The organism is Micrococcaceae bacterium Sec5.8, from assembly GCA_039636775.1.
GTDB lineage: Bacteria > Actinomycetota > Actinomycetes > Actinomycetales > Micrococcaceae > Arthrobacter.
In genome coordinates, this window is record CP143429.1 from 1,725,182 (window position 1) to 1,840,524 (window position 115,343).

At 64.7% G+C, this 115,343-nt stretch carries 98 protein-coding genes, 7 pseudogenes and 1 riboswitch (2 of these 106 running past the window's edge); of the genes and pseudogenes, 49 read left to right on the top strand and 56 right to left on the bottom strand.

The window, feature by feature from the left end; all coding sequences use genetic code 11:
- The 4 genes in view from VUN84_07975 to glyA are tightly spaced (at most 27 nt apart) and all read right to left on the bottom strand, a layout consistent with a single transcriptional unit that may run on beyond the window.
- On the bottom strand, nt 1–45 hold the beginning of the coding sequence (locus VUN84_07975; protein XAS65559.1) for a sarcosine oxidase subunit alpha family protein. The gene continues 2,904 nt to the left of window position 1, outside the view; 45 of the gene's 2,949 nt are visible here — the first part of the coding sequence; it begins with the start codon at nt 43–45; its stop codon lies beyond the left edge, outside the window.
- The gene (locus tag VUN84_07980; GenBank protein XAS65560.1) at nt 42–464 is read right to left on the bottom strand and encodes a sarcosine oxidase subunit delta; all 423 of its coding nucleotides are present in this window, start codon (nt 462–464) and stop codon (nt 42–44) included. Before VUN84_07980 ends, VUN84_07975 begins: the two co-directional genes overlap by 4 nt.
- Nucleotides 465–491: 27 nt before the next feature.
- On the bottom strand, nt 492–1,712 hold the full coding sequence (locus VUN84_07985; GenBank protein XAS65561.1) for a sarcosine oxidase subunit beta family protein: 1,221 nt from the start codon (nt 1,710–1,712) through the stop codon (nt 492–494).
- On the bottom strand, nt 1,712–3,034 hold the full coding sequence (gene glyA / locus VUN84_07990; protein ID XAS65562.1) for a serine hydroxymethyltransferase: 1,323 nt from the start codon (nt 3,032–3,034) through the stop codon (nt 1,712–1,714). Before glyA ends, VUN84_07985 begins: the two co-directional genes overlap by 1 nt.
- 240 nt (nt 3,035–3,274) lie before the next feature.
- Here glyA and VUN84_07995 point away from each other — a divergent pair, with 240 nt between their 5' ends.
- The 3 genes from VUN84_07995 (at nt 3,275) to VUN84_08005 (ending at nt 6,889) form a co-directional block, all read left to right on the top strand.
- Entirely contained in the window at nt 3,275–4,651 is a 1,377-nt protein-coding gene (locus VUN84_07995) for an MFS transporter (protein XAS65563.1), read from the top strand.
- Nucleotides 4,652–4,710: 59 nt separating this feature from the next.
- The gene (locus VUN84_08000; GenBank protein XAS65564.1) at nt 4,711–5,967 is read left to right on the top strand and encodes an aminopeptidase P family protein; all 1,257 of its coding nucleotides are present in this window, start codon (nt 4,711–4,713) and stop codon (nt 5,965–5,967) included.
- A 97-nt stretch (nt 5,968–6,064) separates the two neighbouring features.
- Entirely contained in the window at nt 6,065–6,889 is an 825-nt protein-coding gene (locus tag VUN84_08005; protein XAS65565.1) for an IclR family transcriptional regulator, read from the top strand.
- Between the two features lie 540 nt (nt 6,890–7,429).
- Here VUN84_08005 and VUN84_08010 read toward each other — a convergent pair.
- The gene (locus tag VUN84_08010) at nt 7,430–7,675 is read right to left on the bottom strand and encodes a hypothetical protein (protein ID XAS65566.1); all 246 of its coding nucleotides are present in this window, start codon (nt 7,673–7,675) and stop codon (nt 7,430–7,432) included.
- A gap of 382 nt (nt 7,676–8,057) precedes the next feature.
- Here VUN84_08010 and VUN84_08015 point away from each other — a divergent pair, with 382 nt between their 5' ends.
- From VUN84_08015 to VUN84_08075, 13 genes are all read left to right on the top strand, one after another.
- Nucleotides 8,058–9,071 carry a transposase family protein gene (locus VUN84_08015; GenBank protein ID XAS65567.1) on the top strand — a complete coding sequence of 338 codons (1,014 nt, stop codon included), beginning with the start codon at nt 8,058–8,060 and terminating at the stop codon, nt 9,069–9,071.
- A gap of 107 nt (nt 9,072–9,178) precedes the next feature.
- Entirely contained in the window at nt 9,179–9,643 is a 465-nt protein-coding gene (locus tag VUN84_08020; GenBank protein ID XAS65568.1) for a hypothetical protein, read from the top strand.
- 74 nt (nt 9,644–9,717) lie between these two features.
- On the top strand, nt 9,718–10,566 hold the full coding sequence (locus VUN84_08025; protein XAS65569.1) for a hypothetical protein: 849 nt from the start codon (nt 9,718–9,720) through the stop codon (nt 10,564–10,566).
- A 40-nt stretch (nt 10,567–10,606) separates the two neighbouring features.
- A complete protein-coding gene (locus VUN84_08030; GenBank protein XAS65570.1) occupies nt 10,607–11,884 on the top strand; it encodes a V-type ATPase 116kDa subunit family protein in 1,278 nt (425 codons plus the stop codon).
- Nucleotides 11,881–12,321, top strand: coding sequence for an ATP synthase subunit C (locus tag VUN84_08035; protein ID XAS65571.1), 441 nt, complete (start codon nt 11,881–11,883; stop codon nt 12,319–12,321). The genes VUN84_08030 and VUN84_08035 overlap by 4 nt, the downstream gene beginning before the upstream one ends.
- 15 nt (nt 12,322–12,336) lie before the next feature.
- A complete protein-coding gene (locus tag VUN84_08040; GenBank protein XAS65572.1) occupies nt 12,337–12,561 on the top strand; it encodes a V-type ATP synthase subunit F in 225 nt (74 codons plus the stop codon).
- The gene (locus VUN84_08045) at nt 12,558–13,079 is read left to right on the top strand and encodes a hypothetical protein (protein ID XAS65573.1); all 522 of its coding nucleotides are present in this window, start codon (nt 12,558–12,560) and stop codon (nt 13,077–13,079) included. Before VUN84_08040 ends, VUN84_08045 begins: the two co-directional genes overlap by 4 nt.
- Before the next feature lie 20 nt (nt 13,080–13,099).
- Nucleotides 13,100–14,815 carry a V-type ATP synthase subunit A gene (locus VUN84_08050; GenBank protein ID XAS65574.1) on the top strand — a complete coding sequence of 572 codons (1,716 nt, stop codon included), beginning with the start codon at nt 13,100–13,102 and terminating at the stop codon, nt 14,813–14,815.
- The gene (locus VUN84_08055) at nt 14,812–16,269 is read left to right on the top strand and encodes a V-type ATP synthase subunit B (GenBank protein ID XAS65575.1); all 1,458 of its coding nucleotides are present in this window, start codon (nt 14,812–14,814) and stop codon (nt 16,267–16,269) included. The genes VUN84_08050 and VUN84_08055 overlap by 4 nt, the downstream gene beginning before the upstream one ends.
- Nucleotides 16,266–16,904: a V-type ATP synthase subunit D gene (locus tag VUN84_08060; protein ID XAS65576.1), complete on the top strand. Its 639-nt coding sequence runs from the start codon at nt 16,266–16,268 to the stop codon at nt 16,902–16,904. Before VUN84_08055 ends, VUN84_08060 begins: the two co-directional genes overlap by 4 nt.
- Nucleotides 16,901–17,341 (top strand): universal stress protein, encoded by a 441-nt coding sequence (locus VUN84_08065; GenBank protein ID XAS65577.1) that lies wholly within the window; start codon nt 16,901–16,903, stop codon nt 17,339–17,341. Before VUN84_08060 ends, VUN84_08065 begins: the two co-directional genes overlap by 4 nt.
- A gap of 341 nt (nt 17,342–17,682) precedes the next feature.
- Nucleotides 17,683–18,879, top strand: a complete 1,197-nt coding sequence (locus VUN84_08070; GenBank protein ID XAS65578.1) for an FAD-dependent monooxygenase — start codon at nt 17,683–17,685, stop codon at nt 18,877–18,879.
- 431 nt (nt 18,880–19,310) lie between these two features.
- Nucleotides 19,311–19,700: a hypothetical protein gene (locus VUN84_08075; protein ID XAS65579.1), complete on the top strand. Its 390-nt coding sequence runs from the start codon at nt 19,311–19,313 to the stop codon at nt 19,698–19,700.
- Here the strand turns inward: VUN84_08075 and VUN84_08080 are convergent.
- A pseudogene (locus VUN84_08080) lies at nt 19,697–20,158 on the bottom strand (ATP-binding protein). The gene VUN84_08075 and the pseudogene VUN84_08080 overlap by 4 nt on opposite strands.
- A 130-nt stretch (nt 20,159–20,288) precedes the next feature.
- On the opposite strand from VUN84_08080, the gene VUN84_08085 reads away from it, so the two are divergent.
- The 3 genes from VUN84_08085 to VUN84_08095 all read left to right on the top strand — a co-directional run bounded on the left by VUN84_08085 (nt 20,289) and on the right by VUN84_08095 (nt 21,309).
- Nucleotides 20,289–20,600 (top strand): hypothetical protein, encoded by a 312-nt coding sequence (locus VUN84_08085; protein ID XAS65580.1) that lies wholly within the window; start codon nt 20,289–20,291, stop codon nt 20,598–20,600.
- A gap of 16 nt (nt 20,601–20,616) precedes the next feature.
- The gene (locus VUN84_08090) at nt 20,617–20,808 is read left to right on the top strand and encodes a hypothetical protein (GenBank protein ID XAS65581.1); all 192 of its coding nucleotides are present in this window, start codon (nt 20,617–20,619) and stop codon (nt 20,806–20,808) included.
- Between the two features lie 87 nt (nt 20,809–20,895).
- Nucleotides 20,896–21,309, top strand: a complete 414-nt coding sequence (locus tag VUN84_08095) for an FAD-dependent monooxygenase (GenBank protein XAS65582.1) — start codon at nt 20,896–20,898, stop codon at nt 21,307–21,309.
- A 733-nt stretch (nt 21,310–22,042) separates the two neighbouring features.
- Here VUN84_08095 and VUN84_08100 read toward each other — a convergent pair.
- The 3 genes and pseudogenes from VUN84_08100 to VUN84_08110 form a co-directional block, all read right to left on the bottom strand.
- Nucleotides 22,043–23,439: pseudogene (locus tag VUN84_08100) on the bottom strand (IS3 family transposase).
- Nucleotides 23,440–24,081: 642 nt separating this feature from the next.
- Entirely contained in the window at nt 24,082–25,431 is a 1,350-nt protein-coding gene (locus VUN84_08105; GenBank protein ID XAS65583.1) for an APC family permease, read from the bottom strand.
- Nucleotides 25,432–25,555: 124 nt separating this feature from the next.
- On the bottom strand, nt 25,556–26,083 hold the full coding sequence (locus VUN84_08110) for a YetF domain-containing protein (protein ID XAS65584.1): 528 nt from the start codon (nt 26,081–26,083) through the stop codon (nt 25,556–25,558).
- Between the two features lie 273 nt (nt 26,084–26,356).
- On the opposite strand from VUN84_08110, the gene VUN84_08115 reads away from it, so the two are divergent.
- The 3 genes from VUN84_08115 to VUN84_08125 all read left to right on the top strand — a co-directional run bounded on the left by VUN84_08115 (nt 26,357) and on the right by VUN84_08125 (nt 28,918).
- A complete protein-coding gene (locus VUN84_08115; protein ID XAS65585.1) occupies nt 26,357–27,688 on the top strand; it encodes a DUF2254 domain-containing protein in 1,332 nt (443 codons plus the stop codon).
- Between the two features lie 342 nt (nt 27,689–28,030).
- Nucleotides 28,031–28,450, top strand: coding sequence for a hypothetical protein (locus tag VUN84_08120; protein ID XAS65586.1), 420 nt, complete (start codon nt 28,031–28,033; stop codon nt 28,448–28,450).
- A gap of 60 nt (nt 28,451–28,510) precedes the next feature.
- On the top strand, nt 28,511–28,918 hold the full coding sequence (locus VUN84_08125; protein ID XAS65587.1) for a four-helix bundle copper-binding protein: 408 nt from the start codon (nt 28,511–28,513) through the stop codon (nt 28,916–28,918).
- Nucleotides 28,919–29,626: 708 nt separating this feature from the next.
- Here VUN84_08125 and VUN84_08130 read toward each other — a convergent pair.
- Nucleotides 29,627–30,883 carry an APC family permease gene (locus VUN84_08130; GenBank protein XAS65588.1) on the bottom strand — a complete coding sequence of 419 codons (1,257 nt, stop codon included), beginning with the start codon at nt 30,881–30,883 and terminating at the stop codon, nt 29,627–29,629.
- 212 nt (nt 30,884–31,095) lie between these two features.
- Here VUN84_08130 and VUN84_08135 point away from each other — a divergent pair, with 212 nt between their 5' ends.
- A complete protein-coding gene (locus VUN84_08135; GenBank protein ID XAS65589.1) occupies nt 31,096–31,554 on the top strand; it encodes a universal stress protein in 459 nt (152 codons plus the stop codon).
- 19 nt (nt 31,555–31,573) lie between these two features.
- Here the strand turns inward: VUN84_08135 and VUN84_08140 are convergent, their stop codons facing one another.
- The 5 genes from VUN84_08140 to VUN84_08160 form a co-directional block, all read right to left on the bottom strand.
- A complete protein-coding gene (locus VUN84_08140; protein ID XAS65590.1) occupies nt 31,574–32,761 on the bottom strand; it encodes a cation:proton antiporter in 1,188 nt (395 codons plus the stop codon).
- 50 nt (nt 32,762–32,811) lie between these two features.
- A complete protein-coding gene (locus tag VUN84_08145; GenBank protein ID XAS65591.1) occupies nt 32,812–33,246 on the bottom strand; it encodes a universal stress protein in 435 nt (144 codons plus the stop codon).
- Nucleotides 33,247–33,505: 259 nt separating this feature from the next.
- Nucleotides 33,506–35,302 carry a BCCT family transporter gene (locus VUN84_08150; protein ID XAS65592.1) on the bottom strand — a complete coding sequence of 599 codons (1,797 nt, stop codon included), beginning with the start codon at nt 35,300–35,302 and terminating at the stop codon, nt 33,506–33,508.
- 377 nt (nt 35,303–35,679) lie between these two features.
- The gene (locus VUN84_08155; protein XAS65593.1) at nt 35,680–38,193 is read right to left on the bottom strand and encodes a plasma-membrane proton-efflux P-type ATPase; all 2,514 of its coding nucleotides are present in this window, start codon (nt 38,191–38,193) and stop codon (nt 35,680–35,682) included.
- Between the two features lie 1,047 nt (nt 38,194–39,240).
- Nucleotides 39,241–40,647, bottom strand: coding sequence for an MBL fold metallo-hydrolase (locus VUN84_08160; GenBank protein ID XAS65594.1), 1,407 nt, complete (start codon nt 40,645–40,647; stop codon nt 39,241–39,243).
- Between the two features lie 190 nt (nt 40,648–40,837).
- Here VUN84_08160 and VUN84_08165 point away from each other — a divergent pair, with 190 nt between their 5' ends.
- The 5 genes from VUN84_08165 to VUN84_08185 all read left to right on the top strand — a co-directional run bounded on the left by VUN84_08165 (nt 40,838) and on the right by VUN84_08185 (nt 44,776).
- Nucleotides 40,838–41,095 (top strand): metal-sensitive transcriptional regulator, encoded by a 258-nt coding sequence (locus tag VUN84_08165; protein XAS65595.1) that lies wholly within the window; start codon nt 40,838–40,840, stop codon nt 41,093–41,095.
- Between the two features lie 32 nt (nt 41,096–41,127).
- Nucleotides 41,128–41,550 carry a DUF302 domain-containing protein gene (locus tag VUN84_08170; GenBank protein XAS65596.1) on the top strand — a complete coding sequence of 141 codons (423 nt, stop codon included), beginning with the start codon at nt 41,128–41,130 and terminating at the stop codon, nt 41,548–41,550.
- Between the two features lie 210 nt (nt 41,551–41,760).
- The gene (locus VUN84_08175) at nt 41,761–41,985 is read left to right on the top strand and encodes a DUF2892 domain-containing protein (protein ID XAS65597.1); all 225 of its coding nucleotides are present in this window, start codon (nt 41,761–41,763) and stop codon (nt 41,983–41,985) included.
- Between the two features lie 346 nt (nt 41,986–42,331).
- Nucleotides 42,332–43,528 carry an FAD/NAD(P)-binding oxidoreductase gene (locus VUN84_08180; protein ID XAS65598.1) on the top strand — a complete coding sequence of 399 codons (1,197 nt, stop codon included), beginning with the start codon at nt 42,332–42,334 and terminating at the stop codon, nt 43,526–43,528.
- Between the two features lie 1,035 nt (nt 43,529–44,563).
- On the top strand, nt 44,564–44,776 hold the full coding sequence (locus tag VUN84_08185; protein XAS65599.1) for an SHOCT domain-containing protein: 213 nt from the start codon (nt 44,564–44,566) through the stop codon (nt 44,774–44,776).
- A 69-nt stretch (nt 44,777–44,845) separates the two neighbouring features.
- On the opposite strand, the pseudogene VUN84_08190 reads toward VUN84_08185, so the two are convergent.
- The 4 genes and pseudogenes from VUN84_08190 to VUN84_08205 all read right to left on the bottom strand — a co-directional run bounded on the left by VUN84_08190 (nt 44,846) and on the right by VUN84_08205 (nt 49,727).
- Nucleotides 44,846–44,995, bottom strand: a pseudogene (locus VUN84_08190) (IS110 family transposase).
- A 17-nt stretch (nt 44,996–45,012) separates the two neighbouring features.
- Complete coding sequence (locus tag VUN84_08195) at nt 45,013–46,212, bottom strand: IS110 family transposase (GenBank protein XAS65600.1); 1,200 nt, start codon at nt 46,210–46,212, stop codon at nt 45,013–45,015.
- 214 nt (nt 46,213–46,426) lie between these two features.
- Complete coding sequence (locus VUN84_08200) at nt 46,427–46,852, bottom strand: transposase (protein ID XAS65601.1); 426 nt, start codon at nt 46,850–46,852, stop codon at nt 46,427–46,429.
- A 1,414-nt stretch (nt 46,853–48,266) separates the two neighbouring features.
- Nucleotides 48,267–49,727 carry a DUF2252 domain-containing protein gene (locus VUN84_08205; GenBank protein XAS65602.1) on the bottom strand — a complete coding sequence of 487 codons (1,461 nt, stop codon included), beginning with the start codon at nt 49,725–49,727 and terminating at the stop codon, nt 48,267–48,269.
- A gap of 68 nt (nt 49,728–49,795) precedes the next feature.
- Here VUN84_08205 and VUN84_08210 point away from each other — a divergent pair.
- Nucleotides 49,796–50,284: pseudogene (locus tag VUN84_08210) on the top strand (aldehyde dehydrogenase family protein).
- Nucleotides 50,285–50,407: 123 nt separating this feature from the next.
- Nucleotides 50,408–51,433, top strand: a complete 1,026-nt coding sequence (locus tag VUN84_08215; GenBank protein ID XAS65603.1) for an alpha/beta hydrolase — start codon at nt 50,408–50,410, stop codon at nt 51,431–51,433.
- A gap of 1,430 nt (nt 51,434–52,863) precedes the next feature.
- On the opposite strand, the gene VUN84_08220 is transcribed toward VUN84_08215, so the two are convergent.
- Entirely contained in the window at nt 52,864–52,998 is a 135-nt protein-coding gene (locus VUN84_08220; GenBank protein XAS65604.1) for a hypothetical protein, read from the bottom strand.
- A gap of 151 nt (nt 52,999–53,149) precedes the next feature.
- Entirely contained in the window at nt 53,150–53,779 is a 630-nt protein-coding gene (locus VUN84_08225) for a TetR/AcrR family transcriptional regulator (GenBank protein ID XAS65605.1), read from the bottom strand.
- Nucleotides 53,780–54,213: 434 nt separating this feature from the next.
- Between VUN84_08225 and VUN84_08230 the strand changes: the two genes are divergently transcribed.
- Complete coding sequence (locus VUN84_08230; GenBank protein XAS65606.1) at nt 54,214–54,525, top strand: hypothetical protein; 312 nt, start codon at nt 54,214–54,216, stop codon at nt 54,523–54,525.
- Nucleotides 54,526–54,538: 13 nt separating this feature from the next.
- On the opposite strand, the gene VUN84_08235 is transcribed toward VUN84_08230, so the two are convergent.
- From VUN84_08235 to VUN84_08245, 3 genes are all read right to left on the bottom strand, one after another.
- Nucleotides 54,539–54,667, bottom strand: a complete 129-nt coding sequence (locus tag VUN84_08235; GenBank protein ID XAS65607.1) for a hypothetical protein — start codon at nt 54,665–54,667, stop codon at nt 54,539–54,541.
- Between the two features lie 203 nt (nt 54,668–54,870).
- Nucleotides 54,871–55,371 carry a DUF6326 family protein gene (locus tag VUN84_08240; GenBank protein XAS65608.1) on the bottom strand — a complete coding sequence of 167 codons (501 nt, stop codon included), beginning with the start codon at nt 55,369–55,371 and terminating at the stop codon, nt 54,871–54,873.
- A 63-nt stretch (nt 55,372–55,434) separates the two neighbouring features.
- Nucleotides 55,435–56,508, bottom strand: coding sequence for an NAD(P)-dependent alcohol dehydrogenase (locus tag VUN84_08245; protein ID XAS65609.1), 1,074 nt, complete (start codon nt 56,506–56,508; stop codon nt 55,435–55,437).
- 124 nt (nt 56,509–56,632) lie between these two features.
- Between VUN84_08245 and VUN84_08250 the strand changes: the two genes are divergently transcribed.
- Nucleotides 56,633–57,307 (top strand): TetR/AcrR family transcriptional regulator, encoded by a 675-nt coding sequence (locus tag VUN84_08250; GenBank protein XAS65796.1) that lies wholly within the window; start codon nt 56,633–56,635, stop codon nt 57,305–57,307.
- 504 nt (nt 57,308–57,811) lie between these two features.
- Nucleotides 57,812–58,024: a hypothetical protein gene (locus tag VUN84_08255; GenBank protein XAS65610.1), complete on the top strand. Its 213-nt coding sequence runs from the start codon at nt 57,812–57,814 to the stop codon at nt 58,022–58,024.
- Nucleotides 58,025–58,354: 330 nt separating this feature from the next.
- On the opposite strand, the gene VUN84_08260 is transcribed toward VUN84_08255, so the two are convergent.
- From VUN84_08260 to VUN84_08290, 7 genes and pseudogenes are all read right to left on the bottom strand, one after another.
- On the bottom strand, nt 58,355–59,485 hold the full coding sequence (locus VUN84_08260) for a phage tail tip lysozyme (GenBank protein XAS65611.1): 1,131 nt from the start codon (nt 59,483–59,485) through the stop codon (nt 58,355–58,357).
- A 110-nt stretch (nt 59,486–59,595) separates the two neighbouring features.
- Nucleotides 59,596–61,134, bottom strand: coding sequence for a hypothetical protein (locus tag VUN84_08265; GenBank protein XAS65612.1), 1,539 nt, complete (start codon nt 61,132–61,134; stop codon nt 59,596–59,598).
- A gap of 9 nt (nt 61,135–61,143) precedes the next feature.
- Nucleotides 61,144–66,132: a hypothetical protein gene (locus tag VUN84_08270; protein XAS65613.1), complete on the bottom strand. Its 4,989-nt coding sequence runs from the start codon at nt 66,130–66,132 to the stop codon at nt 61,144–61,146.
- Nucleotides 66,129–68,954 (bottom strand): hypothetical protein, encoded by a 2,826-nt coding sequence (locus tag VUN84_08275; GenBank protein ID XAS65614.1) that lies wholly within the window; start codon nt 68,952–68,954, stop codon nt 66,129–66,131. The genes VUN84_08270 and VUN84_08275 overlap by 4 nt, the downstream gene beginning before the upstream one ends.
- 2 nt (nt 68,955–68,956) lie before the next feature.
- Nucleotides 68,957–72,184 carry a DUF6603 domain-containing protein gene (locus tag VUN84_08280; GenBank protein ID XAS65615.1) on the bottom strand — a complete coding sequence of 1,076 codons (3,228 nt, stop codon included), beginning with the start codon at nt 72,182–72,184 and terminating at the stop codon, nt 68,957–68,959.
- Nucleotides 72,185–73,143: 959 nt separating this feature from the next.
- Nucleotides 73,144–74,540: pseudogene (locus VUN84_08285) on the bottom strand (IS3 family transposase).
- A gap of 322 nt (nt 74,541–74,862) precedes the next feature.
- Nucleotides 74,863–75,054: a hypothetical protein gene (locus tag VUN84_08290; GenBank protein ID XAS65616.1), complete on the bottom strand. Its 192-nt coding sequence runs from the start codon at nt 75,052–75,054 to the stop codon at nt 74,863–74,865.
- Between the two features lie 89 nt (nt 75,055–75,143).
- Here VUN84_08290 and VUN84_08295 point away from each other — a divergent pair, with 89 nt between their 5' ends.
- Both VUN84_08295 and VUN84_08300 read left to right on the top strand, forming a co-directional pair.
- Nucleotides 75,144–75,770, top strand: a complete 627-nt coding sequence (locus VUN84_08295) for a hypothetical protein (GenBank protein ID XAS65617.1) — start codon at nt 75,144–75,146, stop codon at nt 75,768–75,770.
- Between the two features lie 172 nt (nt 75,771–75,942).
- Entirely contained in the window at nt 75,943–76,683 is a 741-nt protein-coding gene (locus VUN84_08300; protein XAS65618.1) for a peptidoglycan-binding protein, read from the top strand.
- A gap of 103 nt (nt 76,684–76,786) precedes the next feature.
- On the opposite strand, the gene VUN84_08305 is transcribed toward VUN84_08300, so the two are convergent.
- Nucleotides 76,787–77,380, bottom strand: coding sequence for a sugar O-acetyltransferase (locus VUN84_08305; protein ID XAS65619.1), 594 nt, complete (start codon nt 77,378–77,380; stop codon nt 76,787–76,789).
- 491 nt (nt 77,381–77,871) lie between these two features.
- Between VUN84_08305 and VUN84_08310 the strand changes: the two genes are divergently transcribed.
- Nucleotides 77,872–78,933 carry a DJ-1/PfpI family protein gene (locus tag VUN84_08310; GenBank protein XAS65620.1) on the top strand — a complete coding sequence of 354 codons (1,062 nt, stop codon included), beginning with the start codon at nt 77,872–77,874 and terminating at the stop codon, nt 78,931–78,933.
- Nucleotides 78,934–79,374: 441 nt separating this feature from the next.
- On the opposite strand, the gene VUN84_08315 is transcribed toward VUN84_08310, so the two are convergent.
- The 14 genes from VUN84_08315 to VUN84_08380 form a co-directional block, all read right to left on the bottom strand.
- Entirely contained in the window at nt 79,375–80,562 is a 1,188-nt protein-coding gene (locus tag VUN84_08315; GenBank protein ID XAS65621.1) for a TerC family protein, read from the bottom strand.
- Between the two features lie 489 nt (nt 80,563–81,051).
- Nucleotides 81,052–81,408, bottom strand: coding sequence for a ferredoxin (gene fdxA / locus VUN84_08320; GenBank protein ID XAS65622.1), 357 nt, complete (start codon nt 81,406–81,408; stop codon nt 81,052–81,054).
- Nucleotides 81,409–81,414: 6 nt separating this feature from the next.
- The gene (locus tag VUN84_08325; GenBank protein ID XAS65623.1) at nt 81,415–82,887 is read right to left on the bottom strand and encodes an aldehyde dehydrogenase family protein; all 1,473 of its coding nucleotides are present in this window, start codon (nt 82,885–82,887) and stop codon (nt 81,415–81,417) included.
- 65 nt (nt 82,888–82,952) lie between these two features.
- Nucleotides 82,953–83,741 carry an SDR family oxidoreductase gene (locus VUN84_08330; GenBank protein ID XAS65624.1) on the bottom strand — a complete coding sequence of 263 codons (789 nt, stop codon included), beginning with the start codon at nt 83,739–83,741 and terminating at the stop codon, nt 82,953–82,955.
- Nucleotides 83,741–84,742: a dihydrodipicolinate synthase family protein gene (locus VUN84_08335; protein XAS65625.1), complete on the bottom strand. Its 1,002-nt coding sequence runs from the start codon at nt 84,740–84,742 to the stop codon at nt 83,741–83,743. The genes VUN84_08330 and VUN84_08335 overlap by 1 nt, the downstream gene beginning before the upstream one ends.
- Before the next feature lie 41 nt (nt 84,743–84,783).
- The gene (locus tag VUN84_08340) at nt 84,784–85,605 is read right to left on the bottom strand and encodes an enoyl-CoA hydratase-related protein (GenBank protein ID XAS65626.1); all 822 of its coding nucleotides are present in this window, start codon (nt 85,603–85,605) and stop codon (nt 84,784–84,786) included.
- Entirely contained in the window at nt 85,602–86,870 is a 1,269-nt protein-coding gene (locus VUN84_08345; protein XAS65627.1) for a CoA transferase, read from the bottom strand. The genes VUN84_08340 and VUN84_08345 overlap by 4 nt, the downstream gene beginning before the upstream one ends.
- The gene (locus tag VUN84_08350) at nt 86,867–88,231 is read right to left on the bottom strand and encodes an FAD-dependent oxidoreductase (GenBank protein XAS65628.1); all 1,365 of its coding nucleotides are present in this window, start codon (nt 88,229–88,231) and stop codon (nt 86,867–86,869) included. The genes VUN84_08345 and VUN84_08350 overlap by 4 nt, the downstream gene beginning before the upstream one ends.
- Before the next feature lie 10 nt (nt 88,232–88,241).
- The gene (locus VUN84_08355) at nt 88,242–89,537 is read right to left on the bottom strand and encodes an MFS transporter (protein ID XAS65629.1); all 1,296 of its coding nucleotides are present in this window, start codon (nt 89,535–89,537) and stop codon (nt 88,242–88,244) included.
- A 168-nt stretch (nt 89,538–89,705) separates the two neighbouring features.
- Nucleotides 89,706–90,314 carry a cupin domain-containing protein gene (locus VUN84_08360; GenBank protein ID XAS65630.1) on the bottom strand — a complete coding sequence of 203 codons (609 nt, stop codon included), beginning with the start codon at nt 90,312–90,314 and terminating at the stop codon, nt 89,706–89,708.
- A 1,306-nt stretch (nt 90,315–91,620) separates the two neighbouring features.
- Nucleotides 91,621–92,388 (bottom strand): SCO1664 family protein, encoded by a 768-nt coding sequence (locus VUN84_08365; protein XAS65631.1) that lies wholly within the window; start codon nt 92,386–92,388, stop codon nt 91,621–91,623.
- Complete coding sequence (locus VUN84_08370; GenBank protein ID XAS65632.1) at nt 92,388–92,942, bottom strand: DUF3090 domain-containing protein; 555 nt, start codon at nt 92,940–92,942, stop codon at nt 92,388–92,390. Before VUN84_08370 ends, VUN84_08365 begins: the two co-directional genes overlap by 1 nt.
- 24 nt (nt 92,943–92,966) lie before the next feature.
- On the bottom strand, nt 92,967–93,659 hold the full coding sequence (locus tag VUN84_08375) for an MSMEG_4193 family putative phosphomutase (GenBank protein ID XAS65633.1): 693 nt from the start codon (nt 93,657–93,659) through the stop codon (nt 92,967–92,969).
- Between the two features lie 61 nt (nt 93,660–93,720).
- Nucleotides 93,721–94,473, bottom strand: coding sequence for a hypothetical protein (locus tag VUN84_08380; GenBank protein XAS65634.1), 753 nt, complete (start codon nt 94,471–94,473; stop codon nt 93,721–93,723).
- Nucleotides 94,474–94,892: 419 nt separating this feature from the next.
- Between VUN84_08380 and VUN84_08385 the strand changes: the two genes are divergently transcribed.
- From VUN84_08385 to VUN84_08415, 7 genes and pseudogenes are all read left to right on the top strand, one after another.
- A complete protein-coding gene (locus VUN84_08385) occupies nt 94,893–95,228 on the top strand; it encodes a hypothetical protein (protein XAS65635.1) in 336 nt (111 codons plus the stop codon).
- 669 nt (nt 95,229–95,897) lie between these two features.
- Nucleotides 95,898–96,000, top strand: a riboswitch (TPP riboswitch).
- Nucleotides 95,992–96,825, top strand: a complete 834-nt coding sequence (thiM, locus tag VUN84_08390; GenBank protein ID XAS65636.1) for a hydroxyethylthiazole kinase — start codon at nt 95,992–95,994, stop codon at nt 96,823–96,825. Its footprint overlaps the riboswitch before it by 9 nt.
- Before the next feature lie 86 nt (nt 96,826–96,911).
- Complete coding sequence (gene thiE, locus VUN84_08395) at nt 96,912–97,529, top strand: thiamine phosphate synthase (GenBank protein ID XAS65637.1); 618 nt, start codon at nt 96,912–96,914, stop codon at nt 97,527–97,529.
- Nucleotides 97,517–98,347: pseudogene (gene thiD / locus VUN84_08400) on the top strand (bifunctional hydroxymethylpyrimidine kinase/phosphomethylpyrimidine kinase). Before thiE ends, thiD begins: the two are co-directional and overlap by 13 nt.
- A 790-nt stretch (nt 98,348–99,137) precedes the next feature.
- Nucleotides 99,138–99,893 (top strand): EAL domain-containing protein, encoded by a 756-nt coding sequence (locus tag VUN84_08405; protein ID XAS65638.1) that lies wholly within the window; start codon nt 99,138–99,140, stop codon nt 99,891–99,893.
- 789 nt (nt 99,894–100,682) lie between these two features.
- Entirely contained in the window at nt 100,683–101,921 is a 1,239-nt protein-coding gene (locus VUN84_08410) for an amidohydrolase (protein XAS65639.1), read from the top strand.
- A 56-nt stretch (nt 101,922–101,977) separates the two neighbouring features.
- The gene (locus VUN84_08415; protein XAS65640.1) at nt 101,978–102,433 is read left to right on the top strand and encodes an MBL fold metallo-hydrolase; all 456 of its coding nucleotides are present in this window, start codon (nt 101,978–101,980) and stop codon (nt 102,431–102,433) included.
- A gap of 161 nt (nt 102,434–102,594) precedes the next feature.
- On the opposite strand, the gene VUN84_08420 is transcribed toward VUN84_08415, so the two are convergent.
- Nucleotides 102,595–103,242: a hypothetical protein gene (locus tag VUN84_08420; GenBank protein XAS65641.1), complete on the bottom strand. Its 648-nt coding sequence runs from the start codon at nt 103,240–103,242 to the stop codon at nt 102,595–102,597.
- 97 nt (nt 103,243–103,339) lie between these two features.
- A complete protein-coding gene (locus VUN84_08425) occupies nt 103,340–103,540 on the bottom strand; it encodes a hypothetical protein (protein ID XAS65642.1) in 201 nt (66 codons plus the stop codon).
- 168 nt (nt 103,541–103,708) lie between these two features.
- On the opposite strand from VUN84_08425, the gene VUN84_08430 reads away from it, so the two are divergent.
- Both VUN84_08430 and VUN84_08435 read left to right on the top strand, forming a co-directional pair.
- Nucleotides 103,709–104,320, top strand: coding sequence for an SRPBCC family protein (locus tag VUN84_08430; GenBank protein XAS65643.1), 612 nt, complete (start codon nt 103,709–103,711; stop codon nt 104,318–104,320).
- 697 nt (nt 104,321–105,017) lie between these two features.
- The gene (locus VUN84_08435) at nt 105,018–105,401 is read left to right on the top strand and encodes a hypothetical protein (GenBank protein XAS65644.1); all 384 of its coding nucleotides are present in this window, start codon (nt 105,018–105,020) and stop codon (nt 105,399–105,401) included.
- A 1,222-nt stretch (nt 105,402–106,623) separates the two neighbouring features.
- On the opposite strand, the gene VUN84_08440 is transcribed toward VUN84_08435, so the two are convergent.
- Nucleotides 106,624–107,151 (bottom strand): DUF427 domain-containing protein, encoded by a 528-nt coding sequence (locus VUN84_08440; protein XAS65645.1) that lies wholly within the window; start codon nt 107,149–107,151, stop codon nt 106,624–106,626.
- A gap of 347 nt (nt 107,152–107,498) precedes the next feature.
- On the opposite strand from VUN84_08440, the gene VUN84_08445 reads away from it, so the two are divergent.
- Nucleotides 107,499–108,374, top strand: a complete 876-nt coding sequence (locus VUN84_08445) for an NAD(P)-dependent oxidoreductase (protein ID XAS65646.1) — start codon at nt 107,499–107,501, stop codon at nt 108,372–108,374.
- A 67-nt stretch (nt 108,375–108,441) separates the two neighbouring features.
- Here VUN84_08445 and VUN84_08450 read toward each other — a convergent pair whose 3' ends face one another.
- Complete coding sequence (locus VUN84_08450; GenBank protein ID XAS65647.1) at nt 108,442–108,915, bottom strand: OsmC family protein; 474 nt, start codon at nt 108,913–108,915, stop codon at nt 108,442–108,444.
- 61 nt (nt 108,916–108,976) lie between these two features.
- A complete protein-coding gene (locus VUN84_08455) occupies nt 108,977–109,342 on the bottom strand; it encodes a thioredoxin domain-containing protein (protein XAS65648.1) in 366 nt (121 codons plus the stop codon).
- Between the two features lie 193 nt (nt 109,343–109,535).
- Between VUN84_08455 and VUN84_08460 the strand changes: the two genes are divergently transcribed.
- The 3 genes from VUN84_08460 to VUN84_08470 all read left to right on the top strand — a co-directional run bounded on the left by VUN84_08460 (nt 109,536) and on the right by VUN84_08470 (nt 111,364).
- The gene (locus VUN84_08460) at nt 109,536–109,838 is read left to right on the top strand and encodes a rhodanese-like domain-containing protein (GenBank protein XAS65649.1); all 303 of its coding nucleotides are present in this window, start codon (nt 109,536–109,538) and stop codon (nt 109,836–109,838) included.
- Between the two features lie 156 nt (nt 109,839–109,994).
- Nucleotides 109,995–110,603, top strand: a complete 609-nt coding sequence (locus VUN84_08465; GenBank protein ID XAS65650.1) for a rhodanese-like domain-containing protein — start codon at nt 109,995–109,997, stop codon at nt 110,601–110,603.
- Nucleotides 110,600–111,364 carry a sulfite exporter TauE/SafE family protein gene (locus tag VUN84_08470; protein XAS65651.1) on the top strand — a complete coding sequence of 255 codons (765 nt, stop codon included), beginning with the start codon at nt 110,600–110,602 and terminating at the stop codon, nt 111,362–111,364. The genes VUN84_08465 and VUN84_08470 overlap by 4 nt, the downstream gene beginning before the upstream one ends.
- 115 nt (nt 111,365–111,479) lie before the next feature.
- Here the strand turns inward: VUN84_08470 and VUN84_08475 are convergent, their stop codons facing one another.
- From VUN84_08475 to VUN84_08495, 5 genes and pseudogenes are all read right to left on the bottom strand, one after another.
- The gene (locus VUN84_08475; GenBank protein XAS65797.1) at nt 111,480–112,670 is read right to left on the bottom strand and encodes an MFS transporter; all 1,191 of its coding nucleotides are present in this window, start codon (nt 112,668–112,670) and stop codon (nt 111,480–111,482) included.
- Nucleotides 112,671–112,874: 204 nt separating this feature from the next.
- Nucleotides 112,875–114,281 carry an MBL fold metallo-hydrolase gene (locus VUN84_08480; protein XAS65652.1) on the bottom strand — a complete coding sequence of 469 codons (1,407 nt, stop codon included), beginning with the start codon at nt 114,279–114,281 and terminating at the stop codon, nt 112,875–112,877.
- Nucleotides 114,282–114,418: 137 nt separating this feature from the next.
- Nucleotides 114,419–114,748 (bottom strand): annotated as a pseudogene (locus VUN84_08485) (SUMF1/EgtB/PvdO family nonheme iron enzyme).
- Nucleotides 114,711–115,007 carry an SUMF1/EgtB/PvdO family nonheme iron enzyme gene (locus VUN84_08490; GenBank protein XAS65653.1) on the bottom strand — a complete coding sequence of 99 codons (297 nt, stop codon included), beginning with the start codon at nt 115,005–115,007 and terminating at the stop codon, nt 114,711–114,713. Before VUN84_08490 ends, VUN84_08485 begins: the two are co-directional and overlap by 38 nt.
- Nucleotides 115,004–115,343, bottom strand: partial view of a sulfatase-like hydrolase/transferase gene (locus tag VUN84_08495; GenBank protein ID XAS65654.1) — the final stretch only. It continues 413 nt past the right edge of the window; 340 of the gene's 753 nt are visible here — the last part of the coding sequence; its start codon lies beyond the right edge, outside the window; the stop codon is at nt 115,004–115,006. The genes VUN84_08490 and VUN84_08495 overlap by 4 nt, the downstream gene beginning before the upstream one ends.

A 115,343-nucleotide genomic window follows, 5' to 3' on the forward strand; every position in this document is an offset into this window, starting at 1 on the left:
GTCGATTCGTCCGCCGGCGGCGAGGCGGGCGTTCTGGGAAGTCACTTGGTTGCTCCCTTCGGGGCGGTGGTGCTGGCCGGTGTCGCGGCCGGGGCGATGCTGGAAGCCGAGATACTGGGCGCTGAGGTCCCGGTGGTGGTGCTCTCAGCGTCGGTGCTGGCAGTGCCGGATTCGGCGGCGGCCGGGACCGACACATCCGGCCGGGGCGTGCCCATCGGGTACACGGCCTGGATGTCGTAGGTGACGGTGTCGCGGAGCATGTTGAACCACTGGCGGCAGCCGGTGCTGTGCAGCCAGCGTTCGGCGAAAATGCCTTTGGTGTTCTCGCGGTAGAACAGGAACTCGGCCCATTCCACGTCGCTCAGGTCGTTCGGGTTCTCCGGGTACGGGACGTGGGCCTGACCGCCGTAGTGGAACTCGGTCTCGTCGCGCGAGCCGCAGTTGGGGCATGGGATAAGCAGCATGTGCGTCTTCTTTCTAGGGGACGGCGGCTAGTGGGCGACGGCGGCGGCGCCGTGTTCATCGATCAAGGCTCCGGTCTCGAAGCGTTCCAGCGCAAACGGCTTGTTCAGCTTGTGCGGTGTGCCGGTGGCCATGGTGTGGGCGAAGGTCAGCCCGGCAGCGGGGGTGCCCTTGAATCCGCCGGTTCCCCAGCCGCAGTTGACGAACATGTTCTCCACCGGGGTGGTGCCGACGATGGGGGAGGCATCGAGGGTGGTGTCCACAATCCCGCCCCAGGTCCGGAGCACGTGCGCCCGGGCAAAAATCGGGAAGAGTTCGACGGCGGCGGCCATCTGATGCTCGATCACGTGGAAGGATCCGCGCTGGCCGTAGCCGTTGTAGGAGTCGACGCCTGCGCCCATGACGAGTTCGCCCTTGTGCGCCTGGGAGACGTAGACGTGCACGTGGTTGGACATGACCACGGTCGGGTGGACCGGTTCGTGGAGTTCGGAGACCAGTGCCTGGAGCGGGTGGGACTGGATGGGCAGCTTGAAGCCGGCCATTTCGGCCAGGACGGAGCTGTGTCCGGCCGCGCAGAGGCCGACCTTTTCGGTGTGGATGGTGCCCTGGTTGGTCTTGACGCCGGTGACCCTGTTGCCGTCCTTGAGAAAGCCGGTGACTTCGCAGTTCTGGATGATATCCACGCCGAGTTCATCGCATTTGCGGGCGAACGCCCAGGCGACGTGGTCGTGCTTGGCGATGCCGGCGCGGGGCTGGTAGGTGGCGCCCATGACGGGGTAGCGGATGTTGTCGTTGATGTTCAGGATGGGGCAGAGTTCCTTGATCTGCTGCGGGTCCAGCCATTCGGCGTCGACGCCGTTGAGCTTATTGGCGCCGACACGGCGGATGCTTTCGCGCACGTCGCCCAGGGTGTGGGCGAGGTTCATCACGCCGCGCTGGCTGAACAGGAAGTCGTACTCAAGTTCCTCCGGCAGGATTTCCCAGAGCTTGAGCGCGTGCTCATAAATCGCTGCGCTCTCGTCCCAGAGGTAGTTCGAGCGGATGATTGTGGTGTTCCGGGCCATGTTGCCGCCGGCGAGCCAGCCCTTTTCCAGGACCGCGATGTTGGTCATGCCGTGGTTCTTGGCCAAGTAATAGGCGGTGGCGAGACCGTGCCCGCCGCCGCCGACAATCACGGCGTCGTAGGAGGACTTGGGCTCCGGGTTGCGCCAAAGGAATTCCGGGTGCTCCGGAAGCTGTTCCGTGCTCATTATGCAACTCCGTTCGTGGTGGTTCCGGCAGTTCCGGAAAGGTTCGGGTAAAGCGGAAATTTCTCGGCAAGGACCGTGACCCGGTCGCGGAGCAGCACAGCCGACTCGTCGCTGAGTTCGTTCTCTGTTGCGGGTGAGGTGAGGGCGGTGGCGATGATGTCGGCGACCTCGGTGAATTCGGCGGGACCGAAGCCGCGGGTGGCCAGGGCCGGGGTGCCGATCCGCAGCCCGGAGGAGACCATGGGCGGGCGGGGGTCGAACGGGACGGCGTTGCGGTTGACGGTGATGCCGATTCGGTGCAGGCGGTCTTCGCCCTGCTGCCCATCCAGCTCGGAGTGCCGCAGGTCCACCAGGACCAGGTGGACATCGGTGCCTCCGTTAACCACCGAGATTCCGGCCGCGGCGACGTCGTCGGCCAGGAGCCGGGACGCGAGCAGGCGGGCACCTTCGAGCGTGCGTTCCTGGCGTTCCTTGAATTCGTCCGACGCGGCGATCTTGAACGCTACGGCCTTCGCGGCGATGACGTGTTCCAGCGGGCCGCCCTGCTGGCCGGGGAACACTGCGGAGTTGATTTTGCGCGCATACTGCTCCTTGCTCAGGATCACCCCGCCGCGCGGGCCGCCAAGGGTTTTGTGCGTGGTGGTGGTGACGACGTCGGCGAACGGCACGGGGTTCGGGTGCAGCCCGGCGGCGACGAGGCCGGCGAAGTGCGCCATGTCCACCATGAGGTACGCGCCGACCAGGTCCGCGATCCGGCGGAACTCCGCGAAGTCCAGCTGCCGGGAGTATGCCGACCATCCGGCCACGATCATCTTGGGGCGGTGTTCGAGGGCCAGGGCCTCAACCTCGGCCATATCGACCAGGTGGCTGCCCTCACTCACATGGTAGGGGACGACGTTGTAGAGCTTGCCGGAAAAGTTGATGCGCATCCCGTGCGTGAGGTGTCCGCCGTGTGCCAGCGAGAGCCCCATGATGGTGTCGCCCGGTTCCAGCAGGGCAAACATGGCAGCAGCGTTGGCCTGGGCGCCCGAGTGGGGCTGCACGTTCGCGGCTTCCGCACCGAAGAGGGCCTTGATCCGGTCGATCGCGAGCTGTTCGATCACGTCGACGTGCTCGCAGCCGCCATAGTAGCGCTTGCCCGGGTAACCCTCGGCGTACTTGTTCGTCAGGACCGAGCCCTGTGCCTCCATGACAGAGGCAGGCGCGAAGTTCTCAGAGGCGATCATCTCGAGCGTGGACTGCTGGCGGCGCAGCTCGCGGTCAATGGCCCGGGCGACGTCGGCGTCGGCACTGGCCAGGGGTTCATTCAGGGTGCCCGTCATGGCGGCCTCTTTCGGTTCAAGGAAACAGATAGAAAAATGCAACAGTGTTGCGTTGACTGCAACTCTAGAACGTCAGTGGTGTTGCGTCAATCACTTTTCTTCCAGCCCTGCATGCAGTCCCTGCATGTAGTCAGATTTCTTTTTAGTCCGCCACGAGACCCTTGACTGTGTTTCAGCTCACGCCTAATCTGATGCAACAGCGTTGCGTTCAATGCAACCCAAATTTTCATTGGTGGACATATGAGTAACGAACCAAATCAAGCGGTAACCGTGGCCGGTCCAGGCTCACAGCTGGGCCCGGGATCCGGAGATTCCCGGCCGTCCAGCGGACCGGGGCCTACAGTCAGTAAGGAAACCCGGCGGCGGGTGATCGCCGCCAGCTTCATCGGCAACTTCGTCGAGTGGTTTGACTATGCCGTCTACGGCTACCTGGCAGTGACCATCGCCGCAGTCTTCTTCCCGGAGTCCAACCCCCAGACAGGGCTCCTGCTGACTTTCGCCCTCTTCGCTATCTCGTTCCTGGTGCGGCCCCTTGGCGGCTTCGTCTGGGGACACATCGGAGATCGGGTGGGTCGCCGGACGGCACTGTCCCTTTCCATCCTGATCATGTCCGGAGCGACCTTCTGCATAGCCTTGATTCCGGGCTACGCCACGATCGGCATCTGGGCTCCGATCCTGCTGCTGATCATCAGGGTCGCCCAAGGCTTCTCCGCCTCCGGCGAATACGCCGGCGCCTCCGCCTTCCTGGTGGAGTACGCACCGGCCAACAAACGCGGACTCTACGCCGCCGTCGTGCCCGCCAGCACCGCCGCCGGCCTGCTGCTCGGGTCCCTCCTCGCGGGACTGCTGACCACCCTGCTCAGCGCCGACGCCATGCAGAGCTGGGGGTGGCGTCTGCCCTTCCTGCTTGCAGCCCCCATGGGCCTGATCGGTCGCTACATCCGAACCAAGCTGGAAGACACCCCCGTATTCCGCGAACTCGCGGCGGAGGACCAGACCATCAAGGCCCCCGTCTTTGGCCTCTTCCGCAACCACTGGCGGCTGCTGCTCAGGGCAGTTGGAGCCGTGCTGCTCAACGCCGTCGGCTTCTACGTCATTCTCAGCTACATGCCGACCTACCTCTCCTCGGAACTTGGCCTGGGCAAGACAGAATCCTTCCTCGCCACCACCATCGCGCTGGTCACCTACATCGGGTTCATCTTCCTGACCGGGATGCTCTCGGACCGCTACGGCCGCAAGAAAGTGCTCATCGCCGCATCACTCAGCTTCATCGTGCTGACAGTCCCGGCCTTTGCCCTGCTGGGAACCGGAAACTTCCTGGTGATCGTCCTTATTCAGGTCCTGCTGGGGGCCATGCTCACCCTCAACGACGGAACGCTGCCGAGCTTCCTGGCCGAAATGTTCCCCACCCGGGTCCGCTACAGCGGATTCGCGGTCAGCTTCAACCTCTCCAACGCGCTCTTCGGCGGAACCGCACCCTTCATGGCCACCCTCCTGATCGCCGCCACAGGCAACGACCTGGCTCCAGCCTTCTACCTGGTCGCGGCCGCAGTCATCTCCCTGGTCGCCGTCGCACTCTCCCGTGAAACCAGCAAAGAACCACTGACCCACGACTAAACCAGTCCGAGCCAATTCTCCTCACGAAAAGCACAGCACCGAAGAAAGGCATCACCATAATGACCAGCACAGCATCTGCCAACGCCTCGTCGATTTCCGAACTGGAGCGACTGAAAGTCCTGCACAACGGGCAGAAGGAAAAGCTGACCTTTTCAGACGCCGAATTTGAACGCCGGCTGTCCGGCCTTCGCCGCATCATGGCGGAAAAGAGCCTGGACGCCGTCGTCCTGACGAGCTACCACTCGATCAAGTACTACTCCGACTTCCTCTTCACCTACTTCGGCCGCTCCTACGCCATGGTGGTCACCAAGGACGACACCGTGACCGTTACGGCCAACATCGACGCCGGCATGCCGTGGCGGCGCAGCTACGGTGACAACGTGGTCTACACGGACTGGCGCCGGGACAACTACATTTTCGCCATCCAGGAGGCGCTCCGCACCCGCGGCATCAACCCCCGCCGGATCGGCGTCGAAGACGATTCGCTCCCGCTGGACAACCGCAACAAGATCCAGGCCGCCTTCGACTCGGCCACCCTGGTCGACGTCGCCCAGGCAGCCATGCGCCAGCGGATGATCAAATCGGCCGAAGAGATTGAGGTCATCAAGCACGGGGCCCGCATCGGAGACCTGGGCGGAGAGGCCATCCGCAACGCCATCACGGCCGGGATCACCGAATATGAGGTGGCCCTGATCGGCACCGAAGCCATGGTCCACGAAATCGCCCGGACCTTCCCGGACTCGGAAATCCGCGACACCTGGGTCTGGTTCCAGTCCGGCATCAACACCGACGGCGCCCACAACTGGGCCACCACACGCAAGATCCAGGAACACGACATCCTGTCCCTGAACTGCTTCCCCATGACCTCCGGCTACTACACCGCCCTGGAGCGCACCCTGTTCTACGGCGAACCCGACGCCCGCTCCCTGGAACTGTGGAACATCAACGTGGAAGTCCACCAGCGCGGCCTCGAACTCATCAAGCCCGGGGCCGTCTGCAAGGACATCGCCGCCGAACTGAACGAGATCTACGTGGGCCACGGACTACTGGCCAACCGGACCTTCGGCTACGGCCACTCCTTCGGAGTGCTGAGCCACTACTACGGCCGCGAAGCCGGACTGGAGCTACGCGAGGACATCGACACCGTACTGGAACCGGGCATGGTCGTCTCCATGGAACCGATGATCACCGTCCTGGACGGACAACCCGGCGCCGGCGGCTACCGCGAGCACGACATCCTCGTGGTCGGCGAGGACGGCGCCGAGAACATCACCAAGTTCCCCTTCGGCCCCGAATACAACATCATCGGCGCCTGACCGGCCCAAACCCCCCTGAAAGGGACGGACAGAGAAGCGGCGCCACGGTCAATGTGGCGCCACTTCTCGGCCCTCATACGGAATGATGGTAGACACCATGACCCCAGCAGAATCCCCTGACACCACCGGAAACGGCGACACCAAAGGCACCTCCGTCATCGTCAACGCCATCGCCGTGCTGCGGACGTTCACCGCCGATGAACCCCTGCTCGGCGTCACCGAGATCGCCAACCGGGTCGGCCTGCACAAGAGCACGGTTTCCCGGATCCTGGCCACGTTTGAACAGGAACACTTGGTGGAACGGGACCCGGAAACCCGCCGTTTCCGCCTGGGGCTGGGACTGATCGCCGTCGCCGGGCCGCTGCTGGCGGAACTGGAAGAACGGCGCGTGGCCTACCCCGTCCTGCGGGAACTCACCGAGCAGACTGGCGAAACCAGCGCACTGATGGTCTGGAACAGCGCCGAGTCAATGTGCGTGGAACAGATCGCCAGCCACCACCAAATCAAGCACACCACCCCGCTGGGAGCCCGCTACACGGACGCTATGAGCGCCTCCGTGCAGGTCTTCCTGTCCGCCGAACCCGTCGAACGTGTCCGCACCCTCCTGCGCAGCGGTGCTATCAGCTATCTGGGACTCGACGATGCCGGTCTGGATGGCTACCAGATCAAGCTCAAGGATGTGACGGCCCGTGGTTGGGCCATCAACTACGGCGAATCCTCCATCGACGAAGTGGGCGTGGCCGCCCCTGTCTACGACCACCGCGGTGACATCGTGGCGGCCGTCCTGATCTCCGCGCCCCGGTTCCGGGTTTCACGGGAAAGACTGCAAAGCCTGGGGGAGGCAGGCGCAGCCGCGGCCCGCAGGGTCACAACCCGTCTGGGCGGCCGGCCGCCCGGACGTTCAGAGCCAAGCCACAGCTAGGAAGTCAGCCGAGCCTAGAAAGCCGGAAGGCCAAGGGACGTGTGGACAGTGTCCACACTTTGGGTCTCGGACTGGGCCGTACCGGTGCCGGATCGGGCCGGATTCCGCATGTTTCGGCGGGAGTCCAGTGCTTGCGGGGGCTGGAGTCCGGTTCGAGTCCCACCTCGGGCACAGTGTTTTCCCTGTTCAGGGGCTTTTTGGTGTTTCGTCGTGTGCACATTGTTCACACGCTCGCCTCTGATCTGATGTTCCGGGTGCGTGGGTCCCGGAAACGGCCTATTCGGTTGTCTGGGGGAGCGGCTGGCTACGGCAGGACGGGTGCCTCCTCGCGGGGTCTGTTCTGGGTGTTCATCCTCGTTCGTCCTTCCGTTGGGTTTTCGCGTTCACTACTTCATGGTGGCTGGGGCCGCGTACAACATGATTTTCGGATTATTCTTTGGAGCTGGCTGGGGTTGCTGCCGGTCCAGAGTTCCGCTCTGATACCTCTTCATGCCGGAACGCGGGGGAAACGGCATGACCTGGCCACTGGTCCGGAGCTGATCATGAGCTCGCCGAGCCTGGCCAGTCGGCAGTCGGGGCCGGCCTCGGGGGGCAGGTCACCAGTTCCTGGTTGCGGTCTTCGTTCTGTTCGCGGATATGAGCGACGGCGCCACGATGTGCCGTGCTCCGCTCGGCCAGTGCACTACGCGGCGTGGTCCGGCGCTGTTGGCGGCCGCGGGCATACGCATCGGCACGGCTCAACTGCAGCTCTTCGCGGACCGGTTCGGAGTAGGACTCGGCAGGCATGAGGTCATTGTGGATGCTCGCACCCGGTTCCGCAACTACCCGACGAGACTCACGAATAGTGCTCGCGAAATGGGGTGCGTGCCTCATTTGGGAAATGCTCGCGAAACGGGTCCGGCTCCGGGTGCTGCTGGGACCATGATGGATGGGTCAGGGGTTGTCGTTGTCAGCGCGCAGGGAGATCACCAAGTAATCCGCGGCGGAGCACGCGCGGGCGGCCTAGAAGGACAAGGGCAGGATCCGGGACGATCTGGTCGCGGTCACCGGCTGGTCCCGGGCCAATGCCCGCCGCGCGTTGTCCACGGCGCTGAAGCGTAAGACCCCGGTCCGGAAGGCGAAGCGGAAGCCCCGGCCGCGGACTTATGGATACGACACGCTGACGGCCTTGATCAGGGTCTGGCTGCTGGCTGGCATGCCCTCGGGCAAGTATCTCGCGGCGACGATGGACCTATGGCTGCCGAGGCTGGAGGCCCTCGGGGAGCTTCGGAAGGCCCGATTCAGCCCCGAGGTCCGGGAGCAGCTGATGACAGTGTCCGGGGCGACCATCGACCGGCTGCTGCGGCCCACCCGGGCGGGGATGGCGCCGAAGGGATTGTCCGCCACGAAGGCCGGCAGCGAGCTCCGCTCGTCCATCGCGGTGCGCCGGGCAGGACAGGAACACGAGCAGGTTCCGGGGTTCATCGAGCCGGATCTGGTCGCGCATTGCGGCCCTGCGCTGGTGGGGGAATTCGCCCGCACGCTCACCGCTGCCGATGTGTTCACCGGCTGGACGGAGAACGTCGCGATCCGTAACAGCGCCTACAAATGGATCCTCGCAGCGATGGAGACCGTCGCCGAGCGTCTGCCGTTCCTGCTCACTGGTTTGGACACCGATAACGGTGGGGAGTTCATCAACCAGGCCCTCGTCGGCTGGGCAACGGCCCGGGACATTTACTTCACGCGGGCCAGGCCTTACAAGTCCAACGACAACGCCCATGTGGAGCAGAAAAGCGGTGACATCGTGCGCCGCCACGCTTTCCACTACCGGTACGACACCGCACTGGAACTGCAGCAGCTTAACGAGCTCTACGACCTGGTGCGGATCCGGTTCAACATGTTTACCGCGACGAAGAAAGCCATTGGCTGGCGGGAGAACCGGAACGGTCACAAGACCCGCGTCTACGACAAGCCCCGGAGCCCCTACCAGCGGGTCACCGACGCGGGTGTGCTCACACCCCCCAAAGCCGCTGAACTCGAGGCCGTGTTCAACTCCACGAATCCCGCCGATCTCACCCGCGGAATCACGGACATCCAGCTCCAGCTCATCAGCCTCGCCGCCGACAAGACCCAAGCAATACGTCAGTCGCCCACGCGAGCAAAAATACGTGAGGCACGCACAGCCGTTTCGCGAGCATCTTGACGTGAGGCACTACGCCGCTGACCTGTGTCATGTCCCTTAAGCCCCGCGCCACACTGGAACCTCCGGGCCTAGACTGTCGCTAAGAGGACAATTTCGCGGGAGGTGCCATGGCGCGACTGAGTATTTTGGACCGGTTCAGGCCTGTCGGTGCTCCCGGCCCTGCGGGCCCGGCTGGCGTGCCGGCCGCTGACAACCAGGGTCCGGCCGTCGAACTGGCACCGGTGTTCGCCGCACTCGCCCAGGACGCCGCACTTTGCGTGCAAGTCGTAGACCAAGCACGTCTGATCGCGGAAGAGGACGTGGCCCGGGCGCGCACCCAAGCCGCGGCGATTCTGTCCCAAGCCCGACTTGATGCCGGCGCGGCGCGCGCAGACGCCGCCGCCCGGGTCGAGAGGGAAACCTCGGAGAGGGACGCGGAGCAGCTGGAGCAGGCGCGCCACGAGGCAGCGGCGCTGGAAGAGTCTGGCCTCGCGCTTATCCCGGCCGCTGTCTATCAGCTCATCGACACACTGCTTGCTCCGCTGAACCCGGGACCGCCAAGTCCGGAACAGCGCAGCCCGGCAAGCATATGAAAGCAGACTGGGTGGCGGCCAGCGTGAGGGCCCGGTCCATGGCGCATCGCCGGGTGGGTGCCGGGGCGAGCCGCGTGATAGCAGCTCAACCCACCCTTGGCCGCGCCCTCTCCTCGCTGCAGGAATCAAGCTATGCGGAACGGCTTCGCGGGGCGTCCGGACTCGCTGCGGCGGAGCGCGCGCTTCAGGAGACTGTCCTGTGGCAACTGCGTGTGCTTGCCGGGTGGCTTCCCGCATCGGGCACCGCACTTGCACGGGCGGCCGCGGGGGCTTTTGAGATCGCGAACATTACGGCCTTGGCGCACCAGCTCGCCGGCGGTGCGAAGGCCCCCGAGCCCTATCACCTGGGTGCACTTGCCACCGCATGGCCGCGGCTTCGTTCCGCCGGGTCGGTTGAGGAGTTGGCGACTATCCTGCGCGCCACAGCCTGGGGTGACGTCGGCACTGCAGGAACCGGTTCGCTAAGGGACGCGCTGACCGTGGCCTGGCTGCGGCGGCTGGCCGCTGTGGCACCACCGGCGCGGCCGTGGTGCGGCGCGGTGTGCGCCCTTACGGCCGCCCGGATGCTGACGGTCGACGGCGTGAGGCCACCTGCGCCGGTCCGTCACTTGTTGCGCCCCGTCCTGGGCAGCTCCTGGGAAGCCGCCGCGAGTCTTGCCGAGTTCACTTCGGCGCTGCAGCCGTCCCTGCGGACGGTGCTGGTCGGTATTGCATCACCGAAGGACCTGTGGCATGCAGAGGCCCGCGTCTGCGCTGCCGTGGAGAAAGACGGTTTCCAATTGCTTCGTGCTTCGATGCCCGGACCGGACGTGGTTCTGGGCGCCATTGCCGTCCTGTCCACCGATGCGTGGAGGGTCCGAGCGGCCCTTACTGCCGCTGCTGCGGGCGCCGGGTCCAGTGAGGTGCTCGATGAAGCGGGGTGATTCGCCGGCCCCCGTCCGAATGGAACGGGTAGCTTTGGTAGTGCCTGAACAGGACCGGCACTCCATGCTCGTGGAAGTGGCGCGGAGCCGTCTCGTCGAGCTGGACCTACCGTACACAGCCGGCGACGGCGCCGAGGAACTGGATAAGGCAGCGGAAGCGGCTATTGTCTCCGGACCGTCGGCGGCGCTGGCGGGGTGGATGCCGCGGCACGCGATCCCGGATCTCACGGCCGCGCTCGCCCCGCTGGGGGCAGCGGTCGTCCCGTTGCCCCGGCCCAGGTGGATCCAACCGCCCACTATGCTCGGCGGCCGGGACGGCAGGCCGCCCGTCTCCCGGACGCTGGTGGATACCTACGGGACTGTGCCGTATGCGGACCTGGACCCGTCGCGCCTCGCAGGGATCGCCTATGTCGTGATGTTCGGAATGATGTTCGGCGATGTGGGGCACGGTGCGATCCTGCTGGCCGGCGGCCTCCTGTTGCGCAGCGGCCGGATCAAGAAACTGGCCAAACTGCAAAGGACCTGGCTTTTCGTGTGTGGAGCGGGGCTGGCCGCCATGTTCTTCGGAGCGCTGTACGGGGAGGCCTTCGGACCCACCGGTCTGGTGCCGGTGCTCTGGTTGGACCCCTTGGCGAATCCGGTTCCGCTTCTGGTTGCAGGACTGGGTGTCGGAGCATTCCTGCTTGCCGGCGCCTATGCCCTGGGCACCATCAACCGTGTCCGCGAGGGCGGCTGGGGATATGCGCTGTATGCCCGCTCCGGGGTGGCCGGGTCCCTGTTGTTCCTTTCGGTGGTGCTTCTCGTCTGGGGGCTCAGCACCGGCACCGGGCTGCTGATGGCGGTGGCAGCCCTCATGGCGTTTGCCGCGCTGGTTTTCATCTTCATCGGCCTCTTCATTGAGGCCGGGGGCGGGGCCCCCGCCATTTTCCAGGCGGTCATCGAGCTCGTGGATACCGTGATCCGTCTGGGCTCGAACCTGGTCTCCTTTGCACGCCTCGCTGCCTTCGGACTCACCCACGCTGCTTTGCTGATGGTGGTGTGGAACGGCACGACGGCGTTGTGGGCGCCCGACTGGCGCGCGGCCGCGGCTGTTCTGCTGTTCGTTGTGGGAAACCTCGTGACCTTTGCGCTGGAAGCGCTGGTGGCGGGGATCCAGGCACTGCGCCTTGAATACTATGAACTGTTCTCCCGCATCTTCCAGTCCGAGGGGCGCCCGTTCAGGCCGTGGTCCCCGGACATCACCGCCGCCACTGCACACCCGGCCACCGCGGCATCGGTCTTCCATACCACTCCACCGGCTGAAAGGCAGCTGCCATGAACCTTTGGTTCGGCGCCATCCCCATTTTCCTCATCGCTGCGACTGGAGCCATCCTTCTGGTCAGACGCTGGCGCAAGTCTGCGTTCAAGATCCTGGCGGCCCTTAACATCGCCGTGATGGGCGGAGCCCTGGCCGTTTTGGCCGGCGCGCTGAATGCAGCGCCGGCAGCAGCCTCCGGAGTGGCTCCGGCCCTCGCGGCGGCAGCAGCTGACACACCTGCGGGCGCCGGCGGCTCAGCCCTGATCGCCGCCGCGATAGCCGTGGCCGGTTCCTCGATCGGGGCGGCATTTGCCGTTGCTTACACCGGATCGGCTGCCCTCGCGGCGATGAGCGAGCGGCCCGAAATCTTCGGCCGGGCCATGGTTGTGGTGGGGCTGGCGGAGGGGATCGCCATCTACGGCCTGATCATCGCCATCATCCTTATCGGCAAAGCCTGACGGGGAGCTGGAGCGATGTTCGACACGATTGCCGCGATCGGCGAACAGGCATTGCTGGACGGGTTCCGGCTCGCCGGCGTCAGCGTCTTCGCCGGCTCCACCGATGAGGAAATCCTTCACGCCTGGACGGCGTTGCCCCGGGACACCGCAATCGTCATCCTCACACCCCGTTCCGCGCAGGCACTGGAGCCAGTCCTGGCCGATCCCCGCTCACCCATGACCGTGGTGCTGCCATCATGACCGGGCTCGCTCCGGAGTCCGAGGCGGCCTTGGGGCCGGTACGAATGGCGCTCAGGGCGGCGGCGGAGAAGCAGGCTGCTGAACTCCGGGACGCTGCCCGCAGCCAGGGCGATGCGCTGTTGGAAGCCGCACGGGCCGAAGCCGCTGGAATCCTCGCCGCCGCGGCTGACGAGGGTGCGGCCGCCGCCCGCTCGGAGGCCGCGCTGCGCTCGGCGCGGGCGCGCCGTGAAGCGCATGAGCTGGTCCTGGCACAACACAGTTCCCTCCGATTGGAACTCCGCCGCCGGGTTCGAGAGGCGGCGGTTGAACTCACGTCAGACCCCCGCTACCCAGGGTTGAGGGCACGGCTGACGGAACAGTGCCGGGAGTTGCTCGGTCCGGACGCCATCGTGTCCGAAAGCCCCGACGGCGGCGTCGTCGCCGAAGCAGGGTCACGCCGTCTGGACCTTTCCCTGCCTCTGCTTGCCGGGATGACCTTGGATTCGATGCCAGGGGCGGGTGAGCCGTGGAGCCGGTAGCGGGCCGGAGGGAGGGCGCTGTGGTGCGTGTCAGCGGGCCCTTGGTGGAAATCGAGGGGGTTGAAGCGCTGTCCATGCTTGAGCTGATCGCTGTCGGGCCACGACGTATCAGCGCCGAAACGGTGGCCATTGCCGGGACCCGGGCCACGCTGCAGGCTTATGAATACACGGGTGGGCTGAAAGCGGGCGATGTTGCTGTTCCGACCGGCGGGGAGCTTTCCGGGCTCATGGGCCCGGGCCTGCTTGGCCAGGTGTTCGACGGGCTCATGCGCCCGCTGTCGTCGGCCCCGATGTGGCTGACGCCCGAGCGGTCCGGGTCGGTGGGAGACCCTACGGCGCTGGCCCGCGAATGGACTTTCAAGCCGGAGGCGGTGGCCGGCACCAAGGTTTCTGCCGGCGACATCCTGGGCACCGTGCCGGATTCGGGGTCGGTGGTGCACCGGGTGCTGGTACCGGCGGGCGTGTCCGGTGAACTCAGCTGGCTCGCACCGGAGGGCCGGGCCCACGTCCTGGACACGGTCGCGGTGGTTGACGGCCTCGATGTGGCCCTTTCCGAACAGTGCGCGGTGCGCCGGCCGCGTCCATTCCGGGCCAGGCACACCGGGACCGTGCCGCTGCATACCGGGCAGCGGGTCCTGGACCTGATGTTCCCCGTGGTGCGGGGCGCCGCTGCCGCGGTTCCCGGTGGATTCGGGACCGGCAAAACCATGATGCTGCAGCAGATCGCCAAGTGGAGCGACGCTGACGTCATTGTCTATGTGGGTTGCGGGGAACGCGGCAACGAAATGGCTGACGTCCTCGACGGGCTCTCACAGCTCGAAGACGGGCGCACCGGGGGCAAACTGATCGATCGGACCGTCATCATCGCCAACACCTCAAACATGCCCATGATGGCGCGTGAGGCGAGCATCTTCACCGGGATCACGGTGGCCGAATATTACCGCGACATGGGGTACGACGTCGTCGTGATCGCGGACTCAACCTCCCGCTGGGCAGAGGCGCTTCGTGAATTTGCCAACCGCAACGGCGACCTTCCCGCAGAGGAGGGCTACCCGGCCAATCTCGCCTCCGAACTGGCCTCCTTCTACGAGCGGGCAGGCCGTGTGACCACGCTCGGCGGCAAGACTGCGTCCGTGACGGTCATCGGGGCGGTATCCCCGCCCGGCGGTGACATGACGGAACCGGTGACCACGGACACCCAGCGGTTCGTCCGGTCCCTCTGGATGCTGGACCGGGACCTGGCCTACTCCCGGCATTACCCCGCCGTGAGCTGGACCGGCTCCTTTGCCCGCGACGCCGAAGCCATCGGCGCCTGGCATGGGGACAACGGCGACCCGGGCTGGGCCGCCCGCCGTGCCCGCGCCGCTGCCCTGCTGGCCGAGTCGGACCGGCTGGCCGAGCTGGCGGAAATCATTGGAGCCTCATCGTTGCCGGGCCACGAACGGATGGTGCTGCTGGGCGGGCGCCTGCTGCGCGACGGCGTGTTGATGCAGAACGCGCTGAGCGCCAATGACGCGTTCTGTTCCCCGGAAAAAGGCGCCGCCCTGCTGGACCTCGTGCTCGACGTCGTGGACGCATGCCAGAAACTTGTGGAACGGGGCGTGGCCGCCACCACCGTGGAGCAATCCGATCTCAGCCCGGTCCTGCGGGCCCGTGAAGAAACAGGTCCCTCGGACGCCGCAGCCGTGAAGGCCCGCAGCTCCGAGGTGCTCAAGGTATTGGAGGCCCTGCAGTGAACCACCCGGAAGTCACGGCCAAGGTCAGTGTGCCTGATGCTGCCGGATCGCTCCCGCTGTCCTCCGGCTTCGCCGCACAGATTTCCCACGGAGACATCCGGGAGCTCCGCGGGCCGCTGCTCGTCGCTGGCGGGATAGACGGCGTGGGATGGGATGAATTTGCCACCATCGACATGGACGGCGGCGAGCGGCGGCATGGCCTGGTCCTCGAAGTGGACCGGGATCTCGCAACCTTGCAGGTGCTTGAAAGCACCGACGGGATGTCGCTGGGGGGAATCCGGATCCGTTTTGAGGGCCGCCCCCTTCACATCCAGGTGGGAACCGGATGGCTGGGGCGGGTCTGCAACGGACGCGGGGAACCGCTCGACGGTGGACCGCCGGTGACCGGCACGGCAACCCTGCCAGTCAGCGGTTGGCCGCTGAACCCGGTTTACCGGGAACCGCCGCAGGAACCTGTCCTGACCGGCATCTCGGTCATCGATGCCTTGACCACACTGGTCAGGGGACAAAAACTTCCCATCTTCTCTGTACCAGGTCTCCCGCACCTGACGCTCGCCACCCAGATCGCGGCACAGGCGACCTCGAGCGGCCAGTCATTCCGCGTGGTGTTCGCCGCCATGGGTCTGGCCCACGCGGATATCGCCTACGTCCGGGACCGTCTCGAAGAACGCTCTGCCGAGGGAGAGCTCGTTCTCCTGCTGAACGCTGCCGACGATCCGGTCATTGAACGAATCCTCACCCCGCGGATCGCCCTGACCATCGCCGAACACCTCGCTTATACCGAAGGTCACGACGTGCTCGTGATCATGTCGGACATGACGAGTTACGCCGAAGCGGTCCGTGAGGTGTCCGCAGCGCGGCGGGAGATCCCGGCCCGGCGGGGCTACCCCGGCTACCTCTACAGCGATCTCGCCACCCTGTACGAGCGTTGCGGTCGGGTCAAGGGCCACGACGGCTCCGTAACGATCGTTCCGGTGCTGACGATGCCGGCTGGCGACATCACCCACCCGGTGCCTGACCTGACGGGCTACATCACGGAGGGGCAGATTGTCCTTGCACCTGAGATAGCCGCGCGCGGCATCTACCCGCCGGTAGACGTCCTGTCCTCGCTGTCGCGGCTGATGCGCAGCGGCGCCGGCAAGGACCGGACCCGCGAGGACCACCTCGACGTGGCGGCCCAGGTCCTTGCGGCCATGGCGCGTGCGCGGCAGGCCACCGAACTGGCCGAACTGGTGGGTGCGGGCGCTCTGAGCGAAACCGACCGCAGCTACATCCAGTACCGGACGCTGGTTGAAGAAGGTCTCTTCAACCAGCGGCGTGATGAAATCCGGTCTTTGGACGATACCCTGGCCCGGGCTTGGGAAGCGCTGGCGGCGCTGCCGGAACAGGAGCTGACCATGGTGTCAACCACCTTCCTGGAACGTTACCTTCCCGGCCGGGATGACCATCCATGAGCAGCACGGGACGGGCAGGGAAGGTCCAGGTAGAGCGCCGGCTGCTGACCGCCCGGCACGGCGCACGACTGTTGGACCGGAAACAGCACATTCTGGCGGACGAGCTGGAACGGCTCCAGCTTCGTGCGGAGCTGGCCCGTACGGAGTGGGAAGGGCTGGCAACCGAAGCTGCGCTCTGGCTCCGTCGCGCTGCCGCCCTGGACGGAAGCGGACGCATTGGGATGGCCGCACCGCTGGCACCGGCGGGCGTCCGGCTGCGGTGGGGCAGCACCATGGGCGTGGCATATCCCGAAGATCCGGAGTGCCAGCTTCCGGCCGCGTCCCCGGCGGTCGGAAGCTCGGCCCTGTCCTACACAGCTACCGTCCATCGCAGCGCCCTTGAGGCCGGGATCCGGTACGCCGCCGTCCAGCGTGCGGAAAAGCTGCTGACAGCGGAACTTGCCGCGACCCGGACCCGGCAGCGGGCGGTTGAAAACCGCTGGATCCCCCGACTCGAGAAAGAACTCATGGATATCCGCCGGCAGCTTGACGCGCAGGAACTCGAAGAGAGCCTGCGTCTGCGCTGGGCCGCCGACCAGAACGCAGGCACATCACGGAGCGCTGCGCCCGATGCCGATAGGAAGGTGGGTCCATGAACGACGTGATCCTAGTGGCCGTGAACGACTCCCGGGCGGCGTTCCGGGCAGCCGAAGTGGCCGTCGATTATGCCCGCCGGCTCGGCGCGAGCCTGAAAGTGGTGACGGTAAGGGACCCCGCGGCGCTGGTCAAGCATCCCGGAAACATCGACCCGGCCGCCCTGGCGAAACATGCCGACCTGGCCGCCGAAGCCGCATTCAGGCATGTTGCCTCGCTGGCAGCGGCGGCAGGCGTGGAGGTGTCCTTCAGCCAGCGCTCCGGACGGGTCGCCGCGGAAATCCTGGCCGCGGCCCGTGAAGTCCATGCCGTGCTGATAGTCGTGGCCCTGGTAGACCGCCCCGCCAGTGCAACGCCTTATATAGGAAGCCACACCCTGCGCATTCTGGAGTTCTCTGGCGTCCCCGTCTTGGTGGTACCGCTGCGTGGGGCTACGTGAGAGCCCCACGGCAGACCCCCGAAGTTAGTTCGGTTTACGTCGGACCGATTGACGGGGCGATTTCCGTTGCCAGACAAAGGTGAGTCTCAGGGCGGAGACGGAGACGGAGATGGAGACGGAGACGGAGGCGGTGGGCGAGGTGCACAAAACAGGCGACGCTCTCCATGCGGTAAGCATCATGGCGGCGCGCCCTTCCAGCCTAGCTGTCGGTGAACACTGAATCGTGAGCGCTGGACAGCCAGCGGGGAACGAGCCAAGAATGAGCCAGAGGGTGACGGCGGGACTCCTGCGTTCCCGGCAGGGTTCCATCAGCCCGCCGATCTGATCAGGGGAGGCAGGACATGAAGGCAGTAGTTGTCGGGGCAGGCATTGCTGGCCTTGTCGCTTCCCGCCAGCTGGGTTTGGCCGGCTGGGAGGTCGAACTCCTGGAGAAATCTCCCGCTCCGCGCCCCGAGGGCTACATGATGGACTTTTTTGGTCCCGGAGTGGAGGCGGCGGAGCGGATCGGCCTCTACCCGCGGCTCTCAGCGGTGGCGTACCACGTAGAGGCAGCCGAGTATGTCGACGCCACAGGATGTGCCACCGCCAGCCTTGATTACGACCGGTTCGCCCGGCTTGCCGGCGGGAAGGTCCTGAGCCTGCTGCGCCCGGACATGGAGCTCGCCGCCCTCGCCGCCCTCGCCGCCCTCGAGGACGTGCCCCCGGGCCGGGTGCGGGTCCGCTACGGAGCGCCGGTTTCCCGGGTCTGGAGTGATGAGGACGGCGTGCGGGTCACCGTTGACGGCCCAACGGAGGTGACAGTCGCCGCGGACGTCCTCGTCGGCGCTGATGGCATCCATTCCGGGGTGCGGGCCCAAGTGTTCGGTCCTGAGGATGAGTACCTGCGCCCTTTGGGCATGCGTGCTGCCGCCTTCATCGTGACCGAACCGGACCTGAATGCCCGCTTCCGGAACCGGTTCGTCCTCACCGACAGCATCGACCGGATGGCTGGGCTATACAGCCTCCGCTCGGATGAGGTCGCGGCGTTCATGGTCTACCGGGATCCCGCAGGCGCCCCAGGACACCAGCGTTCCGGGAGCCCGCAGGAGCGGCTGCGCCGGGAGTTCGCAGGACTCGGCCACGCGGTCGACCGGCTGCTGGAACTGTGCCCCGAGCATCCGTACGACGATGTCGTCGCACAGATTGTCATGCCTGGCTGGCGGCGGGGGCGGATTGTCCTCGTGGGGGACGCCTGCGGGGCCGTGTCGCTCCTCGCCGGCCAAGGCGGCTCGCTCGCCATCGCCGGCGCCGCGCTGCTCGGGGATGTTCTGGGACCCGTGGGCTCACCCGGGGGAATCAGCCCGGCCCTCGCGGAATTCGAGCGGCGCTGGCGACCCCTCGTCGATGAGGCTCAGGCAGCCGGGCGGCGCGCGGCATCATCGTTCCTCCCTGCCAACCGGACCCGGCGCCTCCTGCGCCGGTGGATCATCCGGGCCACCCATCTGCCGGGAATCGATCGGCTGGTGGCCCGTCAGATCCTGGGCAGAATCGCAAAGTAAACCCGACCCGCACATCGGGGTGGAGTGCCGCCGGCAAGCGAACCGCTGAACATCCGCCGGGAGCTTGCTGTTCAGGAGGTGGCGAGATGCTGCGTCGGCGCCGGGGGCGCTGGGTGAAACTCAGGGGCGGGCAAGCCTGCGCGGCCTGAACGCCCAGACGTGCCCGCCCCAAGGTCTCGTGAACCGCGGCAGGCTACTGCGGCGTACGGGGCGCCGGATTTTCGAACTGCCGGGCGACGAGGACGTCGGTCGAGGAATGGGCCAGGATGGAGTGAGTATGTCAACCTGATTTAGGACCACTGAGACGGCCTGATCCAGGACCACCTGCCATTCCGTTGCAGGAACCTCGAAGGCTCTACGGAATAACTTCAGTGGTTTCAGGCAGCGCAGTTGATATGGCCTGTCGGGGCCACCCCAACTAGGGTCGTTCCATGCTCAAGTCGCTGATCGAACGCCCGGCCGTCTTAGTGTCGGAACTAGGGTTGATGCTTCTTGGACTCGTACTTTCGATGATTGGGATTACCAGTTTTGCTAGCGCTTTCACCGCTGACCGCCTTGCGTTCGCTGGTGCGTTCACTTTCCTTCTAGCTAGTGCCTGGTGCATCTCGGTGAGTCTGATTACGTTGCTGGGCCACCCCCGTTCAACTGTTGGAAGGGTTTCGTTGATGGTGGGCGGATGGCTGGGTGCGGCCTATCCTTTGAGTTTGGCCTTCACATACTTCGGCAACGCGTACATCGTGGCGCTACCCGTCTCGATTGCAGGCATGGCGTTGGCTCTTACCTCCTTAGGGAATAAGACAACGAGCGGCGCCAAGGTCTAACCTGCGGTTTGTTGGGCGAGGGTGTGGGCGAGGCGGTAGGAATCGGTACCGGTTTCGATGATGGCGCGGTTAAACGTCAGCCGATCGACGATGGCGGCGCAGAGGCGCGGGTCGGTGAAGGTTTTTGTCCAGCCGGAGAAGGATTCGTTGGAAGGCGATTGCGATGGAGTTCTTCTCTTCCCTTTCGGTGAGGAGCTGGAAGAGGAGTTCGGCGCCGCGACGGTCCAGTTCCATATAACCGAGGTCATTGATGCAGAGCAGGTCGACGCGGCCGTAGCGGACATGGTTTTGGCCAGCATCTTTTCATCGGCGGCTTCGACGAGTTCGGTTACGAGCCGGGTCGCGAGTGTGTATTTGAACCGGTAGCCCTTCTCGGCCGCGGCGGTGCCGAGCCCGATGAGCAGGTGCGATTTGCCGGTCCCGGAGTCTCCGATCAGGCACAGGGGTGAGCCCTTGCGGGTCTTGTCGCGGACAGCCAGCTTGGTCTGGCCGGCAGGGAAGTCGAGCTCCTCGAGAAATCGGTCGCCCCGCGCCCCGATGGCTACATGATGGACTTCTTTGGCCCGGGGGTGGAGGCGGCGGAGCGGATTGGTCTTTACCCGGCGGCTCGCGGCAGTGGCCTACCCTGTCGAGGCAGCCGAGTATGTCGATGCGACAGGGCACCCCATGTCCAGCCTCGATTACGACCAGTTCGCGCGGCTGGCCGGCGGGAACGTCCTGAGCCTGCTGCGCCCTGACATGGAGCGAGCCGCCCGCGCGGCGCTTGAAGACGTGGCGCCCGGCCGGGTGCGGGTCAGTTATGGGGCGCCGGTATCCCGTGTATGGAGTGACGACGACGGCGTTCAGATCGCCGTCGAGGGCTCCCCGGAGGTGACGGTCGCCGCGGACGTCCTCCGCTGACGGCATCCATTCCCGAGTGCGCTCCCAGGTGTTCGGCCCCGAAGCCGAGTATCTGCGCCCCTTGGGCATGCGGGCAGCAGCCTTCATCGTGACCGAACCGCTCCTGAACGCCCGTTTCCGGAACCGTTTCATCCTTCCCGACAGCATCGAGCGGGTGGCCGGACTCTACAGCCTCCGCTCGGACGAGGCGGCGGCATTAGTGGTCTAACGGGACGCTACCGGCACGCCGGAGGGCCAGCGGTCCAGGAGCCCGCGGGAGCGGCTGCGCCGGGAGTTCTCCGGACTCGGCCACGCCGTGGACCGGCTGCTGAAACTTTGTCCCGAGCATCCTTACGACGATGTCGTCGCACAGATTGTGATGCTGGACTGGCAGCGCGGCCGGACCGTTCTCGTGGGTGACGCCTGCGGTGCAGCGTCGCTCCTCGCGGGGCAGGGCGGCTCACTCGCCATCGCCGGTGCCGCGCACCTGGGGGACGTCCTCGGACCTGTGGTCTCACCGGATTGGATCAGCCAGGCACTTGTCGACTTCGAGCGACGCTGGCGGCCCGTGGTCGAGGAGGCCCAAGCCGCCGGGCGCCGCGCCGCGTCATCGTTCCTCCCCGCCAATAGGACCCAGCGGCTCCTGCACCGGTGGATCATCCAGGCAACCCATCTGCCCGGAATCGACCGGCTGGTGGCACACCGGATCGTGGGCCGGGTCGCAAAGTGAACCTGATTGACACATCACGTCGCTAATGGCATTGAATAGACCGCATCTGTGCCCCTCATCTAAGGGCCGATTTGCCTATCTGACTTGAGCTATGGGTTCCGGCACTTGCGGCTCCGGCCGGCAGGACAGTTCCGGCCTTCCGGAGGGCGGCCCGGCGCCGGGATGGCCCCTGAACTGAGACTGAAAATCGCTGTTGATAAAGGACCGGTGAGGTCGCTGGAACCAGGACCAATGCGCGCCACTTCGGTGGCTCAACTGTATGCCTCAGCAAAGTTGCGCTTGTAGATGGCGGAGGAGCATCGGGACGGGCGTGCCCGGCGGGAACGTGCTGGAGCCCAAGCGCAACGGGGCCCTCCCGTGGATGGACGCCCTACTTGTCGCCCGACGACGCTGACGGGCTCACGGTGGGAAGGAAGGGACGGTATGCCTGCAAGGTGCCGTCCAACACCGGGGTGGAGAGCTCTTTTTGCTCCGATCCTACGGTCACCGTAACCGGCAACCTGGAACCCGGAATTTCACTGACTGAGGAGAAGAGGAGCTGCCTGGTATCGAACCCGAGCTGCCCTTGTGACTCCACGCGAACGGTGACGTTGTCGTTCGCGTCGGAAAAGCCAACATCTACAGGTGAAGTTGACGTGTTGAAAAGAGTGCCTAGGAACCTCCCTGGCTTGTTTTCATCCTCTGAAACAAGGAGCAGACCGGAATTTGTCAAGGTGAATGAGGCCAGTGGGAGTTAGGCTGCGGCTTTGGTGTCGGTTTTCTCGGCTGGTTTGTTGATCCAGGCGCTGTCGGGGATGGTGATGATCTTGGGGTCGTTGTTGGTGGTGAATCGTTCGGGTGTTTTTGCCCGTGCGGCGGCAAGGGTTCTGGCGCGTTCAAGGGCTTTGCCGGCGGCCAGTCCGTAGTGCACGTCTGCCGGTGTGTTGAGGCCGATTCCGGTGTGGCAATGGGTGTGGTTATACCCGTCGACGAAGGAGCCCATGAAGGCCCTCGCGTCAGGCAGGGACCCGAAGCGTTCGGGGAATATGGGGGCGAACTTCAGCGATTTGAACCAAGCCTCACTGTACGGATTATCATTGCTGACGCGCGGACGGGAATGGGACCGGGTGATCTCCAGGTCCGAGAGCAGCGCGGCGACTGTTTTGGACGTCATGGAGGTGCCACGGTCGGCGTGGACGATCTGCGGGATGCCGTGGATACCGAAGATCTCCTTCATCATTTCCACGGCCAGTTCCCCGGACTCGTGGGCATGGACGTAGGCGCCGACAATGTAGCGGGAATAGATGTCGATCATGACGTAGCAATCGTAGTATTTGCCCTTGATCGGGCCGGCGAGCTTGGTGATGTCCCATGAAAAAACTTGCCCAGGGCCGGTCGCGACCAGCTCCGGGACGGCCCGGGCCGGGTGGCGTGCCTGTCGGCGGCGTTCCTTGACCTGCCGGTTCTCCTCCAGGACGCGGTAGAACGTGGAGATTGAGCACAAATAGATGCCTTCATCCAGGAGCCGGGCATAAATCTGCACCGGCGGCAGATCGATGAAATCCTTCGAGTTCACGGTCGCCAGGATGTGAGCGCGCTCTGCCGCTGAGAGCTTATTTGCCGGTGCCGGGGCGGGCCGCGGGTCTTCCGCCGGGGTTCGGACTTTGCGGGTCGCTGTGGCCCTGGGGACCCCGGCAATCACGGCTGCTTCCCTGGTTGGGATGTCCGCGCCGGTGAGGGCGGTGTAGGCAGACATCAGGGTTTCTTGTACCAGGGCTGCTGCTCCGCGCTTTCGGAGATATCCTCCAAAAGCAGTCGTGCTTTTTCCATAATCGACAACGCAGCTTCAGTCCGTGCCAGCTTGCGTTCACTCACCTCCAGCTGCCGGCGTAGACGACCGATTTCCGCCTGTTCAGCAGTGGGCTTGCCTATCTTTTCCCCAGGCTTCTTGCCCTCCAGGATGCCGGCGTCGCGGAGCTTGCGCCACTCGGTGATTTGGGATGAATACAGGCCCTCGCGGCGCAGGTATGCCCCGCCTCCGGTGCCGTCGTCGCAGGCCCGTTGATACGCATCCAAGTGCGCCAATTTTTGTGCCGGAGTGAACGACCTTCGAGGGGACGGCCCACCGGCGCGGGGGCCAGAATTACTCATGGATCCATCTTCCCGCACCGGGGAAATCGTGGAGATAGACATTGGTGATGTTCCTGATTCTCGCCCTACAGATTAAGCGAAGTTGCTATGAGCCGCTGGCCTCATCCAACCCTGACGCGTAGGGGACTGCGCACCTCTACTCCGCCGATGTCGGCATCGACACCGTTGGCGATGGCGTACCAGTCTTCGTCGGGGGTAGCGGTGCTGCACCCGGAAATACCTATGAGCGTCAGGCCGTCAACAAGGGAGCCGAGTAGTTGGCTGTGCTGTCTGTGGCACTTTCGCATCTTGGCTCCTGACTACGTTGCACCGAATTAGGTGACCTCTAAGGTCCAACCAGACTCCCACCTTGTTCATGGGTCAGCAAGGGCGGGACGAGCCGCCATATCGCGGTTGCTTACTGTCACGGAGCAGTGACAAGTGCACCGATCCGCCCAGATAAGGAGCGGGACAGGTGAGGTTCGGTAACTCGATGAACCCCGCGTACCCGCTAACGGGCTAGCCATCGGCGGGCCGGCAGGCCCTGAATTCTCTTTGGTCATTGACCCGGGATGGTTCGCTTAGGCGCTGATCGACGTTGTCATCATGTGTCCGGACGCGGCTGCACGGCCCGGGGCTCCGATCCGTCCGGACAGGTGGTGCTCAATCGGAGTGGTGCTGGGTTGAGGTCTCGTGTGAGGGTGCATCATTGTGGCGCCGGTAGCGCACCGCGAACCACTGGGCGACGGTAATCGCTGTGGCCACGACAACGGTGATCACTATGGTGAGCGGATCCGATTGCACTTTCACGAGCAAGAACGGCAGCAGCACGGCGATGTCGAGCACGATGGCCGTCCAAGGAATCCAGATCTTGGGCTCAATTTCGGTCCTGAGGTGGCGGATCACGCCGACGTGGACGGCGAGGTCCATGGCGAGGTATAAGATCGCTCCGAGAGAGGCGATCTGGGACAGGTCGAAAAACGCGGCCATCACCATTGCCAGCCCCGCGGTGATGAACAGCGACTGGTGGCCCTGCTGTCCGGGCAGTCCGGGGGCCTGCCCCATGTCCCTGAGCATGTCGTAGAGCTTCGATACGGAGAACAGACTCGCCACCAGTCCGGAGAGCGTGGCGACCACGGCGATCGCTACGGTCAGCGTCACGCCCCAGGAGCCGAACGTTGGCACGGCGGCCTCGGCCAGGGCATAGTCCCGGGCCTCGACGATCTGATCGACCGTGAGGCTGCCGGTGACCGCTACTGTAATCAGCAGGTACAGCGTGCTGCACAGACCGATGGCAATCATGATGGACCGGCCGATGTTGCGCTCCGGCTTGCGCAGGTCAGCTCCCTGGTTGGTGATCGTGGTGAAGCCCTTATAAGCCAGGATGCACAATGTGACCCCTGCCAGGAACCCCAGCCACCCCTGATCCGGCGGGGTGCGGTCCGCCACAGTAAACAGCCGGCCCAGGGACGACACACCGGCCGCAAGGATGCCCGCGATTGCCATCGCCGCGATCCCCAAGATCTTGATCGCGGCCGTAACCGTGGCCGAACCCTCGACCCACCGGTTGCCCACCAGATTCACCAGGGCAGCAACCGCGATTGCAGCCACAGCCAGGACCGGCACCCAGACGTTCGAACCCTGCAAACCGAAAGGCCGCAATAAGTAAGTGGCGAAGGTGCGGCCCAGCAGGGACTCGGCCATGATCATGGACACATACATGAACAAGGAGAAGGACCCAGCGATCACTCCGGGCCCGTAGGCGGCTTTGAGCAGCATGGCGATCCCGCCCGAGGACGGGTTGGTGGCTGAGTAGCGGATGTAGGAATAGGAGCTGAAGGCCACCACCACGGCCCCCGCGAAGAAAGCCCAAGGCACCCAGCCCCCGGCCAGCTCGGCGACCTGGCCTACGAGGGCGAAGATCCCCGCCCCGATCATCACCCCCGTCCCGAGGGCCACGGATCCGGTCAGTGACAGCTTCTGCTGCTTCCGTGGTGTCGAGTCTTTGCTCATGAGAGTCCTTTCCTCGGTAGTTTCACCAGCTCGCGACGGCGGGAACGCCCACCACAGTCCGTTCCTTTGCTATACGCTGGCCCAAACTGGGCGCCAACACGTCCGTTGTGCGAAGCCGGTGCTGTCATTGGTCCTCTAACCCGTGGGCGTCCCTGACACCTTTGAGGGTTGAACCGTTCCCGAGTTTGCTTTGGGGGATGACGCTGATAGTTCCATTGGTTTCAAGCACCACTGCCGCCACGTCGGAAAGGTCGCCGGATCCGGTGGAACGCACCGCCTGCAGCACCTCGGACTCGCTGAGGCGGTTCCTTCGCAGCTGGTCGTGTCGAAGTTCCCCGGAAATGACCAGGGCCACCGGCCGGGCTGTCACCGCAGCCCTGGCGCCTGGCACGTGCGCGGACGCCCAGGCCACGACGAACTGCAGCCCTGCCAGCAGCGCCAGCGCCGTCAGTCCTTCAAAGAAGGCGACGTCGGAACTGAGCAGGATTGTCGCCAGGGTGGATCCGATGGCGACTGTGACGATGAAGTCGAATGCGTTTAGCTGCCCGAGGGTCCTTTTGCCCGAGACGCGCAAGACCACCACCAGGGCCGTATATGAAACCGAGCCGATGATCAGGACGCGCAGGATCTCCGCCCAGGAATCAAACCACATAGGCTTCCCGCCCTATCTCCGGCATTATCGGGGCTTTCAATCGCATGGCACTCCTTCGATGTTGGAGGTTCTGGGCATATACCGCGGACAGAGGAACGAACTTGACAGTACGCTTAGTCTTTCCGGTTCAGCCAGCTTGGAGCCAACCGGACGGTACGGCTAACTACAAAAAGCTTTTCGGCGTCTGGCCCTCTCCTGAGAGTAGGAACCTATGACTGAGGCACCTGCAATGCCGGCGGTTTGTTCCCGATGACTGGCCGTGGCGCGCAATGGATGGATGCATTCCGGACACAGCTGTGGCCCCTTCCGACATTGGCGGTTGCCCTGGCTGTGGTTCTGGGGACGGTGCTGCCCGCACTGGACGCGGGACTTGAGGGCCAACTCCCCGAAAGCGTCACCGTCTTTCTCTTCAGCGGGGGACCGGAGGCGGCCAGGTCTGTCCTGCAGGCGATTTCGGGCTCCCTCATCACCGTGACGTCCCTGACCTTCTCGCTGACTGTGGTGACATTGCAGCTGGCCAGCAGCCAGTTCTCCCCGCGGCTGCTGCGTACCTTTACTTCCGACCGGTTTGTCCACGTCACGCTGGCCCTGTTCCTGGCTGCCTTCTCTTTCGCCTTAACTGTCCTTCGAAGCGTTCGCGACGAAAGCCTAGGAACCAGCCTCTTCGTACCTGAAATATCCGTCACCGTCGCGTTCGGGCTCGCTATTGCAAGTGTCATAGGGCTGGTGCTCTTCCTGGCGCACCTTACCCGGGAGATCCGGGTGGAAACCATGATGCGCAGGGTTAATGTGGAAACCCAGGAAACCATCGACCGGGTCTTCCCCTTGGACCGGCCCGCCCGTGGACCGGAACCGGTCCCGTCGTCCGAAACGATCCTCATCCACTCCACCAGCTCGGGATTCCTGACCTCGATTCATCAGGGCGCACTGATGCGGGCGGCCGAAGAGTCCGGCGCCGTGATACGGATAGACCGGGAACCGGGCAGCTCCCTGGTGGAGGGCGTTCCCTTCGCCACCGCCTGGAGCGTCGAACCCGGGGCAGCGTTCACCCCGACGGTCAGGGAAAAGCTGACCGAGGACGCTAATGCCGCTGTGGCCACCGGATTTGAACGCACGAACGTCCAGGACGTTGGGTTCGGCTTCCGCCAGCTGGTGGACGTGGCCGCACGTGCACTCTCCCCGGGCATCAATGACCCCACCACGGCGGTGCACGTCATCGGGCACCTCTCCGTTCTCCTGGGCCGGCTGGCAGAAAGAAACCCCGGTCCCGAGCACCTCACCGACGGGAACGGGAGGGTGAGGGTGGTGGTTTCGCTTCCCGAGCTCAAGGACCTGCTCGATATGGCGATGAACCAGCCCAGGCAATACGGAGCGGCGGATCCGGCCGTCGCAGGACGACTCATTGGGCTGCTTCAGGAGCTCACTTGGTGCGACCGGGAAGGCCATTACCGGAGGGAAATATTGGACCATTTGGGCCGTATGCGCGACGCCGTAGGCGCCGCTAACTTTTTGCTGGCCGAACGAAGAAGCCTGCTGGACCAGGCAGACTCCCTAGACCTTCTGCACGTAAAGAAACTGAACCCCGGAAACAACGAGAACCTATAGGACACCCGGTTGAGAACAGGACAGCCGGTACCGGGCCCAAGCCTGCGGCGCTGGGCCTGAGTTTGGCAGGGGCAACGGCCGCGTTGATCGCAGCCTCTGCCGCGGACGGGTGCAGGACCAGAGAGAGAAGGAGTCCGCCCGAGCTCTGCGCAAGCAATGGCGGGTGACTCCAACACCGTGGCCTCCAAAGTCGACGCGCAAAAGTAATACTCGTGAGATGATCTGAGCGGGCGCCCGAGGCTAGGCTGATCAGATGGTGTCCACCAGGAAGTGGCGATGGCCGCGCTGAGTTGGTCTAAGTTAGGAATGCTTCGCTGCCCAGTTTCGCTGCGAGGTGTACTTGTGTGGCTCCTGCTATCCCTTCTCTTGGCGGGAGCCGCGTCCTACACCCACGGCAGCCGATATGCCATCGTTCCCGGGCACGACCCCTTCCAAGCGGTGGCCGAACAAGGCCTTGAGCTAGTGCCCACGCGGGGGGAAACCGCAGCCAGTTCCGGCGACCCTTCCGCGTCGGTTTCCCAGATTGTCCGCGTCGTCCACGAGGTTGGCCCGTTCGTTGATCCTGAGGCGCTGCCGAAGGACCACTGCGAACGGCGGCAGTCCCCCCGCAGCGAACCGGCCCCCCTGAGGACCGGGGCGGTGGACCCGCCGTCCTTGACCCCCCGGCAGCAGCCCGGGGACGGGATTCTTTCCAGCGTTCTTCCTCCGGCGCCGGATCTGCCGGCGCTGACAGTGGTCGAGCTCTCCATCAGCAGGACGTAAGAACGGCTCGTCGTTTCACGTTACAGACACCTGCCGTATAGACCCTGGAGAGAGATAAAAATGACACACGTACAGTCCATGCTGGACACCTACCCCAAGGACTTGGGGAGCATCGATAAGGCCAAGCTTGTGGAGTGCATCCAGGCGTGCTTTGACTGCGCGCAAACGAGCACCGCGTGCGCCGACGCGTGCCTCACTGAAGATGTGGTCGCCGAGCTCACGAAATGCATCCGCACCAACCTTGACTGCGTCGACATCTGTGCCGCCACCGGTAAGATCCTGTCCCGCCATGCCGGCTACGACGCCTCCATCACCCGTGCAGTGCTGGAAGCGTGCCGCACCGCCTGCAAGGCCTGCGCCGAGCAATGCGGGCAGCATGCTTCGATGCACCGCCACTGCGAGGTGTGCGCCGAAGCCTGCCGACGCTGCGAGCAAGCCTGCGCCGACCTCCTCGCCTCACTGGGCTGAGCCAGGGGAGCGGCGGCAATGACACATTCACAGATTCCCCAGACCGTTCGTCGTCGAGGCCAGAGGGGAACAGCACGGGCAAGGCCCTCGGAGGATCCGCAGCTGCGCCGGATGCTGACCTCCCACATCCACTGCGGTCAACCCATGCAGCTGGTGACAGTAAACCCGGCGCCACCCGAAGAGAGGAACGACGGCGACCTGCTGACCTACAGCTGCGCATGCGGATTCAGCTTCGATCAACGGCAGGATTGAACCGGCCGGCGTTCAGCGGTCGAGGTGGCGGCGTTCATGGTCTACCGGGACACCACAGGCGCGACGAGCCACCAAGGATCGGGGAGTCCTGGAGCGGCTAAGCCGTCATGCCGGACCGGCAGAGCGGAGGGACCGTTCTCGTAGGGGACCAGGAGGCCCTTTCCCTCCTTGCCGGACAGGGCGACTCGCTCGCACTTGCTGGCGCACTGTTGATGGACATCCTCGGACCCGTGGTCTCACCGAGGGGATCAGTTCGGCGTTGGCGACCCGTGGTCGAGGAGGCCCAAGCCGCCGGGAAGCGCACCGCGTCATCGTTCCTCCCGGTCAACCGGACCCAGCGCCTGGTGTCCCCGTGTTGGCGGTGCCGCTGCGTGAGGGCTTCTAAGTGACACTGCGGGTCACCCCTGCCCAAACAGCGACAGGGCCAAAGGGACTGGCCGCAGGCGTAGGTTCGGTTCATGCTGCGCCGGGCTGCTGTCGGCGGTGTTGATACCGGACAAAGGCGAGTCTAAGGGCGGAGACGGAGGCCAGTGAGACTCCGATGAGCAGCAGGGTGGCCTGGTCGTGGAGGCTGAGTTGGATTCCCAGGACGATCAGTGCGCCGAGGCAGGCCAGAAAACCGGTGCCGCTGACCAGCCGGGGCCAGAACCCGGACAGGACCCGGGCTGCGAGGAGGTTTGTGGCTCCGAAGACGGCCAGGAAGACGGCCGATCCGAAGGTCAGCAGGGCCGTGATGTCCGGCAGCATGGCGAAGGCGGCGCCGAATACGGCCAGGAAGACCAGTGCGGTGACGGGCAGGCCGGCCCGGGTTCTTGCGAACACCGCCGGCAGCTCGTGCGCCAAGGCGATCTCGTGCATCTGGCGGGCCGTCGAGAACAGGGTCGCGTTGATCGCGGAACTCGCCGCCAGCAGCGCCCCGAGGCTCGCGATCCAGTACCCCGCCGTCCCCAGAGCCGCCTGGCCGGCCGCGGCGAACGCCACTTCTTTTTGGGCCACGATGACTTCGTCGCTGACCAGCATTTGAGAGCCGATCGTCACGGTGACGTAGACCAGGGTGACGATCGCGACCGAGAGGTAAAGCGCCCGTGGCAGCGTCCAGCGGGGCCGCACGAGGTCATCGTAATCGTAGGAGAGCAGCTCGAACCCCTCGTAGGCGACGAAGATCGACGCCGATGCCACGATGACACCGGCCAGGCCCTTGTCATCCAACGGGGTAAGCCGCTCCGGGGAGAAGTGAGCGAACCCAATGGCGGAGATCAGGGCAAGAACCGCGACCTTGATCATGACCACGAGGTCCTCCGACAGCGCCGATGCGCCCACTCCGCGAAGGTTGATCCCCAGAAACACCAGCAGGATCAGGATCGCGAAACCGTTCGCGAAAGCCCCCGGCAGACCGAGGGCATGTGCAGCGTAGTGCCCGAAGGTGAAGCCGTACACCGCTAACGCGATCAGATACCCGAACATCAGCAGCCAGGAGATGTAAGAGCCGGCACGCGGGTACCCGGCATGGTGCAGGTAGACGAAGAGGCCGCCGGAGCGTCCGGCCCGGGCCGAGAGCGTAGCGAAGGAATGCGCGGTCACCATGGCGATGGCCCCTCCGATCATGAAGCTTCCGACGGCGAGGTGTCCGGCAAGCGCGACGGTGACACCGAGGACGCTGAAGATGCCCCCGCCGATCATGCCCCCGACCGCCATCGCCAGCGCATCCCGCAAGCGGAGCCTACCCAGCCCCTTGTCCCGGTGCGCGGCCGTTCTGGGATGGAACGCCGCCTTAGGTGTCGGAGGTCCCGAATTCATGTCGTGCGCCCAATCTCTATGCCAGTAAGGACCGGCTGGAGTGCATGCGCCGACCGTAGCACTGACTCCGAACGGCGCGGGCACCTTAGGTCTAGGATGCTCATTGAGGCCAGTGAAAGGAAAGACGAATGACCAGTATCAGCACATTCACGATTGTGGTGGGGTTTGACGGTTCCGATCATTCCCAGACAGCTCTGAACTGGGCCATCGACGAGGCCCGGCAGCGCAACGGCCAGCTCCGCCTGGTCACAGCCTGGAACAAGCCGCCGATGGCCTGGTATCCGGCTGTGCTGGAAACGGCGGCCGGTGAAATTGCCGCCGAAGAGTCCCCGGAGCAAATCGCAGGCACGCTTCAGGCTGAGGCGCTGAAGTCCGCTGCAGCTGAGGGCGTGGCCGCCACCGGGCAGATCGTCCACAGTGATTCACCGGCGTCAGCGATACTCGACGCTGCCCAGGACGCGGATCTCGTCGTCGTCGGCTCCCGCGGGCACGGCGGATTCCCCGCTCTACACCTCGGCTCGGTCAGCACGCAGGTCATCAACCACGCACCATGTCCCGTCCTGGTCGTCCGACCCAGGCCCACCTGAGGCGTGAACCGCCGGCAAACTACTGAGGCGTCGGGGGAGGGCGGCTGTCGAATTGCCTGGCAACGAGGACGTCGGTCGAGGAATGGGCAAGGATGGACAGCACAATGACCAGCGCCACGAGATGAAAGAGCTCATCGGAGCGTTCGATGCCTGATTCGAGAACCAGGAGCCCGTAGACCACCGAGGCGAACCCTTTGGGACCGAACCACATCGCTGCGAGCTGTTCCTTGGCCGGCAGCCGTGTGCCGAGGAAGGAAACGAGCAGAGCCAGCGGCCGGGCCACGACGATGGCCAGCACAGCGAAGACCCAGCCTGTCCAGGCAATCTCTCCGAACAGGAACGTTGGCGTGATCAACGCACCAAACACCAGAATGGCCGCCAGCTTCAGCAGTTCTGACACCAACTCCCCGAACTGTTCGAATTCCTCCCGGAAGCCCGGTCCCGCGGTGGCGACCGTGATACCGGCCGAGAACGCTGCGAGGAAGAGGTTCGCCCCGGTCACCAGGCAGATGGCAAGCACGAGCAGCCCAATGGATACCGCCACCAGCGGTTGCAGGCCCTTGGTTGCCATCAGGAAGGGAAGGCGCTCCAGCCAGATGACGATCAGCGGGACCAGGACGCCAACAAGCAGGCCAAGAGAGATCTCTTCTGTGAGTACGCCAATCCCGACATCGGTTCCGCCGCCGAGGGCCAGGAGCACGAGAACTACGGGCAGGGCCAGCCCGTCGTTGAGTCCTGACTCGACGTTCAGTAGGTGGCGTAAACGCCCGGGAACTTCCTTGCGCCCCACAATGGCGGCCGCGAAGACCGGATCAGTTGGTGCCAGCACCGCACCGATCAGGAAGCACTGGAGCCAGGGAAGCCCCACAAGGTAATGGGCCAGCAGGGCGGTGATAAGAAGTGTCAGAGGCAGCCCGAGCAGCAGTGCCCGGCCGGGTAAACGCCACGCCCTGCGAAGGTCGGATAACCCCACTTTCATGCCGTCCGTATAAAGGACTGAGAACAAAGCCAGTTGGGCCAGGACCCCGACGACAGGCGAGCCGGGCGTTACCGGGACAACGCCGAGGACTCCCTGGCCCAGGACGAAGCCGCCGAGAAGAAACAGCACCGCCGTGGAAAGGACCGTCCGGCTCGCACGTTCGGAGATGAGGACGCCCGCCAGAAGTAGCACCGCAAAAGCGAGCGTGAGCATCGGTACCATTCGCATTCCCCATCTGCTTGCGTGCGTCAGACCTCTGGAGGCTTTGGCGTCAGGAATCAGGCACCGCTCTGGGGCCGGACAACCAGAACGGGGCATTGGGCGTGGTGCACGACCTGGCCGGAGACTGATCCGAGGAGAAGACCGGCGAATCCTCCTTGTCCCCGGGATCCCACGATGAGCAGGTCCGCGTATTTCGCTGCCTCCAGCAACGCGGTGGCGGCGGAATCCCGAACGAGCATTCCCTCGATGTCCACGCCCTCAGCGGCGACAGCTTTCAGCGCATCGGCCTGGACACGCTCAGCGGCGTGAAAGGAGTCGTTGCCCCCGCTGTCTTCCACCGTCGACGGCACAGGTGGATAGTGCCAGGCAGTGATGAGGAGGACCTTTCCGTGGCGAATGCCCGCCTCGTCCACGGCCCAGTGAAGGGCGGCGAATGACGGTTCGGATCCGTCGTCGCCGACCACGATCAGGAATGTACCGGCAGCATTCATTCGTCTCTCACGTCCTCTGTTCCGCGGCATCGGCCAGTGCCAGTCTGTGCCCGACGTGGTGAGCGGTCAAGGAATGCCTGAGCGCGGCACTGTCGCAGGCCGCACAGGGAGTTCGTTCATCCAAAAGGGCCCGGATGACGCCAGGGCGAATCCCGCGGGGGACGCTGCAGATACGTCATGTCAAGCAAGTGGCCCCCGCACCTGATGGTGCGGGGGCCACTTGTGCTCAACAGTTCCCGTGCGGATTTAGTGGAACTCCTTATGGCCCTCTTGTGCCTGAGTGGTCCTGTGGCTGTGATGAGGGGCCTTTGGTGAACTGCGATTCGACGGCCGCGGCAACTTGGTCGGCTACGTGTCCCTTGTATTGCTCCTCCAGGGAGTCCTGGACGTCTTCGGATACCTGGGCTGCCAGTTGCTCACGGGCCAGCTTCCGTTGGGCGCGCATGAGCATGGCGTGTTCCTGGTGGAAGGCTTTGGCCGTGGCGACGCACATCATCAGGATGACGACGCTGAAAGGCAGCGCGGTGAGGATCGCGGCGGTCTGTATGGCTTCGAGTCCGTTGGCCAGGAGCAGGGCGATTGCTACGGCTGCGGCGGAGAGTGCCCAAAAGATGCGGATCCAGTTCTTGGGTTCGACGTCCCCGCCGGTCGAGAGCATGCCCATGACCAGTGCACCGGAGTCAGCGGAGGTGATGAAGAAGATTGCGATCAGGAGGATTGCGCCGATGGTGAGGATGGTCCCGCCGGGAAGTCCGCCGAGCATAGCGAAGAGCGCCCCCTCGGTATCAACGGTTCCGTCCGGACCGACCAGGCCTCCGCCGCCGAAGATCTCGCGGTGGATGGCGGTGCCGCCCAAAACAGCGAACCAGAGGAACCCGACGGTGCTGGGGACCAACAGGACACCGGCGACGAATTGGCGTACGGTGCGGCCTTTGGAGATGCGTGCGATGAAGATGCCGACGAACGGGGCCCATGAAATCCACCAGCCCCAATAGAACGTGGTCCAGGCGGCCTGCCAGGCTTCGCCCTCGGCTCCGGAGAACGCGAGTGTGTTGAACGTCAGGCCGACAACGTTCTGAAGGTAGTTGCCTATGGCTTGCACGAACTCACGCAGCAGGAACAGGGTGGGGCCGGTGAAGAGCACGAACAGCAGCAGCGCACCGGCGATGATGAGGTTGGTGTTGGACAACCACTTCATGCCTTTGCCCACACCCGAGACGAGCGAGACGATGGTGAGGGTGATGATGCACAAGATCAGGCCGATTTGGGTCATCTGGGTGGCCTGCATGATGTTGGCTTCTTCGAGTCCTGCTGATATCTGAAGGACGCCCAGGCCCAGGGAGGTCGCCACACCGAAGAGGGTGCCGACGAGCGCGACAACGTCGATGAGGTTGCCCCAGCCCCCGGCGACGCGTCGGGTGCCCAGCAGGGGCTCCAGGGTCCAGCGGATGGAGATGGGCCGTCCTTTACGGTGAACGGCGTAGGCGATTGAGACGCCCACGACGACGTAGATGGCCCAGGCGTGCAACCCCCAGTGTAGGAATGTTTGTGTCATGGCCTGTTGGGCGATCTGGATCGGGGTTCCTTCGACCCCCGGCCGCGGCGAAGCGAAATGGTTCAGGGGTTCGGCGACGCCAAAAAAGACAAGACCGATGCCCATCCCTGCGGCGAACAGCAGTGCAAACCAGGACATGACCGAGAATTCCGGTTCATCTTCATCCTGGCCGAGCTTAATGTCACCGTAACGGCTGAGCCCGATCCAGAGAGCGAAGGCAACGAAAACGGCGATGGCCGCGACGTAGTACCAGCCGAACCACTTGATGACGCTGCTTTGGATGGAACTGAACATGTCTGTTGCTGTTTCGGGGAACAAGATGGCAAAAAGTGCGAAGACCAGGATGATGCTGGCTGCGGGCCAGAAGACCCACTTGTCGATGCTCTTGCCCGGCTGCGTCGAGTTGGCGGGCGGTTCCCGGTCCACCCGGGCGTTAACCGCGGACTCCTTCGATTCGTTCGGGGGACGTTGATCGGTACTGACGCCTGGTGTGGCAGACATTCCCATTTTCTCCTCATGCGCTGTTAGGCGCTCAGACTGCTCTGACGGATTTTTCTTCTGTGGGCGTTATGTGCAGCATGCAAGTTTACGGATCATGCCCCGCGCGGAGACCATCCGTAGCCGGAACTTCTGGTATCGATGCCCGATTGAGACGTGAACGCTGTCGGCCGTGATCGCGCAGCGCTTGGGCCTGTCTTATCCGGTCGACGCCGACCACGATTCCGAAGCCCCCGGGGAGACCGGTATGCACTCCGCCCACGGAGTCTTCTAACAGCGGCGGAAGGGGCTTCGGCAAGGATCGCTTTCAAGTAGCCGCCGCGGCCTCCTCGCCGATCCCGGAGTGGAAGCGAGAACCGTCTTTTTTGGCCGCGGGTCCGTCATCGACCCACAGGCATACTGCCGGGGCTCTGCCCGGCGGGCTGGGCTGGGGCGGGGTCGAGGATGCGGTAGGCGAGCAGTTTGATGCGGTCGCTGACCAAGGCCCAGATGATGGCGTAGCCCCAGACGAAGCCGGCCACGCCCCAGCCCAGCGGGTGCATGAACAGCCCGTTGACGGCGATCAGGGTGGCGATGATCTGGGTGCCGAGGACGGCGATCCATAGAATGTGGGCGGGGCGGAATGACCAGAACGGGCCGCGGGTGCGGGTGAGGAAGATCGTGAGGTGCCCGGCGACGGAGAGCATCAGATACATCATGGTCTGCAGCTCGGGGTGGCCGAGGTTGAAGACATGGTTCCCCAGATAGAACAGGCCGAACGCGGCGATCGGGCCTATGACGCCCAGGACGGTGGCGATGCCCAGCACGAGGCGCATGTTCCAGGCCTCGGGCTGGTCTTTGTAGTGGACGTTGTCGTAGGCGATGGACAGGATTGCGGCGTCGTTGAGGAGCGCCAGCATCACGATCATGATCGGGGTGATGGGGAAGAAGTCGTAAATCAGGATCGCGAGCGTGACGAACAGCAGCACGCGCAGCGTCTCTGCGATGCGATAGATCCCGTAGCTGTTCATCCGTTGGAAGATCTTTCGGCTTTCCTTGATTGCCTCGATGATCACCGATAGGCCGGGTGTCAACAGCACGATGTCGGCCGCGGCGCGGGCGGCGTCGGTGGCCCCGCTCACGGCGATGCCGCAGTCGGCCTTCTTCAGGGCGGGGGCGTCGTTGACACCGTCACCGGTCATGCCGACGATGTGTCCGCGTTCTTGCAGGACGTCGACGATGTGGTACTTGTGCTCGGGAAAGACCTGGGCGAACCCGTCGGCGGTCTCGATCGACTCGGCGACCGCCGGGGACTCGATCTTCTTCACATCCCCGAGCCCGGCGGCGTCGAGGATGCCGGTGCCGAGCCCGACCTTCTCAGCGGTCTCCTTCGCGATGGCCAGCGCGTCGCCGGTGACCATCTTGACCGTGACACCCATGTGCCTGGCAGTCGCGATGGTGGATGCGGCGTCCTCGCGGGGCGGGTCGAACAGGGGCAGCACCCCGAGGAAGGCCCATCCGCCGTCCTGGCCGGCGCGGGCCACCCCGAGGGCCCGGAAGCCGCGTGAGGCGAAGTCGTTGACTGCCTTGTCGACGGCGGATGTGATCTGCGCGGTGGTGGCGGGCAGAGCCAGGATCACCTGCGGGGCGCCCTTGGTCACGGTGAACATGGTTCCGTCGGCGGCGGTAACGGTGGCTTCGGTGCGTTTGCCGACCGGGTCGAAGGGCTGAAAGTGCGTGACGAGGTAGGGCTCCAGAGCTTTCTTGTCGCGGATGGCGCCGAGGACGGCCAGATCGATCGGGTCGTCGTTGTCGGCGCGGGAGGCCAATGCGGCGGCGACGATGAGCTGCCCGGGAGTGACCTTCCCGACGGTGAATGGTTCACCGAGAGTCAGCGCGTTCTGGGTAAGAGTGCCGGTCTTGTCGGCGCAGAGCACGTCCACGCCGGCGAGTTCTTCGATGGCAACCAGGCGGGTCACCACTGCTTGTTTCTTGGCGAGCAGGCGCGCGCCGACGGCCATCGTCACGGATAGCACGGTGGGCATCGCTACCGGGATCGCCGCTACAGTGAGGACAAGCGCGAACTCCAGCCTGGTCAGGATCGGGTCGCCTCGGAGCAATGAGGCCCCGATGATCACCAGTACGAAGACGCCGGCGAGGACGATCAGGTAGTTGCCGATCTTGAGGACGGCTTTCTGGAAGTGGCTGACGGTGTGGGTATCCTGGACCAGTTCCGCGGTCTTGCCGAAGTAGGTGTCTGCCCCGGTCGCATACACCAGTGCGCCGATCTCGCCCCTGCGGATGATGGATCCGGAGAAGACGGCTTCCCCGGCCGCGCGGGTGGCCGGCAGTGATTCGCCGGTAAGCGCGGATTGATCCACCTCGACCGGGTCACCGTCCAACAGCCGCGCATCGGCCGGGACGATGTCACCCAGGCGCAGCCGGATCACGTCCCCGGGCACCAGCTCGCGGGCGGCTGGCGTGGCCCATTCGCCGTCGCGCCTGACCCGGGCCGTGATCGCCAGTTTCGCTTTCAAAGCGTCGATGGCGTTGCCGGCTTGGCGTTCTTCGGTGTAGCCGACGATGGCGTTGGCCAGCAGCAGCACGAGGATGATAAAGAAGTCCGGCCAGTGCCCGACAGCGCCGGACAGGATCACCGCAACTTCGATCATCCACGGGATCGGGCCCCAGAAGTAGGACAGGAACTTCAGCAGCGGGTTCGTCTTGTGTTCGGAGATCTCGTTCGGCCCGTACTGCGCCAGCCGCATTGTGGCTTCGGCCTGGCTCAAACCGTCCGGTGAGCTGTCGAGTTGCCTCTCGACCTCCGGCATGGGCAGTGATTTCAGGTCGGGCTTCGGCTGCGTCCCGCTCATGACCACCTCGGACGGATTCGACCCTGTGGTGTCAGGGGTCATAACGGGGGGTTCACTTCCTCGAGATCGGCAGCCAGTGCTGAGCTGATTCTCTCTAACGACCCGCTGAGGCGCATTACGAAGTGAAACCGCTGGTGGTAGGGCACTCCCGCACGACGCCGGGGAAGAAGTTCATCTGCAGCAGCACGGGGTTCAGGCCATGACCTCTCATGGGTTTGACTCTCCTCGATCAGGGGACAACGTCCATAGGCGCTCGGCCGACTCTGTCCCCTGCTCACGCGTCACCCACTTGACGCCACCTCCAGCATTCATCCTCCCGATGCAGTGCGGGACGCGCTAGGGCCGAACGTCCCCATCCGCCTCGAGGAGGTTAGCTGGCGGGCAAGACTCCGTCCTCAGCAGGATCGCCGACAATTCCAGCGCTGAAGTGAGCTGAGCTTTCGTGGAAGGAACTTCATGGCACATCTGACTGGAGACGGGCAACAGGGAACCGTGCGCGCTGGGTAGCCGGCGGGTAAAGAGTCAAGAATGAGCCAACGGGGGTCGGCGGGACTTCTGGCCTCCCCGGCAGGGCTTCTCCTGCACGGCTGATCTGCTCGTTGGAGGCAGGACATGACGGCCGTGGTTGTCGGGGCAGGCATTGCGGGCCTCGTCGCGGCGCGCTAGCTCGGTATGGCCGGCTGGGACGTCGAGGTCCTCGAGAAATCGGCCGCTCCGCGCCCCGATGGCTACATGATGGACGTCTTTGGTCCCGGGGTGGAGGCCGCGGAGCGGATCGGCCTCTGCAGACGGGGCACCCCACCGCAAAAAACGAGACAACAGCACCCACAGCGCCGAACCGTGACGGGCCTCCGGCGCCCTCCCCCTGAAGCTCATCGACCGGAGCGCGCTTCATATACGTGGCCACCAGCAGCCCGGCAAGGACCGCTGTGATCCCCAGCACGGGGTACGCCCACCACGTAGGAGGGAAGGGGCGTTACCGGGCGTCATCTGTTTACTCCACTCATTTTGGGACAGACGTTGGCGGCGGCCCGGTGTCCCGGACCGCCGCCAACGCATGTCAATCAATCACTTCAGATGGTGCCTGGATCAGTTGCTGGCGAGGGACCCCAGCGGCTGCCGGGCTTCCCAGGCGGCGTAGCTGCCGTCGAGTTCGACGACGTCGTAGCCGGCGCGGCGGAGCGCGCTGGCTGCGACGGAGTTCCGTACCCCGCTTTGGCAGTAGGACACGATGGTGCCTTCGGTGGGGAGTTCGTCCAGGTTCCACATCACGCGTCCGCCGCTGAGCTGGTGGGAGCCGGGGATGTGTCCGGCGGCGTGCTCGGTGCGGTTGCGGACGTCCAGGACCATCGCGGCGTCGAAGCCGGCGAGGTCCTCAGGCTGGATCAGCTTCGGGGTGCTGATGGGCAGGCCCTGAAGGCTGGTGAGGTATCCGGCGACGTTGTCGATGCCAACGCGGACCAGATGGTCCCACATCTCCTGCGCGGCGGCCTGGTCCGGGGCCAGGAGCACGAGCGGGTTCGTATCGGTTTCGGGGTTGATGACCCAGGCGCCGAAGCTGGCCGTGGATTTGCCGGCCGGGATGTTCACGGACCCGGTCACGGTGCCCTGATGGACCTGGTCGTTGGGGCGGGTGTCGGCGAAGATCACTTTATCTGCGGCAAGGTCTTCTGCGACGGTGGCGGGGTCGAGTTCTGTCAGGGGTTTGCGTTTGCCCATCACTGCAGGGCCGTCGCGGTTTTCGCGTTTCATCCGGCCGAAGTAGGCGTGGGCGTCGGGCTGGCCGTCGAGGAGCTCAGCAACGAATCCTTCCTCGTCGTTCGCGGCGAGGTAGGGGCCCCACCAGGAGTAGAGCCGTTCGTAGCCGACGGTGGAGGAGGGGATGGCGCCGAGGGCCTTGCCGCAGGCGCTGCCGGCGCCGTGGGCGGGGTGGACCTGGACGTGGTCGGGCAGGGTCAGGAACTTATCGCGCAGGCTGGTGAAGAGCTGCTTCGCCCCGGCGAAGCGGGTGTCGATTCCGCCGGCAGCCTCATCGAGCAGGTCAGGGCGGCCGAGGTCCCCGGAGAAGACGAAGTCGCCCGAGAGCAGGTAGCCGGGGGTGTCGGTGAACGCGCCGTCGGTCACGAGAAACGAGAGGTGCTCGGGGGTGTGTCCGGGGGTGTGCAGGGCCTTGAGGGTGATGTTGCCCAGGGTGATCACATCGTTGTCGTTGAGGCGCTGGGCTTCGAAGCCGTACTGCCAGTCCGCTCCACCCTCGCCGGAGACGTAGGCGGTCGCGCCGGTCGCGGCGGCCAGTTCACGGGTGCCGGAGAGGAAATCGGCGTGGATGTGGGTTTCCGTGACGGCAACGATCTTCATGCCGTTCTTGGCAGCCAGGTCCTGGTAGACCGCGATGTCGCGGCGGGGGTCCACCACGACTGCCTCACCCTTCGCCTGGCAGCCAATGAAATAGCTGGCCTGGGCAAGGTCCTCGTCATAAATGCGTTCCAGAAGCATGGGGCTCTCCTTCGTTGGGCGGTGGGGGAGTTTCCGTAAGGGATCCTCGTTCTTCTAACCACAACGGTAATACCCCTAGGGGTATCTTGCAAATGGTCTGTGCGCGACTGGATGTCCGAGACCCGCTCCTAGCCGCTATACCCTCCGGGGTATAGAATTAGCAAAGTACCCACCACTTTTGGAGTCCGCCATGGAACTTGATTCGACAGAACTCACCCCGATCATTAACCGGCTTAAGCGTGCCCAGGGACAGCTCGCCGGCGTCACGCGCATGCTGGAGGAGGGGACGGACTGCAAGGACATCGTCACCCAGCTCGCCGCTGTCTCGAAGGTTCTGGACCGGGCAGGTTTCGCGATCATCGCCAGCAGCCTCGAACAATGCCTGGTCCGCGGGGACTCGAGCATGGACACCAAGGACCTGGAAAAACTCTTTCTGTCCCTGGCCTGAGGCACGCCGCCACCACCTTTGCAGGAGTAGCTATGAGTTTTACGCATACTGTCACCGTCCCGCTGGCCTGGGAGGAGGCCGTGCAGTGCACCCGCGCGGCCCTCGCCGGACAGGGGTTCGGCATCCTCTCGGAGCTCGACGTCCGCGCCCCGTTTACGTCCAAACTCGGCGCCCGCGCCGCCGAGGACCTCGGCGACTGCATGATCCCCGGCGCCTGCAACCCCGCCCTGGCCAGCCGGGCACTCTCCGCTGAACCGGACATGGGTGCGCTGCTGCCCCGCAACGTCGTCGTCCGCCGGGGCAAGGATGCGGCCGAGTCGACCCTCCAGGCCATCGATCCGCAGACCATGGTGAAGCTCAGCGACAGTCCGGCCGTCCGCGAGGTCGCCAACGACGCCGACACCCGGCTCCGGGCAGCCTGCACACTCAGCGGCGCAAAAATCCCCGGGAACTGAAGCGCCGACTCCCCGACGGGCTCCAGATAGCCTGCCGCAGGCCAGGCCGGAACGGCCAAGCGGTTGATTGGGACCGGAGAGAGATGATGGCAGCGGGACCCGGGGTGTCGTAATTGAGTCCCAGGCCAACACCACGCATGTCCAGTTCACTCCGGCGGCGTCTGAAGGGCGTCTAACACCGTAGAAGTACCAGGGAAACGGAGAAGAATCATGGAATTTGTAGCCTTTATGCGCGGCATGTCCGGCAGGGTTTTGCGGATAGCCGCTGGTCTGGTGCTGGCTGCGGTAGGAATTTTGGGAGCCGGCGGCCTATGGGGCATTCTGCTGGCTGTCCTCGGCGGAGTCATGATCGCGGCCGGAGTGTTCAACTTTTGCCTGCTGGCCCCGCTGTTCCACGCCGATCTCTGGGGCAGGCCGAAGCCAACCGGCCACTAGCGCCGCTGGAAGCGGGCGCCGGCGCACGAAGGAAGGGACCCTTTTTGCGCTCCTTGGCGATCGCGTCGAAGCCGGCACTGAAGACCGGGCGGGGCCACCTGGCCCGCAGGGCTCTCAACATCCGATGTGGTGCAGGAAGCTGCGGCAAGGGGTCGCCGACATACCCCCAGGGGTATATTGTGGTAGGTATCACGGGTTCGGACCACATGGAGGCGGCGTGGGCCCGGCAGCGGAGGCGAAGACGCACCCACTGCCGGCTACGCAGGGTTCGTGGCACGGTCACAACCCGATATGTCCGGCGTCGATGCTAAAGCGACGCTTCGATTCCTAGAGAGGCGCCTTACCAATGTCTATGCACCACGAGATCCTGATCATCGGCGGCGGCAACGCGGGGCTGAGTGTTGCCGCCCGGCTCCGCAATGCAGGGCGGACCGATATTGGTCTGATTGAGCCGAGCGAGCAGCATTATTACCAGCCGTTGTGGACTCTGGTCGGCGGAGGCGTCGCCAGCCAGGAGGAGACGGTTCGTCCGCAGGCATCCGTCATGCCCCAGGGTGTTGCCTGGATCAAGGACGCTGCGACGGACATTGATCCGGAGAGCCGCAGTGTCGCACTGTCGTCCGGCGGTTCCGTCACGTACGACTATCTGGTCGTCTGTCCCGGAATCCAGTTGGACTGGGACAAGATTCCCGGCATGGCCGAAGCCATGGAATCCCCGGCGGCGTCCAGTAACTACCGGTTCGACCTGGCGCCGAAGACCTGGGACATGATCCGCAACCTAAAGTCCGGGACGGCCGTCTTCACCCAGCCCTCGGGTCCCATCAAGTGCGCCGGCGCCCCGCAGAAAATCGCGTACCTGGCTGCCGACTACTGGCGTAAGCAGGGGGTGCTGGATAACATCCGGGTGGTCATGGTTCTGCCCACGCCGGGCATGTTCGGGGTGAAGGTTTTCGCCGATGAGCTGGAGCGGGTGGTTGAGAAATATGGCATCGAAGTCCGCTTCAACAGCGAGGTGACTGAGGTGGACCCCTCCGCGGGCACGGTGGTGATTACTGACAACGCGGCAGAGTCCAAGGAGTCCCTGGACTACGACTTGCTCCACGTTGTGCCGCCGCAGTCGGCCCCGGACTGGCTCAAGCACACGCCGCTGGCTGATCCGGCCAACCCCGCAGGCTACGTGGACGTCGATAAACACACCATGCGGCACAAGCGCTACCCGGAAGTGTTTGCCTTGGGCGACGCCGGGTCCACGCCGAATTCGAAGACCGGAGCGGCGATCCGCAAACAGGCCCCGGTGCTGGTGAAGAACCTTCTGGCAGCCATGAACGGATCACCGACGGCGGCCCAGTACAGCGGGTACGCTTCATGTCCGCTAACCACAGCGCGGGGAAAGATGCTGCTGGCTGAATTCGACTACACCCTCCAGCCCGCCCCCAGCATCCCCTTCATCGACACCACCAAGGAACGCAGCGACATGTGGCTGCTCAAGCGCTACGGACTGCCGTTTATGTACTGGAACCTGATCCTCAAGGGCCGCGCCTGAGGCTCGTGAGGCATCGGCCCTGAAGACAGCGCGCGTGGCCCGGGACAGTTCACCGTCCCGGGCCACGCGACCCTGTACCGGGATCGAGGACCCCGGAGCCGTTTGTACCGACCGCGCTTGGATCCATGCTCTGAGCCCAAACACCGAGCCATACCGGAAGGACTATGATCGGCCCCCAAAAGACCGTCCTGTTGTTCTCGGCTCAAGTATCGGCCGCGTTGGCCGGATCGCAGAAAATCATCTCATCCGGGTGACCTTGTTCCCTGTTGCGTGCCTGCATGAGGGGATTAACTGGCGCTGCGCCAGGGTCTGGAAGCGGGGGAACCATCCGGGACGCTCCGGTTTTCGCAGCACATCTCCGGGTTGTTACGAAAATTCACAGGAGGAAACGAATGAGTGAGCCATCAGCGCACGCTGCGGGCCCAAACGAATCTGCGGCCCACGGTGGGACTGCCGAATGTCCCTACTGCAGGGAGACGATCAAAGCCGGTGCCATCATCTGCAAACACTGCGGTTCCTTTCTCGGCTCGGAGTCACCAGAACATCAGGGACTTTGCCCGTTCTGCAAAGAGAGCATTAAACCAGGAGCGACTGTCTGCAAGCACTGCAGATCGCGGCTGGACCCGGGCGGCATGATGGGTCGGGGATGGGGGCCCGGCGGCGGATACGCCGGATGGCGCGGCCGTGGCCAGCCGGGATGGGAGGGCATCATCAATGTGAACACCATCGGCATTGGTAAGCGAGCCGGCAGAGGTTACGTGGCCCAGGAGCACGTTGCCGGGGTCAAAACCAAGCGCGTGGCCTTCCTTGGACTGGATTCCAGCTGGCCGCCCGGCCCGGCAGCCGCACGAAGGGATGCTTGAATGGCGCTTCGGCGGCCCGGCCGTCGAAGCGGCCGCAGCCTAAGGAAGTCTTTGCCCGTGACCGGCGGTCACTACTGCCCCCTGGAGTCCGGGACCATGTAACCCTGCACCACGAAGGAGACACGCACATGATGTATGGGACGGCAGTTGGGGAACCGGGGCATGGATCTTGATGGCGCTGGTGATGCTGCTCTTCTGGGGCGGTGTCGTCACCGTGGTGATCCTGTTGCTCCGCCGCGGCCAGGGTCCAGCAGCACCGGGCCCCTACGGACCTTATGCACCCCACGACGAGGCCGAACGGATCCTCAACGAGCGGTTCGCCCGAGGGGAAATCGACGAAAGTGAGCTCACCGCGCGCTGGCCAGCACTCAGGCGGAAGCAATGAGCTCCCGTTCCCGGGTCGAGCTGCTGGTCGGCATCCTCGCCGCCTTGGCAATCATCCCCCGCCCGGACACCCCGAAATGTCCGAGGAAACAACGGAGAGTTTGATGCAGGCGTCCTCGAGGAGTTTTTCGACCCGGTTCTTCTCCGCGGTCCTTGCCCCGATCAGATCCATCCGGTACCGGATCACGTCCCGCAACTGCCGGATCGGGATCGGGGGGGGTGTCCCTATGCTTTTAGTCAAGCGGCCGGGGCGGGTTTCTCTTCGTAGAAGGTGCCGTGTTTGAGCATGGCGTAGATGACGTCGCAGCGACGGCGGGCGAGGCAGATGACGGCGGCGTTGTGCTTTTTGCCCTGGTCGCGTTTCCTCCCGTAGTAGGCCTTGGACGCCGGGTGGTGGCAGCTGGCGATCCAGGCGGATCTGAAGAGCGCGTTCTTGAGCTGTTTGTTGCCCGATCGTGCGGGGAACTCGCCGCGGATCGAGGTGCCGGATCGCCGCGTCACGGGTGCAATGCCGGCGTAGGCGGCGAGGTGAGCGGCTGAGGCGAATGCGCTGGCGTCTCCGATGCTCAGGAGTATGGTCGCTGCGGTCTTGATACCGACTCCCGGCATGGACATCAAGACCGTGGAAAGAGGGAAATCGTCCAGGAGCCTTCCGACCTCGGCGGCCACGATGGCCCGCTGGTGTTTGAGTTCCTTGATCTGGCCTGCCACGCGTGGGATCACCAGTTCAACGGCTTCGGTGCCGATCACAGTGACACTCTGCTCGCCCAGGGCCGTGAAGACCGCGTCGATGAGCCCGGAGGGGTCTTTGCGGCTGTGGTTCCGGGCCCAGCGCAGCACGTGGCCGCGTCCGGCTGCCCGCAGACCGGCCGGTCCCGCATATTTGATGAACAGCTCCAGGACGAGTGCACGAGTCAGGACGGTGCCGGGGAAAACCCGCTCCAGGGCAGGGAAGATCTGCAACAGCAGGGACCGCAGCCGGTTGATCGCCCGGGTGCATTCATGGGTCAGGTCGGCGTCGAATCCGGACAGGACCTTCAACGCTGCGAGCACTTCGCTGTCCTTGTCGACCGCCCTGAGGGTGTGGGGCATCGCCCGTGCCGTTTCGGCGATGATGAACGCGTCCCGGGCATCCGTTTTGGACTTGCCCGGATACAGGTCCGCGGCTTTGCGCATCGCCAGTCCCGGCAGATAAGCGACCGTGCAGCCGCAGTCCCGCGCAACGGCAATCGGCAGTGCGCCGATGGTGTTGGGCTGGTCCACGACCACCAGGACTTTGCCGTGCTCCTGCAGCCCGGTAAACAGTTCGCGCAGCCGGGCCTCGTCCTGCGGCAGAGGCTTATCAAAAATCCGTCCTCCCGCCCGGTCCAGGGCGGTCGCGTGGTGTTCGGATTTTCCAACGTCCAGCCCGCAGAAAACAGCGATCTCCTCGTCCATGCCGGCGCTCCTTCGCGCTGTCTGGCCGCAGTCATGACACCCGATGCTGGCACCCACGTTACAAAGAGACCTCGCCCCGGAAAAGGGGCTGGCCGTGTCCCTATCAGCAGTCAACGTGTGTCTCCGGACCCGGCGACAACACCCCCCGGATCATGAGTGACAGGGCGAGAAAGTCATACCGGGTCCAGCGACCAAATCCCCGGCCTTCGGGGACTCAATAAATGTAACGGGGGGGTACGAAGCTGGGCCGCAGCATCTGCCGTTCTGCGACCTTGCAGAGCCAGACCGAATCGAGCACGTCGGTTTTGGGCCGCCCCGGAAGGTGCCTCACGTCGCGTGCTTTGACCAGCCACGGCTCGAGCCCGTGCGCCTCGAGCAGGTAGAACACCGGTTTCCAATATTCGCTGGTCGCCTCCGTCATCACCCGCTCGATACGCAGGTCGACCAGAGGGTTGGCCAGCTCCGCCAGCGACAGGGTTCTCGTTGAATGGGTATCCACCTCCTGCCAGCGCTTCTTCGGGTTCTCCCGCGCCGGGACCCGGATACAACACACGAGTTCGGCTTTGCCGACATCCAGGGCAGTGACCCTGGCGATAATCTGTTCGTCATCCTGGGATTCAGCCAGCACGGCCTTAGTCATCTCCTCATCAAACGCACCCGCTCTGATTGCATCAGCGACCGCCCGTGGGGATCACCGGGAAAAACGGAATCTAGCCCTCGTTCTCGGCAAAGAACAGTGAAGGGCCCCAAGCGTGATCCCCAGCACCCGGCTAGCGCACGGCCTGAAAGAACCGAAGAGACACGGCGGTGACAGTCGACCACGGCACCATTTTCAGCCCAGAGCGGGCGTCCGACGACGACATATTGGCTAGCGCCGGAATTGTACCTGGTCGATTCGGCAAGACTAGAGAATCGGTCATGCGGCTGTTGGATTTCCGGACCATGAAGGGAATGAGGGAGGTGGAATCGCTATGCAGAGCCTGGAGACTCAGCGCGCGCGGCGGGAGTGGCGGGTAGTCCGTAACGAGCGCGGGCAGGACTCCCGGTTGCAGCCGCGGTTGAACTTCTCCGGCAGGATCAAGTTTTGCAGGGGAAAGTAGCGCCGCACCCTGTCGATGCGGGGTGCGGCTTTTTTCGGGGAGGCCTCTGGTGGGGAGAATTCGAGGTGTGGACATTGTCCACACTTTGGGTCTCGGACTGGCCCGGATTCGGGATGTTTGGGCGGGAGTCCAGTGTTTTCAAGGGCTGGAACCCGGTTCGAGTCCCACCTCGGGCACAGTGTTTCCGCAGGTCAGGGCATTTCCTGGTGTTTTTCGTGTGGACAGTGTCCACACTCTTGCCGCTGATCTGATGTTGCGGGTGTGTGGGGTCCCGGATAGACCTATTTAGTTGTGTGCGGGAGCGGCCCTCTACGGCGGATCCGGTACCGCCCCGTGGGGCCTCCTATGGGAGTTCAACCTCGTTCGTCCTTCCGTTGGGTTTTCGCGTTCGCCACTTCATGGTGGTCGGGGCCGCTTACGACGTGACTTGCTGATTATTCTTTGGATGGATCCAGCTTTGCGTTCTGTCCGGATTTTCCGCTTAGATACCTGTTCATGCAGGTCTGCGGGGGGAACGGCATGACCTGACAACGGATCCGGAGCTGACCATGAGCTTGCTGAGCCTGGCCAGTCGGCAGGCGGGGCCGGCCTCGGGGGCGGGTTGTAGGAGTTGGTGGGCTTTGCTGCCATGGCCTTCCCAGGGGTCAATTTGACCGCCGCAGCCATTGTCCCCGTCATCGCAGCCTCCGGCTTCTGGGTATCCGGCATCGCTGTCCTCGCTGTCTTGGCGGTGGGAGCAGGCTAGGTTGCCCTCAATCAGATCCGGACGATCTCTGCCTCCGCCGGCGTCAACGCACGCTGGGCGAGCAGCGCGACGATGCCCCAGACCGGATCTTGACCGATCGCCTGTGCGATGGTGCGTTCGGAGATGAGTTCGCGTTCGAATTCGGCGAGGGATGTGTGTGCCCCGGACGGGTGGCTCTAACGCGGTCGGTCAGTGTCCGCACCTGACGATCAGTGCGCAGCGAGAAGGGCCTCATAGTCGAGCAGCGATTGCCGGGCGTAGCTGAACGACCAGTCGACAACAGCTTCGGTGGCGGCCTCGGATTTGCCCAGGTAGCCGAGAATCTGGCCTGCCGCGGGGCTTTGCGCGTGGGCGCGTGCGAGCAGGAGTGCGCACGTGCGTACGTAGTCGAAGAACGGGACAAAGTCGAGTCCCGCCAGGTCGATCGATCCTTTCATGTCATGGAACTGGCGCACGTAGTAGTCGCGTTCGTCGGTCTGCAGATGCCCGAGGAACGGATCCGACACTGCCTGCAGCACCCGTTGGAGCTGGACCACGCGGGTACCCTGACCATGCGCTGCCACATCCTGCGCGCTGCTGCTCGGCTGCGGGATGCCGCCGTAACGTTCCAGCACTGACTGCCCGGCCTCCTTCACCTGGAGCAGAAGCGCATCCCCGTCGGGGGACTGCAGCAATTGCAGGAAGCAACGGGTCCCTACGCTCCCGACGCCGACCACGCGGCGGGCCAGATCGGTGGGGGTGTACTGGGCCAGAACGGTGCGGACGTCGAGACTGACCGTGCGACGGTATTCGGCGAACAGGCGCGGTACCACGTCGTTTTTCTGCACGGACGCAGTCGTCATTGCCGGAGGCTGTTCAACGAAACGCAGGCGACCGTCGTCGTCCATCTGCGTGGTGCGACGCACGGCCCGCTGATTGGTGCGCTTCCTGGCCGTCCTGATCGCGTGGTGCAGCACCTTCTGGGCGTCCGCGCTCAGGAGGCTGCGGGCGAATTTGATGTTGCTATGCATGTAGTAGCGCTCGTACGGGTTTCGTTCCAGCATCGTCGTCAGTGCGCTGCGGTACGCCCTTACGGTCCCTTGTGCTGCCTTGCGCACCTCGCGTTCCGTGTACTCGGCGTGCATTCCACCGACCACCACGCTCGTGACGAGCCGTTTGAGGTCCCAGTCCCACGGGGCCACGCCGGCCTCGTCGAAGTCGTTGAGGTCGAAGACGAGTTTGCGTTCCGGGGAGGCATAGAAGCCGAAGTTGCTGATGTGCGCGTCACCGCATGCCGCGACCACGATCCCCGAGTGCGAGTCGCAGGCGAGGTCCATGGCCATCAGCCCGGCTGTCCCTCGGTAGAACGCGAAGGGGTTCTCGAGCATGCGCTCCATCCGCAGGGGCACCAGTTCCTGGTTGCGGTCTTCGTTCTGTTCGCGGATATGAGCAACGGCGTCACGATGTGCCGTGCTCCGCTCTGCCAGTGCACTACGCCGCGTGGTCCGGCGCAGTTGGCGGCCACGGGCATACGCATCGGCACGGCTCAACTGCAACTCTTCGGGAACCGGTGCGGAGTAGGGCTCGGCAGGCATGAGGTCATTGTGGACGCCCGAACCCGGTTCCGCAACTATCCAGAGCGAGGTGGCGATCAGCCAGCCCTCGTTGAACGCGTATGCATCCAGGACCACTCCGTGTGGCCGAACTGTCTGCGGCTGCGCCGCGTCCCCAGCGCCATCGGCGTAGCCTACCGATGCGCATGGGCAAACCCCTGGCTGAATCCCGGGGTGAGGTCGCCTACGGGGCCGAATTCCTTCGCTGGTTCTCCGAAGAGGCCGTCCGCATTTCGGGCCGCTACTGCACCGCGCCGGATGGCAGGTCCAGACTGCTGGTCACCAAACGCCCCGTGGGCCCGTGCCTCTTCATCACACCGTGGAACTTCCCGCTTGCCATGGCCACCCGCAAGATCGCCCCAGCCATTGCGGCCGGCTGCACCATGGTCCTCAAGCCCGCCAACCTCACACCCCTGACCGCACTGCTGCTGACGGAGGTCCTGATCGAAGCGGGCCTCCCCGCTGGTGTCCTCAACGTCATCCCCACCACCAGGCCAGGGGAAGTCACGGGCCCCTTGATCCGGGACAGCCGGCTGCGGAATCTCTCCTTCACAGGCTCCACCGGCGTCGGCAGGCAACCCATTGCCGACTCCTCCCACCAGATCCTTCGGACATCTATGGAACTGGGCGGCAACGTCTAGCGTTATCTCAAACATGCTTGTATGATTTAGTGAGTCGGCAGCCGTGACAGATATAGATCCCGTCCAAGTTTGGAACGCCGCCCGCACCCCCGAGTCCCTACTCCCTGGAGTTCCACCATGCCCGCAAACCTCGACCAGACCGCCGGTTCAGCCCCTGCCCAGCCCAGCCGCCGGCCTCGGCGCAAACGGCTCCTCCGCGCGACCGGGTTGATGGCGTTGGGCCTCGCCGGGTTGCTACTGGCTTCAACCGCAACAAACCTCATCGTGGAGAAAGTCGAAAAATCCAATGCCGTCGCATACGGAGAAAAAGTCCAGATCAGCGAGGGTGCTATCAACGTCACACGCACCGGCGATACAGGCCCGACGCTTGTCCTGATCACCGGGCTTGGAACCCCGGCCCCGGGACTGGATTTTGCGCCACTGATCCGGGAGTTGGGCGGCTATCAGGTCGTTGCCGTGGAGGGGTTCGGTTACGGCTACAGCGACATGACCGCCAGGCCCCGAACCGTGGAGAACATCACCGAAGAACTTCATGAAGTAATAGGAAAGCTCGGCATAAGGGGTCCCTATACACTCATCGGGCACTCGATTTCCGGTTTTTCGACTCTGTACTATGCAAACAAATATCCCGGCGAACTGAACGCAGTCATCGGCATCGATCCCACCGTCCCTTCCGGCAAGGCGTCGGTAGCAGCTTCGCCCGGCCCCGCGGAGGCAACCGCAACGGACTACTCGTGGGCGCACATTCCTTCCACGACCGGACTGATCCGGTGGGCCGCGGGTCTGGGCTACGGAGAACCCGGGGGCGACGGCTTCACCACAGCTGAACGTGAGCAAATGCGCCAGATGACCAGCTGGAATTTCGGCAACCAGGCCGTCACCGACGAAACGTTCCGGGTAGGGGAGAACGCCACGAAACTTCAGGCCGTCCGATACCCCAACGATCTTCCTGTGCTCGACTTTTTATCCCAGGAGACCATGAACCAGCAGCCGGACTGGCGCGCTGCGCATGAACGCCAGCTGGCCAACGTGACACGCCACGAGCTTGTCGTCCTCGACGGAGCACACTACCTGCACTGGACACATTCCAAGGTTATGGCAGAGAAAATTCGGGACTTTCTGAGCAAGGTGGGCGTGGTTTAGCACCCAAGCTCGCGGCCGGAGATTGCCAACTTAGGCCTTCGGCCGGCGCGCTCTCAGCGACGGCCCAAGTCGATTATGCATCTCTTCCCATTTCGCTTGATCGATGCGTGCCTCGAGAATCTGGCGGTGGTCCAGATGAGATTCAGCGCAGCGATGAGTTCACCTACCCTCGGCTGGTGCTGAGAAGATACGCCTTTGTGGGGGCGCCTTGGATAGGAGACTGTCGCAACGACTGTGTAATGGCCGAGGCCGTGGACGGGGTCAATCAGTCCGTCCACGGACGGGACACACAGCGGGGCGAAACTGCTCAGAATAAGCAGGCGGGTGCCCGGCTCAACCGGCCCTGAAATTCCAGGGACCCCTGAAGCAATCACGGGTCACTCGTCGAACCGGGCGGGCGGGAAGATCATGAGCACCGTTACCCCACCACGTGGGGGAGAACCCAGTTGCTATCGATGGTCGGAAGGACTTCGCCGGGCGCTCATTACTGTGCTCGAGCGGAGAGAAGATTTACCCCTAACGGGCAGGATGTGCCCGGTGAGAATACGTGAGATCTGGCGCCATGGGCACATGAGTATCCCCAGCCTAAACGCAGGAACCAAGATGCAGGGAAGGCTCCGGTGCCGTTGCTGTGTCCGTGCGTATCTAGGATCGCTCCTCTCGGGCCACCGGCCCAGCGTCCACGCATGATCGGCGGCAAATAGCTCTGCCGCCCGAAGGAACCAATGCTTGGCTGCGAGCGATGAACGGAGCCGTGTCACCCTGGCCAAACGGGTTCGACCCTGCTTTCTGGACAGCGTAAAGGCCGCACCTGGGTGCCGGTCGGGCCGTCTGGGTGGGCTCCAATCAAGTTGACACAATCATTCGTGGCGGGTGCCACCATCTTTTCGCTGTCAACGCTCTTGGCCGGTATTGCACCAAATGAGACCTTCCTGGTTGGTACCCGTGCGCTGCAAGGACTCGGTGCGGCCATTCTGAGCCCCGCAGCACTCTCACTTGTGCTTGGCGCTGATCGGGGATGGCTCTCTCTGGAAGTCATTTGGGGGACGGGTATCAGTGTGGGCCTCTTTGCGTACTTCCTTAGATGCGAGCGCCGGGCTGCCGATCCGATCGTTCCCTCGACCTTGTTCCGCGACCAATCGGTGGCGGTCGGTGCACTAGTCGGCTTCCTCGGTGGAGCGGTGTGTCAATGGCCCATAGTTTGTGCCCATGGGCGGCCAGCAAGAGTGCCCGCTGGGCGGGTTCAAGCGATCGTTGCTTCTTCTGCCGCGCACTGTTCGCGCGCTGGGTCCTGAGCGGACTTTGACGGTAGGGGCTGCTACTGCTGACAGGAGGCCACTTGTGGCTCTCTCGAGGGTCGTCGGACGTTTCATATTCAGTGGATGTATTGCCGGGTCTGCTTTTGGCCGCAGCGTGAGTCGCTTTGAGTTTCACACCATCCACGATGGCGGTGTTGCCGTTTTCAGCGCAATCATGGCGGCCGGAAGCCAAAGCGATTCGATAGAAAACGGATTCCGACGCGCATTCGCGGCGGCCGGCACGTTGGCGATGTCTGCAGCAATCATCGCTTTTCTCTTTCTCCGCCCAGTGAAAAGACACGTGGACCAGCCATCGAAGGTGCCCGCAACCGACCTTGGAAAAGCAACCGCGGGCGTGGGAAACGGGGATTGACGCCCCGGCAACTCGTCGCCACAACGTAGCGCGTCTCCAGTTATTTTAGGTCTCGCTCAACGGGTTGCGTTTGTCTGAATTCCGAATCGGCTCCGGGGCGGGAGTGAGAAGAGCGCAGATGGTTGACGGGAGGATCCTTGTTGCGTCGGCTTCGTTCAGACGTCCCGCCCGAATTTCGGCGGCCGCGCTATGGAGGATGGCATAGAAGCACGCCGCCTGCCACGCGAGAGGCTGATCGGCGCGGAAGAGCCCTTCACCTCGGCCTTTTTCCAGCACGAACATCACCCGGGCAAGCGGTTTGTCATGGTGCGCCCGGATCTGGTCGGACGACAAATAGCGTTCGGCCGCGGCCAGCAGAGAGTTGAACTGGTACAGGACCCGCCACGATGACTGGACGAGCTCGCTCAAGGTCATCCAGGTGTCCTGCTCAACGTCTACTGCTTCGAGTTCGGCTTCGGCGCGCTCCATGGTCCTCTCGAAGACGGCACTAACTAGCTCTTCCCTGGCTGTGAAATGTCCGTACAAAGTGACCCGGCCCACTCCTGCAACGCGGGCAATCTCGGACATGCTTGCCCCGGGATTTTCCCCCAGACAGATCAAGGCCGCATCGATGATGGCGTCCCTGTTCCGGACGGCGTCCACCCGCTTTGCTCGCTCTTTCTGTACATCAGACACGAGGCCCTCTTATCTCCACTACTCAAACAGTTTTGTTCAGTTTACCAGTGCGGTATGATCGGCGACCGTGAGACGCCTCAGGTACCAGCTGCGCTACACCAGCTCCATGAACCAGCCGCGCTTGTCTTCAATGGTCGTCCGCGCACAGCCGGTCAAGAGTGCCGCCCGGCGTAAGGGGATTTTCAGTTCCAGCATCGACCGGTAGGTGGCCATCAGTGTTTCCTGGACCGGGGCCCGTGCGGCAGATCCTCGGAGGCGCTCTCTAACAACGCCTGTAGTTTTCCCATCAGATCCAGGGCTGTCTCGGTCTTCTTCAACCGGCTCTCAGCCTTGATCCACCTACGGTAATCGGGGCTCCGTCGGCGGTTTAAACCGAGAATGCCTGTCTTTCGCGGAAAATGGGGTTTGTCTAGAACACCTTTTCACCGAAAAGAGTGAGCATAGGCCTGTGGGGGGCGATGTTCTTCGGCTACATGCCAGACCCTCCGGTCGTTGAAGACCTGCGGGTAGGCAGGCTCTTCATCTTCGCCGCAGCGGTGGCTTCCCTGGCGGCGGCTGCCTTGTCCGTATTTCTCAGGCATCCCCGCTGGGTTATTGCCTTCGTTGCTACGCCAGCCATCCTGGTCGGCGTAGCATCGCTCCTTGCACCCGCCAGCCTGATCCGGCACGTGGCCGCAATGGTCGCGTTTCCCCTGGCCATTGCCGGTCTCTACCAGGGGCTGCGGCGCCGGTCGCGGTCGAAGTGAAGGCTCCAGCGGGCTAGCTCAGGAACGGCTCCCACATGGCGCGCATGGTTGCCGTGCGCTCGGCAAGCCAGGACCGGACGGCCGGTTCGTCCTCTTCCGTCACCTTGGCCTCGACAGACTGGTTGTACGCTTTGCCCTGCATGATGAAAAACAGGGACAGCCGGTGGTGGGCCGTCGGAAACAGGTCCGGGTCGGTCCGGTGCAGCGCCGTCCATGACCTGCCGGTAGGGGCCTTGGAAGGCCCCTACGCGAGGTCCCAGTGGTAGTTGGTATCCCACCGCCAGGAGGCCCACACCGCGGCACCGAGGCAGATGGCTCCTAACAGGACGCGTACTGCTCTTGGGTTCACGCTTGCGGCAGGGCGCGATCGGCCTCATGGCTGGTCGGCATGGTCGGCATGGTCGCCGACGGTGCGGTGCGGGGCCAGGTCCAGGCGGCGCGCAGGATGAAGGCCAGGATCAGCACTTCGACTCCGATAGTGAGGGCGTAGTAAAAGGCGTAGTCCCAGGACGCCCCTGCCGCGTTGAACACCATGACGGGGATGTACAGCGATGCAACGACGAGGTTCGTGGCGCGGTTCACACGGGCGGGCAGCGTCATGGAGAGCATGATCATCAGGGCCGGGATCGCGATAATCACGAAGAAAATGGACATCAATGTCCCGCTGATGTTGAACTCGAAGATGACGCCACCGCGAATTAAGTCGATTTCGCCGGGCTGGTAGAGGTGGTAGTAGTCGATGTAAATGACGAGGAACATGAGGCTGGTCCAGGCTGCCGCGAGCTTGGCCTGCACGGGGATCGGTGGGTTGTCGAGCAAATTCGGGATTTTCGTTCGGATGGTCATCGGTTGGTCTTTCAAGAGGAGCGGTCCGTCCGCCGGAGTGGCGGCAGGTCTGGGAGTGCATACTTACGGGTTGGGTCGTTCTCGTCGGTCCGGTCCTAAGACGGTGATCACGACCTTCCCTCGGGTGTGGCCGGCCCCGACGTAGCGGAGGGCGTCCGCTGCTTCGTCGAGGGGGTAGGTGCGGTCGATGACCGGCGTGACCTGCCCGGTCGCGAGGAGGTCGGCCAGGGTGAGCAGGTCCTGGCGCTTCTCGACCGACAGGAAGGGCCTCAGCTGCTGACGGGTGAACCCGGACAGCACGCGCGCTTTGACGATCCGACCGAGGGGGCCGAGCCAGCGGCCGCCGCGTCCGCTGTTGGGGATGAGGGTGCCGGTGGGCGTCAGCGCTCGGCGGACATCCGCCAGCGGCTGGGCTTCCACATTGTCGAGGATGACGTCGTAGCGCTTCTCGGTGCGGGTGAAGTCGGTCCTCGTGTAGTCAACGACGTGGTCGGCACCGAGCGACCGGACCAAGTCGACGTTGCCGGTGCTGCACACACCCGTCACCTCGGCGCCAAATGACTTGGCGATCTGTACGGCGAAGGAGCCCACGCCGCCCGACGCGCCCGTGACCAGCACCGTCTGGCCCGGTTGAACGTTCGCGATCTCGCGCAACGCCTGTAACGCCGCCATGGCCGACGTGGGCACCGCTGCCGCGTCCACGACCGACACGTTGGCGGGCACGGACACAAGGTTGTCCGCCGGGACGCAGGCGTACTCCGCGAGCGTTCCAGCGGTGCTCCAGCCGAACACCTCGTCGCCGGGGCGGAGAGCGGTGACATCCTTCCCGACCGCTGCCACCACACCAGCGAGGTCCCTGCCAGGGATGCCGTGGCGCGGCCGGCGGAGCCCGAACGCCAAACGCACCACGTACGGCTCACCGGTCATGACGAAGTAGTCCCCAGGGTGTACCGAGGCCGCGCCCACGTGGACGAGCACATCGCCTCGACCGGGCAGCGGTAAGCCGACCTTGGACGACTCGAGAACTGAGGGAGGGCCGTAGCGGCGCTGAACGGCGGCCCGCATCGTCGCCGGCCCGGCCGGACTCGCCTCCGGCGCCCGGCGTGCTCCGGCATTCGATCGCTGTTCGCTTCCCACAGAGGCCTCCTCACGTCCGAGCCGCGACTCTCGCTGGCTCGTACACCGTACGTCGTACGCTGTACGGTATACTTTGATCGTACGATGTACTATTGTCAAGCCTTTCGAGCGAGCAAGGAGACCCGTGTCTGCGAGGGAACAACGCAAGGTCGCGTCAGACGCGGGGCTGAGCAAGCAGCGGTTGGTGGTCGAGGCGGTCCGGCTCGCCGACCGCGAGGGGGTCGACGGGCTGAGTATGCGCCGGCTGGCCGGCGCGCTCGGCGCGGGCGCGATGTCGCTCTACCACTATGTGGCGAGCAAGGAGGAGCTGCTGGACGCCATGATCGACATCGTGTTCGAGGAGATCGAGCTCCCACCCGAAGAGACCGACTGGCAGTCGGCGATGCGACGGCGGGCGGTATCCGCCCGGCAGGTTCTCGCACGCCACCCGTGGGCGATCGGCCTGTTGGAGTCGCGGACATCGCCGGGGCCCGCGAACCTCCGCCACCACGAAGCGGTCACCGCCTGCCTGCGAAGGGCCGGCTTCCCGGTCTTGATGGCGACGCACGCCAACTGGTTGCTCGACAGCTATGTCTATGGTTACGCCCTGCAGGCAGCCACCCTGCCGTTCGACACCGCCGACGAGCTCGCGGACATGGCCAAGGACGTCTACCTGCCCCAGCTTCCTCCCGACGAGTTCCCCTACCTCAACGAGTCCGCCGCTGCGCTCGTCGCTGCCGGCTACGACCCGGCGGAGGAGTTCATCTTCGGCCTCGACCTCGTCCTAGCTGCCCTCGAGCCCCTGAGAGCCTCCGCATAGCGACGCTCACGGACCGTCGCTCGGCCCTCTGCACCCCAGTTCCGATCCATAACCGCGCCGTGGTGTAGTTTCCTACACGACTCGGTGTCACGACTCGGTGTCACGAAACCTCTGTGTCTCGAATCCCATGGGTTGCAAGGCGGCAGAAACCGCCGCACCTGCACCGGGCGGTTTACGGGCCGGGTATACGGGAATTGGAGAGTACCAGCATGACGGCTTTCTCGAACGAAATATACGACGGCGGCGAGCTGGCCGTTGGGGGACCGGCTTTACGGGTGCGCGTCGGGGTGGCTGGGCGCCCGCCGCCCCAAGGAGAGGGGGTCTGCCCGCTTCTTCACTTGCACTGCATCGACGATGGGTTTCGCCTTCACCACTTCATAGTCGCCAGAGCCGTTGACAACATGATTCGCTGACTACTTTTTTGGATCGACCCAGGGTTGCGGCCGGTCCGGAATTTCCGCTCTGATACCGGTTTATCCAGGACTGCCGGGGGAACGGCATGACATGGCAACTGGTCCGGGGCTGATCATGGGCTCGCTGAGCCTGGCCAGTCCGGTAGCGGGGGTCGGTTTCGAGGGCGGGTTGCAGGAGCTGGTGTCCTTGCTGTTTCGGCGGTGGGAGCTGGACGGCCCGATCCGCGACCACGAGGGACGCTGGCAGCGACTGCTCTACAGGCCGAGCAAGGGACCTGGTTTATCCGCGCACTCTCAGACCTGATCGGGGATTACAGCTACGCCAACGTCTCAATCTCCTCCGGCAAATCCGGGCGCAGCCGCTCACACCAAGAGGGCACGGAGCGCATCTTCGGCACCTCCAACCTCGTGGAACTCGACCGGGGCTCCGACGCAGTGCTCAAGACCGGGGCACCCGCCACGTTGGCCAGTGTGCTGCCCGGTACACGGGCCCCACCAGGAAGCAACGGAAGCCTCCATCAAGGCGGGCATCTCACGCCGCCACGACGACGCCATGCTGGTACCAGCGTCCGAGACCGCTACTGCTATTTTGGATTACCAATTCGGCGAACTACGGGCAGAGGAAATCGTCGTGTTACGGGCCGTAAGCGGTCCTAGCCCGGCGGGACGGAGCGCGCCGGGCACTAAAAACAGCCTGGACCTGTGGATCCTGCCGTGGCAGTTTTTGTCCCCCGTTCAGCAACGCACCGGGGACCTCGAAGCTGTACACCATCTCATCGCTGGCCGCATCAACACTTACCCCGGCGTTGATCAGCACTCCATGCACACTGGCAAAGCCGGTCCGAAGTTCGGTGACGAGGTAGTCAATTTGGGCGTCCATGCTGAACAGGGCGTTCGAGCCCAGGGCCGATCCAGAATACACATGAGTGAACATCCCGGCGCGACGTGCCGCCGAGGTCCATTGGGCGAGGCCGGCGCCAGGCAGGCGGGGACCAGCCTGGTTCGTCCGTAGCATGATTTGTTCGGCGGTGAAGTCGGTGGTCACACCCGCGGCGGTGGCCGCCCGCATGGGGGTTGCCTCCGTGCTGCCCTCGATCCGGCTGGGCAGGATGCCGGATTCCGCCCAGAGGTTACCCACAATGCCGGCCGCCGCATTCACCGGATAGCCGTACCGAAGAACCAGCTGTCCCATGACGTAGCGCATCCGATCCTCCGTGGCAGTGTGCACCCAGTCTCCACCGGCAGGGATGACGGTGCCGGGAACAGGGGCGAGAATTTCCAAAACTCCGTTAACCGCGGACCAGTTGAGCGTGCCGCCTTCGAAGTCACTGGACCGGGAGGCCGCTCCGTCAGGATACTCGTCGCTGACAGGGTATCCCCATGCCCCGGCCGGGCCTCCCAGAGCGGACCAGTAGTACTCGCCGATGAGGCCGTGGGCTTCGTGCACACCGAAGACCGGATGCCAGGTGATGGCCGCCCCCTGGAACTCGAAGCGGTTGAATCTGCCGGCGCCCGCGGCCGTCTCATCACTGGCGGGATAACCGAGATAGCCAGTGGGGCCGTCCATTCTGTTGAAGTAGCGGTCCCCGATTAGGCCGTGCGTCTCGTGCACTCCGGCGGAGGGGTGGGCCGTGATCACCGCCCGTTGGTGCAGCCGGTACTCGCCGGCGCCTGCGGCAATGACGGGGCCCAGGGCCGGACCGGGATCGAATCCCGAGGCAAGCATCTGCGCGGCTTTTTGGTCCAGGAGAAGCTCGAAGGTCACGATCTCCATCCGTTCGATCGGTCGGTCATGGGCAAGGGGGTGAGGACGGTACGGAGCGGGATCCTCTATGGCGCCTCTCTTCGAGTTTCGAGTGGTGGATGCGTCGCCGCTTACTCATAATTGGCGGGCTCCACTACGTCGAAGCGCAACCTTCGTGCCGGCGGCGCCAAAAGGGAACGCCGCTGGCGCTGCAGCCACAACACCGGCAGACCGTTCATGTCACGGGCCAGCTGCCAGCGACGCTCGACCTCGATTCCATTGCCCGGCATAGACGACGGATTGATCCGGTGGATCTCTGGGCCGCCGCTAAGGACCCGCGATTGCGGCAGTGGCATGGGCTCGGGAACCTGGCGCGAGTAGTCCACCAATCGGCGCTGGATGAGCGCCCCCGCCTGGTCGAGGTCGTCGATGTCATATGGAATCCAATGCGGGGCGGCGCCGTCGCCGGGAAGATAGGCGTAGACGCGCCGCTGCGTCTTGTTTCCGTTTGGACTTCCCGCATTGAATCGGGCGGCCGGGCTCTCCGCCTGCCAGCCCCGTGACTGGTGGCCCTCGACAACCCGTTCCACCGCCCACAGCAAGTTGGATTCGTCATCCAGGCCGAACTGAACGCGCTCCACCGCGCCGCTTTCCAACGGAATTTCGGCCACATGCCATAGCAAGAGGTCCTCCGCGGCAAGGCCGTCCGTCTGGAATACTGTCCAGTCCTGCGGCGGCAGCAGGCCCGGCCAGAGCAGATTTCCTGCGCCGTCGGCATCCATGCTCGCGTAGTTGCGGCCGAAGCTGTCCTGCACGGCGGCATCGTGGATCGCCAGGAGAGACCCTGCAGTACCCATGACAGGGAAAACAAACCATTCGTCGCTGTGCGAGAAATAAAGTTCCGTCATGATCGCTGTGGCCGAGTGGGAACTGTCCGGAGCATAAGCGCCGATGTCCTGGGCGGGATCCTCGATTTCCCACCAGCCGGCCAACGGCGCGCCCGGGTATTCCAGCCGCGTCGGGACAGCTGAACGCGCCTCGTGGTCCACTGCAGGATCTGCGGCGCCGACGGCGTCGACGGAGTACCAGTCCATCCGGCCTCCCCGGTGTCCGCTGACCTGCAGAGTCAGCCCGGGTGCGGTGAAAGCTGATTCCGGCGTCTGCTGGTAGACGAGGTTGGAAGCGTCCCACGCCGGAATGGTTTCCGCGGGAACCGTTGCGGGGAAATCGGCGTCGGTCAGTCCCAGATCGGCACGCCGGCGCCACAGCGCGAGTCCGTCAACGAAGCCGGTGAAGTGCTCATAAGGGGCGGGCGGGTCCGCGAATCGCAGGCTGGCGTCGTCGGGAAGGTTCCGGGCGGAGGCTATAGCCGCACCGGCCCGGAGACGCCTGCCCATCGTCCACCAGTCGTCCGTCTCCGATTCCACCAGGGCTTCGGCGGGAACAACTCGCGGATCGAACGCCGGCACCGGATACTGCACAGGCCGGGAGGAGACGTCATAGTCCAGCCACACGGGGGTGGACGCATTCTCGCCCTGGTGCTCACCCATCTGCCATTGCCGGGCCAGAAACCACAGCGGGTCGTGGACTCGTGCGCCGATTCCGTCGGCGAAGTCGGGGGTCTGGGACCGTGGTTCGAACCGGACGTAGCTCGGGTAGCTGGTTCCCATTCCGTGCTCCTATTCGTAGAGCGGGAAGGGCTCGAGCCTCACCCGCGTCGGTCCGTAGTTGCGCAGCCAGGACGCCGGAGTCACAGCTTCGGCTTGTCCTAGCTGGTTGGCTTGCACTGTCCGTGCGACGGCAAGTTCACGGACCTCCTGGAGAATCCTGTGCAGCAGGTCTTCGTCGATCCGGGTGCCGGCGACGGGGGGCACGGCCAAGAGGATGGCCTGCTGCGCCCGCGCGGCCGGCGCGTTGAAGCCGAACGCTGCGTACGTATTGCGTTGCGGCATAGGCACCGACTCGCTGAAGGAATCGATGAGGCCGGCCGCGACTTCGGCTTCCTCCCAGACTTTATCCGGTCCGTAGGCAACAACCAGCCGTGGCATCCTTAGCGCCGCCGTCATGCCAGTGGCGCGCTTAGCCAGATTGTCCGCGACGGTTGCGGTCCGCCACGGGTCCCCGGGGGAACTCGACCATGCCGTCAGCGGAGCCACGGCCGGGTCCAGTTGGAGGGCCTCAAGGCGGGCGAGGGGGGCACGGGCGGCGGCCGCCACGCTGAGCCAGGCTGCGTCCAGCGAAGGTTCCACAGCGGGGGAGCCGCCAGCAGATAGTACCGTCACCGCGAGCAGTTCGGCGGGCTGCCAACGCGCCAGCACGGCCAGCTTGCCGGAGGAGCAGGCGAGCGTCGAAAGCGACCTTGCCAAGCTGGCGAGGCCGTCCGGAGTTCCGGCTGCTTTCAGGCCCAGATGATCTGGGACCGGGCGGTCTATTTTCTCGGCCGGGACGAGGTCGGAGGGATCCGGAAAGCCCGCCAGCCTGCGGGCGAGGGCGTCCGCAGCGGCGGCCGCGAGTACGTGCGGGGCAGTTCCGCCGTTCGGCGGGTCCTGGCCCAGGCAGGCGGCGTAGAAGGTGGCAGCGTCGGCAGGGGCCGCGACGGGCGTTATCCCCCAACGCGCCAGGGTAGCCAGTGCCTGAAGCTGCTCGGCCCGGCCCGCCTCCCCGAGGCCGGCCGCACTGTTGGCGACGTCCAAGGCGTCGGTGGCCGCGGCGTGGGTAGCGGTGTAGCGGCGAAGCAGGTCGGAGTACGCGCGACTCCCGGTATCGGCGCTGATGTCCCTCCCTGCGGCAGGTCGGGCTCCAAGGGCGGAACTGAGTTCGGCGCAGCGCTGCAGCTGCCAAGGCGCTTCCACAACCGGCAGGGCAATCCCGAGGGCGGCCCGTATGCGGCGGTGAAGTTCGGCTTCCCCCAGGCTGTCGAGGACGTGGCCGTCCAGACCGAGCAGGACGGAGTCGGCCATGCCCACAAGGTGGTCAAGCTCGTCGCGAACTGTCCAGAGCCTGCCGTCGGGGGGCGGTTCGACGTCGACAGCGGCATCTTCGGGGGCGCCGGCCGCCGTGCGGACCAATGTGGCAAGTGCTGCCGGATCGAGGCTGTCCAGCTGGGCAGGGTAGGCTCCGGTTTCGCGCAGGGAGACGGTCCCGAGGTCCGCGCCGTCGGCCGCGGTGAGCCGCCAGACGCGGTTGCCCTCCTGTCTTATGCTCACCACGGGCAGGCCCAGCCGGCGCCGGGCGAGTTCCTCGAAGTGCGCAGCTGAATGGTCCAGGGTGTCGACCGGTGCCAGCAGCAGTTCTTTGAGGGTGACCGTCCCCAGTTGCAGGTCGTTGTCGGCATTGGTCACAGTCCACAACCAGTCGCCCCCCAGCCGGTTGTCCAGGAATGCTGCCGCTGAGGCATCGGCCAGGCGTGCCGGCGTCGCCCCCGCAGGGGGGTCGGCCCAAGGGAGCACGGACAGCACTGTGGTTTCCAGCTGGTAGCCCGAGGGCCGGGTTCGGGAGAAAGCGAAGGACGGCGGGGGACCGAGACCGGCGGCGGCGTCCATCGCGTCGGCGGCCCGTGCGCTCTGGCGGCTCATGGAGTGAGTGACGCCGTCTGCCACCAGGAGGTCCGCGTATGTGTCCAACGACCGGGCCAGTGCTGTCAGGGCGGCCTGCTGGGACGCTGAGAGCGGAAAGTGCGCGTTGCCTGCGAGTAAGCCGGCGAGGGCGTTCTGTCCGTGGCAGACCTGCCGGGGGTGGATCCTATCCGCGTACATGGGGTAGGCCGCGCGGAGGTCGGCAAGCCGCTGGTAAGCGGACCGGGCTTCCCCCGCGGGCGGGTTGGCGCTGAGGATGTGCTCGATCCGACGTCCGACTACCTCGAAGATGTGCATGCCGGCACGGACGTCCTCTGCGATGTCCGTCGCTGCCCGGACGGTGGAGCCCGTCAGATTCATGGCCCACGGGTTCTGGCCGGCTTCGTTGAGGGTGCCGGAGCGCAGCCCCTCCCGGTATTTGTCCCGCAGCACGGTTGTGGTCAGCGTCTGGTCGTACGACGGTGTGTGCAGCCTGCCAGACAGGGTGGGGCCTGGTGTCCCGGGGAACGGGCCGTTGGCCCAGCCGTAGACCCCCAGCCGGTGGAAGGCACGGGTGCTGCGGGAGGTTTCGTCCAGGCGCTCCCAGGCGAACCCGGTGACCCACGGATCGATCCGGGTGGAGGCGCTGTCGAGGGTTGCGCTCAGGGCCCGTTCCAGCGCTGACCGCAGCCGGTCTGTCATCTCCAGGGTGACCTGTGGCCTTCCCGTTGCAGGGTCAACCTCCCGGCCTTCCCAGGGTCCGAAGGTGGAGGGGTCAATCCGTCGGGCGAGGTGCAGCGCCCCGTCGTGCTGCGCTTTCAGGACTCCCTCCAGAGTGCCCGGCAGCTCGCGGGACCAGCGATACGCGGTCTGCGTCGCGTGCAGGAGCAGCCGGATCAGGAGGGAGTCGGGCAGCACGTGCAGGCGGTACTCGGCGTGTTCCGTTTGGATGTAGCCGGTGAAGACGTGTTCGAGGTCGTAGTCGGAAAGATCAGCCGCAAACCTGCCGGGTTCCAACAGGTAATTGACCAGGTCGGGCAGCGGATACGTCAGGGCGGTGTTTTCCTGGTGGTCCTGGAGGTAGAGCATGCGGGTGGGCTGGACCAGCGGCAGGCGGGAGCGCGTGGGCAGGGTATTTTTCAGCGGCAGGCTCACGGGGAGCGGGATGGGACTTGGAGTGATCGGCGGAAGCCCCAGCAGGTCGAAGCCGCGCTGGAAATACTCGCCCATGATTCGGAAGGCTTCGTTGCGTTCGGCCGGAGTCTTGCCGAGGGCAGTCAGCGGCAGGTTGCCGTCGGCAAAAAGCCTCAATTGGTAGGCGGCCGAAATGCCGCTGTGGCCGAGGAGGGCGGCGAATCCGCGGGCGTCCCGGCCCCGGATGGTTCCGGTGGGCGAGAGTTGGCGGTGCAGTGACCGGCGGATCGCGCCCAACGCGGTGGCCAGGTGGGCCAGAGACGTGTTCCGTGGTTCCGGGTCGGGTCCACCGGGGCCGCGGCGGTCCGGCTGCCAACCATCCAGGAGGGTCACCGGAAGCAGCCCGCAGGGTTCAGATCCAAAACGGATCGGGGGGAGCGGACCCTCCGGATAGACGGTGTCCAGGGCCCAGTCCGTGACGGCTTCGCCGTGGCTGGCGGTTTTCCAGAATTCGAGCAGCCACTGACCCCATAATGCGGGCCACAAGGCCCGCACGATCAGGCGGGACAGCTCGGTCTGCGGTTCCTCGCGCGAGCCGGGGAAGTCCGGCAGGGCATTCTTGGCTCCCGCGACGTGCCGGGCGAGGCGTCCGCCTACGTCGTTCGGGGGTTCCGGTGCTCCCGCGACGCGCGCGTCGAGTCGAGCGGCCGCCGACTTTCGCCATTGTTCTAGCTCGGAGGTGGCCTCCCCATCGCTTTCGGCGGGGGGAGCGTTCAGTGCCGTGGGTGACCCGTTGACGCTGTTGGTGGCCGTGCCCAGGGCCACGTTGCGCAGCGACCCGAAGTTCACGTGCGAGGTGAAGAGTTCCTCGGCCGGGTCGTCGCCCACCCCGGTGACAGCGATGCCCTCAAGTTGTTCCGGGCCGAGGCCCTGGGGCAGCAGCCAGCTGCCGGCAACGCCGGCGCGGACTGCGGTGTCCCAGGAGACCAGCCAGCTCTGCCTGGCGGCCGCGGCATCAGTGAAGAGGGGCAGTTCCAAGTCGTGCGGATCGATCGTCCGGGCCGGGTCCACGGGCAGAACGCCGAGGGGCAGTAGTTGTGCCTGCGAATCGGCGTCAAAGGTCCAGATCGCCACCGATAGCCGGGGAGGCATCCCGCCAATCCGGTTCGGTTCGGACTGCGTGGGCAGGTCCGCGGGAACGGCGGTGTGGACGCCGCCCGCGTCCTCCTCTGGCGCGGTTGTTCCGACCAGCCACGCCGCCCGCGCCGGCCCGACGGCAAGTCCGAGCCGGGCAAAAGCCTGTTCGCCGGCGTCGCCCTCCAGCCAGGAGCCGTCCACGGGGACCGGGTGGAAAACCGCCGCCCAGAAGGCATCGAGTGCGGTGATCTCCTGGTCGCTGACATGCCTGTCCAGCCGCAGGATCGACGGCTCTTGCGGAATGATCCGCAGGGACAGTTGCCAGCGGCCAGGATCGCTGTTGTGCTCGGAGGCAGGTGGGTCAAAGAGAGTTTCGAGCCGCAGCGGCAGCAGAACGGCGACGTCGTCGAACGGATAGGGGCGTTCTGGTTCAGGCTGTGCCAGCCAGAGCCTGTGGCCGAGCACGAGTACTCCGTCCAGCGCCGCCTGGTTGCCCGCCAGAGCCGTCAGAACCTGGGCCTCGAGGCTGGGTGGGCGTAACCCGGCGGTGCGGGGAACGGCGTCGACGGCGAGGAGCTGGCCCTCGGTGGCCAGAGGCGACCGGCCCAGGGCGATGTTGACGGGATCCGCTTTCAGTAGGTCCAGCAGCGGTGTGGCCAGATCCCACAGTCGGTTAAGCCCGACGGCGCGGACCGTCGCGTCGGCCACCGTCCAGGATCCGGCCGACAGCGCCGCCCGCTCCGACTCGAGGTCGGGCCGCAGATCCTCCAGCTCCGGCGTTAGGGCCGCTGCGGCAGAGTCGAGATCGGCGATTCGGGCGTCTCGAAGCGTGAAGGTGGTCACTGTTGGTCCTCCTGGGCCATTTTGAGCAGCTCAGCTCCGCTAATGGCGACCCGCGTGGGTTCGTCCAGAAGGGCGGCCGCCAGGGCTGCGCTGTTGACGGCTATTTCGGGATTCGCGGGGATCCTGAACCGCAGCTCGGCCGGGGGTTCGTCGAGCACCAGCCAATAGTCGGCGAGAGTGGCAGGTGCGACGTCGAAGGTGAAGAACACGAGATCCGGGGTCAGGGTGCCGGCGAAGGAAGGCCCGAAGTAGATCCGGTTCCGGCGCCAAAGGTCGATGCCGCCGGGAGGGTTGTCGGGCATGTCCAGTTCGGGCACGCTTTTGAGCAGCGGGTCGGGATCGCCCGCCGGTGCCTTGACGAGGTACACGAGTGTGGAGGGATACCGCCGGAAGAGGGTGCTGTTGAAGATGATGACCAGCCGTTCGGCACCCACAGCCCCGGGCTCGGATGGTTTCATCGTCTGGTGGGCTAACGATCCGAGAGGCTCTGCCGGTGCCGTGGCCCACTCGAGGAAGGGTTCGACATCTGCGCGTCGGCAGTGTGCGGCGTAGTCCACCTGACCCCAGAACATCCGCAGGGGAGTGCACAGGCGGTCCACCGGCAGTCCGCGCCATCGCGTTTCGGCGAGGAACTGGGTGTTGATGCCCATCATGAACGCATCGATGAAGGTAGGGTTGGTTTGCAGCGCTGTGATGGAGTTCTTCGCGAGAGCATCGGCACCGGGCAGTAGCCACTCCCGGTCATACTGCCGCAACAGGCTCCACGTGGGGTAATCCAGACCGAGCGGGAACTGTACCGGCGCCAGCGACGTCAGGTCCACCCCCACCAGCCGGTCACCGATGCGGCGGCGTGCTGGACTGTCTGGCTGCCGGGGATCGAGGGCCGTGGAAAGCGCGTCCGCCAACCGGTCCAGATCGACGGGTCTGGCCCGTTCCGGGGCTTCGATGCCCAGGCCCCCGAGCACGTCATCGCAAAGCGTTGTGCCGACGTGGTCATGATTCCCCACGATCTGCTGGCACAGGCTACGCCCAACGCAGCGCAATACCAGTCCCTGCAGGACCCCGTACAGCAGTTCGTCCTCTTTCTCCCGTTCCAGCAGACCTTTGGCGAATTCGATCGACCCGCCGCCAACGGTGACCCCGGCCCTTTCCAGCAGTTCCGTGCCTTCGCAGGGTGCCTGGATTGCGGCAAGCGCTTCCTGCAGACTCCCCGCGAGTTTTTGGGCAAGTTCGACGGCAGCTTCCTGCAGTATTTCTGCGATGTGTTCGACGTTCCCGGAGTCGAGCAGCTCGCGCCGTCGTCGCCGGTATTCCACGCCATGCTCTCCAGCGAGCTCGGCCAAGGTGGCGAGCACTTCCCTGAGCCAGTCGAGGTCGATGCCGAAGGCGTCTTCCACCCAGCGCTCGCCGAGAACCTCCTGGCCTGCAGAAGCCAGGGAATCCCGATGTTCTTCGGCCCGGTCCGGACCCTGGTTAGCAGCGGCGAGGGCCGCCCCGTGGTCGAGTGCTCCCTCGGCCAGAGCGGCGGACAGCGCCCCGGGGCGCTGCAACCGCTGGGCGGCACTTGAGAAGAGCGAGGCATCGAGGAAGGTTCCCGGCCCGGTGAGGGCTGCCAGCGCTGACGCTGGGTAGGCTCCGTCGTCGGTGACAAGGCGGGCGGTCATGGTCCCGAGCACCCGAAGTCGATCCGCGTTGCCGGTAGGCAGGACCCGATTCCACAAGCTTCCAGCCGCCCATAACCCGGTGGCGAGCTGGTTAACCCGCGCGGCGGCTTCGTACAGCGCCCCGGCTTGTTCGACGGCTGCGCGCATCAGTGAATCCTGCCCTTCGACCCCCATCCACAATCCGAGGCCGGCCACAGCACGGTGCCGCGGGTCGTTGTTGAGGTCGACCGGCCAGCCGGAGGCCTCGCCGTCGGGCTCCGGCAGCCATGGCCGTCCGTAGTGCGGCAGGCCGATCGGCTTCGGCCCGGCGAGCTGGGACAACGCGTGGTTGATGGTGTCCAGGTCGGCCTGGATCTTCGCGATCTGTTCTGCCGCAGGCGTTTCTTGCTGCTGGAGCGAAGTCAGCGCGCCCCTGACTTCCAGAGGGGCGCCGAAGTCCTTGCCGGCCCGCCGGTACAGCAGACTGGCCTTGCCGACGTCCCCTGCCGGTGGCGTCCGGAGGGCTGCGGCGAGGGTTTCGAAATCACCTTCCTCTCCGGTGGCGAAGCGCCAGGAATGGAGCACCGGAAGGGCCATATCGGATGAACCGTCCCACTGGTCCCGGCCCGCAGCCTCGAATGCAGGCACGAGGGCTGCCACGTACTCTGTCTGGGCGGCCAAGGGGCGGAGGGAGACGAGCCTTGCCACGGTACAGGCTCCGTCGTCCTGCTGGTGCGCCCAGAGCCAGGAGGACGCGAGCGGGTAGTCCCGGAGCAGGGTGGCGGAAAAAGTGCCCTTCGCTCCGGAGACACTTGCCTCGGCCGCCGTTCCCACTAAGAGCACAAGCCACGGCCTAACGCCATGCGCGGTCGCAGGCTCCGGGGTATAGCGCCACGGCAGGTCCGGGTCGGTGAAATCCACGTGGACGCATTTGGTGGTTTCGGCGCCGCTGGCTCCGGCGGCCGGTGCCCGGTGGTGGATGGCGGCGGGGGTGAGGGCGGCGATGTCGGCAGCCGCCATCAGGGCGAAGGGCGCCTCCCCCGAAGCGGGTTGGGACGGGACGGCCGTATCGACAAGAGTGAGGGCGAGCGTGCCGTTCATGCGTCCGTTCACCAGGGTCGCCTGATCGAAGAGCGCGGAGCGGGTCCAGCTGGTGAAGGTCAGATCCGAGGCGGCCATGGTCAGAGCACTCCCGTGAGGTTGAGAATTGGCGAACCCGCCGGACTGGCCAGCGCCCCGGTCCGTGCCGCGGCTGCGGTCGCCTCCCCGGCGGTCAGCCCGGTGGCCATGTGGCCGTCCTTGTAGCTGGACCAGAATTCAGGCTGGATGGTGACCTTGGCTGACTCTTTCTTGACGGGGGCGCCGGCGAAGCGCTGGCTGAGTAGTTCGGACAGCCCGGAATTTGCAGAGAGCGCCCCGGCCATGAGGGCGAATCGGCTGCGGGATGGAAGCTTGACCAGGTTGAGCTGAACCTTCTTTGGCACTGCCGGGCCCTTTCTCGCGGCCGGGCCGCCGGCCAGGCGTAGTCCGGACTGCTCCTGAATGAAGCGGGTACTGTTGAGCGCCTGGGCGTCGCTGAGCTGGAGGAAGGTGCCCATCCCGAAGAGGTCGAATTCCTGCGTGGTGGGGGCCAGGTTGCAGGACAGGATCAGTTTGCGCCAGCCGCCCAGGTCGATTCCCTCGGCTTTTTGCAGGTCCAGATTCAGCGGCACGCGCTTCTGCTCCCAGACCAGGTCGCCGACGGCGCTCAGCAGCACGCCGGCGGCGGCGGTGGCCGCGAAGACGACGCTGGGGTCGGTCCCCTCAGTGCGCACGTTGGCGGGTTTGCTCAGTTCGCCCTTGAGATGGTCGGCGAGGTTGGCGATGGCGGGCTTTTGCTCCGGCGGGTTGTCATCCAGGGTGAGGGTGACGTCCTTGCTGATCTTGACGATAACCCGCACGCTCGCCTCGGCGTACAGCACCAGCGGGCCGGGACCGGACAGTGTGCCGCGCACTCGCACGCCGCAGAACGAGACACCCTCGAACTCGATGTCGAAGCCGGCGTCGACTCCTGCCTCAAAGTGGAAAGGCTTGAACTGGATGAGCGCATCGAAGCGGAACCAGCCGTGGGCTCCGAATGGTCCGATTTCCACTCCCGCTTCGGTGTTGGAGCCGAATTGGAAGGTGTTGGACGTGATCGCCAGGTACATTTCCTGTTTGAACCACACTATTCCCAGATCGAACCCGACGCCGGCGCGCGCCAGCCTGGGCAGTTCGAGGTTTCCCGGGTTGAACGAGGGGTGGAAACCGCCGACGCTAAAGAGAAAGTAGCCGTTGGCGCCGTACGCCATCCGCAGGGCGACGCCGCCGGAAATTTTGATGAAGCCCAGAATCTGGGAGTTCACGAGGGCACCGTCGAAGAACACGAGGGACTTGGTCAGGTCGACGCCGCCGACGAAGTCCAAGCGGAGGTAGACGAGGGCGAAGTCCTCCGAACCGACCACCAAACGGGCAGATCCGGCGACGAAGATCTTCCGGGGGCCGGGGAGTTCGATGAAGAGCCCGACGTCGAGAGTGAACAGGGAGAGCCAGTTCAGCTGCAAGGTGGGCCCGATCAGGAAGACGCCGTCCGCGGCGGGGAAGAACTGGCCCATGTCCCCGAGCAGCTTGGGTGCGTTGTGCATGGGGTTCTGGTTGAACAGCACATCACCTGCGGCGCCGCTGGCGAGCCGTTCTCGAAGCAGATCGGTGTTCGCTTCCCGGTTGATGCCGACCAGACCGCCGAACCCCGATACGGCGAAGCCAAAACCAATTTGAATTCCGGGCGGCGGCAGCCGGATGCCGATGAGCGCGACGAAGGACGGGCCACCGCCGGGAAGTGTCTTGTACAGCCCGTAGGCGAAGGCGCCGATGCCGAGAATCTTCAGCTGCAGCGCACCGCCGAATTCGTCGGGGCCGAGAACGGCCAGGAACCCGCCCCCGTCAACCGGACCGGCCTTGAGTGAGATGCCGATGCCTGTGGGCGGCAGCAATCCGGCGTTGCCGTTTGTCCACCGGCCCAGCCACACTCCGGCGCCGTCCATCGTGGCGGTCAGCGGTCCCAGCTCGGCGCTGGCCCCGTATCGGAACAGTGCCCGGAAATTTATGCCGCGACCTGCCACCGTGGCTTCAAGCCTGGTAGTCATAGAGTCGACTGACAGTCGGGCGCCCGGACTTCCCAGATTCAGGCCAATGTCCGTGCTGAACTGAATTCCGAGCGCTGGCGGGCTGCCCTGCCCGTCCTGTCCGGTGGGTCCTTTGCCCTGCAGGTAGCTGGTGTTCACCGCGGATTCGAAGGTGAGGAGCGCCGGGATCTTGATTCCGAAGTTGAGAAATTTCAGGAAATCCGGCGACACCGCGAATTCGACCGGAGCGAGCTGCACCGTGAAGCCAAACAGCGGGCCGGTCGGGTTAAAGGTGAGGCCCGCACGGATCACTTGGACGGCGAAGTGGGTCCCGTCAACAGCGCCCAGCAGCAGGGCGTACTTCCCGTCGGGTGCCGGGGTGCGCCCGAGCAGGACGGTCACCGTCCCGTCGGAGCGGGCAGCGGGGTCCGGTCCGCGGCTACCGAACTGGAGCCGCAGCTCAGTGGCCGAGTTCTCCGGGGTGTCGAAGGTGAGTTGCCAGCGGCCGCCCAAGTCCACCGACTTGGTCCTCAAGTCGGCTGGCTTCTTCAGCTGGACAACCACGGCGAGGTCGTCCAGTTGGTCGAAGGCCGCAGGGCCTTCCAGAGTGACGGTGCCCAGCGGGCCTTCCACCGGCGGCAGCGCCGCGGTCCTGAAAGCGTCAAGGTCCAGAGGCACGTCGAAAGGTAGCGGCAGGGTGATGGGTGAGTTGATCAGGTCCAGCAGTTGTTGCAGGTCCACGCCGGGGAGTCCGGGGATGGGAAGGGAGAGGAACCCCTGCTTCTCGTACTCCAACTTAAGCAGTGCCTGCGGTCCGGCAATCCAGAGCAGGATTAGCGCCTGGAGGGCTTTGACGTCGTCGATTTTCTGTATGGTCAGGAGTAACCTGTTCAGGACGGCGCTGCCGGGGTTGCGTGTTAATGCTGAGACGTAGTCCCAGTTGATCGAGAAGGAATGCGGGCCTGTACCGCCGTCGCCGGGCTCCCACTGCACGCCTATCGCGCCGGCCAGGGCGAGGGCTTCGGCTACGCGGGGCAACTTTTTCTGTAAAGCCCGGACCAGCAGGGTCTCGCGCAGGGCGACGTCGCCGGTGATCGAGCGAAGAGCCGAAAGCCAGCGTTCCAGGCCTTCGCCGCTGGGGTCGGCACTGACTATGAATAATTCTCCGATCCGTTGATCCAAGCCCGCCAGGATGGACGGTTTGGGTGGATCCCCTTCAAGGCAGTCGCGAAAGAGGCTGCTGAGCGATTCCAGCACGTTTGCCACCACAAAATCCTTTACCCAAGAGATCGATTAGGGCTGCCCAAGCGGCAGGTTGTGAGATGTGCGGGGCCCTTGGACTCCAGCGGAAGGAAGCCTGTCTGCCGGCAGGAGCGGCAGGCGCGGGGCGGTGAGGATCAATGCACTCCGTGCGTGTACCGTCCTGAGCTGCCCCAAGAGTGGAAGACGCGACGTTCGCGACTGCGAGGTCATCAGGGCCCAGTAGTTGCAAACCTGCCGGAGATGCAGGCGCGTCGACGCTGGCACCCAAATTGGAAAGAAAGCCGAATAGGCGTGAAATGGTCACTCGGTTCACACGTACCCCGCTTTCGACGCAGTTCCGGCAGTTCCGGCAGATCCAGGGAACGAAAATTGCCGAATGCTTCCAACTGAGGAGTTTGGCCCTCCCAAGCGGGGGAGTCAATGGGACGACGAGACCCACGATGAGGGTTCACGGAATGGTGTGCGTGCCTCATCGGCGAAATGCTCGCGAAACGTCGTCCGGCCCCGGGTGCTCCTGGGACCATGATGGATGGCACAGGGGTTGTCGTCGTCAGCGCGCGGGGAGATCGCCAAGCAATCCGCAGTGGGGCCAGTATGCGCGGGCGGCAAAGAAGGGCAAGGGACGGATCCTGGACAACCGGGTCACGGGCTGGTCCCGGGCTAATGCCCGTCGCGGGTGGTCCACGGCGCTGAAACATAAGATGCCGGTCCGGAAGCCGAAGCGGAAGCCCCCGCAGCGGACCCACGGATACGACACGCTGACGGACCGGAAAAGTAGATTGGCGGCGCGGGAGTACGCGTCGCACTCGTCGGACGCCTCGTCGGACTCGCCCAGCCTCGAGCCTCCACCGGGCTGTGCTACCAGGCCGTTGCCGAATCGATCGACTGGTGTAGCCACTGGCAACGCCAGAATAATGGTCGACGCGGTCGGAATTTGTCAAGGTGAATGAGGCCAGTGGGAGTTAGGCTGCGGCTTTGGTGTCGGTTTTCTCGGCTGGTTTGTTGATCCAGGCGGTATCGGGGATGGTGATGATCTTGGGGTCGTTGTTGGTGGTGAATCGTTCGGGTGTTTTTGCCCGTGCGGCGGCAAGGGTTCTGGCGCGTTCAAGGGCTTTGCCGGCGGCCAGTCCGTAGTGCACGTCTGCCGGTGTGTTGAGGCCGATTCCGGTGTGGCAATGGGTGTGGTTATACCCGTCGACGAAGGAGCCCATGAAGGCCCTCGCGTCAGGCAGGGACCCGAAGCGTTCGGGGAATATGGGGGCGAACTTCAGCGATTTGAACCAAGCCTCACTGTACGGATTGTCATTGCTGACGCGCGGACGGGAATGGGACCGGGTGATCTCCAGATCCGAGAGCAGCGCGGCGACTGTTTTGGACGTCATGGAGGTGCCACGGTCGGCGTGGACGATCTGCGGGATGCCGTGGATACCGAAGATTTCCTTCATCATTTCCACGGCCAGTTCCCCGGACTCGTGGGCATGGACGTAGGCGCCGACAATGTAGCGGGAATAGATGTCGATCATGACGTAGCAATCGTAGTATTTGCCCTTGATCGGGCCGGCGAGCTTGGTGATGTCCCACGAAAAAACTTGCCCAGGGCCGGTCGCGACCAGCTCCGGGACGGCCCGGGCCGGGTGGCGTGCCTGTCGGCGGCGTTCCTTGACCTGCCGGCTCTCCTCCAGAACGCGGTAGAACGTGGAGATTGAGCACAAATAGATGCCTTCATCCAGGAGCCGGGCATAAATCTGCACCGGCGGCAGATCGATGAAATCCTTCGAGTTCACGGTCGCCAGGATGTGAGCGCGCTCCGCCGCTGAGAGCTTATTTGCCGGTGCCGGGGCGGGCCGCGGGTCTTCCGCCGGGATTCGGACTTTGCGGGTCGCTGTGGCCCTGGGGACCCCGGCAATCACGGCTGCTTCCCTGGTTGGGATGTCCGCGCCGGTGAGGGCGGTGTAGGCAGACATCAGGGTTTCTTGTACCAGGGCTGCTGCTCCGCGCTTTCGGAGATATCCTCCAAAAGCAGTCGTGCTTTTTCCATAATCGACAACGCAGCTTCAGTCCGTGCCAGCTTGCGTTCACTCACCTCCAGCTGCCGGCGTAGACGACCGATTTCCGCCTGTTCAGCAGTGGGCTTGCCGATCTTTTCCCCAGGCTTCTTGCCCTCCAGGATGCCGGCGTCGCGGAGCTTGCGCCACTCGGTGATTTGGGATGAATACAGGCCCTCGCGGCGCAGGTATGCCCCGCCTCCGGTGCCGTCGTCGCAGGCCCGTTGATACGCATCCAAGTGCGCCAATTTTTGTGCCGGAGCGAACGACCTTCGAGGGGACGGCCCACCGGCGCGGGGGCCAGAATTACTCATGGATCCATCTTCCCGCACCGGGGAAATCGTGGAGATAGACATTGGTGATGTTCCTGATTCTCGCCCTACAGATTAAGCGAAGTTGCTATGAGCCGCTGGCCTCATCCAACCCTGACGCGTAGGGGGTCGGCGGGCGGGACGGAAGCGGTCAATGTCTCGACGATACGTTCTAGAGGAGCCGCCGGCGTACGGGCATGAGACAAGAAAAGGGGAGGGGAGACAGTCGACGACGGAGGCACTCGGCAGTCGCACAAGTTTGGAACGTCGTACTTGCACGCGTGCGTCCGGCTTTCGGCATCGTGGTCCTCGTCAACGTCGTTGATCAGGCAGGCACCGGCGTTGAACGACGGGTGCCGCAGTCGCGTGGCTCGTGGGCTTCAATCAATGCATTCTTGAAATCAGCCACAGGGATGGCTACCATTTGGCCATCGAGGTTCCCGCAATAACTGTAAACCTCCCAGTGGACGCGGTAACCGAAAGAACGGAAACGTTCATTGCGCTGCTCCTCGAGCATATGGGGAGTTCTGACGCCTCTCGGTGCACTGACCAGAGTGCGCTTTTCCCCATAGCCGCCATTGCATTGCTTCTACGAAGGGGAGCGAAATGGGCATGGAACCAGGAGACCATCTGTGGTACTACGAAACGGATGGTTTGACCTCGACCGAGGCTAGCATTCCCCGCCAAGCTTGGTTTCCCGGGTCTGCCAACGAAACGGACTTTCACGGACACGGCAAGGAAATATTCCATTACGTCTTCCATAGTGATGATGAGGTTCGCATGGGCCAGCCCCATATGAGATCCGGTGATGGTTCCTTCGCCTGGTTAAACAACAACCCTGGAAATCTCACCGGGCACCCGGGAGGTCCCGACTATGGACAGTATTGGGACAAATTCAGCTGGCATAACTTCTTGATATTCCCGTCCTTTGAGGCGGGTTATGCCGCGATCGCGTCTTTCCTGCAGAACCCGGGAAACAGCTATCTTGACCTGAACCTCATTCAGGCTTTCCAGCGCTATGCCCCGTCGGGAGATGGCGCCAACGACCCGGTGGTCTATGCGACGGATGTCGCGACTGCTGCCAGTGTCCCGACGTCGACGTTGATCGGAGAGCTGACCCCGGAGCAAATGGTCGCGGTGCAGGACAAAATCACGCAGATAGAGGGCAGCCGGGAGGGTACGATCTACCGCGGAGTCGACGAGCTGCCGGCTGCTGTTCAGGCCGCATATTAAGCATGAGCCAGGCACGTACCCCTCTTTGGGGCTGCCCACGACGGGATAGGCCGGAGGTCCGTCGACAGTCAACTGCGGAACCGGCAGCGAGCAGCGCCGACAAACACAGACCGCGTCCACGCCGGATGCATGGCGCAGGTCGGTAACGAATCAACCCATAGGGGAGCCTGACATGCCTTCTTTTGACTTGGATATGAGCAATCCATTTCCCGCCGGTTACACCCAAACCTATGGCGGACCCAACCAAGGCGGCCACGTGCCGCCCGAGTGGTACATCCAGTACGGCATGGATCTGGGCGCCGTTGGCGGAACGGAGATCCATGCCGCCTTTGACGGCCATGTCACCAAGCTGGACACCGCCAACGTCAACCTCTCCACGGGCAAGGTGTACGGGGCACAGCTGTTCATGCGCTCCAACAACGATGGTGTGGGCGCTTTTTACACCCATTTCAACGATCTGCCAGGCGGGCTGGGCCAGGGGTCGCAGATTTCCCGTGGCGACGTGCTGGGGCGGGTCGTTGATGCGCCTGGCTCGCCGCACCTCCATCTGGCCCTGGTGGAGATTACCAACGGTGCGTATCAGGGCGTGGATTTGTACGACCTGTTCCTCTCGACGGTGGGCACTACCGACATCTTCACCGTGACGTTCTACCAGGACGGTGCAACACCGCCGGCCCTCGCCGGCGGAGGAGGGCCGGGGCGCTTTGGGACGCTGTCCTCTGTGTATGAGATCCAGGGGGCTTTGATCGCCTTGGGCTATGACCCCGGGATGCAGGACGGAATCAGCGGACCTATAACCACCGGTGCCATCCGGGCCTTCCAGTCGGACTGTGGTCTGCCAGCGGACGGGGTGGTGGATTCCCCGACAAAGGCTGCGCTGGCCGCCGCGTTGGCCGCTGCGGGTCTGCTCTAAATCGAGGTGGTCAGGGCCGACGGTCACCGCCTAGCCAGACAACCTCGGGAACGTCGCAAGCCAGGTTCTCATGGCCGCCGCCGACCAGAACGCCTGGGGGACTTTAGGCATCTAGGTAGCCGGAGCGGTCGGCGTCGGTGATCTTGCGGATGACCTTGGCAGGTACCCCGAGCGCGAGGGAGTTCGGCGGAACGTCACGCGTCACGACGCTGCCGGAACCGATGACGGCGTTGTCGCCGATGGTGACGCCTTGGTTGATGGTGACGCCGCCACCCACCCAGACGTTGTTACCGATGTGCACGGGTTTGGCGTAGCAGGCGCCAGCGGCACGTTCGCGAGCGTCAAGAGCGTGGTTGGTTGTGTAGATGGAAACCCGCGGACCGAACAGCACGTTGTTGCCGATGGTGATGTCCGCTCCATCCAGAAGGATGCAGTCGAAGTTGGCATAGAAGTTTGTGCCGATGGAGATGTTGTAGCCGAATTCACAGCGGAACGCGGGCTCGAAGTGGGCTCCCGTCCCCATGGAGCCGAGGATCTTCGCGAGAAGTGGTTCCCGTTGAGCTGCAGCCTGACCGAAGCTGGCGTTGTACTTGTTGGTGGCGATGACAGTACGTTCTCGTGCATCCACGAGTTCCGGGGTGAGATCGTTGTACGTTGCGCCTTGGCGCATGTGGGCGCGTTGGGCTTCAAGGTCCATGTCGGGCTCCATTCTGGTAGTTCGGCAGCGGCGGCTGTGGGACGCCCCCCCATTAATAAGAGTGCGAGCTGACTCCCCGCGGGGTTTGGCAATTCACGCGATTGGGAGAGTGCTCATTCAGCGTGCAGCCCAGCCGACGTCTAGCTGTTGGCCCATGCCGTTTTGAACATTACTTTGGTTTTGGGGTCAAGGTAGATCATGGACATTCCGGCTGCGACGGATAGTATCGCCGCCAAACTGCGTGCGAAAGCAAGCGGCCAGGTCAGGTCTTCGGCTTGCCTGAGCGAGGGCGCCCGTTCGGATCGAAACCATCTGCGGCGCCCCGCGGAGCCGAAATCGCACATCCACGCGTAGTACCCCGGTACCACATGCACCTGCTGGGAAGTATCCCCTGGGCCGATGTTCGGGCCCCGGGCAATCCGTAGCGTGAAGAGCGACGCAGGGTGCACAGACGCTGGCAGCCCGCGCGTTCGCAGAATCGAGACACGCTCATGGCTTCCCGCTCACGACGTCTTTTCCCCGCCGCTCTCTCGGTGGGCTTATCCCTGACCGTTATGGCTGCGATGGCCTTCGCCGGCGTAACGGTGGCTGATGCACAAAGCCACGTCGCGCCGCCACAGCAGGGCTTGCAGGAATTCCCGGTGAACCGGCCTTTCTCCTCCGGCGCGATTGTTGTCGCCGTTGTCCTGGGCTCGTCGGGCACCGTGGGGAGCGACGTTCTGGCTCCCTACGAGGTGTTTGCCAGCTCCCTCGAATTTTCCGTTTACACCATTGCATTGCAGTCAGCTCCTGCGCCAATTGACGGAGGCCCCGCGATAGTGGCCACGTCCACGTTCGAGGACGTTCGATCGGGCAGGGCCCGACAGCCGGACGTCGTCGTTGTCCCAGCCGCCGGTGCCCCGGAGGGGCCGGAGGAAACCGCGATGCGGGCGTGGATCGTGGAGCAATCAGGCCGCGGGGCCCGCATCCTGGGCGTCCGCAACGGATCGAACGTTCTGGCCGGGACCGGCATCCTCGACGGGCACAAGGCGACAGGCCACTGGTCACGTCTGGGTTCGCTGAAGAAGAGCCATCCCCAGGTCCAATGGGCGGAAGGCCTGCGATACGTTCAGGACGGCATGATCACCACCGCAGCCGGTCTCACGTCCGGCGTTCCGGGCGCGCTGAAAGTCATGGAGGACCTCACCGGCGCTGACGAAGCCGAACGGGTCGGCCACCTGATGAACTACCCGGGCTGGTCGCTCACGGCGCCGGCAGCAATACCCGTCCAGTCCTTCGCCGCCTCTGACATCCCCGTCGGACTCAACGCCCTCGTCCCGTGGCTCCGGCCGACGATCGCCGTCGGGCTCTTGAACGGTGTAGGAGAAGCAGACGTCGCCAGCGCGTTCGAGGTCTACACCATGTCTTTCGCAGCCCGCGCCGTGCCTGTCGCCGCCACGAAGACGGTCACCACGAAACACGGATGGTTCTCCTCACCGTTTCGGAAGCACAGGCACCTCTTGCTTGAGCAGACCCCCAAGAGTCAACGTCGAGGTTGGCAGTCGACGGTCTAGATCAGCACGTCCCAGGTCCCGGGTCTTGAGGAGAAGTGTCGCTCGCCGATAGTCCAGAAACTGCTGAAGCTTTGAGCTTCCCTAACACGCGCGCTGTCCGTCGGACTGTGACAGCTATGGGCTGACCCGGTAGGACCGCTCTTCGTGGCCTCACCCGGTGAGTCGTATTCTCATCTTTCAGGGCGAAGACGGGAGACGGACGCTCACGCAGGAGCCTCGTCGGGTGCTCCCGGGCGAGGTACGTCCGGGAGGTCAGCCAGCTGGGGCGCCTGGTCCACGACCTGCCCGGTAACGGCGAGGAAGCCGTTGCCCGGCAAAACAGGGACCACCGGACGGCGTGATGGCGAAGCCGGTGCAGAGGAGGGTTCCGCCTCTGCACCGGCTGCTACCTCCCGGGTTCCTGGGTCAATTCCTGGCGGGAGACAATGCGGGAACCGCCGGTCAGCGGGCCAGGTACAGCTCGTGCTGGCGGTGTGCTTCGGCCACTTCGGCGCGGATCGTGTCCACGTCCTTGGCCTTGTTGCGGTACTTCGGCTGCATCTGCTCGATCTGCCGTTCTTCTTCCAGCAGGGCGGTGTAGATCCGTTCGCGCTCGGCGGGGTCCGCGGTGTATTCGAGGTCCAGGTAGCTGACGGCGTGCCGGCGGGCATTGTTGATGGCAGTCTGCGCCTTGCCGGCCTTGCTCACCAGCGATGCCACCACCGTGAAGACCAGAACGCCGATGATGACACTCAGGGACAGGCCCGTGCTGATCTCCACGACCGGGACCGGCTCGCCGCCGTTGACGAACGGCAGGTTGTTCTCATGCAGGGCATGAAGGATCAGTTTGACGCCGATGAAGGCCAAGATGGCGGCCAGGCCGTAGGCGAGGTAGATCAGGCGGTCCAGCAGGCCGTCGATGAGGAAGTACAGCTGGCGCAGGCCCATCAGCGAGAAGGCCGTGGCGGTGAAGACAATGTAGACGTTCTGGGTCAGGCCGAAGATGGCCGGGATCGAGTCCAGCGCAAACAGGAGGTCGGTCCCGCCGATGGCCACCATGACCAGCAGCATCGGGGTCAGAACCTTTTTGCCGTTCTCCATCGTGAACAGCTTGTCGCCGTCGTAGTGATCGGTGGTGTGGAAGATCCTGCGGGCCAGGCGGATGATGAAGTTGTCGGCCGTGTCATCGCCCTCGGGTTCGGGCTTGAGCAGGTTGCCGGCCGTGATCAGCAGGATCAAACCAAAGGCGTAAAAGACCCAGGCGAAGGAATTGATCAGTGCCGCGCCGAGGAAAATGAACCCGGTGCGGGCGATCAGCGCGAACACGATGCCGAAGAGCAGCACCTTTTGCTGGTCCTCGCGCGGAACGCGGAAGCTGGCAATGATGATCAGGAAGACAAACAGGTTGTCAACGGAGAGCGCCTTCTCGGTGATGTACCCGGCGAAATACTCCGAGCCCATATCCGGGCCGCCGAAGATCAGAACGAGAATGCCGAAAATGACGGCGATGCCCACGTACAGGCCGGACCAGAAGGCCGCTTCCTTCAGTGTGGGGACGTGTGCCTTGCGGATGTGGAAGAAGTAGTCAAAGGCCAGCAGGGCCAGAATGACGACAATGGTGATGCCCCAGATCAGGGGAGAAACGTTCAAGGGGGTTCCTGCTTTCGTAGGGTGGGTACAAGAGAGCTTCATAAGTCTCTCCGCCCGCCGTCCGGCTGGCCGCTGCACCCGGCCAGGCAACGGTGCCTGACGTGTTGACGATTGCAGCGCTTCGGAATACTCCCCTACGCACCTCCAGCCTAACCGGGATCACCGCCAGAACCCAATCAGCGAATCCGGCCCATCTCCTGCGAGTGATCGTCGTGCTGCCGCCCCTGCGCCGCGACCCGACGCGGGAAAGAGGGTTGTACCGGGCATCCCGGCGTTGGGACGGACCGTTCAGTCCAGCGTGAGCGATTATGGTGCCTGGTGTTTGTTCAGGGTCGGCTGGTTGAGGGCTCCATCCTCATATGGTTCGGGGCTGGAGAAATCCACGCGCGGGCGCGCCAGTCCGCCCTCATCGAAGCCGGGGGCCGCCATGGACTCACGAGTTTCGGCCTGCGTTCAGCAGGTGTAGGTGCTGGGCAAGCGGCACTATGATCAGCGCGGATCAGATTCAACCGATGGTCCCGATAGCTCCGTGCACGGGTCCTCCAAGTTCGCGATCAACGGGTGGTCACGTCCTGTGGTGCCCAGCGCTGCTGCTCCCTGCGGCGACCCCAACGCCTCGAAGAACTCGACGTTGGCCCGGACATAATCGGCCCATTCATCCGGGACGTCGTCCGAGTAGTAGATCGCCTCGACCGGGCAGACCGGGTCGCAGGCGCCGCAATCCACACACTCGGACGGGTGGATGTAGAGCGTCCGCCCGCCCTCGTAGATGCAGTCCACCGGGCATTCGTCGATGCAGGCCTTGTCTTTCACATCCACGCAGGGTTGGGCGATCACGTACGTCATGGCGCGCTACACACCCGTGTAGACGGTCTTGCCCCAGGTAAAGAAGTCCAGCGCGGACTTCCCCTGTTCGCGGAAGGTGTTGGTGGAGGAGTCCTTCACGCCGCCGAACGGGACGTTGAGGTCAAGGCCGGCCGTCGGCCGGTTGACCTTGACGACGCCGGCCTGGGCGCGCGCGGCGAAGTCCGTGGCGCGGGCCAGGGAATCGGTGCAGATGCCGGCAGTGAGGCCGTAGCGGGAATCGTTGATCGCGGCGAGTCCTGCCTCGTAGTCGGCGACTTCCAGCACGGCCACCACCGGCCCGAAGATCTCCTCGGTCACGGCGGCGTCGTCGGACGGCAGTTCGGTGAGGACGGCGGCCGGAAAGACCAGCGGCCCGGCGGGGTCGCCGTCGTAGGCGCCGGCCAGCAGCGTGGCGCCGCGTTCGACGGCGGAGCGCACCGCGGCCTGGTTCTGCTCGAACTGCTGTCGGCTCACCACGGCCCCCATGGCGGCGTCCATGCCGTCGCCCGGGGTGTAGGCGGCGGCCTCCTCGGTCAGCGCGGCCAGGAACTCCGCGCGGATGCCGGGGGTGACGTAGACGCGGGAGGTCGCGGTGCAGGCCTGGCCGGTGAGCCCGAACGCGCCGGCGGCGACCACCTTGGCGGCCTTGCGGGGATCGGCGTCGTCGAGGACCAGCACGCCGTTCTTGCCGCCCATTTCCAGCTGCACCCGGGCGCGGCGTGCGTTCAGGATTTCCTGCAGGCTCAGGCCCACCGCCGTCGAACCGGTGAAGGACAGCCCGGCAATGCGCGGGTCGCGGGCCAGTGCGTCACCCACCACGCGGCCCTTGCCGTGCACCACGTTGAACACCCCGGCGGGCAGTCCGGCGTCCTGCAGGGCGCGGGCGAGGTGGGTGGCGGAGAGGGGGGTGAGCTCAGCCGGTTTGATCACCACAGTGTTGCCGCTAATCAGTGCGGGGGCGGACTTCCACGCCGGGATGGCGATGGGAAAGTTCCAGGGGGTGATGAGCCCGACGACGCCGAGCGCTTCACGGCGGGTGGTGATGGTGGTGTCCGGAAGGCCGCTGGGCAGGACTTCGCCGCTGGCCGCCCAACCGAGGGAACCGAAGAAGCGCAGCACATCCGAGGCGCGCTTGACCTCGCCCTTGGCTTCGGCGAGGGTCTTGCCTTCCTCACGGACCAGGTCCTCGGCGATGGCGGTCTGGCGGTCAAGGAGCAGGTTGCCCGCGGCCATCAGGATGGCGCCGCGCGACGGGGCGGGCAGGGCGGCCCAAGCCGGCTGCACGGCCGTGGCGGCGCTGATCGCGGCGTCGACGTCAGCCGCGGTGCCGCTGGGGGAGAGGGCGGCGAGCTCGCCGGGGCGGGCCGGGTTCATCCGCTCGGTGTCCGCCTTGCCGAGCCACCCGCCGTTAATGAGGTGTGGGGCCGTGAGGAGCCCGCGGCCGGTGGAGGTGGTGTGGTCTGTTGCCGTGGAAGTCATGGTGTTCCTTTGGGTGGTCGGGAATGTGCACAAGAAAGTGCAGGGAAGGGGGTGCGGGAGGGCGGTTAGAGGCTGCGGATCAGGCCGCCGTCGCACCGCAGCGCGACGCCGGTGATGTACGACGCCGGGGCGCTGCACAGGAAAGCTGCGGCGGCGCCGAACTCCTCGGGTTCACCGTAGCGGCGGGCGGGGATGGACTTGCGGGACTCAAACCGGATTTCCTCGACTGTGGTGCCGCGCCGTTTGGCAGCGGCCTGGTCGAGTTCGGCCACGCGGTCGGTGCCGATCCGGCCGGGAAGGAGCATGTTCACCGTGACGGCGTCCAGAGCGACCTCGGCGGCGAGGGTTTTGAGGTAGCCGGCGAGGGCCGCGCGTCCGGTGTTGGACACGGCCAGGTTCGGCAGTGGCGTAACGACGCCGCTGGAGCCGACGGCGAGGATCCGTCCCCAGTGCCGTTCGCGCATGCCGGGCAGCACCTGCGCGACGAGCGCGTGGTGCGGCTTGACCAGCAGATCGAAGGCGGCGGCGATGTCGGCGGCGCCGAGGGTGGCCGCGGCTCCGGGTTTGGGGCCGGGGCCGTTGAGCACCAGGATGTCGATGGGGCCGAGTTCGGCCACGGTCTGTTCGACGGCGGCTGCCACGCCGTCCGGGGTCCTGAGGTCCGCCTCGATGGCGACGGCGCCCGGCCCGTATGCGTCTGTCAGTTCGGCAACAATCTCCTTGGCCCGGACCTGGCGCCGGCCGGTGATGGCCACACGCACACCCTCCGCGGCGAGGGCGCGCGCGATGGCGAGACCCAGGCCGCCGGTGGAGGCGGCCACGAGGGCGGTTTTTCCGCTGATTCCAAGATCCATCAGAACGCCCCCGCAGTAGTGAGGGCCGCCGGCGTCGACGTTGCCGGCCCGGCCGGCGTCGACGTTGCCGGCCCGGCCACCGTCAACGTTGCCGGTGCAGGCGGGCGTGCTTCCAGGGCCGTGGCCGCCCCCGCCAGATGATTGAGCATGCTCAGCCGGAGGACCTCGGGGAACGGTGCGCCGGGGGCGCGGACGCCGGCGTCCGCGATGAGCCCGCGCTGGCGCAGGCATTCCTTCCGGACCGGCAGCGCGATCCGGGCCTGCTGCTCGAAGTTGACCAGCGGCAGGTAGGGCAGCAACGCCTCCCGGGCGGCGCCATACCCGTCCGACTGCCAGGCCCGGACACAGGCGATGAGCGCTTCCGGGTAGGAGAAACCGGTCATGGCTCCGGCCGCCCCGGACTGGAGCTCGTCCAGCAGCCCCTGGCCACCGAGGCCGCCGAACACAGACACATCAAGCGCCCCGGTGAGCCGCGCGATGCCCACGGACGTGGGCGGTGCCTCCGCCTTGACCGCGATGACGAAGCGGCAGGCCTGCACCACGCTGATCAGAGACTCGGTGCTGATGCTGATACCGCTGGCCAGGGGATAGTCCTGCAGCACCACCTTGGCGCCGGTGGCCTGGTGGAGGGCGTTCAGGTGTGCGGCCACCACGGCGGGGTTCGCGCAATTGGCCTGCACCATCACGGCGGCCAGGCGCCCGCCGGCGGCGGCCTGCGCGGCGCGGACTTCCTCGACGGCGGTGCCGGTGTACAGCGAGGTCACGCCGACCACGAGCGGAAGGCTGGTCTCCTCGACGGTGACCTCCAGCACGAGACTGCGTTCTGCAGCGGTCAGCGCCGCGGCCTCGCCGAACACACCCAGAACCGTGAGGCCGGTGGCGCCGATGGATTCGTAGTGCTCCACGAGCCCGGCGAGGCTGTCGGTGTCGACGTCAAGGGTGCTGCCCTGGAACGGGGTGGCGACGACGCCCCAGACGCCGGGTGCGAGTGATTCCCGCATCGGATGCTCCTTCACTGGTTGTTCCTGAAATGACTGCATACTCAGCATCCCGGCCAAACGGGCGGGCGCTTTTCCTGGAAGGCGCGGACGCCCTCGGCCGAGTCCTCGCTGTCCAGTGCCGCCATGAGCGCCGGCAGCCGGAGCCCTCGCGCCTCGCTGGCGGTCAGATGCCCGGTCTGCGTCACCATCTGCTTCACGGCCCGGACGGAGGTGGGGGCGCAGGCGAGGATCTGGTCAACCCAGCGCTGCACCGCGGCGTCGAGCTCCTCTGCGGGGACCACCTCGTTGGCCAGACCCATCGCTTGCATCTCCGCGGCCTCGACCTTCCGCCCGGTGAGGAGCATGCCCATCGCCTGGGTGTAGGGGATGCGGCGCACCAGCTGGTGGATGCCGCCGTCGAGCGCCAACCGCCCGACGCGCGGTTCCGTCAGCCCGAAACGGGCCGTCCCCGCGGCGATCACAATGTCGGCGCCGAGCACAATCTCCATGCCGCCGCCGAGGGCGTAGCCGTTGACCCGGGCGATGACCGGGATGTCCAGGCTGGTGCGCAGGCTCAGGCCGCCGAAGCCGTTCGGATCCAGACCGGCCCAGTACTCGAGCCCGGTCTTGTCCACCCCGGAGGTGGACATGTCCGCCCCGACGCAGAACGCCCGGGTGCCGGCGCCGGTGATAACGACGGCACGGACGGCGGGGTCAGCTTCCAGCTGGTCCCAGATCTGGTTGAGCCGGGCCTGGGCGCGGCCGTCGATGGCGTTGAGCACGTGCTGGCGGTCGATGACCACCGTGGCGACGTGGTTCTCGATGCTGAGGGTGACCTGGTCCACGAGAGCCCGGGGGGCGCGGGATTCTGCCGTGGCGGTCATCGGAGCACCCCCAACTGCTGCAGGCGTTCGATGGTTTCGGTGTCGAAGCCGTTCTCCAGCAGGACCTCAACGTTGTGCTCGCCGAGCCGCGGCGCGATGCGGCGGACGGTCGGCGGGGTGGCAGAGAGCCGGATCGGCGCGTTGAGCATGCGCACCGTTCCCACACCCGGGTGCTCGGCCTCTACGATCATGCCGTTGGCCGCTGTCTGCGCGTCGGCGAGGGCCTGTTCCAGCGTGTGCACGGGCGCGTTCAATAGACCCTTGCCCTCCAGTCGGGTGGTCCAGTACTCGGTGGTGTTGGTCGAGATGCGCTCGCGGAAGATCGCCTGCAGCGCCGGCTTGTGTTTGAACTGCTCGGCCAGGGTGGCGAACTCGGGGCGGAGCGTCAGGTCCTCGTCCAGGCCCAGCGCCTCGGAAATGCGGGCCAGCGGGTCCGGAGTGAAGCCGCCCACCATGCAGACGGCGCCGTCGGTGGTTTCGAAGACACCGCTGAGCGGCATCGCACCCCAGTTGACCTCGTAGCCGCGGTTGAGCTGCATGCAGGCCTCCTGCATCTGCAGATGCAACATGGAGTCATACATGGTGACCTCCACCCTCTGGCCCACGCCGGCGGTTTCCCGGGTGCGCAGCGCCAGCAGGATGCCCTGCATCAGGTGCATGCCGGTGATGTAGTCGCACAGCGTGGTGGGGTAGATGGACGGCTTCATGTCCTCCGATTCGCGCCGCCACATCACACCCGAATAGGCCTGCGCGATGGCGTCCTGGCCGCCCTTGTGCGAGTAGGGGCCCTCCGGGCCGAAGCCCGTGCCGGATGCCCAGATGATGCCCGGGTTCTCCGCCTTGAGGTCCTCATAGCCGAAGCCCATCCGTTCCATCACGCCGGAGCGGAAGTTGCTGACCACGACGTCGGCGTCGGCCAGCAGGCGGCGGAGGACGTCCTTGCCCTCACTGGTGCGCGTGTCCACGGAGATGCTGCGCTTGTTCCGGTTGATGGACAGGAAGATCGGGTTGTCCTGACCGTCCTTGTCCGGGAACGAGTTCCGGGAGATGTCCCCGGCGCCGGGGCGTTCCACCTTGATGATGTCCGCGCCATAGTCGCCCAGGAGCTGGGTGCAGGACGGGCCCATGAACACTTGGGTGAAGTCCACGATCTTGATCCCGTCGAGGGGGAGCAGAGTGCCGGTGCGCTGACCGGAGGCCGCCGGTGCCGCCGCCGTGCCGTCCGCTGGTGCGCCTGCCAGCAGGTCTTCGATCACGGCGCTCATACCCCCACCACCGCATCCAGATCCAGGGTGGCGTTCGACGACGGGACGTCGCCGGGGTCCGCGCCGTGCCGGCGCATGCCCTGCTGGATTTCCAGCGGGGAGACCTCGCGAACCGTGATGCCCTGCTCGACCGCGATGGCCGCGGCGACGCCGACCGCCTGGCCCATAGCCATGCAGGGCGGGATCTCGCGGGACATCTTCTGCGCTTCCGGGGTGGCCGAGTAGTGCCGGCCCGCGACGAGCAGCTGGTCCACTTCCTTTGGCAGCAGCGAGCGGAACGGGTAATAGTAGTCGCGGCCGCGGGCGACGGTGTCCCCAAAGTGCCGGCGGGAGGTGACATCGTCCTTGGTCATGACGTACTCGCCTTCGAGCAGGCGGGTCTGCCGGACGCCCATCTGGGACGCGACGTCGAGCATGTAGCAGTTCTCGAAACCGGGCAGGTTGGCGCGGACGTAGTCCACGGCCTCGGAAATCTTGTCCCGGGCGGCGAACTCGGCGGCGGTCATGTCCGCGGGGTCGACGCCGTCGAACCCGGTCATGTGCGGGGCGTTGCACCAGACGACGCCGCCGATGGGAGTCTTGAGCCACCAAAGTTCCCAGGCGCCGCCAAGGAGGCGCTTGATCTTGCGGTTGATGGCGCGGGCTTCCTTCGGGTTGGCCTGCTCGAATGCTTCGGCGGCGTTGGTGTCGACGTTGCCGAGGCGGAAGACGAGTGTGGTGAGGTAGCTGTCCTTGACGTAGCTCGCGCCGGCCCGGGAGGCGACGTCGATGTCGCCGGTGGTGTCGATGACGATGTCCGCCATGAACGCCTGCGGGCCGGACTTGGTCTCGCAGATGACGCCCTTCATCACGCCCTTGTCCACGATGGGGCGGGAGAACCAGGAGTGCAGGCGCAGGTTCACGCCGGCTTCGCGGACGAGGTCGTTGGAGACGCGTTTCCAGCCGTCCGGGTCGAACGCCGCGGCGTAGCAAACCGGCTTCGGGCTGGTGTGGGAGTGGAAGTCGAAGGTGCCGTAGCGGCCCCACTTGTTCCACAGTTCCTCGGAGGTCTTGCGGTCATCAACCGGCGGCACAATGGCGAGGCCAAGCTTTTGCAGCCGTTCGACATACTCGGAGACGATGCCCGTCACGGTGATTTCCTGGCCGTTGATCATGTCATCGAGGACCAGGACCATGCCGCCGGAGGCGAGACCGCCGAGCGAGGAGTAGCGTTCCAGCAGCGTGACAGAGGCGCCGGAGCGGGCGGCCGTGACGGCGGCGGCCACCCCTGCGGGGCCGCCGCCCACTACCAGGACGTCGGAGCGGGAGATGACGGGGGCGGTGAGGTCCGACGTCGTGGTGCTGAGTTCAAGTGAGTTCATGGGGGGATCCTTAGTTTCCGACGAAGATGCCGTTGGTGCGGCGGGCGGCGAGGTAGAAGACGATGCTGAGGATGGACAGGACGGCAACATAGACCGGGAAGACCCAGGTGAGGTTCTGGGACTGGAGCCAGACCAGCACGTAGGAGGCGGTGCCGCCGAACAAGGCGACGCCGATCCCGTAGCCCAGCGCCACACCGGTGCCGCGGCAGTTCTTGGGCATCAGGGATGTGCTGACCACGTTGTAGAGCGTCATGTTCAGGACCAGGACCAGGGATCCGCCGAGGAGGACTGCGGCGAAGCCGCCGATGCCGGGCTGGACGTACATGAGCATCAGGAACACGGACGGGATCGCCAGGATGCGGGTGATCAGGAACCAGCGGGACATCGACTTGCCGTCGGCCAGTTTGCCGATAATCCAGCTGCCAACCACCAGGATCACGCCCAGGGCGGTGGTCAGGGCGAATACCGCCGTCGGGTCTTCCTTGAAGCCGCTGCGGGCGGCGCTGGGAAGGCCGACGTTCCACGCGTAGTTGTAGGCCTGGGCTGCGCCGACGACAAAGATGATGGCCAGGACGGAGAGCCAGTGCTTGCGGACCCCGGACCAGACGGCGCCGGAGGAATTGCTGGCCATTTCTTCCGGACGCATGGTTTCCGGGAGGGCCCGGCGCAGGTAGATGACCACGAAGCCGAAGACCGCGCCGATGAAGAATGGTACGCGCCAGCCCCAATCGGCCATCACGGCGCCGCCGAGGCTCAGGCTGCAGAGGAAGCTGACCAGCGAGGCGAGCAGGATCCCGATGTTGACGTAGAAGGACATGATGCCGGCGACATAGCCTTCACGGCCTTCCGGCACCAGTTCTACGGCGTGGGAGGTGGAAAGCGGGGCCTCAATGCCGGTGGAGATGCCCTGCAGGATGCGGCACGCCACGAGGATGATGCCTGCCCAGGCGCCGATCTGTTCGTAGCTGGGACAGACGGCGATGACCAGAGTGGTGCTGGCCATCAGCATGATCGAGAGCAGCATCACCCGCCGCCGTCCGATCCGGTCCGCGAGGGTGCCGAGCAGGATGCCGCCGAGCGGCCGGAACGCGAAGCCGACGGCGAAGACGGCGAGGGTGTTGAGCGTGGCGGAGAGGGGATCGCTGCTGGGGAAGAAGTTCGGGCCGATGAACGCCGAGAGGAGGCCGAAGACCATCCAGTCGTACCATTCGAGGGCGTTGCCGAGGCCGAGGCCCAGGAGGCCCTTGCGGACCTCGGGGGTGAGTTGACGGGATGCTTTTTGTGACTCGACGGCGGTGTCAAGCATGGCTTTTCCTTACTCTGGAGCCCCTCTATTGGGGAGGGGCAAATGAGGGTATGACGCATCGCCGTCCGGGGTTGGGGGACGGTGGCTGCGAAGGTGGCAAGGATTGTCAGCGGGCAGGTTCAGGCCCGGATAGTGCGGGAGAACGGTAACGGCGGCTTAGCGGTGCTGTTACCACGCGTGAGGTGCGTTGACCCAGATCGCTACGCATACCTCTTCGTAGCTGTTTTTGAACCAGTGCGGGGTGTCCGAGGAAAATGTGATGGAATCGCCTTCCTCGAGCGTGTAGCACTCGCCGTCCAGGAAGATGTCCTTCCGGCCGGAGAGAATGATGCCGAATTCCTCGCCGCTGTGGCGGAAAGGAGTGGCACTGGTGTCATGGCCGGGCGGACTGACAATCCATTGGGCTTCCAAGGCTCCGTTGAGGTCCGGCGTGAGCAGTTCATAGACCGCCTCGCCCACAGATTTCTTGGTAATGCCCTTGAGGTTGCGCCGATCGGCCTTGCGGACCACCGGGGAGCGCGGGTCTTCGTGGCCGATGAAGAATTTGCCGACCGGGATGTCCAGGCCGTGGGCCAGTTGTGCCAGGGTGGTGAAGGACGGATTCGCCAGGCCGCGTTCAATCTGGCTGACGATGGCCGGGCTGAGGCCCGTGATCTCCGAAAGCTTGGCGAGCGTCATGCCTTTTTCTTTGCGCATGGCGCGAACCTTGTTGCCGACCGTGGCCAGCAGCGCGCTGGTCGCAAGGGGTGAACTGCCTGTGACGCTCTCGGTGGTCATTCGATGTCCTTCACTGGGTGACCTGACTCACACAACTATAGTGAAGATTTTTAGCGGGTCAATGATTTGCTCTTTATTAAGATGAAAGAATTTGCCGCGGTGCGGTTGGATGTGGTGCGAAGTGCCCGCCGCTGCGGCGCCTGACCACCGTCGGGGTTGGACTATCAGTGAATGAGCGGGATCCTAACGTTGCGTGAGTCGCCGCTGGATCCAGCGTCAGGCGGCGTTCATGCGTTCTCCTTGTCGGAACGGGGCGGCCAGAGACCAGCACCAGCCGGCGTGCTCGCGGGTGATCGCAGTTTTGACCTTGACGGACATTTGCGCCGTTCATCGAAGATTTCCCACGTGTGGTCGAGCCGGCGGTTTCTTTCCAGGCCCCGATCTTTACGGCCAGACCGAACGCGGGTCGTAACTTTGGATGCCCCGCCGGCACATCAATGCCTCAGTCACCGGGGTGTAGCGGCAGGCCGCCGCCGTGGCGGCGACCTGTTTGTCGATGCGTGCCAGATGTCCGGCGAGTGGTTCGGTCTGTTCGACGCAAGCCAAGCCGGGACCTCCCAAACTTCACACGTGGTACTGCCATTGCGCCCCCGACGAGCCGCCAGCGTCAAAGAGAGTTATCGGCGGTGACCCGTGTTGTCCAAGCCCACCACGTGTGAATGGCCCAGAGTCTGTCCCCGGTGAAAATCACGAAGCTGCCGCTCTGACTCAGGGTCAGACCCCGTAGGCGGCCGCGACGATCTTCGGGAAATGTCCCGCCAGATTGCGGCGCCAATGATGACCAGTGCACTGATGCCTGGAACAATCCACTCCATCATTCCCCCTAGGCGGTCAGTGTATACAAACACCGGTCTGAGTGGAAGGACCGAAGTTGCCTGGCAGCCGGAGGAGATCAGGGCGTCTTTGAAACGGCCAACTGTTCTTCAACGTTGCCGGATCCGCACCGGGATCCAACTACATAGGCATGGTTCCCGGTGCCCCGGCCACTGAGTACCGGAGCAGCCGTGCGGTGACGTCCATATCCGTTGACAACATGATTGAGATCCCCTCGCCACACAGGCAACAGTCCGGGACGGAGTCTTTGACCTGCTTCGATTAGAGGTTGCGTCGTTCAGCTCCCGCATCACCACCGGCACAGCCGCTTCAGGGCCGGCCCCGGAATCCCTGCGTTGGGCGATGGCCAGCCACGGCTTTCAAGCCGTGACCGAGAGCTCGAAGTCCGTCGCCATCTGCGCTGTCCGCCCGCAACAGCAGGTTCAATGTGACCAACGTGGCGTGGCCTGCGAAGCCCTTCGCCGTAATGGCCTTAGAACAGCGGCCAGGGCACCGCCGACATCTCACCGCTCGGAGCCGGAAACCGCCCTGCCAGGCTCAACCGTGCGCAGCGCGCGGCGAGCGATGCGATTTCGTCGGCGCTAAGCAAGCCCGCCAGATTTCGGCCCAGGCCACCGTGCAGTCCTTCCCTGACACGGTCGATGCCGTCTCGTTCCTCGGCGGTCAGAGCGTCTCCCAGCCATCCCCACAGCACCGTGCGCAGCTTGTGCTCACGGTGAAAGGTGAGTCCATGGTCCACGCCGTGCCGCTGTCCGTCCGTCATTGCAAGAATGTGGTCGCCTTTGCGGTCGGCGTTGTTGACGACGACGTCGAACACCGCCATGCGTCTGAGCGCTGGCGAGTCTTCATGAACAAGGGCGACCATCCGTCCTCTCTCATCTCGTCCCTCGAGAACGTGTTTCCAGCCCGTCTCCGGCAAATGCTCCGCAGCGACCAGCTTCACGGCGCTTTGGGCGGGGTCTTGTTCCTGCCAGAGCTGCACCATTCCTTCGCCCATCGGACCATCGCGCAGCCAGGTGTGCGGCACGACGCCCCAGCCGAAGACCTCCGAGACCAGATAGGCGGCCACCTCCCGGTGGGCCAGGGTGCCGTGGGGAAAATCCCACAGCGGACTTTCGCCTGCTATCGGCTTATAGACGACGGACACGTCGCCGATGCTGCCCAGAAAAGTAGCGTTTGAGGCCGTCGTGATGCGGCCGGTGAGCGTCAACTCGGCTGTCACGAGGTCCGGCGCTGGCATCAGAGCTCGGGAAGGGTGCAGATGTGCCCGTCGGCGTCCATGGGGTAACCGCAGAGCGAACAAATCGGACGCCCGGCGCCCACGATCTCACGGGTGCGCTTGGCGAATGCGCGGGCGGTGCCGACCGGCATTCGCACCAGCAGCATTTCGGGCTCGTCAGAGCCGTCCTCATCAAATGAGTCGCCGTTAACATCAGCATCGGCATCAGTGATGGGGTAGGCCTCTATTACGACCTGGGCCGTGGTTGGGTCCCAACCTAAGCTCATGGCGCCGGTGCGAAACTGCTCCTGAACGGCCTCGAGCTGGTCATTGTCGACAAGTTCAATGGGAGTACTCGTGGGAACGCTGAAGGGGTTGCCCTCGACGGTGATGAGCTGGTCGAGAATTTCGTCGATCTTCTCCGCCAGCAGAGCCGACTGCTGCTTCTCCAGGGCAATACTCACGATCTGCGTCCCTGCGCGCACCTGCAGGTAGAACGTCCGCGCCCCCGGAAGGCCAATGGTGCCAACGACGACCCGATCAGGCCAGGCAAACTCATGAACACGTGTAGGCATGTCAATATTTTAGTCACATGTGGTTCATGGCGCCTTCTGCCCTGCACCGCCTCCCACCGGCGCATCGCCAGAGTGGATGCCCTCCGCCAGCCACGACAGATCACCCGCGTCGGTGTTGGTCGCGTAGACGCTCGGCCGACTAGCGCCGTAGCGCACGATCGATACCGAAGCGGGGCCCACGTTAATGCGCTGGAACAGGTCGAGGTGCATGCCGAGCGCGTCGGCGAGAATTGACTTGATGATGTCACCGTGGCTCACCGCCACCCACACGGACCCTGGCCCGTGCTCGGCTTCGAAGGCTGCATCGTGGCGTCGAATCGCTGCCACGGCCCGAGCCTGCATCGCGGCCATGGATTCACCGCCGGGAAAGACGACGGCGGACGGCTGCGACTGCACAACCGGCCACAAATCCTCCGTTGCGAGATCACTGAGCGTGCGGCCCTGCCACTGGCCGTAATCGCACTCAGTGAGATCGAGATCGACCGGCGCGTACGGTGTGCCGGCCTGGCGATCGAGGATGAGCTGGGCGGTCTGCTGACAACGTTCAAGAGGGCTCGACACCACCCCGACGACGGGCACGGCTGCGAGCCGGTCGCCGGTCAGAGCCGCCTGGTCCCGCCCGATCTGGTCCAGACTGACGCCGAGGGCCCGACCGGCCAGCAGTCCAGTCGCATTGGCTGTGGTGCGGCCGTGCCGCACGAGAATAACTGTTGCCATCCACCCAGCCTAGCCACCCGCTCTATGGCGGTGTGAACCGAAACGGGTCGCATTGACCAGTTCACCGCCGACGCAGCAAACCCCGAAGATCCGGCACAGACGAAACCCGGGTCAAAGTCGACCGCCGCATGGAGACGTCCTGTACCCGCTCCGCCCGCACGTCTGCCCATAGTCGGGTGGCGAAAGCATGAGGATTGTGACTCACGGGCTGGGGAAGATGCGCGGAAAGCCCCCTCTGCAGTTTCCCTGTGCCGTCCCCGGCCTTTTGGTGCTGGAGGAAGGCGGGCGTTTGGAGGTCCAGGTCGGCTGGTTCCAGGACGCGGCTGAGGGTGGACCAGTTGGGGGGACCCTGGAATCCGAATTCGGAAACGAATCGTGGATTCCAGTTTGCGTAATGTGAATAGTCTTCCTGGTTCCAGACATCCCAGATATGTACGTTCCCGTGCCTTGGGTCGTTAGGGTGCAGTTCAGGGTCCCCGGAGTAGGGGCTGCCATTCCAGTACGGTCGGGTGGGATCCAGTTCTGTTACGAGGGCCGGCAGGAGTTCGGAGTAGTACCGCCATCCCCAGTTCCGTCCGTCGAGCCCGGGCTTCCAGTCCCAGTCCCAGAACCCCCAGACGCACTCGTTGTTTCCATTCCAAAGCACCAGGCTCGGGTGGTGCATGAGCCGTGTCACGTTCTCCCGCACCTCGCCGGCGACCTCTTCGTAGAGCGGTCCGTCCTCCGGGTATCCGGCACAGGCGAAGAGGAAATCCTGCCACACGAGAACGCCCATGCGGTCACACAGGTCATAGAAGGTATCGGATTCATACACCCCGCCGCCCCAGACGCGGAGGAGGTTTATGTGGCCGCCGTGGCCTGAGAGAGGCGCTGGTGCAGCTGATTTTCGGTGATGCGGGAGGGGAAGCAATCGTCAGGGATCCAGTTGGCGCCCTTCACACGGTTTAGGTACACCCGCGCGCCGGTACCGGCACGCGCCACACGGACCCAGGCATGGTCACGATCATCGAGGGACTGGCGTTCACCAGGCTCCGATCGAGCGTCGTACCGACTCACAATGACTGAAGCGCTGAGACGAAGCACCCCGGTACCGACCTACTCCGTTGTCCCTCGAGATCGTCATGTCCGCAACCGCTTTCCTTGGGGTGCCGGTGTATGTGGCAGGGTGGTCAGCGTGTCAAAGACGACGGAGCGTTTAGACTCATAGGCGCCGATAGTGGAGCCGGCGAACCGGTGCCGGTCACCGATCTCGACGGCGAGACCGAACGCGGTCAGGGTCGAGATCCCGCGCGGGCACTCCAGCGACCGGACCACGGACGTGTATTCGCTCTGATAGTCATCGCTGTCATGGTCTCGTCCCGCCGGATGGTCTACGACGCCGGGGGGCTGGGAACAAGTGCTGCCCGCCTGGCCGCACCGCTTCGGCGAATTAGCACCGGACACTCCGCCGCCGGTCCGATTTGGTCAAGTGCTGACGGCTCCCGGGATCTGCGGGAGAACCCGGACGCCGCCATCACTGCGGGCTTGGACGCCGCGGACGCCGCCGCCTGGGACTACTGGACCCTGTGACGGCAATCGGCCCTTCATCGCCCACAGTCCGGATGATGACAGCTACCAGAACCAGGATGACAGCGAGAACAATGAGAATCCAGGTTGGAACTGCCGCCGCGGCGATGGACTGGTTGCAGGCGGCTTCGGCGCCGATGCCGCCAAGCGAGTCGTAGTAGGCCGCTGTGAAGTTGTCCGCCCGGAAGACGCTTCCGCACAAACTGCCGACCTTCTGGGACCCGAGAAAGATGCCGGCGCCGGCTGCCAAGAGGCCAAGGACGAGAAGCCAGGTCCAAACGCTGCGTGTGAGTGAGGTGTTGTGATTCCCGGACATGGCTTCCCCAATGGATTTGTTCCGAATGATGCTGGGGAAATCATATCGGCGCGGACGGCCTGGCGCCGCGCACAGAAGGTTATGCCCTACAACAAGCAATCGAATTTGCCGGCGAGTCCAACGGCGGCCAGGAGGAGAGCATTGAGGAAACCCATTTCACACTCCGGCCAGAACATGCACATCAACCTTGAAAACTGCGCGTTCGGACTGGAGCGATCTGCAGGGAAGAGACTTAGGCGAGGCGGGAGTGCTCGTTGCTCGTTTGTCCATTTCAGTAAGCTCCGGCTCAGGAAACCCCGTCGTGGTCTATAGCCGCTCGTTTTTCTTTGCGCTGGGCACGGAAAGGTTAGGGTGGGGGTAGTGACACGGGGTGCTGTCCGCCTACGGAGCAGCTGAGAATCCACACCCGTTGAACCTGATCTAGTTCGAACTAGCGAAGGGATGTCGCGAATGGCTATTCGCTATACATCGGCTGACTGTGCTCAGTTGCTTGAGGAATTGAGGGTCCAAAGCCCTCTGGTTCAGTGTCTGACCAATGCTGTGGTCAGCAACTTCACGGCGAATGTCCTGCTGGCCATCGGAGCGGCGCCGGCGATGGTGGACATTCCTTCCGAATCCGGGGAGTTCGCCTCCGCGGCCTCCGCGGTCCTGATCAATCTGGGGACTCCCCGAGAAGAACAGCGGGCCGCGATGGTCGAAGCCGCTCGGGCTGCCGATGCTGCTGCAACCCCCTGGGTACTGGATCCGGTGGCCATCGGAGCCCTGTCTGTCCGCACCGCGTTGGCTCATCAGCTTGTTGGACTTCGCCCGCGTATCATCCGCGGCAACGCGTCCGAGATTTTGGCTTTGGCTGGAGCGGGCTCCGGGGGCCGGGGAGTGGACTCGACTGAGGGTTCCTTGGCGGCTCTGGGGGCTGCGAAACGTCTGGCTGCTTCCTTCTCCTCGGCGGTGGCGGTCTCCGGCGCTGTGGACTTGATCGTGGGGCCCGACGGGGAGGCCGTGGGTGTGGCGAACGGGCACCCCCTCCTGACCAGGGTGACCGGTGGTGGGTGTGCTTTGGGCGCGGTGATGGCCGCCTTCGCTGCCTTGACGGACGATCCGCTGCTGGCGGCGACGACAGCCACTGGTGTTTATACCGTGGCCGCAGAGCAGGCAGCGGTGCGGGCACAAGGCCCGGGAAGTTTTGCTTTGGAGTTTGTGGATCGGCTGTCGGGCATCACTTCCGATGACGTCATCGCGGGACTGAACCTCCGCCGCGACGTCGCGGCGGATGGCCTTCGATGACGCGGCCGGGCACCGGAACAGGCACCGGACAGCACTGGACGCCAGCGTATAGGGCTCGACTAAGACGATACCTGCCCGTGTACCTAGTGACTGATACGAACCAATGCGGCCCGCGGACGGTGCCTGCTGTTGTGGCATCGGCGGTGGCGGGGGGCGCAACTCTTGTACAGGTGCGCGACAAGGAAGGCTCCACCCGGGAGCTGCTGCATCTGCTGATAGCCGTTGCGGAATTGGTTGGCAACCGCGTCCCTGTGCTGATTAATGACCGCGTAGACATTTTCCTGGCCGCTCGGGCGGCAGGAGCACTAGTGGCCGGAGTCCATGTCGGCCAGTCCGATCTGCCCGCCGAGCTCATCCGGACCCTCGTGGGTCCGGAAGCTATCGTCGGATTGAGCGCGGCAACCGATCTGGAGATCCGGACGGCGCACGAGCTAACGGCGGGGACGGTGGACTATCTGGGAGTCGGCGCCGTCCACGCCACCGCCACGAAGGCCGATCATCCCCGACCGGTGGGGATCGACGGCTTCGGCGCCCTGATCGCTTCAAGCACTCTCCCGTGCGTGGCGATCGGCGGGATCACCTTGGCTGATGTACGCCCACTGCGTGACGCCGGCGCTGCCGGGGTCGCCGTCGTCTCCGCAGTCTGCGCATCCGATGATCCCCGGGCCGCATCCGGACTGCTGAAGGAGCAATGGTGTCTCTAGAGAGTTCAATTCCACGCGTCCTAAGCATCGCCGGAACAGATCCGACCGGGGGTGCCGGAATTCAGGCGGACCTGAAGAGCGTGGCCGCAATGGGCGGGTACGGGATGGCGGTAATCACGTCGCTGGTGGCACAGAACACCCGCGGCGTCCGCTCCATGCACACACCGCCCGCACAATTTCTCAACGAACAGCTCAACGCCGTCAGTGATGACGTCACAATCGATGCGGTGAAGATCGGCATGCTCGGAGATGCCGCAACGATCGCGGTCGTCCGGGACTGGCTCCGCCGTGTGCGGCCCCCACTTGTGGTTCTGGATCCCGTCATGGTCGCCACCAGTGGGGACAGGCTCCTGGCCGCCGACGCCGAAGCCGCACTGAGAGAACTCGTGGGGGAGGTAGGCCTGGTGACCCCTAACCTTCCCGAGCTCGCCGTCCTCGTCGGCGAACCAGTCGCCTCCAACTGGGCGACGGCAATCGGGCAGGCCAGGAAATTGTCCTTGGTCTGCGGGATCGTGGTGCTCGTCAAGGGCGGCCATCTGAGCGCCGAATCCAGTCCCGACGCACTCGTTGACGCCACCGGCCAGCTAAATGGTACCGACGGGGTAGTCGTGGAGTTCGTATCCCCCCGGGTGGCCACGAAGAATACGCACGGGACCGGGTGTTCGCTGTCTTCCGCCGTCGCTACGGTCATGGCCCGCACCGGTGATTGGACAGTTGCTGTTTCCCAGGCGAAAGACTGGCTGCAGGACGCTCTCAACCATGCTGATGAATTGCACGTCGGCCAAGGCAACGGGCCGATCCATCACTTCCATCGACTCTGGACCGTAACAGATGCAACACCAGGTGTCCCGCCGCAGCCACCATCACGAAACCACCGGAAAGATACAGCGCACGTATTCGAGTCCGCCATCCCGAAGAGGCCTTCTACTGGGAGCGAACCCGATCGAGCGAAAGAATAGGCCCGGAATGCCGCTGCACGTGGTTGAAGAGTTCGATTGGGAAAGACGTGGGCCTTCGCAAGAAAAGCTAGATAAAGCGCCACAATCCCCGCTAGTGCCTCAAGAGCAGAGCGACGCCATAAGCGTCACTCATGGCGACCAGTATTGGGGCAGCTAGGAGGAAGGCTGAACTGAGTCGGGAGGTTCTGTAGCTGTGACCCCGCAGAGAGGTCGCCCAGCGAACGGCGTAGACGACGTTCGCGATCATGTAGGGGATCGATCCGACCGCGTAGAACAGCGAGAACATGATGCCAAAGCCGACTCCGCGAAGCCCTCCGGGCTGGTACATGCTTGCCGGGAGAGCGAAGCTGACAGAAATCCCAATGAGAGCCACTGCACCAAGCCCACCAAGGGCCATCAGGACTGTACGGAAGGTCCCCGCCCACATCGGCAACGCGTTCGAGGTGGGCGGGGCGGCGTAGGCAAAGCCGTCAGGTTCGTTCCACGGGGCGGGACCGTGAAGATCAAGATCCCCAACAGCGCAGTGGCGCCCCTGCACGGTCGACGAATGGCAAGGGGGTTTGGGCGCGGGCATTCAACCCGAATTGGCCGAGATATTGGCGGCAACCGTCGTACCATACGGTGGACGTAACCAGAGAGAGGACCCCACATGGCCTGCGAGGGCTGCACGACATCTTCACAACTCGACTTCGATTTCAGCATGGCCTTTCAACCGATCTACGACGCCGTTGCCGAGCGCGTATGGGGCTACGAGGCGCTGGTCAGAGGCTTGTCGGGCGAGGGTGCTTTTGACGTCTTGTCAAAGGTCTCACCGGAACAGAAGTACCGCTTCGATCAAGACTGCCGCGTCAAAGCAATCGAACTGGCATCGCGCCTGTTTCCTGCAGGCGAGGATTTAAAGCTGTCCATCAACTTCATGCCGAACGCGGTCTACGAACCGGCTGCATGCCTTCGTGCGACCCTGCTTGCAGCCGGGCGATGCAGCTTTCCGACGTCGTCAATCATGTTCGAGTTCACGGAGAATGAGGAGGTCGCGGACACCGCTCATCTTCTGAATATCATTACCGAATATCGCAAGCACGGTTTTACCACCGCCATCGACGACTTTGGTGCCGGTCATGCGGGCCTGGGGCTCTTAGTAGACTTCCAGCCAGACTTGATCAAGATCGACATGAAGCTTATCCGGGGAATCGACGCCAGCCCTGCGCGTCAGGCCGTTGTTGCTGGCATCGTCGGCATAACCAGAGAGCTCGACATCACGGTGCTCGCTGAAGGCATTGAAACCGAAGCTGAGTTCCTGGCTCTCAAGGAAACCGGCATCCGCCTCTTCCAAGGATATTGGTTTGCAAAGCCAGCATTCGAGGCGCTTCCGAGGGTACATTCCGATGACATCGCTGCCGTCTAGCGTTCAGCGGATACCTCCGGCGGAGAACGTGAACGCCGGCCTGGTTTTTCGGCAGAGAATGAATGAAATCGGGGGAGCAGCAGCTCGCTTAGGATGCTGGGAGCCGCGAGATGACAGGTGCAACGTTGATGATCCATAGGACTATTCCAGCGGCGATCAACACCAGTAACAGGCCTAAGCCAAGCAGGATCAAGGGCGCGTTTTCACGGGTCCAAAAGCGGTGTCTGCGCTTTGGTGACATCGATTACACCTCACTGTCAGGGTTCTGGGCGGGCGGATTTACTGACCCCTCCGCTGGGCGTGGTGGTCGCGCGGTTTCGGGCCTGCTGGGCTCCGTCAATAGCAGTCTGTCCACGAGGCACTGAGGAAATTGGTGCTCTGCGTAGTGCCGCACTGCAACAGCGAAAGCCATCGCAGCGAACCACCGGCACTCCGGTAAGTCGTGTCCGCCGCAGTATCCGCGGCTACACCAGTTCAAACCATGCTGGGCTCGCCGACTGTGTCCTCCATGGGGATCCCCTGTGGAACCGCTGTGCAAACGGCTCCTTGAGGTCTGGTTTTGCGCGGACTCCTGCCGCAAAATGCCTAGGTGAGCCACGCAGGCCGCTGTTGCCCTTAGGCCATGCCGGGATGGACTTTGGTCAACCTCGGGAGCGGCCGAGTTCGCTACCCGCCCGGTGAATCGTTAGCATCTGAAATGGCAGTGCGGGTGGGCTTTCCGGCGCCCGACGGCGGCGGGTGATCAGGAACGAGGCATGTGTGCGATCTCAAAAGTCAGACCATGGGGATTTGGAAGACATCTATCGGGAACTTCACCGTCACCCGGAATTGTCGTTCCAGGAGCACAACACCGCTGCATTGGCAGAGAGGGAACTCCGCGGGTTAGGGTTTGACGTCATTGCCGGGGTTGGCGGCACCGGTGTTGTCGGCATCCTCATGAACGGCGATGGACCCACGGTGATGCTGCGCGCTGACATGGACGCCCTTCCGGTGAATGAGCTGACCGGGCTCGACTATGCAAGCCTGGTGCGGGGAGTCGATCAGGAGGGCCGCGACGTTCCAGTGATGCATGCGTGCGGCCATGACATGCACACCACGTGTTTGATTGGGGCAGCGAGACGGCTGGCGGGCGAAAGTGACACATGGACCGGGACATTGGAAGTCTTGTTTCAGCCAGCCGAGGAACTCGGTGCAGGCGCAGCGGCGATGTTGAGCGAGGGATTGTTTGACCGAATCCGGCGCCCTGAAATTGTCCTCGGCCAGCACGTCTCGCCTCTTCCTGCCGGCGTAGTCGCCCTCCAGCCGGGGCCGGCGTTTGCTGCGTCCGATGGCATCCGGATTACCCTTTACGGGCGCGGCGGGCACGGATCCCGACCAGAAACCACTGTTGATCCCATTGTCATGGCCGCGTCCACCATCCTCCGGCTGCAAACAATCGCGTCCCGGGAAATTGCCGCCACTGACACCCTTGTGCTGACCATCGGTTCGGTCCACGCGGGAACGAAGAACAACATTATTCCGGACTCTGCGGAGATCCTCGTTAGCTTGCGGTCCTTCGACCCCGCAGTTCGGGATCGTGCCATCGCGGCGATCCGGCGGATTGTCCACGGCGAATCAGTGAGCGCGGGGGCACCCAGGGAAGCGACCGTCGATATCTACGAGAGTTTCCCCAGCGTTTACAACGATCCCATTGCCGCCGAGCGAACAGGTTCAGCCCTCGCCGGTGTCTTCGGTGAGCAGAATGTGTGGGAACCCGGGCCGGTCACCGGAAGTGAGGATGTTGGAATGCTGGCTCTGGCCGCCGGGGCGCCGTGCAGCTACTGGTTATTGGGAGGAAGCGACCCGGCTCTGTTCTCGGCTGCGGAATCGGTCCAAGACATGAGGAGGATCGTCGGTCAGCAACCCTCGAATCACTCTTCCCACTACGCACCGGCCATTCAACCCACCCTCAGCGATGGCGTCGACGCCTTGGTCTTCGCCGCCCGCGAGTGGCTGACCCCGGTTAACCCCAAGGCCGCTTTGCCGTGAGGTAGCGGCTGCGTGAGCGAGGTTACGCCGTCCAGCACGCGGACTGGAAGGCCCGCATGGCCGTGCGGCTTCCGCCGAAGTGTGCCGAGGAGATCCCGCTGGATCTTCTCGGTCTCATCACCGGACTGCCCGCTGGGGCTGCGCAGATGCCCTGGGATGGCCCGAACGTGCGGATCATCGAACACCAGGCCCATGCCCCGGGCCATGCAGCGCTGCTGATCGAGGAGCGCGGTGTCCTCATCTCCGGCGACATGCTTTCTGACATCCTGATGCCTGTCCTCGATCTGGAGGCCGAGAATCCGATCGAGGGCTACCTTGCCGAGCTGCTGCTGTCGGAGAGCGTGGCCGACGACGTTGTCGCCGTCATCCCCGGTCATGGCTCAGTCGGCGGAGCTGAGCAGCTACGCGCACGAGTCAAACAGGATCTCGCGTACGTGGGCGGCCTGCGAGACGGCGGTGTTCCCGGCGACCCGCGGGTTGGACCATCGGCCCCGTTGGAATGGGCTGCCTGACGTGCATCGATGGCAGCTTCAGCGGCTCGCCCAAAAAAACAGAATGGGTCGCCCGAAATATTGTCTCTGACCGGACAGGGCACCCTATGGGCTGGCGCGAAAGTGCAACTGCTGGCGCGGCCGCGCCGGAGGGTGTTCGGGTCCCGGCTCCGCCTCGACGTTTAGAGGGGGCCGTAGCTCATGTTCCCGTAAGGATCCCGCCACCTGGACAGATCATCTTCCACGGCCCTGCGAAGAGCCGGGTCTTTTTGGACCCTTCGCCGGAGGGACTGCCGGGCCCGGCCCATCACCACCGAGGGGACAAGGATGCAGGCCGCCAAGAGAGCCACTATCAAGAGGTAGGCACCAACCACCGTCACAAGCGAAGACGGTCCCCTCGACGCGATCCCCGGCCAGGCCGTGACCAGCATCCCGCCCAGGACGGTGGCCAGAACGGATACCATCAGCATGCCCCCGCGTGCCGAGCCTGGACCCCGGCTGATCAACAGCCTGTCAGTTTTCGGCAACGTGGCGCGCGCCCGCTTCCAATAAAACACTCCAAGGACCGCTAGAGCGGCTCCCATCAGGCCGAGGAGCAGGACCCCGGCAGGGTCGCCCGATATGCCGGAGACGAACGCGCCACTCAGCATCAGGACAAATCCGCCGCCGATCGCGCTGCTCCAGGCGGCAGCCAAGGTGCCTTGAACGTCGGCTAATTGCCGCAAACGGGACGGGGCACTCGGCGGGCTGATCCGGGCAAGCTCCGTAGAAAGCCAGTAATCGAGAGGATGTGCTGGCTGGGCGGCAGCGAGGGGAGTTGAAGTCGTCATGCCGGCCTGGAGGCCCGTCTCCTGGCCCAGCCGGTGGTCCAGGTCTTTTTCAGGGAGGGGAGGAAGCGCTCGCGCATTGTGGGGCAGCACCGGCCTGCTACCGACGGCCGGTCAGTCCGGCAGTTCGCGCGGCAAGAATTGCCTTGGCAGCGAAGACCACTCCGGCAAGAAGGAGGACGACGGCCGTTACCACCTGGTACCACGCGCCGTCGGACGTCAGTGCGGTGTATACGCCGATGAGAGAGAACATCATCGCCGCCAGCGACCAAATGAGGGTTGCCCTCTTTGTGTTTTCCATGCGCCCAGCCTAAGCCACAATCTAAACGGGGCGGCCGCAACGTCACTCTCACCCCGGCGTCCGGGGGCCGCACGGGGGCTTATGGCCCGTGACAGTGGAATCTCCGGCCAGGAGAATTGGCCGATGACAAAGCCACGAAACATGAGTCAGGCTTTTATGCTTGCGTCGGTGTCCGCCGGGCTGGTCACTTCGGGCTTTCTGTTCCGGCGCTTCCAATTGCGCTGGGGTGCCACCGACGCCGAAGCCGACGGCGGGCTCCCGGGCGACCGCTTCCTGCCAGTTGCCGATCTGCAGTCAACGCGCGCGATCACCATCGCGGCTCCGAAGGATAGCGTGTGGCCCTGGTTGGCGCAGTTGGGGCAGGGGCGCGGCGGACTCTACAGCTACGACGTCCTTGAAAACCTCGCGGGCCTGGACATCCACAGCGCTGATCGTGTCCACCCGGAGTGGCAAGACATCAAGGTAGGGGATCGCTTTCACCTGGCCCCGGCTGCGTCCGCTGATCTGGAGGTGGGGTTGGTGGAGGAAGGCAATGCTCTTGTGCTGCGCGTTCCTCCGGGTTCCCCGCCCGGGCCGTTCGATTTCTCCTGGGCCTTTGTCTTGCGGCCACAATCCGACGGCGCAACCCGGCTCGTGGTGCGCGAGCGGTATGCATACCGGCAGTGGTGGGCCGGGTGCCTGGTGGAGGCGGTGGAGGTTGCCAGTTTCATCATGTCCCGGCGAATGCTCCAAGGGATCAGGACCCGCGCGGAGGGCAAGTTTCAAAAGCCCTGCCCATAACTGCCGCGGCGGCACCTGGACATTCCCACTAGGTGCACCGATCCGCCCGGGCCCCGGGTGAGAGGCGTCATGTGGCGCCCCCGCGAGCCCGCTCAAGCCCGTCACCAGGCAGTGCAGCGAGAAGCCCAAACCGCTCATGCATGAGTGCATGGCCCGCGCCGGGCACGTGCCCGGCACAACACGGCTGCGGTGGCGGCGGGCGGTGGCCCGTGTGCACAACGAAATCTCCGGGGTAACTGCGGCGTTGCTCAGGTTCGAGTTCACCGTACGCGTCAGCGTCCTGAGAACTCACCCGATGTCCGGAAGGTGCTGCGAGCGCTCCGCGGCGGGGCATGGCAGCAGCGTTCGTCGCTGCCAGGGAAGTCCCACTCCCGGGGACGCTGTCCGTTGCCGCCCTGGGGCCAGAGGTGTATAGGTGGCTGTAACGGTTGCACGAAATAGCTTCCGGACATCTGGGGTGTCACGAGTGGGTCGGCTTACCGGCGTGTCGCTACGGAGGTACCTGATGATGGATGAACGTGAGCCGGATCTCGGTCAACAAGAGGATATCGAGAACATTGAGTGGGTTCTTGATCCGACGGATCAGGCACTGAACGCAAGTCACAACCGGAACGGACTGCCCGACCCTTTCTGTGGCGAGGTGTGACGACGCCTGCTTCTGGCTGAGATGCAGTTCAGCCGCTGGATGGTGAGGCGCGTGGAAGAGGTGAGTTTCGATCAGGACCGCAACGTGACGCGCCGCCTCACAATCGACTTCAATGTTCGCGCCGACGCGCCCGTCGTCACCGACAAGGTGGGCGACCGGTTCTGGATTGTCCCGATAGCGCTGATGAGACGGCGCACATTAGTGAACATGCGGATTACTGACGAGATCGGCCATGGCCTGCCGACACCGGGGATCCGTTTCACGCAGCAACTTGACGAATCCCAGCGAAGTATCCTCCGGTCTGGTGCCACTCGCCGAGAGTTCCGTCGTTCGGGCCGTCGTCCATCTGCTCCGCAGGAACTTTTCCCTTTACGTATTCCTCCCCGCTGGCACCCCGTGCGAACCGGGAAGGCGGCATCGGCTCCTCAACCTTGAGTTCAGCGAGCCCACAGGGTGGAACCGCATGACCCCGAGCATGCAGCAGGTCAAGGGGGTCTTGCAGTACGAGCATGACCATCGGACTGCTCCTGGCACCGGATTCGTTGCCAGGCACACGTGGAGACTCGGACAGGCGTGGCGGAAAGTCTGGACGAGTGTTCCTGTTGCCCTGGGGCTGAAGCCAACGAGCATGCGGTTGCAAGTACCTGGGGCCGAAAACGCCGCGAGTTATCATCTCGAGCTCACTGCCCCCGCAGGGGTCGAAGTGGTTCGCGCCCGCCTGCTCGCCGGCCGGCCCAACGAGGAAGGCCCCCGCTTCACGAACGACCACGTGGTCGGCCACACTGCAACGGTCGGCCTCCGCGGAGTAGAGATACCCAACGGCTCGCTCTGCCTGGCACAAGTCGACTTCAGGGTTACCTCGCGGGGGTGGCTGACTAACGCGGTTTTTTCGTGCGCGCTGGTTACCGCGGGTCTGCTATGGCTCTCAATCCTGGCTTCGCGGCATTCCATGACATGGTCGGCGGCGCAGGTTACAAACATCATCGCTGTGCTTATCACGACGGCTGCAGCAGTGGGCGCTACGATCGCACATTCAACATTTACGGGAGTGGCGGCGCGCATGGTGGCCCGTCTTCGCGGCCTCGCAGCGGTGGCGGTCGCGCAGCCGATCATAGCGGCAGGGGCGCTGGCGTTTGCAGATGAGACCAGCAGCGCCGCCCCCATGGTCCAGTTGCGCCAAGGTACCCTCATCACTCTGTGGACGGCTATGTATGTCGCTTTCATTGTTTTCTTGCTCATCGGCGGGGCGCTGGGCCTGAGCCTAAACTGCGAGCGGAAAGGCTCCAAGATGGCCTCACCATGGGATACGACGACGGACGATGACAGCGATGAGGAGTCCCCGCCGAACTATCGAGACGCCCTCGAATCGTGCGGATTCAAAACGCCCGCCATTGGGATACTCTCAGCCGAGGGCTGGCACGAGCGGTACGGGTGGACCAATGAGAAACAGGAAGCGACGGTCCGTGCGCTTCAAAGGCCAGCCGCGGGCTTAGCCCGTAGACCCTCCACCTGCGACCGAGGACACACGGTATGCGCCACTCAGCATTTGTGCCCCTACGAAATACTCCGACCAGACGCGCGACGCGTCCTGAATTGAAGCTTCAAGCCGCGCATCTGTTGCTAAGGACATGCCTCAGCGGCGCGCACGAGCCAGTGTTCACCACCCGGCCGTGCCCGGGCCACCCTTGAACGGACCAACGATTCGTGTGGTGATCCAACCGCCGTAAAAGTCGCCGTCTTGGAAGGTGACCTGTTCGCCGTCGACCTCGCAGGAGTCCATGTGACCGGGGTAGAGCGCCACTCGGGTCCTAAGCGCCTCGAAACCCCGAGTGGGTTCCGGGTAGGTCCACCCGGCACGGGAACCAACCACTCCGCCGGCGACGACGTCGAAGTAGTGCGCTTCGCCCTTGAACTCGCAGAAGCTGGTGCCCTCAACTGGAACGAGTACGCCGGCGGGGAATGAGTCCAACGGCAAGTAATAGACGGGCGGATGACTCGTCTCCAGGACGCGCACAGCGTCGGTGGTGTCCGCGATCACCTGCCCGCCAAGCCGAACGATGACCCGTTCAGATCGTGGCTCCACCCTCGGCGGGCGCGGGTAGTCCCACACCGATTCTTGACCGGGCTTGGGTTTGATGGGCTGGGGACGCCGGAAGAAACCGGAAAATCCGTCGGCAGGAGTCATGCTTCCATGGTGCCACCTTCTGCTGGGATGCCAGCATGAACGCCGTGGGGAGCCCGGAGGGCACCTCTGGCGGAAACCCGCCTCACGGGCAGGGCTTTGTTGCCCAGGATTAAACCGAAGGCTCCTCCGCGTCGAGCACCCGCTCCTGGGACATTCGACCGCAGGCCATCGACGTTATTGTGACTCTCTTGGCCATGTCCAATCCACAGGGTATGAATGAACGGAACTCTGGGTATCCGCGGGAGGTCCTCCCCGGCACCCGGAAGTCGTGCTGGCCAACTGCTTGTTGGCCAGTGTTGAAGGGGGCCCGAGCATCTAAACCTGACCCACGAACGAGAGGACGACCGATGAAGACGCAACGCAAAGTGGCGGTGCTGGGCGCAGGCATCATGGGGGCAGCCATGGCCCGGAACCTGCTGAGGGCCGAACATGAGGTCCACGTGTGGAACCGGGACCACGCCAAGGCGGCACCTCTCGCCGACGCCGGCGCCCGGGTGGCTTCCTCCCCGGCCGAAGCCGTCGCCGGCGCGGACGTGGTGGTCACAATGCTCTACGACGCTGCCGCGGTGACCGAAGTGATGAGGCAGGCCGCCCCGGGAATCCGGCCGGGCACTGCGTGGGTCCAGTCAACGACCGTCGGGGTGAACGACGCAGCTGCCCTCGCCGACCTGGCCTACCAGGTCGGCGTCGACTTGGTCGAAGCGCCCGTTTCCGGCACCCGTGAGCCCGCTGAGGCAGGCCAGCTCCTCGTCATCGCCGCCGGACCCGAGGCAGTGCGTGAGCGTGTGGCACCGGTTCTGGACGCAATCGGCGCACGCACGGTCTGGACTGGTCAGGATCCCGCTGAGGGCTCGGCCACCCGGCTCAAACTTGTTGTCAACAGCTGGGTCATCGCTGCCTCGAATGCCGCCGGCGAGATCCTGGCCCTCGCCGAGGCCCTCGGGGTGGATCCCCAGCAGTTCTTCAACCTCATCGACGGCGGCGGTCTGGATCTGCCGTTCCTGCGGACAAAGGCCGCCCTTATTCTTGAGGACCGCTTGGAGCCGGCATCCTTCGCGGTCGATACCTCGCTGAAAGACGCCCACCTTATCCTCGACGCGGCCCTCGAATACGGTCTGCGGCTCGACGGCGCCGAGGCGTCAGCGGCACGTCTCGGACGGGTCGCTTCTCAAGGCCGCTCCAAGCAGGACATGGCCGCCGCTTACTACGCCAGCACTCAATAAGATCCAGAATGGTCGGAAAATCTCGTCGACGCATGGAACGAGTCAGGATTGCCCTGTTGGTTGATCGTCAGTGACCGAGCCCGCCAGCGAAGGCTACCGAGACGTCGGGTGCTGACGTCAGGGAATTGTGCACGGTGCAGTGGGATGCGACAGCAAGGAGAGGCCCGCGGCGCTCGACGGGGACGCCGGCCGGGACGGTGATACGCACCTCGATACGGGCAACGCGTGCAGGGCGTGAGCCCATGGCGAACTCCGCTTCCACGGCCAAGCCGTCGGTGGGCAGCCCATGCCGTTCCAGATAGCGGCGTACGTAGAATGCCACGCAACCGGTGAGGCTTGCAACGAACAGTTCTGTCGGAGTGGGGCCGGTGTCCTCGCCGCCGTCGCTGGCTGGCTGGTCCGTTCGGATGATATGACCACGGACATTGATGTCAAAGCGGTCGCCACCCCGGTGCACGGCGCGTACCGGGTGGGCTGCGCCGACGGCGCCACTGAGGGGCGGCGAGGCACTGCCTGAGGTGGTGACTGGGTCGCTGCGCATGTGTCCTTCTGGATCTGTCGGTTCGGCATGGCTGTGGCCCAGGGACGGGTCCACTGAGTACTTAGGATGCGGGGGCGGTAGCCATTTTCGTCCGGACCTCTTCCATGTCCAGTTCCTTGATGCCTGTGATCAGCTGCTCCAAAGCGGTCGCGTTCATCGCTCCCGGCCGGGAAAAGACAAGGATGCCGTCGCGGAAGGCCATAAGGGTGGGGATGGAGGTGATGCGGGCGGCGGCGGAGAGTCCTGCCTCCGCCTCAGTGTCCACTTTCGCGAACACGATATCGGTGTGGGTCTCGGAAGCCTTAGTGAAAGTGGGGGCAAACATCCGGCAGGGGCCGCACCAGGCAGCCCAGAAGTCCCCCAGCACGATGCTGTTGCCGGTAATAGTGTCGTTGAAGGACTTTTCAGAAACATCAATGGTGGCCATGGCTAAATTCTATACCCCCAGGGGTATCTGTTCAATGGGGCGTGGACAGGTTCTCAGTTTGCATTTATACCCCCGGGGGTACCAAGATGGAAGAGCAGTCACCCACCGAGCTTGCCGGTCCGTACCCTGTCCAAATCCCCGTAATTCTCGGTCCAGCAGTGTTAGCGCCCCGTCCTACCGAAAGGTCCAGCCCATGGAAATCACCCCGCAGCAGCTCGCGGAACAGCTCAAGAGCGGCAGTGACGCCCAGATTGTGGATGTCCGCGAATCAGCTGAAGTCGCCGAGGGCATGATCCCCGGTGCCAGGCACGTCGCCCTTGGTGAGCTGGCCGGCCGGCTCCACGAACTGGACAAGGCCCGGCCCGTCATTGCCATCTGCCGCAGCGGGCGCCGCAGCGCGGCGGCCGCGGATCAGCTCACGGCGGCGGGCTTCACTGCCTACACCGTGCCTGGCGGAATGCTCGATTGGACGGCCGCAGGCTTTTCCACCGTTTGACCCCCCAGGGGACCCGGGCGGCATGTCTTCGTGTGCTGCCCGGGCTTCCACTTGCCTGGTCCGTGTTTTCTCTGCGGCTGACGGGCGGTGGATGGCGGACTCGCGCAAACGCGGTGCCGCCGCTAAGACATGTTCCACGATATATCGAAAGTGATGATGACTTCCTTGAATACGACCACCTCCGCTGCCTCCGCCCCGCAGTCCATTGATGCGACCACTCTGAAGGCGTGGGAAGAGAACCATGATGATTTGATGGTCATCGACGTGCGCGGCGGCGCGGAGTTCGATTCCCTGCACATCAAGGGTTCCTACCATGTGCCGCTTCCCATGCTCAGTGAGCACACCGAAGAGTTCGCGGCGAAAATGGGCACCCGCGTAGTTCTGGTCTGCCAGTCCGGGAACCGGGCCGAGCAGGCCCGCAAACACCTGGATTCCGTCGGCCTGGCCAGTGCCAGCGTCCTGACCGGGGGAGTGCCCGCCTACGCCGCCGCCGGCGGCACCGTGGTCCGCGGACGCGGCCCGTGGGCCATGGAACGCCAGGTCCGGATGACCGCGGGCTCCCTCGTGCTCGCCAGCATCGTCGCGTCGAAATTTCTCTCCCCGAAACTCGGCCTGGTCGCCGGGGGTATCGGCGCGGGCCTGACGTTCTCCGCAGCCACCAACAGCTGCGCCATGGGCCAGGTCCTCTCGAAGATGCCGTGGAACCGCTCCGCCAACGAGCCCACCGCGCACCAGGCCCTGCAAAACCTGGACGCCAGGGCATGATCCTCTCCGCGGCGGCGTTCGGGCTGATCGTCGGCGCCCTGCTGGGCCTGGTCGGAGGCGGCGGATCGATCCTCGCCGTCCCCGCCCTGGTCTACGGGGTCGGACTGCCGCTTGCCGCGGCCATCCCGACCTCACTCGTCGTCGTCGGTGCGTCCTCCGCCGTCGCGGTGCTGCCCCGGCTGAAGAACGGGGTGAACTGGCGGCTGGCGCTGATCATCGGCGCCGCAGGAACCGCCACCGCCTACCTCGGCGCGGCGGTCAACCGGCTCCTGGACCCGAAGATCCTGCTGTTGGCCTTCGCCGCGATCATGGTCTTCGCCGGCATCCGGATGCTGATGCCCTCCACAACCGCCGGCGGCTCCTGCGCACTGCCCGACGGCGGGGTCAACTGGCGCAGCTGCCTGCCCAAAGCCATCGCCACCGGCGCCGTCGTGGGCTTCCTGACCGGACTGCTCGGCGTCGGCGGCGGCTTCCTGATCGTCCCGGCCCTCACCCTGGTCCTCGGGCTCCCGATGGCCCTGACCGTCGGGACCTCCCTGGTCATCATCGTCATCAACTCCGCCGCCGGCTTCGCCGCCCACCTCGGCGACCTGCAAATCGACTGGGCCGTCACCGCAGCCTTCGCCGGGACCGCGATGATCGCCTCCCTCGCAGCCGGGCGCATCGGCACCAACATCCCCGACAAGGCACTCAAACGCGGCTTCGGCATCCTCGTCCTCGTCATCGCCGCCTACGTCACCGTTCAGGCACTCCTCACCTAAGAGTGCCTGCAAGGGAACAGGGAAGCGCCGGAAGACATATCCTCCGGCGCTTCCCCGTTTTCCAACGCCTGTGCCCGGGCATCACGCCAGAACGCCGGTCCCCGGTCCCCGGTCGTCAATGATGGTCGGTGTTGCGCATCCGGACGGCCACGAGGATTCCCGATCCTGCGGTGAGGGCGCCGACAACGGCGACCGCAGCGGGGATGCCGTAAGCATCAGCGAGGATGCCGGCGAGGAGGGCGCCGACGGCGAATCCGCCGTCGCGCCAGAGCCGGTAGATCCCGACTGAGCGTGCCCGCCAGGCCGGGTGGGCGACGTCGCCGATGGCGGCCAGCAGGGTGGGGTAGACCATGGCCGTTCCGGCGCCGAGCAGGACCGCGGCGGCCAGCCAGAGCCCGAAACCTGTCCCGAGGGCGACCATTGCCAGTGCCACTGCCTGGACGAGCATGCCGCCGACGATCAGCCATTTACGGCCGTACTTGTCAGAGAGTGCGCCGGTGACGAGCTGGCCTGCGCCCCAGACGGCGGGGTAGATGGCGGCGAGGATGCCGATCTTTTCGATGCTCAGTCCGGCGGCGGCGAAGAGCACGGGGAAAAGGCCCCAGGCGAGGCCGTCATTGAGGTTGTTCACCATGCCCGCCTGGCTGACGGAGGACAAGGATCTGTCCCGGAAGCTGGTCAACGTGAAGATTTCCCGGTTACTCAATTCTCCGTGGGCGGCGGCGTGGGCAGAGGTGTGGCTGGCGGCCTCCAGCCTGGCGTGGCCCCGGGTTTCCTTGACGGCGAAGACCGAGAGACCAAGGCCCAGGGCGATGTAGGCGGCGCCGAGCAGGAATGGTCCGGGGCGGAGCCCGTAGTTCGCGGCGATGTAGCCGGTGGCCAGAGCAGTGCCCGCGACGCCGAGGTAGCCGGCGGCCTCGTTCAGTCCCATGGCCAGGCCGCGGCGGGAGGGGCCGACGAGGTCCATCTTCATCATCACGGTGGTGGACCAGGTGAGGCCCTGGCTGATGCCAAGGACGACGTTGGCCGCGACGATCCAGCCCCAGGACGGTCCGAAAATTAGCAGCAGCGGGACGGGCAGGGCGATGAGCCAGCCTGCGATGAGGACGGGTTTGCGGCCGTAGCGGTCCGAGAGGGTACCGGCGAAATAGTTGGTGGCGGCCTTGGCGAGCCCGAACGCCAGGATGTAGGTCAGGGCGGCGGTGTAGAGGTCCAGGTGGAAGACCTGTCCTGCCAGCAGCGGCAGCACGGTGCGTTCCTGGCCGAGGGTGCCCCCGACGAGGGCGTTGACGGCGACGAGGAGCATGAACTGGGCCAAGTTTTGCCGCAGCCCCAGCGAGAGGCCGGCGCGTCGCGGGTTCTCCCGCCGGACCGCACGGTCCTGCGGTGAGGGGGCGTTACCGGGCGTCATCTGTGTACTCCACTTATTTTGGGACAGACGTTGGCGGCGGCCCGGTGTCCCGGACCGCCGCCAACGCATGTCAATCAATCACTTCAGATGGTGCCTGGATCAGTTGCTGGCGAGGGACCCCAGCGGCTGCCGGGCTTCCCATCCGGCGTAGCTGCCGTCGAGTTCGACGACGTCGTAGCCGGCGCGGCGGAGCGCGCTGGCGGCGACGGAGTTCCGGACCCCGCTTTGGCAGTAGGACACGATGGTGCCTTCGGTGGGGAGTTCGTCGAGGTTCCACATCACGCGTCCGCCGCTGAGCTGGTGGGAGCCGGGGATGTGTCCGGCGGCGTGCTCGGTGCGGTTGCGGACGTCCAGGACCATCGCGGCGTCGAAGCCGGCGAGGTCCTCAGGCTGGATCAGCTTCGGGGTGCTGATGGGCAGACCCTGAAGGCTGGTGAGGTATCCGGTGACGTTGTCGATGCCAACGCGGACCAGATGGTCCCACATCTCCTGCGCGGCGGCCTGGTCCGGGGCCAGGAGCACGAGCGGGTTCGTGTCGGTTTCGGGGTTGATGACCCAGGCGCCGAAGCTGGCCGTGGATTTCCCGGCCGGGATGTTCACGGACCCGGTCACGGTGCCCTGGTGGACCTGGTCGTTGGGGCGGGTGTCGGCGAAGATCACTTTATCTGCGGCAAGGTTGGCCGCGACGTCGGCGGGGGCGAGTTCTGTCAGGGGTTTGCGTTTGCCCATCACTGCAGGGCCGTCGCGGTTTTCGCGTTTCATCCGGCCGAAGTAGGCGTGGGCGTCGGGCTGGCCGTCGAGGAGCTCAGCAACGAATCCTTCCTCGTCGTTCGCGGCGAGGTAGGGGCCCCACCAGGAGTAGAGCCGTTCGTAGCCGACGGTGGAGGAGGGGATGGCGCCGAGGGCCTTGCCGCAGGCGCTGCCGGCGCCGTGGGCGGGGTGGACCTGGACGTGGTCGGGCAGGGTCAGGAACTTATCGCGCAGGCTGGTGAAGAGCTGCTTCGCCCCGGCGAAGCGGGTGTCGATTCCGCCGGCAGCCTCGTCCAGCAGGTCAGGGCGGCCGAGGTCCCCGGAGAAGACGAAGTCACCGGAGAGCAGGTACCCGGGGGTGTCGGCGAACGCGCCGTCGGTCACGAGAAACGAGAGGTGCTCGGGGGTGTGTCCGGGGGTGTGCAGGGCCTTGAGGGTGATGTTGCCCAGGGTGATCACATCGTTGTCGTTGAGGCGCTGGGCTTCGAAGCCGTACTGCCAGTCCGCTCCACCCTCGCCGGAGACGTAGGCGGTCGCGCCGGTCGCGGCGGCCAGTTCACGGGTGCCGGAGAGGTAGTCGGCGTGGATGTGGGTTTCCGTGACGGCAACGATCTTCATGCCGTTTTTGGCAGCCAGGTCCTGGTAGACCGCGATGTCGCGGCGGGGGTCCACCACGACTGCCTCACCCTTGGCCTGGCAGCCAATGAAATAGCTGGCCTGGGCGAGGTCCTCGTCATAAATGCGTTCCAGAAGCATGGGGCTCTCCTTCGTTGGGCGGTGGGGGAGTTTCCGTAAGGGATCCTCGTTCTTCTAACCACAACGGTAATACCCCTAGGGGTATCTTGCAAGTGGTTGGTGCCCGGCCGGTATCTCAAGCAGTAACTGTCAGCGCAGAGGAATGAGCCGCCCTTGACTACCTTGCGGGGCACCGGGGCCTGCCGTGGGTCCAGGCTTGCGTCGCGGACACCACCCCGCGGATTGACCGGGGCGCAGCAACCGTCGCCGGCGTCGTGCCGGTCGTACCAGTCGCTGGTCCACTCCCATACGCTTCCGGACATGTCATAGAGCCCGTAGCCGTTCGAGGGGAAGGAGCCCACCGGCGTGGTGGAACCGTAGCCGCGACGGGTACGCCAGGGGAAGTCGCCGTGCCAGTAGTTCGCGCGCGGGGCCGTGGTGGTCTCGGCGTCATTCCCCCAAGTGAACCGCGCCCTGTCCCGGGACAAGGTTTTCCGCCGGTGCGCCCGGAAAGAGGCCCGGGTCCAGGGGACGCTCCGCGACCGTGCGGTATCCGGTCTCGCGTACGAAGCGCACGAACTCGCGGTTGGTGACCGCCGTCGGGCTGATCCAGAATCCACCCACGCGCACCCGGCGCGCCGGCGCCTCCTCCGGGTAGTGTTTGTCCGAGCCCATGGTGAACTCACCGCCGTGGATGGAGATGAATCCCTCGGGAACGGCGGTCGACGGCGTGGAATGACGGCTCAATCGCCGCCCGCCAGAAACGCTTGCAGTTTGTCCACGGCCTGGTCGATGCTGAAGCTCGCCGCACGCTGGCGCGGGGGGAACTCCTCGAATGTCGCCAGGAACTCCGACATCAGCGCCTGGGCCGCGAGGACGAGATAGGCGTTCTTGAAGAGCCAGTCGAAATATGTGTTGGAGGTGACGTCGGCGCGCTCAAAGGGGTCGGTGCGCAGGTTGAACACCTTCGGGATCCGCAGCTGCACAAAGGGCTCGAACCACACCTGAAGCGTTCCCCGTACGCGTTGCTCCATGAAGACAACTTTCCAGTTGTCGTACCTCATCGCGAGCACGTCTCCGTCG

Excerpts from the sequence above, each read along its gene's own strand:
- VUN84_08170 (XAS65596.1), top strand. The coding sequence starts at position 41,128 with ATGAGTTTTACGCATACTGTCACCGTCCCGCTGGCCTGGGAGGAGGCC.
- VUN84_08465 (XAS65650.1), top strand. The coding sequence starts at position 109,995 with ATGACTTCCTTGAATACGACCACCTCCGCTGCCTCCGCCCCGCAGTCC.
- VUN84_08325 (XAS65623.1), bottom strand. The coding sequence starts at position 82,887 with ATGACTTCCACGGCAACAGACCACACCACCTCCACCGGCCGCGGGCTC.
- thiM (XAS65636.1), top strand. The coding sequence starts at position 95,992 with ATGGCTATTCGCTATACATCGGCTGACTGTGCTCAGTTGCTTGAGGAA.
- VUN84_08195 (XAS65600.1), bottom strand. The coding sequence starts at position 46,212 with ATGGACGAGGAGATCGCTGTTTTCTGCGGGCTGGACGTTGGAAAATCC.
- VUN84_08405 (XAS65638.1), top strand. The coding sequence starts at position 99,138 with ATGGCCTGCGAGGGCTGCACGACATCTTCACAACTCGACTTCGATTTC.
- VUN84_08355 (XAS65629.1), bottom strand. The coding sequence starts at position 89,537 with ATGCTTGACACCGCCGTCGAGTCACAAAAAGCATCCCGTCAACTCACC.
- VUN84_08020 (XAS65568.1), top strand. The coding sequence starts at position 9,179 with ATGGCGCGACTGAGTATTTTGGACCGGTTCAGGCCTGTCGGTGCTCCC.
- VUN84_08235 (XAS65607.1), bottom strand. The coding sequence starts at position 54,667 with ATGCAGGGCAAAGCGTACAACCAGTCTGTCGAGGCCAAGGTGACGGAA.
- VUN84_08420 (XAS65641.1), bottom strand. The coding sequence starts at position 103,242 with ATGACGACTTCAACTCCCCTCGCTGCCGCCCAGCCAGCACATCCTCTC.
- VUN84_08335 (XAS65625.1), bottom strand. The coding sequence starts at position 84,742 with ATGCGGGAATCACTCGCACCCGGCGTCTGGGGCGTCGTCGCCACCCCG.
- VUN84_08310 (XAS65620.1), top strand. The coding sequence starts at position 77,872 with ATGGCTTCCCGCTCACGACGTCTTTTCCCCGCCGCTCTCTCGGTGGGC.
- VUN84_08425 (XAS65642.1), bottom strand. The coding sequence starts at position 103,540 with ATGGAAAACACAAAGAGGGCAACCCTCATTTGGTCGCTGGCGGCGATG.
- VUN84_08010 (XAS65566.1), bottom strand. The coding sequence starts at position 7,675 with ATGCCTGCCGAGTCCTACTCCGAACCGGTCCGCGAAGAGCTGCAGTTG.
- VUN84_08240 (XAS65608.1), bottom strand. The coding sequence starts at position 55,371 with ATGACCATCCGAACGAAAATCCCGAATTTGCTCGACAACCCACCGATC.
- VUN84_08135 (XAS65589.1), top strand. The coding sequence starts at position 31,096 with ATGACCAGTATCAGCACATTCACGATTGTGGTGGGGTTTGACGGTTCC.
- VUN84_08255 (XAS65610.1), top strand. The coding sequence starts at position 57,812 with ATGGCAACTGGTCCGGGGCTGATCATGGGCTCGCTGAGCCTGGCCAGT.
- VUN84_08180 (XAS65598.1), top strand. The coding sequence starts at position 42,332 with ATGTCTATGCACCACGAGATCCTGATCATCGGCGGCGGCAACGCGGGG.
- VUN84_08215 (XAS65603.1), top strand. The coding sequence starts at position 50,408 with ATGCCCGCAAACCTCGACCAGACCGCCGGTTCAGCCCCTGCCCAGCCC.
- VUN84_08155 (XAS65593.1), bottom strand. The coding sequence starts at position 38,193 with ATGACCCCTGACACCACAGGGTCGAATCCGTCCGAGGTGGTCATGAGC.
- VUN84_08440 (XAS65645.1), bottom strand. The coding sequence starts at position 107,151 with ATGACTCCTGCCGACGGATTTTCCGGTTTCTTCCGGCGTCCCCAGCCC.
- VUN84_08035 (XAS65571.1), top strand. The coding sequence starts at position 11,881 with ATGAACCTTTGGTTCGGCGCCATCCCCATTTTCCTCATCGCTGCGACT.
- VUN84_08350 (XAS65628.1), bottom strand. The coding sequence starts at position 88,231 with ATGAACTCACTTGAACTCAGCACCACGACGTCGGACCTCACCGCCCCC.
- VUN84_08165 (XAS65595.1), top strand. The coding sequence starts at position 40,838 with ATGGAACTTGATTCGACAGAACTCACCCCGATCATTAACCGGCTTAAG.
- VUN84_08415 (XAS65640.1), top strand. The coding sequence starts at position 101,978 with ATGGCCGTGCGGCTTCCGCCGAAGTGTGCCGAGGAGATCCCGCTGGAT.
- VUN84_08275 (XAS65614.1), bottom strand. The coding sequence starts at position 68,954 with ATGGCCGCCTCGGATCTGACCTTCACCAGCTGGACCCGCTCCGCGCTC.
- VUN84_08045 (XAS65573.1), top strand. The coding sequence starts at position 12,558 with ATGACCGGGCTCGCTCCGGAGTCCGAGGCGGCCTTGGGGCCGGTACGA.
- VUN84_08145 (XAS65591.1), bottom strand. The coding sequence starts at position 33,246 with ATGAATGCTGCCGGTACATTCCTGATCGTGGTCGGCGACGACGGATCC.
- VUN84_08125 (XAS65587.1), top strand. The coding sequence starts at position 28,511 with ATGACACACGTACAGTCCATGCTGGACACCTACCCCAAGGACTTGGGG.
- VUN84_08070 (XAS65578.1), top strand. The coding sequence starts at position 17,683 with ATGAAGGCAGTAGTTGTCGGGGCAGGCATTGCTGGCCTTGTCGCTTCC.
- VUN84_08450 (XAS65647.1), bottom strand. The coding sequence starts at position 108,915 with ATGCGCAGCGACCCAGTCACCACCTCAGGCAGTGCCTCGCCGCCCCTC.
- VUN84_08305 (XAS65619.1), bottom strand. The coding sequence starts at position 77,380 with ATGGACCTTGAAGCCCAACGCGCCCACATGCGCCAAGGCGCAACGTAC.
- VUN84_08150 (XAS65592.1), bottom strand. The coding sequence starts at position 35,302 with ATGTCTGCCACACCAGGCGTCAGTACCGATCAACGTCCCCCGAACGAA.
- VUN84_08330 (XAS65624.1), bottom strand. The coding sequence starts at position 83,741 with ATGGATCTTGGAATCAGCGGAAAAACCGCCCTCGTGGCCGCCTCCACC.
- VUN84_08075 (XAS65579.1), top strand. The coding sequence starts at position 19,311 with ATGCTCAAGTCGCTGATCGAACGCCCGGCCGTCTTAGTGTCGGAACTA.
- VUN84_08140 (XAS65590.1), bottom strand. The coding sequence starts at position 32,761 with ATGCGAATGGTACCGATGCTCACGCTCGCTTTTGCGGTGCTACTTCTG.
- VUN84_08040 (XAS65572.1), top strand. The coding sequence starts at position 12,337 with ATGTTCGACACGATTGCCGCGATCGGCGAACAGGCATTGCTGGACGGG.
- VUN84_08175 (XAS65597.1), top strand. The coding sequence starts at position 41,761 with ATGGAATTTGTAGCCTTTATGCGCGGCATGTCCGGCAGGGTTTTGCGG.
- VUN84_08115 (XAS65585.1), top strand. The coding sequence starts at position 26,357 with ATGGATGCATTCCGGACACAGCTGTGGCCCCTTCCGACATTGGCGGTT.
- VUN84_08475 (XAS65797.1), bottom strand. The coding sequence starts at position 112,670 with ATGCTCCTCGTCGCCGTCAACGCCCTCGTCGGGGGCACCCTCGGCCAG.
- VUN84_08110 (XAS65584.1), bottom strand. The coding sequence starts at position 26,083 with ATGTGGTTTGATTCCTGGGCGGAGATCCTGCGCGTCCTGATCATCGGC.
- VUN84_08220 (XAS65604.1), bottom strand. The coding sequence starts at position 52,998 with ATGATTGCTGCAGACATCGCCAACGTGCCGGCCGCCGCGAATGCGCGT.
- VUN84_08290 (XAS65616.1), bottom strand. The coding sequence starts at position 75,054 with ATGCTCGAGGAGCAGCGCAATGAACGTTTCCGTTCTTTCGGTTACCGC.
- VUN84_08445 (XAS65646.1), top strand. The coding sequence starts at position 107,499 with ATGAAGACGCAACGCAAAGTGGCGGTGCTGGGCGCAGGCATCATGGGG.
- VUN84_08345 (XAS65627.1), bottom strand. The coding sequence starts at position 86,870 with ATGAGCGCCGTGATCGAAGACCTGCTGGCAGGCGCACCAGCGGACGGC.
- VUN84_08200 (XAS65601.1), bottom strand. The coding sequence starts at position 46,852 with ATGACTAAGGCCGTGCTGGCTGAATCCCAGGATGACGAACAGATTATC.
- VUN84_08105 (XAS65583.1), bottom strand. The coding sequence starts at position 25,431 with ATGAGCAAAGACTCGACACCACGGAAGCAGCAGAAGCTGTCACTGACC.
- VUN84_08265 (XAS65612.1), bottom strand. The coding sequence starts at position 61,134 with ATGGGAACCAGCTACCCGAGCTACGTCCGGTTCGAACCACGGTCCCAG.
- glyA (XAS65562.1), bottom strand. The coding sequence starts at position 3,034 with ATGACGGGCACCCTGAATGAACCCCTGGCCAGTGCCGACGCCGACGTC.
- fdxA (XAS65622.1), bottom strand. The coding sequence starts at position 81,408 with ATGACGTACGTGATCGCCCAACCCTGCGTGGATGTGAAAGACAAGGCC.
- VUN84_08365 (XAS65631.1), bottom strand. The coding sequence starts at position 92,388 with ATGCCAGCGCCGGACCTCGTGACAGCCGAGTTGACGCTCACCGGCCGC.
- VUN84_07980 (XAS65560.1), bottom strand. The coding sequence starts at position 464 with ATGCTGCTTATCCCATGCCCCAACTGCGGCTCGCGCGACGAGACCGAG.
- VUN84_07985 (XAS65561.1), bottom strand. The coding sequence starts at position 1,712 with ATGAGCACGGAACAGCTTCCGGAGCACCCGGAATTCCTTTGGCGCAAC.
- VUN84_08300 (XAS65618.1), top strand. The coding sequence starts at position 75,943 with ATGCCTTCTTTTGACTTGGATATGAGCAATCCATTTCCCGCCGGTTAC.
- VUN84_08065 (XAS65577.1), top strand. The coding sequence starts at position 16,901 with ATGAACGACGTGATCCTAGTGGCCGTGAACGACTCCCGGGCGGCGTTC.
- VUN84_08455 (XAS65648.1), bottom strand. The coding sequence starts at position 109,342 with ATGGCCACCATTGATGTTTCTGAAAAGTCCTTCAACGACACTATTACC.
- VUN84_08160 (XAS65594.1), bottom strand. The coding sequence starts at position 40,647 with ATGCTTCTGGAACGCATTTATGACGAGGACCTTGCCCAGGCCAGCTAT.
- VUN84_08470 (XAS65651.1), top strand. The coding sequence starts at position 110,600 with ATGATCCTCTCCGCGGCGGCGTTCGGGCTGATCGTCGGCGCCCTGCTG.
- VUN84_08060 (XAS65576.1), top strand. The coding sequence starts at position 16,266 with ATGAGCAGCACGGGACGGGCAGGGAAGGTCCAGGTAGAGCGCCGGCTG.
- VUN84_08375 (XAS65633.1), bottom strand. The coding sequence starts at position 93,659 with ATGGCAACAGTTATTCTCGTGCGGCACGGCCGCACCACAGCCAATGCG.
- VUN84_08005 (XAS65565.1), top strand. The coding sequence starts at position 6,065 with ATGACCCCAGCAGAATCCCCTGACACCACCGGAAACGGCGACACCAAA.
- VUN84_07995 (XAS65563.1), top strand. The coding sequence starts at position 3,275 with ATGAGTAACGAACCAAATCAAGCGGTAACCGTGGCCGGTCCAGGCTCA.
- VUN84_08370 (XAS65632.1), bottom strand. The coding sequence starts at position 92,942 with ATGCCTACACGTGTTCATGAGTTTGCCTGGCCTGATCGGGTCGTCGTT.
- VUN84_08295 (XAS65617.1), top strand. The coding sequence starts at position 75,144 with ATGGGCATGGAACCAGGAGACCATCTGTGGTACTACGAAACGGATGGT.
- VUN84_08460 (XAS65649.1), top strand. The coding sequence starts at position 109,536 with ATGGAAATCACCCCGCAGCAGCTCGCGGAACAGCTCAAGAGCGGCAGT.
- VUN84_08185 (XAS65599.1), top strand. The coding sequence starts at position 44,564 with ATGGCGCTGGTGATGCTGCTCTTCTGGGGCGGTGTCGTCACCGTGGTG.
- VUN84_08360 (XAS65630.1), bottom strand. The coding sequence starts at position 90,314 with ATGACCACCGAGAGCGTCACAGGCAGTTCACCCCTTGCGACCAGCGCG.
- VUN84_08480 (XAS65652.1), bottom strand. The coding sequence starts at position 114,281 with ATGCTTCTGGAACGCATTTATGACGAGGACCTCGCCCAGGCCAGCTAT.
- VUN84_08340 (XAS65626.1), bottom strand. The coding sequence starts at position 85,605 with ATGACCGCCACGGCAGAATCCCGCGCCCCCCGGGCTCTCGTGGACCAG.
- VUN84_08000 (XAS65564.1), top strand. The coding sequence starts at position 4,711 with ATGACCAGCACAGCATCTGCCAACGCCTCGTCGATTTCCGAACTGGAG.